The sequence below is a fragment of the Candidatus Villigracilis sp. genome (assembly GCF_057083605.1).
Genome location: NZ_JBXMTI010000062.1, coordinates 1 through 115,343, shown reverse-complemented (window position 1 = coordinate 115,343; position 115,343 = coordinate 1). Strand labels below are relative to the sequence as shown.

Below are 115,343 nucleotides of genomic sequence, written 5' to 3'. Positions count from 1 at the left end.
ATCTTGTCCATCAAACCAGCACGCACTCGTATCGCCCCCTCTCCAACAGGACACATGCATCTCGGCACAGCTCGTACAGCGCTGTATTGTTATCTGCTCGCAAAGAAAACAAGCGGGCAATTCATATTGCGAATTGAAGATACTGATGTTTCGCGAACCATTCCAGGTACTGAACAGGAGATCATGGATGGTTTGCGCTGGCTTGGCCTGGAATATGATGAAGGTCCGGATATCGGCGGCAAATTCGGGCCGTATCGTCAGACTGAACGCCGCGAGATTTACCATACTCACATCAATACACTTGTGAATTCTGGTCATGCATATCCTTGTTTTTGCACACCTGAGCGATTGGATAAAGTTCGACAGGAGCAGCAAAAGCGCAAGGAGAATCCGCATTATGATGGAACATGCCGTGTGCTTACACCTGATGAAGCCGCGCGCCGAGTTGCCAATGGTGAGAAATATGTGGTGCGATTTAAAATGCCGAAGGATGGAATAACGATTGCGCACGATCATTTACGCGGTGATATTAAAACCGAGAATAGCCAACTTAATGATTATGTGCTTGTTAGATCGGATGGCTTGCCCACCTACCATCTTGCTGCAATTGTTGACGATCAAGAGATGGGTATTACACACGTCTTACGCGGCTCTGAATGGCTGGGCACATTTCCGTTGCATGTAAACATTGTTCGCGCCTTTGGTTGGGAGGAGCCTATCTGGGTACACCTATCTGTATTTCTCAAACCCAGCGGCAAAGGCAAAATGAGCAAACGTGATGCCGCGGACGCGATCAAGGATGGTCATTCGATCTTTGTTAAAGACATGCAGGAACTTGGCTTTACTCCTGAGGGCGTTTTGAATTGGTGCGCATTGATGGGGTGGGGAGTTGCCGAAGACGATGTGATGACCGTGGGTCAAATGATCGATAGATTCAGCATTGACGGATTGACTGCTTCGCCCGCCGCGATCAACTTTCAAAAGTTGGATCATTTCAACGCGACTCATATCCGCCTCCTGACTACCGAGGACCTGGCAGCACGCCTCAAGCCTTATTTCACCCGTGAGGGACTCACCGTTAACGATGATGTTTTGTTGAAGATCGTGCCATTACTCCGCGAGAGACTCGTGACATTGGATGATTGCCTCTCATTCGGCAGTTTCTTCTTCAAGGATCAAGTTAGCCCAAGTGCAGAAGATTTGATTGCAAAGGGACTAGACGCAAAGCAATCCGCAGAAATCGCCCGCAAGGTATACGAGATTCTTTCTGGCTTGCCCAGCATAGACCACACTACAGCCGAGCCGCCCATGCGCGCGTATGTCGAGCAATCCGGGTTGAACGTGAATCAAGTCTTCGGCATCCTGCGCGTTGCCACTACGGGGCAAAAGGTCAGCCCGCCGTTATTCGAGTCAATGGAGATCATTGGCAGGGATAAATGTTTACAGCGGATTAAGACTGCGATTGAGATTTTGGAGAAGGTGTAACCCTGGAGTCCATCGTTTGCCGGGACTGAAATAAAGTTAACAAACCCAGACAGATATCAATATCAATGCATAAGGGAGTGTAATTTGAGCGCATTAAATGTTCGGAATTTGTCCCGTGTTTTTGCGACAACAACCGGGGTCTTTCGCAAGACAAAGAAGGAAATCCAAGCGCTAGATCAGATTAACCTTGAAATTCTACCCGGTGAATTGTTCGGATTGCTTGGTCCAAATGGAGCAGGGAAAACAACGCTAACCCGAATCCTGGCAACAGTTTTACTTCCATCATCCGGTGAAGCAAAAGTATTTGGCTTGGATGTGGTTCATGATGCGAAATTAATCCGCCCTAGAATCGGGATTGTCTTTGGCGGAGACCGGGGGCTTTACTGGAGGCTATCTGGCCGCGACAATCTGGAATATTTTGCTACCTTGTACAATATTCCGCCAGAGGTTTCCAAGAAGCGCATCCCTGAAATGCTGGAAATGGTTGGCTTGTCCGATCGTGCTGATGAGCGGGTGGAAGGCTATTCCCGTGGAATGAAGCAGCGCCTGCATATCGCTCGCGGGATGCTGCATGATCCCGAATTGCTCTTTTTGGACGAGCCTACTATTGGGCTTGATCCAGTTGCGGCTCGCGAACAACGTAAAGTCATCCACAATCTAAAACTTGCAGGGAAAACAATCTTTCTTACATCACACTACATGTTTGAAGTGGATGAACTCTGTGACCGGGTGGCAATTCTAAAGGAGGGGAGCATTTTGGTTTCAGACACTCCAGCCTCACTCAAAAACCTAGTAGCTGACCTGGAAGTAATCGAGTTTGAATGCTTTGGCGTTCCAGCAGACATTCTTGCCAAACTGCGCAGGCATCGCCTCGTCATATCTGTAAATGTGGAAACGCGCGATCAAGCTCAACTCTTGCAAATACAAGCTCCTGCAGGCGCGGAATTGGTGCAGAATTTACTCGGTATTCTGAATGGCGTGCAGGTTAAGAAAATTACCACCCGCCAGCCAACGCTGGAAGACGCCTATGTCAAATTGATGAACGGGGAGGCAAAGGTTTGAATGCTATGAACTATATAATCTTGCGAAGCATGTTTGATATTATGCGTCATTCGTTTTTAGTCCAGGTAAAAGAACGGATTATCCAGCAGTTTTTTGGTTTTACATTGTTACTTCAACCTGTTCTTTTTACGATTATGGCAGTAATTGCTTACCTGCATGGAGGTAAGACAAATTTTGGGTTATATGCCATTATTGGCACAGGGTTGATTGGTGTGTGGAATAACAACCTATGGTCGTCCGGCGAGATTGTCAATAATGAGCGAAGGGCGGGAACACTTTCCCTTTTGCTTGTTTCGCCAGCACCACTTGCCTGGATTTTGTTTGGGAAAAGCTTTGCCAATGCCATCACTTCTGTGCTGGCGATTGGAGTTTCCTTCTTGACCGGAAACCTCGTCTTTGGATTGGACTTGAATATCCTCAACCCGCTTGGCTTTTTTGTGAGTCTTCTGCTCGCAGTTTTTGCGTTGTCCTGCCTTGGGATGATCTTGGGGTCATTTTTTGTACTTACCCGCCATTCGCATATGGTGATTCAAGTGGCAAATTATCCTATCTACCTGCTTTCAGGGCTTACGGTACCACTTACCTTGCTTCCTTTATGGACACGCCCACTTTCCTTTATGCTCGCGCCTACTTGGGGGAATTTATCCCTAAATCAATCTGCGAGTGGACTGAGTGTGGATTTGACGGGCAATTTCATTTGGCTGATTGGGCTATCGATTATCTACCTGTTTATTGCTCGTCGGTTATACCGAATAATTGAATACCGTGCCCGTGATGCAGGTAATTTGGAGGTGTGGTGATGCTTGTGTTGCGTCAACTATCCCGAATTTCAAAGCTTTCATGGGCGTTTTACCTTGCAGACCTAAGGCTATGGATCCTTCTCCTGGTACAGATTCCGCGTGGGCTTTTTCAAGCTCTTTTTTTCATTTACCTTGCAGAATCGGCGGGCGGGTACAGCCAGGCTCGTTTTGCTTTGATCGGGAATGCCATCCATGTCTCTGCTTTATATGCATTGCTGTATATGTCAGGCATCATCGAGAGCGAGAAATGGAACGGAACCCTGATTTTCAGGGTAGCCGCACCGGGGAATTGGCTAGTGTCTATGTTGGGTCTGAGTGTTGCTCAATATACGACAGTGTTTTCCATTGGGATGACTATTTTCGTGGTGTTCATTCCCACTGTGGCGCCGGATATCACATGGTTCAATTTTCTAAGGGCAATTCCGTTAATTTTTCTGACGATCATGTCTGTGGGTACGTTTGGATGGTTGATCGGTTCTATCGCGCTCACGACTCGCTGGGTGGAAATGCTGGACAATGTGGTTGCCTACACTATGATGATCGTATGCGGAATTAACTTCCCGGTTACTGCCCTGCCTGATGTCATCCAAACTCTTGGTCGGTTCATTCCCCTGACAAGCGGATTGTTGGCTGTCCGTGCAGTGATCGATGGCGCTTCCTATATAAGTATTTTCCCTCTGATTAGTTGGGAGCTTTTTGTTGCCTTCATTTATGGGACGATTGCCTGGCTTGTTTTTAATTACCGCTTAACTGCCTTAAGAAAGTCAGGGAATTTTGAGCTCATGTGATGGGTAACTCAACAAGATCAGATATATTGATTCTAGTGGATTCGTTTTAGCAAAGAGATCATGGAAGAGAAAGAAACTTCCATGATCTCTTTGCTATATATCCCCAGACTCATCCGCCATGCGGACGATCTTAGGCGTAAACTTGCCGAGCACATCCACCAGCTGGTGCTGTGCGGCAATGACTTCTTCAATGGGTTTGTAAGCCTGCGGAGACTCGTCAATGCCGCCGCCGAGCAGGGTCACGCCGCGCTGCTTGAGGTAATCATCCCGCGCGGACTTGCTGATGGAATTGATCGCAGCCTTACGGCTCATCAAGCGGCCCGCGCCATGCGAAGCGGACTTGAGTGACTCGCTCACGCCTCTTCCACGCACAACATAGCCTGCATCTCCCATCGAGCCCGGAATGACTCCGAACACGCCCTCACCGGCGGGCGTGGCTCCCTTGCGATGTACAACCACTTTGCGTCCATCGGGAAGGTTTTCGTGCCAGGCAAAGTTGTGGTGGTTCTCGATCATAGCAGCCTCTTTCAAGCCAACTGAAGCGGCTACGCGCTTGTGGATGATGTAGTGATTGGCTGAAGCAAAGCGTCCCGCAAGCTCCATGGAAAGCCAGTATTCCTGGCCGTCTTCCGAGTCAAGTGGAAGCCAGGCAAGGTGCTTCACACTGGCGTCGAGATCAGGGTGCTTTTCTCTCGCAAGTTTGCTGAAACGGTCTGCGATCTTTGCGCCCACACCGCGAGAGCCGCTGTGCGAGAGCAACGCAAGATATTCACCGGGCTGCAATCCAAACGTGGGCTCATGCAATCTAAATGTGCCCCATTCAACAAAGTGATTACCCGTTCCGCTGGTGCCGAGTTGATTCATGGCAGTGTCTTTTAGTGTCTTTAGTTGGCGCGTGGCATACCACGCATCGTCGTCCAACACCGCGTGCTGTGCTTTCTTGTTGCCGGTCCACTTTGAGCCCATGCCAAAGGCGGTCTCTTCCCACAACGCATTTTCGAACATGCCCTTCTTTTGCCCGAGCAAATGCGGCGAGACTTCATAGATCGAAAGCCGCATACGACAGGCAATGTCCACGCCAACTGCGTAGGGGATGACGACATTATCTGTTGCCAGCACGCCGCCGATGGGAAGCCCATAGCCAACATGAGCATCGGGCATCAATGCCCCAGTGACGGTCACCGGCAGGCGCATGGCGTTTTCCATTTGCTTGATGGCTTCGGGGTCAATTTGTTCCACGCCCCAAATGGGGAAGGGGAGCGGGCTTTCGAGTAATTCGTCAACTGAAGATTCGTCCTTCTGAGTTAAGCGGATGCACTCGCGTGCCAGGTCTGCCAACAACGCGTCTGCCAGAAAGCTGCCGGGGTTTTGCCGAACAGCTTCCAGCTTGGCAAGAACCGCGTCGCGTTCCATGCCTTGATCCATTAATTGTGATGCCACATCTTTTGCAAGGCCGATGATCTTTCCATCCGGCCAGTTATTTAACTTCAGGATCTTTCCTGTAATGATGTCCATTTTAGCTTTCCTTATTCGTACTGCGACATTCATGTCGCAGGCGGCGCGAGATTTATCTCGCGCTACTCATTTTCCAACTTCCACAGCTCGCGCATTTCGGGGCTGGTCTCGAGGAGTTGATCGAGCCTGCCCTCGGATTCAATGCGCCCATCTTTGAGCACAATAATGTGGTCTGCGCGTCGCAGCAGCGGACGGCGATGAGAAACGACGAGGCAGGTCAGGTTCTCTCGCTCGAATATTCGCTCCCAAAGCTGCTGTTCCGTTTCGACATCCAGCGCGCTGGAGAGATCATCGAAGACGACGAGTTCGGGTTCGCGGATGAACATGCGTGCTGCCGCAGTGCGTTGCGCCTGCCCACCCGAAAGTTTAACACCGCGTGCGCCGACCATTGTTTCGAGGTCGTCATCCAGTTGTTCAAGGTCACGATCCATGACCGCTAATTTCGTGGCCTTATATATTTCTTCATCCGTGCGATCCAGGCCCAGCAGAATATTGTTTCGCAGTGTATTGCTGAAAAGGCGCGGCACTTGCGCGGTGTAGGCACAGCGCGGTGGGACGAGGAAATCTCCGGGCGAGGTGAGTATATTTTCGTTCCAGCGTATCTGGCCAGATTCGAGCGGCAGCAGGCCAAGCAGTGCACGCAGTAATGTTGTTTTGCCTGAACCGATGCGGCCCGTGACCACTGTCAGCGTATTGCGTTTTAGGTTGACGTTGATGTCCTCGATGCCGTTTGTTGAATCAGGGTAGTGAAAGGTCAGATGATCCGCGACGAGTTCATTTAGTCGGTCTGACGCGGTTTTTGTCGGGTAGGTCACTTCGGGCAGCGGCCCATCCAAATCTATTTTGCTGTGTTCGACCAGTGCCTTCAGCGGGGCGTTTTCCATAAGATGATACATGCGCTGGACGGAGACATTAAGTTGTTTGTAACGCGCCGCCAGCATGCCGCCAAAAGTGGTGAGATCGCCCATGCTTTGCAATAGATAAACGAAGAGCGAAAAATCACCCAGGGTGAAGTTGCCTGTGCGCATGGACTGTCCGACGAGAACAAGAATAACTCCGGTGCCCAAAGTGGACGTGTTGCGATAGATCGAGCCAAGCACTTCATCAAAAAGCTTTTCGCGGATGGTTAGAATGCGGCGCTCATCGTTTAACTTGTGGAAATAACCGATCACGCCCTTTTCAGCAGTAGCAGCTTTCACGGCCTGCACCGCGCCGAAGAATTCACCGATGAAACCGGTCACCTTGCCGCCAGCCTGACGCGATGTGCGCCGATAATGTTCGATGCGGCCCGTGGCGATGTTTGCGATGATGCCAACGATCACGAGCGGAATCAGTGCCATGACTGTTACGGAGGGACTGATCTGTGTCATTAAGACGATGGCGGCTGCAACAATGGCGAGACCGACCATCACGTCATTGATCAGAATGACGAAGAGCGGAATCTCATTCACATCTGTTTTGAAACGGCTGACCGCTTCGCCCGGTGAGTCGGGCAATTGCGAAGCTCCGGGGCGGCGCAAAATATATTTCAAAAGATTCTTGCGCAGCAGGGTGGACATATCAGCAAAGATGGGCACATCGGCATAATAAAAGCCGTAACTTGCGACAATGCGCCCGATCCACGTGGCGGCTAAGAAAGCGACGATGGCCCATATGCCAAAGGTCAGTTTCGCTTCGCCTGTGACCATGTCGAAGAAGGCTTTGATGATCAGCGCCGGCGCCACTTGCCAGCAAAAGCGGATGAGTGCTACACTGACAAGGTCAACAAGCCACAGCCATGGGCGAAAGGTGAGCATTTCCCAGATGACACGCCAGGCCGGGAGTGCGGGTATTTTCTCGGTGAAGATAGTTTCGGTCATAATAGTTTCCGTTTATTTTATACATTGGTGGTCGAGAGTTCAGAGCCGCTTTGCGAGCGAGGAACGTATCGAGATCACCACGTTTTCAAGTTATTTTCTGTTTGCATGTAATCGTGGTCTCGATATGCCCTTCGCAAAGAACGCTCAGGGCTACTCGACCACCGGGGTATTACGCAAGAACCTCTTCCATTCCAGTTTGCAGCAGTTGATAAAAACGCGAGTTCGGGTCTGCCGCCAATTGTTTACGGTCGCCGTATTCGCTGACCGAGCCTTTGTCCAGGATCATGATCTCGTCTGCACGATGGATCGTATCCAGACGATGGGCGATGATGATGGCCGTTCGGTTTTCAAGTAACTTATCTATTGCGCGCTCAAGTTTCTGTTCGGTGGCAGGGTCAAGGCGCGATGACGCTTCATCGAGAATCACCAAACCTGGGTTTCGCAGGAACACCCGCGTGAAGGCCAATAACTGCGCCTCACCTGCGGACAGGGAACGGGAACCTGTGTCGAGTTCGGTATCCAAACCTTTAGGCAGGTTCCGCAGCCAATCGCCAAGTTCCAGTTCTTCAAGGGTACCAATAATTTTTTCATCAGGTATGGTCCGGTCAAAGAAGGTCAGGTTGTCACGGATGCTGGCGCGGAATAATTGCACATCCTGTGTGACGATGGCGATGTTGCGTCTCAACGTTTCAAGATGTGTCTCTCGCAGGTCTGAGTCGTTGACTCTTATGCTGCCAGACTTCACATCATATAAACGGAATATCAATCGTCCCAGTGTGGTCTTGCCGCTGCCTGTGCGCCCGAGCAATCCGAGGATGGAGCCAGGTTTTAACTCAAAGGAAAGATCGTTGAGAACGGAGTCGTTGCCATTGTAGGAAAAGCTTACATCTTGAAAACTCAGGGCCAGTGGGCGGGATGGAATCTCCACGCCCGCGCCATTGACCACTTCTGCTTTGAAATTGCGGAACTCGGTCAGCCGCTCAACACACGCGCCTATGGTTTGAAAACTCTCTATTTCATGCGTCATGGCCCAGAAGGGTTCTTCGAGCAGGTTGATGTAGTGCACGAACAGATAGACCGTACCGACCGTGATGAGGCCCGCAGAGAACAGCCAGTATCCACTGGTGATGGCCAGCAGGTTGCCCGCAGTCAGCGCGAATCCCATTGCGTTTTCGATGATCCAGCGTTTGAAATGCGCCCTGCGGTTATGGCCGAGGATCACACTTTGATGGCGGAACAATTCACGGATGGAGAAATCCACTGCGCCGCTCGAGCGGATATCCTCGGTTCCAGAGAGTTGCTCTTCGATGAAACCGTATAAATTTGCTTCGGCTTCGCGCCTTGCCTTTTGGTGCGGCACAGCAATATTTTTTAGTCGTCCAAGAATGGTGACAGTGAGTACAGAGTAAACAGTGAAGGCCAGCCCAGCCCGCCAATCTTCGATGAACAAAGCGACTAGTATGCCGATCAAGAGCAGACCATTGGCAACCAGGTTCAAGGCAAATTGTGAGAAGAAGGTTGCGAGTTCAGTCACGTCACCGTCAATGCGCTCGATCAATTCGCCGGGCGTGTGATCGTTGTGAAATTTCATATCCAGGTTTAGCGCGTGCCAGGCGAGCTCCGCGCGCAGGTCGTTGGTGGCGGTCCATGCCACGTTTTCGCCGAGGTATTTCACGCCAATTGCAACAACTTGTTGGATGAGGGCAATACCAATGAATGCAATTGCCGTCCAGGTGAGGGTTTGCAATGCTTCGCCTGCCAGCGCAGAGTCAATGAACTCACGCATGATCTGAGGCGCGAAGATACGCAGGCCGATGCTGCCGAATAGAAGAACAGCCAACAGAATAAACCGTCCCTTTTGTGGGCGGATGTGGTCAGAGAGAAGATTCCAGTAGGATTTAAATGATAGGTTCATGATGTTTCTCGTTGGTTATGTCGTTGCGAGGGCCGTGCTTCTCCGCCCGAAGCAATCTCCTTATCAAGTTAGGGGTTGCTTCGTCGCTCACTCTCGTTCGCTTCTCGCAACGACATGATGACAATAAAATAAAAAAAGCCACGGTGCAGAAGTGCACCGTGGCTAAAAAGACACAGGGACAGACCTTTAGCGGTCTATAGGCGCACTTCGAGAAGGGGTTAGTTTTCGATCACGTTTGGCTATGATAAACAAGTGCATATGAAGCGCGCTCCTTTCTTTGGAATTAATTACATTCGCAGTTTACATCAGAGATGGGCGGATTGTCAAGACAAATCATGTAATTTGTTGCAAGTCACCAGGTTTTATTGACGTTCCTCAAGCCAATAAAGATATGAAACGGACTTACAATGGAACCTCACGGAGGCCTCATGCGATCCATAATTTTGCGCACACGTTACTGGCGTATTGTATTGTTCTTTGCAAGGGTTGTTTTGGGCATTGTTTTTTGGGATATTATCCTGCACCGTATCGGGCTGGACTTTCTTGCGCGCAACGCGCGTTCTCAGCGCTATCGGCACATTGCAGTTCGCTTTCGCGCCCTGGCTATCCGCCTTGGCGGGGTGATGATCAAGGTCGGTCAATTCCTTTCGGCGCGGCTAGATGTGCTTCCACCTGAGATCACGGATGAACTCGCGGGATTACAGGATGAAGTGCCGCCGGTGGATTTTGACTCTGTTCGCCTCCTGGCTGAAACCGAGCTTGGTTCGCCATTAAATAATTTTTTCGCATCTTTTGAAGAATCTCCGCTCGCTGCCGCGTCATTGGGACAGGTCCATCGCGCCCGCTTGCATCCGCAGGAAGCAGAGACTCTTGGTTTTGAAAAGGTGGTGATGAAGATTCTGCGTCCGCACATTGAAGAGATTGTGGAAGTGGATATGTCCGCTTTGCGTGTGGTAGGGGGATGGCTGAAACGCTACCGCCCTGTCAGTGACCGTGCGGATGTCCCTGCTATTATTGCGGAATTCTCAGCCACCATTCAAGAGGAGATGGATTATCTGTCAGAGGGGAAAAACGCCGAGATTTTTGCAGCCAACTTCAAAGACGATGTGAACGTGCATGTCCCTCGTGTAGTATGGAAGCATGCGACTCGTCGCGTGCTGGTGTTGGAGGATGTCTTTGCGATCAAGGTCACGGATTATGATGCGATTACGGCGGCGGGAATTGATTGCGCAAAAGTGGCCGAGCGTTTGTTTGCTGTTTATCTAAAGCAAATCTTTGAAGACGGATTTTTTCATGCCGACCCGCACCCTGGAAATTTATTCATCACTCCGTCGGCTGAGAAGAATGAGGATGGCTCGACTGCGTGGAAGTTGACCTTCGTGGATTTTGGCATGGTGGGGCGCATGCCTGAAAATTTGATGGAAGGATTGCGTGAGGTAGTGATCGCGATTGGCTTGCAGGACTCGCCGCGCCTTGTGAAGGCATACCAAACCCTGGGGGCGCTACTTCCCAGTGCAAATTTGAAATTATTGGAGGAGGCGGGCGCACAGCTCTTTGATCGATTTTGGGGGATGAACATGAATGAATTGCGAAGCGTGAAGCACGAAGATATGATGAAGTTTGGGCTTCAATTCCGCGAGTTGATCTTCAATATGCCGTTTCAAATCCCTGAGAACCTTTTATTGCTTGGCCGAACGATGGGAATATTATCGGGAATGTGCACGGGGTTATATGCGGAGTTTAACTTGTGGCAGCAACTCGCGCCCTATGCAAAAAAACTTGCGGAAGGTGAGGGAGGTTCCTGGTGGGATGTATTTTTTGACGAAGCGGGTGAATTCTTCAAGGTGCTGGTTGCAATTCCAGGTCGCACTGAAAGGGTGCTGGGACGCATGGAACGTGGCGAACTAAATGTACAGATGCCAATGGTCAATATCCAGATCAGCTACCTGGAGCGTTCTATAAATCGTTTGACGGGTGGTATTGTTTTTCTGGCGTTGACGATCTCCGGTGTGATCTTATACGATTCAGATAAGATACTCGCGCAGATTATGTTCGGGGGCGCATCGCTTGCGCTGCTTTATATCCTCTTCTTCGCGCGCGGTCATCGTCCGTGGAGATGAGCTATCCGCAGATTTCACCGATTTGGTTTTAATAAATCAGTGAAATCTGCGTAATCGGCGGACAGGCCCACGAGAAGTGAGCGAACCGGATGCTATTTCTTTTTCTCGTCTGTTTTTTCGATGGCTGCGTCTATTAAACTGCGGAAGGCTTTGAGCATTTCTTTTCGGGCGGCACGGCGGTGTTCCAAAAAGCCTGGAGGTAGAATGGTCTCCATGCTCTTTCGCATCTCTTCGCGTGCGGCTTTCATATGTTCCAACGCTTCGGATGGAAGTTTATCTTTCATTGATTTTCGTTTTTCTGAGTTCATGGGTCACTCCTTGTCTATCGAAATTATAGCACCGATGGATGTTACGGTCCGGGAGTCATCACTGGGAACTGGGACATGTCCATATTTGGATCAATTTCCATGCTCTCAAGTTTGACCCAACATGGGTTGTTGAAGTATGGATTCCTGATCACAATCCAGCCTTGTTCGGAGCCAATTCCAAGGATGATAACGTTCTTTCTTCCTTGTTGATTAAGTTCAATATTGCTGATTAATGTGTAGCTGTCACCGGGGCCTGTCCAACAGCCGGTTTGGGCTATCAATCTTGGCGGGTTGATCTGAGGTTTCTCAGTCGGTGCGGCGGGTGTGTCAGTGAACATCGGCGTAGGTGTATCTGTCGGCGGCAGGGGAGTGGAGGTAACTGCGCCAGCGGTTTGGGTCAACATCTGTGCCGCTAATTGAGCCGCAGCCGTCCCAATAACATCCACTGTAGGGGTGGCTGGGGCCTGCGGCGAGCAGGCGGTAATGACCATTGCAATGAGAAGGGCTGTCACTATGTTGCGAAAAATATCTAATTTCACTTTGTTCTCCATAACTTACTTGACCTTCTTTTCCAGTTTTGCCCAGGCGTCTTTCAAATTGACTGTCAAATTGAACACTGGTTTTTCAGGCTTGGAATCAATATCCACGCAGAAGTAGCCAAGACGCTCAAACTGGTAACGTGAACCAACCTCGGGTGAGGCAAGATGCGGTTCTACATATCCAGTCAGGATCTGCAATGAGTTCGGATTCAAGCATCCAAGGAATCCTTCCTCGCCTTCCTCGGGGTCTTCCTTGGTGAATAGGCGGTCGTACATTCTTATTTCCGCTTCTTTGGCATGGACCGCAGAAACCCAATGGATCGTGGATTTCACCTTGCGCCCATCTGGTGAATCTCCGCCGCGAGTGGATGGGTCATAAGTGGCGTGGACTTCGATCACCTCGCCTTTATCATCTTTCACCACATGCGTGCACTTGATGAAATACGCATAACGCAATCTCACTTCATTTCCAGGGAAGAGACGGTAATACTTTGGCGGCGGCGTCTCGCGGAAGTCATCTTGCTCGATGTAAATGACCTTCGAGAATGGAACCTTGCGCGTGCCCGCATTTGGGCCTTCAGGGTTGTTGACCGCATCCATCTCTTCGGTTTGATTCTCAGGATAATTATCAATCACCACTTTCAATGGCTTGATGACTGCCATGCGGCGCAGGGAATTTTTATTGAGGTCATCGCGCACGCAAGCTTCGAGCAATGAAACATCGCTGATGCTGTAATTCTTCGCCACACCCACGCGCCGAATAAAATCAAGAACGGCCTCGGCCGTGTATCCACGGCGACGCATACCGCGCAGAGTTGGCATGCGCGGATCGTCCCAACCATTGACATGTTTTTCTTCAACAAGGCGGCGCAGCTTGCGTTTGCTCATCACAGTGTACGTTAAGTTCAACCGCGCAAACTCAATTTGCCGCGGCTTGAATACGCCGAGCTGATCCAAAAACCATTCATACAGTGGACGATGATTTTCATATTCAATCGAACACAACGAATGGGTAATGCCTTCCATCGAATCGTTCTGCCCATGCGACCAATCATAAAGCGGATAAATTTTCCATTTATCTCCAGCGCGGTGATGCGGCTCGTGAATAATGCGGTACATGGCAGGGTCGCGCATGTTGGTGTTGGGATGCGCCATGTCAATTTTTGCGCGCAGGATACGCGAACCATTAGGGAACTCACCATTCTTCATGCGTTCAAGCAAATCCATATTTTCTTCCACATCGCGGTCGCGATATGGGGAGTTTTTTCCAGGCTCGGTCAATGTGCCGCGATTGGCGATCACTTCCTCGGGAGTTTGGTCGTCCACATAAGCTTTGCCCATCAACACAAGTTTTTTCGCCCAGTCGTATAACTCGTCAAAATAATCGGAGGCATAAGTTACTTTCACCCATTCGATCCCCAGCCAGCGCGCATCCTCCTCGATGGCTTCCACAAATTCAGTTTCTTCCTTGGTCGGGTTTGTGTCGTCAAAACGCAAAATCAACTCACCGTTATTTTCTTTGGCGATGAGATAGTCGATCATGAAGGCCTTTACGTGTCCGATATGCAAATAACCATTCGGTTCAGGAGGCAGGCGGGTGCGGACATAATTGAAGCGTCCATTCTTCAAATCTTCTGTAACCGCCTCGCGGATAAAATCTGTGGGTCTATTGTCCTGTGGATTCATTTCTTCGTCGCTCATGGATGGATTGCCTTTGTACTGAATTTCAGGAATGGACTACGCCGCTTCAACTTTAACTGTTATCTGCCACGCTAAAGAGACGCATTCCCGCCCCTGATGGTTCTTGGGTTAACTTTGGCAATTATAACAAACTTGATTCATGTATAATCTAGACCGGAGGAACAATGACCGACTCGAATGAATCAAAAACCAACTTCGCTGGAACCTATTTTGACCGTGATGCCGTTCTGCGCTTGGCACGCCTCTTGAAGATCGCTTCGTGGGTAGTGGCTGTAATATATGCCTTCCAATTGCTGGTCACCCTGGGCGTGTTCATCTTGCAGCTTGTGCGCAACTTGGTTTATATAGGCGGGCCTACGGACTTCCTCCAACAGCTTCTCTGGCAATTTCAACCCAGCCTGGCTGGCTTGATCTTTTTTGCCACCCTGCAAGCAATTTCACATGGATTATTAATTCTTTTGGATATCGAAGACAATACCCGCCGTGCCGCGCGGAAATGACCTTGCCTCATCCCCATGCGCGTGATAAAATACCGCCCGTTGGAAAAAGTTTTGGGGAATGGTGCAATGGCAGCACGTATCTCTCTGGAAGATAAAATCTTGGTTCGAGTCCAGGTTCCCCAGCTAGCAAAAAGCCACCTAGAAATAGGTGGCTTTTTGCTTTTTAAGGACATGTCGTTGCGAGGAGGGCGTCTTTCCCGACGAAGCAATCTCCTCATCGAGGTAGGGATTGCTTCGGGCAAAGAACAAGAGCACCCTCGCAATGACGTGGCACTTTCACGCTTTCTTCCAAACATCTTTATAATCACCCCATGCGAACCCTGCTGAAATCCAAGCTGACTCGTTTCTCATTACTTGCAATCTTCCTCCTCACGGCCTTTCTTATTTACATCTTCTACGATCTTCCTTCCATAATCTCTCTCCCTGAAAACCTAAATCAACCCAGTATCAAGATCACTGACCGCAACGGACGGTTGCTATATGAGATCATCTCAGCCGAGGGTGGGCGCAACGCTGTGCTTTCTGCTGCAAACATCCCGCAATGTATGAAGGATGCGACCATCGCGGCGGAGGATAAAAACTTTTACCAACACCACGGCGTGGATGTAGCGGGGATCCTCCGCGCGATGTGGATCAACCTGCGAGGTGGCGAGACTCTTTCAGGTGGGAGCACTATCACCCAGCAAGTGGCGCGAACTCTGTTATTGAGCGATGAAGTGACAGAGCGAACCCTGCGCCGAAAATTGCGTGAGACCGTTTTAGCCTGGCAGTTAACTCGTGCCTATTCCAAAGATGAAATCCTCGCGCTCTATCTGAATCAAATTTATTACGGCGGTATGGCCTATGGGATCGAAGCTGCGTCTCAGACCTATTTGGGGAAACCTGCATCGGACTTGCTTTTACCGGAGTGTGCCTTGCTGGCTGGCCTGCCGCAAACCCCTGGAGTCTATAATCCATTTACAAATCCTGAGTTGGCGCTCGAACGTCAGCGGGTGGTGCTGGGGTTGATGGAGAAAGCTGGTTTTATCACAGCCGAGCAAAGAATAGATGCCGAGAATGCGCCGTTGAGCTATAACGCTGCGCCCTACCCTATCGAAGCGCCGCATTTTGTCTGGATGATCAAGGATCAACTGGACGAACTCTTTGCCTCAGGCACATTGAATCTAAAACAAAGCCTGGTGATCCGCACCACGCTGGATTTGAACATGCAGCAACTCGCGGAGGAGATCGTCAAGCGGCGCATCGCGTCGTTCAAGCCCCTCGAAGGCGAGACCAACCAAAACGTCAATAATGCGGCGCTGGTTGTGATCCAACCGTTGACGGGCGAGATACTCACTTTAGTCGGCAGTGCAGATTACTTCGACTCATCCATCTATGGTGCGCTCAATATGGCGATCATGCCAAGGCAATCGGGCTCGGCCTTCAAGCCCATCATCTATGCCGCCGCGCTGGACCCTGACCGGGCGCACCCCATGACGGCCGCAACCACGCTGATGGATGTTGCGCATACTTTCACTACAAAAAATAACCAACCCTACAAGCCAGTCAATTACGATGGCAGGGAGCATGGCTTTGTTTCCCTGCGCGAGGCGCTGGCTTCGTCTTTGAATGTGCCTGCCGTGCTGACCCTGCAAAATGTAGGCATTGAAAATGTGATCGCGCTTGCGGATCGGCTTGGCATAAAATCCTTATATGAACCCGCGCAATATGATCTATCTCTGGCGTTGGGCGGAGGAGAAATGAGTCTGCTGGAGCTATCACGTGCATATGCGGCTTTTGCAAACAATGGCAGCTACATGGGCAGCGTATCCATTCTTGATATTTATGATGCGGACGGAAATCTTTTATACACACCAGTGAAATCTTCCGTGCTTCAAATCGTTGACCCGCGTGTGGCGTGGCTTATCTCTGACACCCTCAGCGACGACGGATCGCGCCAGACGGGCTTTGGTACCAACAGCGTATTGAAAATTGATCGCACCGCCGCCGTGAAAACTGGCACCACCACAAACTTTCACGATAACTGGACCATCGGTTATACGCCCGACCTGCTGGTGGGTGTGTGGGTGGGCAACAGCAATTATCAGGCCATGCACAACGTCACGGGGCTGACGGGCGCGGCGCCAATTTGGGCCGAGACCATGCGTTCCATTTTGCAGGGCCGCCCCGATAAAACCTTTACCCAGCCCGCTGGCATGACCCAAGTGGAAGTATGTGACCTCTCGGGCCTGCTTCCCACCGAAACCTGTCCGCATACAAAAAAGGAATGGTTCATCGCAGGCACGCAGCCCACAGCCTTCGATACTTTTTATCAACGCTCAGCCACGGGCGAAGTTGTTTTGGATATTCCCATCGAAGCACAGGATTGGGCGCGTTCACAAGGCTTGCCATTATTGAATGACGTGAACAAGACCAGCGGATTAACCCTCACATCGCCCATCGATAATACAACCTACCGCATCACCCCCGACCTTGACCTGAGTGCCCAACAATTGGAAATCTCCACGCTGACAGCCCCCGACCTCGCGCAAGTAACCTTCTTCGTGGATGGCATAGCACTGACGACCCTCTCCACGCCTCCATACCAAACCTGGTGGATCTTGTCCCTGGGCGAGCATAGTTTTTGGGCTGAGGGCATAAGGACAAATGGTGAGGTGGTTAAGAGTAATGTAGTGACGATCACGGTGGTGGAGTAGGGAAGTTCGAAATGAAAATGAAAGTGGGAAAAAGAAAGTTATAATTCATTCATGTCCTCAACTGCTTTGAATTTATCGCCCAAAGCGCTAAAGAAATACCGCCCTCTCGAAGCCATGCGCCGCCGCAGGGCAAAGACGAGCGCGAAAATATCCAGCCGTCGCAGGCGTGCCCATGCCGCTGCACGCAAAGCCGCCAAACTCCTGCGGGATGAATTTGGCGCAACAAAGGTCATCTTATTTGGTTCGCTTGCTCGACGCGGAAGTTTTACGCTTTACTCTGATATTGATATTGCCGTGCGCGGAATCCCTCCCACACGTTTCTTTGAAGCTGTTGGCCTTGTTACGGGCATGGGTGCGGAATTTAAGATAGACCTGATAGACCTCGAAACCTGTCCATCTTCCATGCGTGAAAATATCAATAAAGATGGTAAATCATTATGAGGAAAGAAGCCCTCAAAGATTTAGCTTCACGTATCCGTAAGGAACTAAATGAACTTGAGCGTGTAGTGGCGCGGACAAATGAAGGCTGGCAGCGTGCCCGTCGCTCCAATGATGATTTCTATCTCGACAGTGTGGCCTTGAACTTACATGGTTTTTATTCTGGATTGGAACGCATCTTTGCCCTAATCGCTGAGACTATAGATGGTTCGCTTCCTGAAGGAGAAAACTGGCACTTCCTTCTCTTGCAACAAATGACAGAAGATATTCCGCACATCCGCCCTGCTGTAATTTCAGCGGAAGTCGGCAGGCGTTTGAATGAATATCGCGGCTTTCGTCACGTAGTGCGGAATGTGTACACTTATAAATTTGATCCATCCAAGGTAGAAAATCTTGTTTTATCTGTCGATGACCTGTTTACCCAATTGAGAGCGGAATCACTGGCTTTCGTCGCTTTTCTGGAGCAGGGACGATAATTTATCTGACCAAACAATACAACTTAGTAGCTGTGCTCCGGTAATGATATCCTCCTAAAAATTCAACATAATAGGGCGTTATGCCAGAAATCAACCTAACAAACCGAAATACTACATATGCAACTCATGGCCTACATTCCTACGCTGCCAAATGCCCTCCAGAACTAGTCAATTATGGACTTGAAAACTATTCAGAAGTCGGTGATTTAGTTCTTGATCCGATGGTCGGAAGCGGGACAACTATGGTTGAAGGAATTATTCGCAATAGGAATGTCATCGGTTTTGATATAGATCCACTTGCGTGTTTAATTGCCAAAGTAAAGTCTCATTACATACCTGACGATAAAATTGTTGAAGCATATGAGCTTGTAACAAGTAAAGTTCTTAAAGATTTAATTTCATTAAAATCTCGTTTATCTAATTCCAGATTACTGTCAAGATTAAAACGTCCAGAGAATTTCCTAAACATTGATCATTGGTTTACTCCAAAAATTATATCAACACTTTCACTTTTAACCTATCATATCGCCAATGCCTCTGTGGAAGAGGATGTGAGAGACTTTCTGTGGGTAGCATTCTCTGGAATTATTATTGCGAAAAGTAGTGTTGCCAATGCACGTGACGTCATTCACTCACGTAGTCATTACTACAAACATCCAGATGCACCAAATGTTATGGAAAAATTTGAAGTGCGTGTAAAAAAAATGCGACGCCATATGCTAGAGTTTTATAAGCTTTCTGACGTCAGAACCATAATTCACCAAAAAATTCTTCGCGGAGATGCTCGCGCTCTTCCATTGCAAAATAGTATCGTTGATTTGGTATTTACATCTCCGCCTTATGCAACAGCTTTAGACTATCAACGTGCACATTTTCTAGCTATAGGTTGGATGAAAAAAGCCCTTAACGTTACTCTAGAAGATTATAGAACAGATGGGGCTAGCTACATTGGTAGCGAAAAGGGGAGGGTTGTGCCGTATGATGAAAGTGAAGTACTCAAATATGATCTTGTTCAGAGCGTAGTTTCTCAGCTCGAAAAGGTCGATAAGCGAAAAGCCTTTCTCTTTCACAGATACTTTAAAGATATGCAGGACGTAATGGCTGAAATAGCTCGCGTTCTAAAACCAAGTAAATATGCAATTATTGTTGTTTGTCCTTCACATATCCGTAAGATTCAGGTTCCAACCCATGATGCACTAATTGAGTTTGGAAAACCTTTTGGTCTGGAGCTAGAAGCACAACATATTCGTACAATTGAGGCTAATAAGAGAGTCCTTCCATATGTTCGACAAGCATTTGGTGAAAGAATGAGCACAGAATATGTTCTGGTATTTAGAAAGGGGTAAAAATGACAAGTTCGCCTAGGGAGATGGATGGCTTAGGAAAAGAACTTCACCTAAGGATGATTGGAAGAGACCCAACTGCTTTCGCAGAAATTGCGGAGAGCCATATACCGTGGGTTTCGGAAAAGTTGGCTAAACGCTACCTTGCTTTATATGACCCAGATTTGATTAATACTGTCGTAGTCGACGCGTTTTATAGTTACAAAGAAAATCCTGAAAGATATAATCCCGAAAAAGGTAGTCTGGCGAACTATTTACTGATGAGTGCGGAGGGGGATTTACGAAATCTATTAGCCCGTGACAAGAAGAATTACATTCCACTGGATGAAGATGTCGAACTTTCCGAAGGGAATGGGGAATACATAGTAGAAACAGCGATTCTTACCAGTGATGATAATGTGGAAGAACTGGTAATTGCAAATACTTCGCTAGTTTGGGCTATTATCAAGGAGCATTTGCCTGATCCTATAGATCAGGAGATTTGCAAGTTATTAATGGAAAATATTAGAGCAACAGATGAGTTCTCAAAGCTATTAGGGTTGCAAGATTTATCAATTGAGGAGCAGCGCACCATCGTGAAAAGGCATAAAGATAGAATTAAGAAAACCTTACTTCGTAACATAACTCCAGACCAGCTAAGCGGATTGTATGAATAACTCACCTTCTAGAACATTGGAACAATTAGCGGCCTTGGCTCAACGCCTCGAAAAAGATCGCAGGTATATGGCGTGGATATTGGCATCCTATCAGCGTCAGGAAAAGCTTTCTGAAAACAAATTATTAGAAAGATTGCAAATTTCTAGGGAAATGCTAGTTCGGCTTGCTTTATGCGCCTGTCCTAACACTGAATCGCCAGAATTTCATAATCAAATTAAGCAAATATCTTCCTACACCAGCATAAACGATTCTTTAATTGCAAATATTATTCGTCAAGTGGAGAGCTTGGATATATTCTCGTCCCAATCAAGAGTAGATATGACGGACAATCACTTAACTGAAAGGCCGGGAGTTTTCGCGGCTGCTCGAGACAGCGATAACATGACTGATGCTGACGCCGACCCGCAAAATGATCAGAGTGATGATGAGGATGGCAATGCGGCTGGATAATGAATCTAGCGACGTTATTGATTACTTTTGGAAATCTGCTGGAGAGCTCGAGTCGTTTCCTCGCTCATTAGAAAGAGTCGCTATCTTGGCTCTCCCAATTGCAATAATTAAGTTGCCTCGGCTCGCATTGGGAAACATCGAATCTTGGCTTAGATTCAGAAACATTAATTATTTATTTAATTGTCAAAGCCGCCCGATTCGAGGATGCCTAATCGCTTTTCAAGGAAAAGGTCTTTTGTTTTGTGATGGTAGCGACCCACTTGATGAGATTAGATTCACAATTGCGCATGAGGTGGCTCACTTTTTGCTCGATTATTTAATACCGCGCGAGAAGGCCAAACAACGATATGGGCAATCAATCGTGGAAATATTAGATGGGATAAGGAAGCCAACCATTACTGAAAGAGTTGGTTCATTGCTAGAAGGCGTAAAAATAGGCGTAAATACAAACTTAATGGAGCGCGAAATTCCAAACGATCTTAGCAACGTTTGGAAGGTTGAAAATAAGGCAGACAGAATTGCTTTAGAACTACTAGCTCCTTCAAATGATGTTTTTAGTAAGGTAGATATCTCTGAAGAGGACTTCGCTGGCAGACTTGATTTAATTACACAAACTCTAATTCTCAACTTTGGTTTGCCACTCCCAATAGCTAAGTGGTATGGAGATAACATGTTAAGAAGCGTCAACAAAGGCCCGTCGTGGACCGAATCCATACGTCGCTCCAAGTAAAGCTGTTTTGGACAAACATAAATGTCGAACTTTCGACCTCTGAAGCGGAACACCTACTAGATAAAAAAGAGGACTACGGTTATGGCCTATCAATCTCAAACTTCAAAAAATGTTGTCAAGAGCACTCATAATATTTCAGAATATGAGGGAATTTTTGACGAGTCCATTCACGATACACTAGATTTAGATACTTGGAGGACTGGCGAGAATCTGTATGAGGCTTATGAACGTCTTGAGAGAGAGGTTGCTGATGCAGTCTCGCGCGAAGATGGTTACCGACAAGCTATTCGTGAAACTGTTTTTTCAAGATTGAAATACGTACCAAATGCTCCTAAAAATGCAGGGGTTTTTCAGGCGAGACGACAAGATATTGAGCGAATACATGCGGGTCTCCTGTTTAATGGTGGCGTCGAGGCTTGTGATGGAATTAGTATCGTTCATGATACGCTCCCACTTACAATCACGCAAATCGGAGTTTGCTTGGTTTCTTACAATGGCGAGCAAGGTTCTTGGGGTCACCGTTTATTTAGGCGTGATTTGCGATCTAGTTTAGGTAATCCAGTAGAAGAAATTTTAGAGCTCTTGGAGAAAAGAGAAAAACGCGAAGCGCCAGGTACAGGCGTGGGCGAGCTCAGTGAATTAGCTCGGCGCGGAATCATGGCGTATGCAGAGAGAGCGTTCCTAAAGGACAAATCTACTGCGTTGTGGAGATTGGGGCATGGCAATATTGTTCCTTATGAGTTATTAACCGGTTTCTGGGCGAATAAAGTAGAAATGTTGAAAAAAAGTATAGACTTAATTGATTGGTATGCGCAACATAAACGTTTCGTTTTTGTACCTACCGCTGTAAGCAAGCGTCACCTGCTAACGATTGGAAACGCACTCAATCCGCTTGAATTTGCAATTGTTGAGTCTTTGCAACCTGACATTGATTTGATGGTTAGTCAAGGCCATTATCGCGTAACAAGAAAACTGATGGAACATTTGCGAGATGATATTGCCCCTAAAATTGTTATTGGCTTATATAGAGTTTGGGATGCATCACCCGTACATGTTTTTTATGCACATGAGGATTGTGCTGAAATGGCTGCACATATAGCAATGGCAGATAGCATACTACAAGAGCATCGCGGTTTTCCGATGCTCATCGACCTCGCTGATGCTGTATGCAAAACCACCTTTGGCATGAATAGTTTTGTTCCATCGGTTCACAATGCATATATTGAGGCTGGTCAGCCTTACCGATATCTGGGCGAACGAGAAACACGTACTCGATAACAAGGAGAGGATTATGAATACAACATCAATAGAAAATGTGGATAGAGAAAATGGAAACAATGAAAATATTATTCATCAAATGGATGATGAATTTGCCCATCAAATTGAAAATGAAATCGATAAAACTGACGGAGAATTTGTAGAGGGATCTGAGTTTGAGGGCTCGGTTGGAAGGACTATGTATGACACTCCGACTAGCAAAGATAATACTGTCACCGTGTTATTACCACCACAAAATATTGGGAAATTGCCATCTCAATCCCTTACTCGAATAAAAAGTAGAGCCAAAGATAAGGGGGGTGATGATCGGCAATATCTAGGTGTTGTTGTAGAAGGCCCCTTTGCGGAACCAGATGGTTTAAGAGCAGATGCTCCAATTGTTGTTACAACCACGGTACGAGGGGCAACGTTTATGCCTCGATATCATGGCCGAGTTCAAGTTCAAATACTTGGTCAGGAACTAGATGGAATTCTTGAGCCACCACGTTTTCGTCCATTACCTAATAGCCCTGTGTTTGCTCTTGATGAAAATGAAACACGGAATATCCTTGGCTTGTTAAACGACATGGATCTCGGCTATGCTGTTGGCTTTGAAGATATGAAAGTGCAAATTCCTTCAAAACGAAAGTCTGTCCTACCTAGGCATGTGGGAATTTTGGGTACTACTGGCGGTGGAAAATCTACTACCGTCTCTGGATTAATCAGCCAATTCTCTTCTGCCAAACTCTGCACTGTTGTAATTGATACTGAGGGTGAATACACGGCCATTAACCAACCTACTCAAGATCAAACCATGATTAAGCTTCTTCATCGAGCAGATTTAGAGCCCAAAGGTATAACAGAGTTGTATGTATTGCATTTAGTGGGTCGATCTACTACTGCATTAAAGGAGAATGGTGCAAGTATTCGTTCTTTTAGCTTGGAATTTTCTAGCTTATCTCCTTATGCAGTAGCAGAAATACTTGAGCTTACTGATGCGCAGATTGACAGGTTTTTCAAAACCTATGATATTGCCAAATTAATACTGCGCGATTTAGGTATCTTTCCGAAGAAGAGCAATCAAAGCGATGAAAATGCCATACTAGAATTAAACGAATTTGAGACTGGGTATCCGCAGATGACATTATTACACCTGATCGACATTGCGAGTTTCGTCCTTAATCACCTTTCTCATACAGAATATGTGCCTCACAATCCTCTCTTTAAAGATGAAAAAGCAAAAAAGCAAATAGAACAACGAGTTGCTACACTCCAAACAAATAATGAAATTAGCTGGAAGGCGTTATTGGGAAAAATCTGGCGCTTGCACCGCATGGAAATTTTTGATAATCCTAAGGCGCCGCCAATTCGATTTGATACTTTGATCAGCGCAGGGCGTACACTAATAATTGACCTAAGCGATACCGACTCTACTACCGTGAATAATTTAGTTATTTCAAATATTCTTCGAGGAATTCAACAAACGCAAGATAAGGCTTACTCCGACGCTACCAAAAATCAGAGCGTGATTACACCTGTTATGATCGTCATTGAAGAAGCTCATGAGTTTTTATCAAGAGAACGTATTTCAAAAATGCAGAATCTATTTGAGCAAGTAGCTCGAATAGCTCGACGCGGCCGCAAACGATGGACTGGTTTGGTGTTTGTAACCCAGTTGCCGCAACATTTGCCCGATGAAGTGTTAGGCTTAATTAACAATTACATCTTGCATAAAATTACTGATGCTAACGTAATTGCTCGCCTAAAACATTCTATTGGTGGAATTGATGAGAATCTATGGAATCGGCTACCTAACCTTGCACCTGGGCAAGCTATTGTGTCAATGACCAGTATGACACGCCCCTTACTGGTGGCCATCAACCCAACACCTTGTAAATTGAGAATGATTGATTAGATTCAATCTTCACTGAGTATCAGTAAAACTGTGTGGTACTCCGAAGACGGGAACTTGCGTAAAAGGATAAACAAGCATAGTGAGATATTCGAAATAAAAAAGTGCTATCTAAAAGAAGGACAGCACTTTTTCTATCTTCACTAAGCTGAAGGATTCGACGGGTCAACAGGCAACTGCAAATAAAACGTGCTACCAGGCAAATTGACTTCATCATGGCATGAACTTTCCACCCAGGTTTTGCCGCCATGTGCCCGCGCCACACCACGCACGATTGCCAGCCCCAAACCAGGCCCGCCGCCTTTGAAGGATGTCTTCCCTGATGAATGAATGTCCACGCTGCCTACTTGATAAAACTTTTCGAATACCAACTCATGGTGCTCGGCATCCAGCCCGATGCCCGTGTCCTTGATGCTGATCTCCACCCCTGGTGTATTCTTCTCCAACATGATCGGGCGCGAACGCAATGATACTTTGCCGCCATCGGGAGTGTATTTGATGGCGTTGACGATCAGGTGATACAAAGCCTTTTGGATCAAAGTGGGGTCGCCGTTGATATTGGGCGTGCCTTCCTCCTGCTCGATGGTCAATTCAATATTGCGTTCTGCGGCGGCCTTTGTAAAATCCTTTGCTATATCACTGAGAATCCTTTTCAATGGCACAGGTATGATGGCGATCTTTAATGTCTCGCTGTCGATGCGAGTTACGTCCAGCATCATGTTGACCACTTCGTGCATACGGTCCGCGCCTTTGAGAATGCCGTCCATGACTTCGTTCAGCGCGGCATTTGCTTTTAGTTCGGGGAAAGAACGCAGCACATTGACATAGCCCTTAAGCACAGTCAACGGGGTGCGGAGTTCGTGCGCGGCGACCTGAATGAATTCCAATTTGTTGCGGTCCAAATGATGCAATACCTTGTTGGTACTTTGCAAATCCCTGATCGCAATCTGGTCGTTCTCGCGGATACGATCCAGCGTGGTGCGGATGATGTTGATGGCCATGCTGGGGCTTCGGCTGAGCATGGTCTCAAAATCCTTTTTGTCCATCTCCAGCACGGTGCACTCGGTGAGTGTACCCACGGTGGCCGAGCGCGGCACATTTTGGATCAGCGCCATTTCTCCCACCAGGTCACCCTTGCCTGCGATTCGTAGAATCCGTTCACCGTCATCTTCGCTGATGTTCTTGCTGATGGCAGCGCTGCCGTCCGCGACAATATAAAAAATTTCCTCATATGCACCTTCATGGCACAAAATATATTCTGGCGGATAGATGCAGATGCGAGTCAGAGATGCCATCTCCTGCAACTCATCGTCCGTCAGGCCGTTGAATGCCAGGCGTAAGAGGGAAATCTTATCGAAAAGTTGGGTCTCATTCATTGCGATAAATTATAACTGCGGCCAGTGTGGGTGATAATTGCTTTTGAATGATAAAAACTATGACGAATTGTATTTGAAGAAAAATTGTTGTATAGTGTGATCGACGGCTCTTTCGTAAGTCTTTTTGTGGCTTCCATAAACTGATTCGCCAACTGGCGTGCGTATCGTTGCCCAGATTTCTGGGTTTTGTTTTCAGTTGTGTTTATTCTTGATCAGATCGTACAAAAGAGGATACCATGGCTATAAAGAGAATCTTTCAATTGATCGTAGTCGTTGCAATTTTGTCCGCATCTTTTGCGTCAACTGGCAGTGTGCTGGCATGGTCTGGCTGTGCCAGTTCTATCACCGTCCAATGGGGCGATACCCTGAGCAGTCTCGCCAGGCTCTGTGGCACCACGGTAGATGCCATACGAGCTGCCAACCCAGGGCTGGGCTGGTGGGTTTATGCGGGGCAGGTGTTGTACATTCCCACAGGCTACACCCCTGCTCCTGTTTACTATCCGCCCTCCGGTGGATCAACCTACACAGTGCAATGGGGTGATACGCTCGCGAAAATTGCAGCAAAAAAAGGGACTACCGTGAGCGCTATCCTGGCGGTCAACCCGCAGATATACAATGCAAGTTTGATCTACACTGGGCAGGTCATCAATCTGCCCGCAGTCGCGGTCTACTACACTGTGCAAAAGGGAGACACGCTGCGCATCATCGCCAGTCTCTATGGCACATCTGTGTACAGCCTACAGCTTCTCAACCCGACCATCTGGGACCCAAATTTAATCTACCCCGGACAAGTGCTCCGCGTTTGGTAGGGATGTAACTTAATCGCCGAAGTCAATTTGACTTCGGCGATTTTGATTCTTCGATGATAATCTTTCGTCCTGAGCGGAGCCGCACGCATTTGCTTTTGTGCGGCGTAGTCGAAGGACAGGGATTCAAGCTAGCAATCACTTTATATCCAAGTGCCCTTCGACTTCGTTCATCGAAGAGCACTCGTCACTCCGCTCAGGGCGAAGCATGATAACTACTTCACCACAAACACACTACCCGCGCCTCTTCCGCCGACATCGGGGAAGTAAAACTCAGAGGCGGTGGGTGGGATGACCTTGAATGTTCCAGCTGTGCTGGTGCGTGCGATGTAAGTGTACACATAGGTTCCGGCGGGTAAATAATCTGTGGAGAGCACCACTTTTTCATCGTGCAATTCAACGTGGCTGAAATACCACCAGCCCCAGCCACGATCTTTGTAATCCTGCACAGTATAGGACGTGGGAACTGCTGTATCTGTAGCCAGAGACGAATCAATCGCTTCCATCCCCGCTGGGAGCGGATCATTGATCACGATGTAATGCACCGCTGCGGGTACTACTATGGTCAAGCGGACTTTAACCAACTCGCCGCGCTCTATCTCAGTGATGGGCTTTTTGGAATTATCCAAGGTGAAGTATTCACGCGAGAGACTCATGCCCTGATCCAAGGGTGGGATGGATTCCACGGGCAGGCTGGTACTGAGATAGGCTGTGTAATATAAATTGCCCGTGCCGCGTCCGCGGGTGAGGACGAGAGAATTGGCTTGCTCTTTCAACAGATCTTCTAACTGTATTTGCAGGTTGACTGTGTCTGTTAAGTTATCTTTATTTGATTGACCTTCCTGCAACAAATCACCATTGAGTCCAATTGCATATTTGTAATCGGTTTCATATTCTTTCGATTCAACCAGCCAATTGGTCAACGCGATGAGTGACCATGTTGTTTCCTGCGTTGAATACCAATGTCCGCTATCGCGGTGAGCCATCAGCCAGCGGACCGCATTGGCGGTGATGGGATTCTTCGGGTCAATTTGCACGAAGGTGTTTAGGACGATGGCGGTCGTGCGCGTGTCTGAGTTCCAGTTCCAATAGTCTTTGGCGGCTTCCTCCCAATGGGCGCCAGAGGCCGATTGGATTGTGGCAGTTGCCAGGTCAGATAGAAGCGTGGAGATGCGCGAGTCCTCAGGGTCCAGTAGATACATCGCCTGCGCAAGATAAGCTTCTCCATAATGATCCAACGAAGCGCGATGTTCAAAGATGAAGTTGGTCTGTCCTGCGCCAAGCTCGTCTGCGCGCGCCAAAACGTAGAGCATGAAGGCGTAGCGGTTATATTGCCACGAGGAATCGTTGCGCCTGAGATCGGGGAGATTATCCTTCAAATAAGCGATGCCGTTGTTCAGCACGCTTTCTGAAATTTCATATCCAGATTCTTTTGCTTCGAGTAGACCATATACAACGTATGCAGAGGTCTGCGGATCACTGAACTCGCCATCCCACCAATTCCAGCCGCCATCATAGAGCTGTTTCGCGTAAATCCTTTGCAGTGCGGCATTGACTTGTGCATCCAGGCCAGCTTGTTTTGGCGATGGAATGCCAGCCGCCTCCAGGGCGCGCGTTGTGATGACGTTCGGCAAAAAGCGCGAGATGGTTTGCTCCATGCATAGGTATGGATAATCTTCGAGATAGTTGAGACCCGATTCCATGGATGCGGCGAGTGAGGGTGAAACTTCTATGGATAGATCCGCGTTGTCAAAATTCAGCGTTGTTGGCAGTAGAATGCTTTCGGTGACGGAATCCGCCGAGGTGATCATGCCTGAGGTACCGACCGTTTCTATGGCAGTGAAATTGAGAACGGGGATGCCTTGATCTGATAATGTTCCAAGCACGGGTTTACTGGCATCTGTGTAGTGTCCACTATTTGCGGCGGCCGTCAAATCCACACGTGTGACATCTTCGATGGTCAAATACCAGGTGACGTAATTCTGACTTTTCGCTTCCACAAAGACGGATTGGCTCGCTCCGTCAAACAAGGTTGCTCCCTCCACATCGAGATGTACGCTTACCCTCAGCTTTTCATCCGTGTTATTGAGAATCGTCGCCCCAACGGTAACTTCATCACCAACCACAAAGAAGCGCGGCGTTTGCAGTTGAACAAAAAGCGGCTTGGTGCTGACCAGTTCACTGGTGGCCTGCCCGACGCGACTGTCTTGGGTGACGGCGCGCACATCTGCCGACCAGGTGGTGAGGTTTTCGGGCAATTTTACCTTGACCTGTGCCATGCCCTTTTCATCGGTGGTGACTTGCGCTTCGAATACTGCCGTATCCTTGAAATTCTCGCGCACGGTGATAATGCCAGCCTCACCTCCGCCGCCACCTCCGCCGCCTTGCCCATCTGGAATGCTCTTGCGATAGTTGGCATTGAATTCGTCTGCACTGGAGACCAGGCCAAGCGCAGTGACCACACTCAATGACTGTTTGGAATAAAAGCTCTCCAGCATGGGTGGAGAATTGGATGGGGCCAACGCCAGCGCAGCCTTATCCACCACCGCGAGTGAGACATCCGCCGAAACAGGTTTGCCCTTAATATCTTTTGTCTCAATCGTGTATGTGATCTCATCCCCAGGCCCCGCGGATTCTTTATCCGCAGTCACCGAGACATTGATCGTCTTTTGCTGCGTGTCTATATTGATCTGCGTCATGCCGATCTTAAAATCGGGCGTGCCAGTGTTTTCTGCGCCGCTGATAACAGTGACAGACACGTACGCGATTGGGGCAAACTCATCAGTAATTGGTAATTTGTAAATCGTGCTGTTGCCTTCGAGCAAAACCACTTCCTGTTTGTAGATGTGGCCGCGTTCGTATGTGACCAGCGCATAAACCTTCCCCCCAAATGGCTGTGCGATCAAAATTTCAGCGGTCTCGCCAGGCGCGTACATTTCCTTATCCGCGATCAGGCTGAATGCGCGGTCATTGGTCTGTCTCCAGAAAATATCTTCCTCGCTGGCAATCCAGATATAGGTCGAAGATTGATGCGAGTTTCCTTTTGAGTCACGCACGGTCACGAGCGCTTTATAGACTCCGCCTTTGGGCGGGATGAAGTTCACTTGCACGCTTCCATCTGCGCCGGTAACTGCATCCTGTTTACTGATAGGTATTTCCTTCACCGACGTTTCCCAGCGTAACTGCCCTTGCTCATCTTTTTTCTGCACGCTGAACCACTGCCGCTCCACAAAATTGACTGTAACTTTCTGCCCCGCAATCGGTTGCGAATCCCAACCGAGCACAACAATGCTGAAAGGCTGTTCCTCGCCTTTCGTGCCGATATATCTCTCCGAACGGATGCCCGTATAAAACTCACTTTGATGCACGACCACGTTCGCGCCACCGCTGACGCTATTACCAGCTACATCGGTCACATTGGTGTAAAAAGACATTTGCTGGCTGATCTTCTCTTCGCCAGATTCAAAGGCTTGCGAAATCTCAAGATGTCCGTTTTTATCTGTCACACCCTGGCCTTCGTTCACAACGTCCGTGCTGACGCCCCTATCAGGTGACCAATACACATCACGGTCCCAATCCATAAAACTGTACTGGCTGTATTTAGATGCTGGTGTGAAATAATAAGTTGCAGATTCGATGAACCAATTTGTCTGCGCGTCTTTTAGAAGGCCACCAGAGTAATATTCTGCCTCCAGCCCAAAGTTGACAGTATCTCCAGCGAGGATGTTTGTTTTATCTGGCGCAACACTCACTTCGAATTCTGGCTTTTTATATTCTGCGATATTGAAACTCACCGAACTGATCGGCGCTTCAGATTGTGAAGATGATTTATAGAAGTAAATATTATATTCACCCAGCGATACATCCTGTGCGAGCTTGATCGCCCCGCTGAAACTGCCTTGCTCATTGACGGGCACGTATTCTGCGAATATTTTTTCTCCCCATTGCTCCGCCACCACATAGACCTGCTTTTGTTTGGGAAGGCTGTAATGCAGGTCGTCATTGGCTCGCAGGATGCCTTTGAAGAATACTTCCTGATCAGGGCGGTACACGGGCCTGTCTGTGTATAGGTAACCAAACAGGCTTGATGTGCCCCCATAATAATTTTCATAAAGGCCAAAATCACCTGCGCTCACACCGCTGCCCCAATACAATGCGGTAAAACCAAAGTGGTTTTTATTTTCCACACTCGCGTAATTTACGCCCTTTATATTATTAAGATAAGCCAATCCATCCTTGTTTGTAGTTGTCTCGCCGATCTTAATAAATTTGTCGTTGTAAAACTTCACGGGAACATCTTTTTGTGGTGCGCCACTTTCCAAATCTGTTACCCAGGCCAGTCCCTCCGTGGGCGTGGCCTTGAAGGTGACGTTGTCAGTCGCGACGATGAACAGATAGCCTTGATAAAAATTACCCTTGTAATCCAGCGGTTTCCCGTTCACACCGATAAAGTAATACCCCGGTTCCAACGGTTTTCCATTTTCATCGGCAAACTTGAATAGTTCATGTTCTAAAAGGTTTCTCTCTTCGCCTGCTTCGATTTTCCATTCGCGCACCGCATTCACTTGCGGCTTGAAGTTTCCCATTTCAACATTACCATTTGTCAACTTGGCGAACTCATCCAGGGTAATCGGGTAAAGGGAGACGGTTGCCTCATCCACATTCAGATGTTCAAAATAAACTTCCTGTGCTCCCTCCGCACGATATATAAGCGGAGTCCACGGCAGGACGAGCCGCACATACGGGGAGTAATCTCCCGTTTTGAATGTGTATGAAAACTCATCTTTAATGGTGTTGCCATACAAATCTTTCATGCCAGGCAGTATGCGGATAATGTAATCTGTGGCGGGGGAAAGCCCTAGAATATTGAAAGTATTATCGTATGAGTTGTAATATGTATTCGGTTCGCCCTCAAGGGTAGGCGTAATCTTGACCTTGCCTTTCATGCTATCGAAATCCATTGGCGATGCAAAGGTGATCGTGGAATAAAACCCGGTCTCTTCCGAATCTGCCTCTGGAAATACGCTTACGATGGAAGGCAGCGGTACAGTTGCAAATTGCACGGTCAACCCCTCTTGCAAGTTGCCGCCATCATTTGCCTGTGCGTTGTCTGAAATGGTCAACTCGTAATAACTCGCGATCTTGAATTTTTCTTTTGGCTCGATCTTGAGTGTGGTGAAAGTTTCATCCCATGTAAAAATCACGGGGAACGCCTCAGACGTTTCGCGGTTGATAATACTGACCGCGGCTTCCGTGCTTTCCTGATCCATCGGCTGTTGAAAGGTCACAATGAATGGCTGACCAAGTGGAACATCTTTCACTTCTTCGGATGGATTCTGCTCCCCGTTTTCCAGTGAAAAATAAGCGATGGATGGCGCGCGCGTGCTGAACCCCCAGCTATAAGTGTCATCCAGCGCGTTGCCGAGCGTGTCCTTCAACCCCGCCTCCACGCTGACCCGATAACTGCTTCCGCTTAATAAGATTTCCTCTGGCTGAAACACATACACCGACGAATTCACCCATTCACCCCTGCCTTTGAGTTCCGGTATGAATTTCAATGGCTGAGGTAGTTTGCTCTGCTCTTCTATAATAATCACAGGCACAACAGGATGATTAAAGATAACTGTGATGCTTGAGGTCAGGTCCACATCTAATGTATCAGGTGCGGGGAATACTTGAGCCACCGCCAAGGCTTCGACTGTTTTAAATTCAATTTCAATATTTTCCTGGGGAGATGTGCCATCAGTTGCAGTGGCTTGCGTGGAAAAAGTGGCGAGATGTTCTGTGCCAGGATTCAGGGGTGAATCGGGGGTGAATGAAAGCGTTCGGGCGTCGAGCCAGGTCAATTGGCCGGGAACAGCTTTCCCGTCGGAGAGAAGCGAGAATGCATCGCCTGTTTTAACCTGATCCATGTCACGGTCAAATGTGATTTCAATCGACGAAGAAAGATCTAGTCGCTGCCCCTCTATTGGATTTTGCGCGATCACACGCGGCCCCGTTGACTCGGCTTCTATGGAAAGAGGTGCGTTATCAAAAAAAATGCTTTGTGTAAGTGAAAGCGTCAATGCGACGATGATGAGAACGCCCAACACACGCAGTAGTTGTTTGTTGTTCATTGTACCTGCCTCCCAAATTGAGTATGCACCTTGTAAAGTGAGATGTCAAGTGGCCTTAATTTGAATCGCGGATATAAGACGGGATTAAGCTTTGAGATGTTCCCTAATGTAGGTCGGATTGGCAACATCGCACTGGCGTTCATGCAAGTGTCCGACTTAAGCCGTCAACTTCCAGAGAGATGTTTATCATAGAATGTATCCGCATTATCAAGGATAGTATAATGATGAGGACATCATTTTTCTGTTTGAAATTGTAGAGGAAAATTTATGATCGAGCCTGCAGAAGAGGAGCACTTTAAGACTTTGTTTGAATACGCACCTATTTCACTTTGGGAACAGGATTTCAGTAAGATCAAACGCTTGTTTGATGAATTGCGCAAACAGGGAATCTCTTCGCTTGAATCCTACTTGGACGCACACCCTGCTTTTATTGACGATTGTATGCGGCAAATGATTATCCTGGACATCAACCAGCAGACATTGACAATGCTCAAAGCGGAGTCGAAGGCTGAATTGCTCTCCAACCTTGGCCGTGTATTTCGAGATGGAATGCGTCATCACTTTCGCGAAGAATTACTGGCGCTCTGGCACGGAGAAGTGACATGGTCAGGTGAGGGGATCAATTACACACTGCAAGGGGAGCCGCTTGATATCATCCTGCACTGGCGCATTCTGCCCGGCCACGAAGGGACTTGGGATCAGGTATTGGTCTCGATAGAAGATATTACGGCGCGGAAAGAAGCAGAGCGTCGCTTCCAGAGTCTATTTGACGCCTCACCCATCTCTTTATGGGAAGAGGATTACAGCGCTGTAAAAGCATACTTTGATTCTCTGCGTGCCCAGGGCGTGACCGATCTTGATGACTATTTGCACGAACATCCCGAGGCTGTACTGCATTGTGCAGGGTTGATCAAGGTCATCAATGTCAACCAGAAAACGCTTGAGTTGTTTGGCGCATCTTCCAGGGAACATCTGTCTGAAAACCTAAATCTTGTTTTCCGTGACGAGATGGGAAATCATTTTGCAAATGAATTGGTCGATTTGTGGAATGGAAAACTGACTTACGAGCGTGAAGGCATCAATTATTCGCTGGGTGGCGAGCCGATTAATATTCAATTGGATTTTCGCATCATGCCAGGCCATGAACAGGATTTTTCCTGGGCGCTGGTATCCATTCAGGATATTTCCTCGCGCAAAAAAGCCGAAGACTATCTTCGCTATCTTGGCACGCATGACGCCATGACGGGTTTATATAACCGCGCGTATTTTGAAGAAACGACCTTGAAGTGTGAGAACGAGCGAAAGGATCCCATTAGCATTATCATCGTTGACCTGAATTATTTAAAACATGCTAACGACTCTCTGGGGCATCAAGCTGGTGATAAATTAATCCGCCGTACCGCAGAGGTGTTGAATGCCGCATTTGAATCTGAACAGGTGGTTGCGCGCATTGGCGGCGATGAATTTGCCGTCATCTTACCGGGTCAGGATGAAGAATCTGCTGCGGAATATTTGAAACAAATTCAAGTTCTGGTGGCCCTCAATAACAAGTATTATCGTGAGCCGGAGTTGAGTCTTTCAACGGGCGCTTCTACAAGTGCGCCGGGCATACCTCTCGAAAAAGTGATCGGTCAGGCTGATGATGCCATGTATCGCAACAAGGCTGAACATCATCACCGCCGCAGGGACGATCAATAATATTGTTTGACGCATACCCACTCCTCGTTGACTCATTGAGTGCACATTCGCAGGCTAAGCTTGTAGCGGATGTTCTTGCAGCCTCATTTGAGGCAGTTGAGCCCGGCGAGGCGGTCAAAGGATATCTTCTTGATAATCGATTGCCCATTCGACAGAAAACTTTTGCATTCGGATTGGGAAAAGCCGCTTGTGCAATGACTCAAGCCCTGGCGGATGAAGTTCTTTTAGCGGATTCGCTCGTCATCACCAAACACGCCTCACCCCTTAATCTGGAAGCTGTTACCGTTATCGAGGGGAATCATCCCATCCCCGGCAGTGCCAGTCTTCAAGCTGGAATTGCTGCAATAAAATTTCTTTCGCAATTAACAAAAGACGATTTGTTGGTCTGCCTGATTTCAGGCGGAGGTTCGGCATTAATGACCGCTCCTCGCGTTCCCCTTGAAGATCTGCAAAAGCTTACATCTGCTCTATTGGCATGTGGCGCGCGGATCGATGAGATCAACACCCTGCGCCGTCACCTTGACGAGTTGAAGGGCGGGGGAGTGGTCAGCCTCGTAAATGGTGCGCGCGTCATTACGCTGTTGCTTTCGGATGTGGTTGGTAATCCCCTTGAGGCCATTGCTTCTGGCCCTACGGCTCCAGACCCAACCACCATCGCTGATTCAATTTCCATTATCGAGAAATATAACTTAATAGAAAAAATTCCTACATCGATCATTTCAGCTTTTAAAGAAACACTGAAATCTGACAATCCTATATTTGAAAGAGTTCAAAACACAGTCATTGCCAGTAACCTTATTGCTCTGAACGCTGCGCAGTTACAAGCGGAGTTACAAGGTTTTGATGTAAAAATAATTAATCCAAATTTACAGGGTGAAGCACGCTTGGTATGGAAGGAAATTGCACTGCAATTAAAAGATTCATTGAAGACCATGCCGCGCCCGTTTTGCTTGCTTGCAGGCGGTGAAACAACGGTGACGATGAATGGCAATGGCAAAGGAGGCAGAAATCAGGAGCTGGCGCTCGCCGCAGTGGATGTGCTGGCTGGCATGAAGGATGTGATGTTCGTCTCTATTGCGACGGATGGCGAAGATGGTCCTACGGACGCGGCAGGCGCATTCGTGACGGGCGAGTCCGCTCAAAGGGCTGAGTCGCTTGGGATGTTCGCAGCAGATTATTTGTCCAGAAACGATGCGTATTCTTTTTTCGATCAAGTTGATCAACTGATCAAGACCGGCCCAAGCGGAACAAATGTCAACGATCTCGTGCTTTGTTTTGCGTTCTAGTGCAAGCTATCCGCATTGGAAATAAAAAGCATCCAACTCCCAGTTCTTTTGCATCGCACTAAAATGTAGTTCATTTGCCTGGGGGCAAAATTCTTCAGGAGCAAGTTCGTATTCGATCACAAAGACAGGTTTTCCAGCTTGTACAAAAGGGGAGAGTAGTTCACATTCTTCGTAGGAAAAACATTCCTCGTTGATAACCCACTCAAAGTAGGGAAGCAGGTCGGGGATTTGTTCAAGGTCGTTTTTTAAACCGATTGCCAGGCCTCGTTCATGTGCGGCGTTTGAAAGGAAAATGTTAAATGCAAGCTGGTCCTCATAGGTGAGTGGAAAGCCTGTCTCGTTCTGATATCCATTCACATTATCAGGGTCGACACCGTCGCAATCTTTTTGTGCGGCCATTTCCAACCTTGATTCAATGGTTGGTCTTAGCAGCTTGATCTGACGGATATCCAGCCATATTTCACCGGGCCAGCCTTTCATGTCGTTGCCGAGAATTTCCTGCGGGAATTGTGTGGCATCTTCTCTCCAATCTTCGTAGGAGCCTGCGCTGAAATAACACATCACGAAAATCCCCCTTTCATGTAATTCTTTTATCACGGCAGGCTGAGTATCAAAGAGATCGAGATTGTAAACATCCACAGGCTGGGTTAGGTCAATTTCCCCTCTGTATTGAATATGCATTCTGACGTTGACTGGAAGTGATGGGATTCCCTGTTCGTCAGCTTGTGGTTCAGGTGTATATAAATATCCCGGAACAGCAACGTATTCGGGCGCGGGTTCGAAGAGGATGCAGGCTGTGCAAAACACAAGCATGGAAATGATGAGCGCCTTTTTCATGAGAGGATTTTATCAAAGATAATCAAATGGTAGATAACAAAAAGGACACAGAGTTGTCTGTGTCCTTTTTGTGTTAATCAAATTTATTAAGCGTTTGCGTTGCGCCCGAACCAGGTGCGCCATTCGCGTTTTTCCCATAGTACGAGAATGGGAGCTGCAACAAAAATGGATGAATACGTTCCGCTCAACAGGCCAACGAGCAAAATGATCGCAAATTCCTGGAGGGTGACACCGCCGAATAATGCCAGCGCGAGCAGAAGAAATTCCACGGTCATCAACTGGGTATTGATCGAGCGTTGCAGCGTCTGCACGATGGAATGGTTGACGAGTTTCTCGTATTCCAGCCTGCGGAGCAGGTTTGAATTTTCGCGGATGCGGTCAAACACCACAATCGTATCCTGCATGGAGAAGCCGATCACGGTCAGCAGGGCTGTCAGGAAGAGCGAGTCGATCTGCCAGCCGAAGAAGAAGGCCCCGATGCCGGTGATACTAAAAATGATGGCGATATCATGCAGCATAGCAAGGATGGCGCAGACACCATAACGAAAGGCGTTTTCCACCTTGCGGAATGACCAGACGATGAACAACACAACCAGAATGGATGCAACCGCAATCGCTATGGCTGCGCGTTGTGTCACTTGTTTGCCGATGCTGGGGCCAACGCTATCGAAACGGATGACAGTAACCTGCGACCCCGATTCTTCCTCCAGACCTGTCAAAATCGCATCACGGGCCTCGTTTGTAAGGAAGGAAGAGCGAATGATGAGCGTGCCTGTTTCGGTGCTTGTGACCTGCGCATCGGAGATCTCCGCCTCTTCGTAAATGGGCAGAATGGTTGTTGCATCAAGAGTTTTTCCATCTTCAAACTGAACTTCCAACAGGCTGCCGCCGGTGAAGTCGATTGAAAGTGGCACCCCATTGATCGCAAGCAGGACCAGGCCTGATACGATCAAGAGCGTGGATAATGCAAAGAAGTAATACCGTTTACCGAGAATGTTCATAAAAATATCCTTGATACGCTCGTTTAAAGACCAAACCAGCGTTCAAAATTTTGCGGTTTGAAGTTCTTGATAAAAATTGCGAGCAGGGTGCGGGTGACGTAGATCGCCGTAAACAGCGAGATGATCACACCCAGGGCCAGGGTCAATGAAAAGCCTTTTACAATGGTCGCACCGAAGGAAGAACCAAACCAGAACAGGATCACCGATGTGATGATCGCCGCCAGGTTGGAGTCGCGGATCGATGACCACGCACGTGCCCAGCCCAGGTCTGTGGCTTGAACGAGGCTTCTGCCGCTGCGTAATTCTTCCTTCATACGCTCGAAGATCAGGATGTTAGAGTCAAGCGCGGTACCGGTGCTAAGCAGGAAACCTGCAATGCCAGGTAGGGTGAGCGTGAAGTGGAGCCATTTGAAGATGGCAAATGCGACCACCGCATAGATCAAAATGGAGAGCACTGCCACGATGCCTGGCATGCGATAATAAATGATCATGAACAACACCACAATGGACATACCGATCATGCCGGCGATGAGACTCTTGTTGAGCGAATCTGCGCCGAGGGTGGGGCCGATGATGCGTGTCTCTACGATCTTCAATGGGATCGGCAATGAACCATAGCGCAATTGGATCGCGAAGGCGTTCGCAGATTCATAGGTGAACCTACCGGTAATCATGCCCTGGCCGCCTGTGATTGGATCATTGATGACTGGGGCAGAGATGACTTGTTTATCCAAAAGAATGGTCAGGAACTTTCCTGAATTGGCCGAGGTGTGTTCGGCAAAGATTTTCGCCCCGCCAGATTTAAGTACAAAATTAATCACGTAATTGGCCCCCAAAGTATCCTGCGATACGTTGACCGAGTCCAGTTCTGCGCCCGTCATGATGGTGTGAAAGACATTGACGCCATCTGCAGGGGTTTCCGTTGGTTCGCCGGTTGGGCTGTAATCAGTTACAAGGAAACTGCCTTCTTCAGGGTTGAAATCACCCGTATCGACGAATTCCAGCAAACCTGTCTGCTGGATCGTTGCCAGTACAGACTCTGTATCTTCAAGCCCGGGGAATTCTCCCACAATGCGGCGGTCACCGGCAACTGTAATGTTGTTTTCGTTCACGCCGAGCGCGTCAGTACGCTGCTGGACGATGTCACGGGCAATTTCCATTTGGGCTGAGTCGATTTGTGCGTCTTCGGGCAGGTCAGCTTCAAGCAAAACTTGCAAGCCGCCTCGCAGGTCCAGGCCGAGCCGAGGCGTGAGGTCCTGGGTGAAAAGGGTTTCATCTGTCACTGGGTTGAGGATTGTAATATTGTTGTTGAAATCAACCAACAACGCGAGCGCCAGAATTACCACGATCAGAATGATGCGATTGGTTAAGTTACGGATCATGCGTTAAATATCTCCATCCACGAAAATGCCAGCCTTTGGCTGGCGCGGACGCCATTATACCCGGATTGATTGATTTTATGGGGTTATCCACGCCTCAAACAACTCAGACAGATCGCAGCCGCATTCCGCCTCGGCTTCAGCTTTTATGATCTCTGTGGTGCCAATTTCCCACGCATTATTTTGCACATAACTTTTTATAAATGCGTCAAAAGCTTCAACACCGATTTCTTCCCGCAGGGCTTCAAAAAACAAAGCGCCGCGCCCATAGATGATCCCGCTGTATTCCGCATCTGAATAATTTCGCACAGGCAGGCCAATGGGAATTGTTTCATTCCCAACGCCGTTCCACCTGCCTTCAAGCTCCGCCCGAAAACCTTCATTCCCTGCCTGTCCGTATTCGTCTATGAAGTATTGCAGGGTGGCAAACTGAGTCAGCGACTCGTCCAGCCAGGGCTCGTCTAACTGGTCATTGCCGACCATGTTATAAAACCACTGGTGACCTGTTTCGTGGACAACTGTGGCTTCCAAATAAGGATTATCAGGCTCCACGATCCATTCGGTAATGGCGATCATGCCAGGGTATTCAATTCCCAATGCGTACGTAGGAGTTGAAACAAAATCCAATTCGGTGTATGGATAGGGTGCATAGCGTTCACTAAATATTTCAATGGAACGCGCGGCCACATCCAACCCATATTCTGCGCCAGCTTGCAAATGGCCGCGTGTATAAAACCTCAATGTGACTCCGTTCACTTTCTTCGTGAAGACTTCATACTTTGTGCTTGCCGCCAGATAAAAATCACGCACCGGTCCCGCTTCATACCTGACCGTTTGCCTGCTCCCGTTATCCTGACGGCTGACCTCCCGCCCCGAGCCAGCTAATACTACTTTACTCGGCGCATCCACTGTCACAACAAAAAAGGACATATCAGCATACGTCACATCGCCCGATTGCGGTGGGATCTCTGCGTTCCAGCCCTCATCGTCGTAGACCGCGATCATGGGATAGGCATGTGCGAGCGCCAACACATTATCATAGTAGGCTTGGACGCCATAGTTCAACTCTATGCTTTGTGGGACAGTGACGCGGAAGTCCATGCTCAGAGTGACGTTGTCCCCGGGTTTAAGCGACTCTTCCAATGGGATGATGAGCAGGCTATTGTTTAGCGAATATCTTGGAGTTACATTATTTCCATTTATGTTGATATTTTCCACAGACATTTCACCGCCCAAAATATTCGGAAACAGGCGTAGTTGTATTTCGCTCAAAGCTACATCTTCCGTATTGGTGTAGAGTATCGTTTCAGCGCCTGTGATGTGATACAGATCGTCGTCGATCACGAATTCAATTGAGTACAGACTTGCCTCAGATAGTTTTTGCAATGCAGCGTGATATTCAGGGACGAGGTCACCTTTGAAATCAAGCTGATCCGCAGGTGTGGGGGGAATCGGCTCAGGTGTGGATTCTGCCTTTTGTGACAGAAGCAGGCATGAGGTCAGAAAAAGAAGCGCAACGACCGGGAGTGTAAAAATCTTTTTCAGGGGATTCTTTCCTTTATGTAGTCCAATGCGTGGGCGAGGACTTCATCCGCAGCGAGTTTATTGGTATCAATCACCAGGTCGGCATGTTCACGCGCGTGCGAGAGCCTTCGCAGTTGTTCTTCGTGGTCAGCACTGACCCAATTTAGTTTTCGGCGTGTTGTGGAATTTTCAAACGAACACTCCAGAAAAATCAGGATATCTGGATTGGTGATGACCTGCCACATATGTTTGACGTAGGAATGTTCCTGCGCAATGTGACGGCAGCGATAGCCGTGTTTTTCAAGGCCCGTGATAAGCGTGGATTTTCCAGACCCGCACGGGCCGACGATTCCGATAAGCGGCTTACTATCATCTTCCTTCATTATCGTAGAGCAATTTTTGAAGTTGATCTGGCCCGCCTAATACAGCAATTACATCCCCTGCATGCAGCGGACTTTTATCTGTTGGGTGCATTTCCGATTGATGGTCGTGGCGCAGCAGCACAATATTGAGATGATAGTTATCTTCCACATAGCCCACATTTTTATTCGCGAACGGTGCATCTTCAGAGATCGCAAGCCGCGCCAGGCTGAGCAATTGCCCTTCTACTGAAATGGGGTTGGTGACGTCTACTCCTGCCGCCGCTGCTGCAAAAATAGGAGCGGCCATTTCCGTGGCGCTCAATGCCACAAAACCAAATTGTTCCTGTAACGCATGTGCGAAATCATCATCGAAAATACGGACGACGACTTTGATATTTGGGTTAATACTGCGCGCCTTAAGCGCGATTTGCAGGTTCATTGCATCGTTCTGGCTGGCGAGGATGATGGTACGCGCATCTTTGACGTTTGCAGCTTCAAGCGCGGCTGGACGTGTGGCGTCATCGTGAATGACGGGGAATCCAAGATTGCGCGCCGCATTCAATGTATCTGCATTCGCATTGAATTCGATCACCGCGATTTGTTCACCCATTTCGTGCAATTTGACTGCAACACGATAGCCGAGATGCCCCAGCCCAACAAGGATGACGTGTTTTCTGAGTGTGGATGCAACAGCCATTTCCCATTCCTTACTACGAGATTTTCGATTGAAGAGCAGGCTTCCAAAGTCTGCCAGCCCCTGCGCGAGCACAACCACGCCAAAGAGCGGCATAAAGAAGTGAAATAATTGCAAAGCAATATGGTGCGGGAAATTTCGATTGGCCGGCTGTAAAAATGTGGCAATGAGCACCGTGTAAATGGACTCAGCCAGGCTATCCATTGGTTCATTAACCAGTTGTGAAATGAAATCGTAAAGGAATCCGCCCCCGACCACCGCCAGTGAAAACCAAAGCACGGGTGCGCGAAACTCGCGCAGCAAAATTATCTTGTCCCGTATGGAGGCCTGGATATGCCTCAAACGGTGTTTCAACTTTCTATTCCTTAGCCTAAACATTTATTGGAAGCCTGACATTCATACGGCGTACACCGTCACCATTGCGTGCGGAAACTTTAAGCACCAACACACTGATGTCATCTGCAGGGCGGTTGTCATCCAGGCTTACTGCGTGTGCAAGGAGTGTATCGGCCAGTTGCTGTGGGGGAGGGTCCTGGTCTTCCAGCACCGAGCGGATCGTTTCGCTGATATTCATTGGTTGACCCCGCCTCTCACCGGCGTGGCTGATCCCATCACTGAAGATCACAATAGTCAGTCCGGATTCAAGGCTAAGTTCGGTTACCACGGGGCGCACATTGCGCGACGCCCCTAGCGAAACACTTTCTTCCTGGTGCACATCGATCTCTTCGCCGCGACAGATAAACATTGGTGCAGGGTTGTTTCTGGTAAGCACAATAGTCTGGCTATGTAAATCCACCGATGCGATGTTTAATGTGCAGGTAACTTTCCCCGCCTTGTCCGCAAATAGCGCATCCGATGCGGCCCGTGCCGCTGCACCATCTCGAACGCCTTCCGCGATCAATGCGATCACCTTACGAACCACCAACATGGAAACTGCTTTTGCGCCACGTCCGCTGGTTTGGCCGTCCGCTAGCACAACCGAGAGACCTCCAGTCGGGCGCTCTACAACTTCAAGCGTATCACCGCTTTCGGAGACCGCATATTTGTTGATCTTGGCAACCGCAATTTGAATTTCCATAAAATGGATTTTACATCGAATTCGCCTTGACGTCACTGCTTCATGCCGATATAATCAGCGGGCTTCATAGAAAAACCAATCCAGACGGGCGCAAGCGGCCCGTCTGATGTATGTATAAAGGAGAAAGTATTCATGACCCCACATCCAAAGCGCAAACATTCCAAGGGACGCCGTGATCGCCGCCGTTCACAGGATGCCCTCACCGCGGTAAACACGGTTGCCTGCTCCAATTGCGGAGCCAAGCGCCTGCCTCACACTGTCTGCCCCAACTGCGGTTACTACAAAGGCCGCGAAGTTATTCAGATCAAAAAAGAAAAGAAAACGGCTGAGTAATACTCAACGGGTCGTGACTATCACGACCCGTTTGTGTTTTAATCGCAAAGACCCTAAAGGTTTTTAAAACCTTTAGGGTCTAATAAAATGGAGATGACATGAAACTTAATTTGCAAAATACAGCCTTCGTCTTCCCCGGTCAGGGCTCTCAAACTGTTGGAATGGGTAAAGACCTTGCAGAACAACATCCTATTGCAAGGCAAACTTTTGATGAGGCAGATTCAATCCTTGGCTTTGCCCTTTCAAAGATCATGTGGGATGGCCCCGATGCCGACTTAAACGACACGGTCAACACCCAGCCAGCGCTTTATATCCATTCACTTGCCGCCTTTCGGACTTTTTCGCTTCTTTACCCGGACCTGAAACCTGCTTCACTGGCCGGGCATTCGCTTGGCGAGTTATCTGCTCTGGCTGTCTCTGGAGCATTATCCTTCGAGGACGGGCTTCGCCTCGTCCACAAGCGTGGTGAGTTGATGAAGCGTGCCGGAGAATTAGCACCCGGGGGCATGGCCGCTATCCTTGGCCTGGATATCCCCACTGTTGATAAGGTCTGTGCAGAAGCCAGCACGCCTGATGAACTGGTGCAGGTCGCTAATGATAATTGTCCCGGGCAGGTGGTTCTCTCAGGTGCGAAACCTGCTGTAGAACGTGCCATGGCAGGTGCAAAAGCTGCTGGCGCAAAACGTGCCATGCCTCTGGCAGTTTCCATTGCCGCACATTCAACTTTGATGGCATCCATTCAGGAAGAATGGAACGATGCAGTTAATGGCGCTAAATTTTCGGCATTGCAGATACCTGTGATTGGAAACGTCCATGCTGTGCCATTGAGCGACGACGCCTCTGCTCGCGCCGATATCATGGCCCAAATGCAATCTCGTGTCCGCTGGACAGAATCCATGAAGTATATGTCTGTCCAGGGAATCAACACCTTTATTGAGGTTGGTACAGGTACGGTGTTGGGTGGCCTGATCAAACGTATTGTGGATGGCCCAACCATATATCCCCTTGGCAACCCGCAGGATTTCACTGCTTTGGAATAAATCAATGAAGAAACTCTTAATTTCAATTCTACTACTATCTATTTTTATAACCGCCTGTGAGCCGCTGGATGTCCCGGCGGCACTCACTCAAATTCCTTTTTTTGAGTCAGAGACCCCTCCGCCGTTTATTGTCCCTGTTACGGATACGCCCAATATCCTTCCACCAGTTACGGATGCGCAGGTTGTTATTGACCCATTGGTAACAATTACCGAAACGCCGACCCTTGCCCCGGTTGATAAATGGTGGGACGTGTACTTCACTGATCCATTGACTATTAACAACGAGAATATCCTCGCTGGTTCAATCGAGGGAGAATTAATTCAATTGATTGACCAGGCGCAGGTCAGCATTCACATTGCGTCCTTTGAATTCAACCTCACGCCGGTTGCGGATGCGCTGATTGCAGCCAAGAACCGCGGCGTGGATGTGAAATGGGTCACCGATGATGAACACGGCATAGAGTCCGACACTGAGCCCGGGCGAGGACAATTTTCATTGCTAATAGCGGCAGGCATCGAGGTTAAGGATGATGCGCGTTCTGCTTTGATGCACAACAAGTTTTGGATATTCGATCAGAAAATCGCATGGACCGGCTCCACGAACATCACAGTCAACGGGATCTTCAAACAAAATAATAATGTGATCGTGATCCACTCTCCTGAAATTGCGTATGCATATGAACGCGAATTTCAGGAGCTGTGGAATGGGCAGTTCGGCCCACGTGCGCCGTCTACGGCAAACAATCAATGGGCAATTTTAGATACTACGCCCGTTCAGGTATTGTTCTCACCCGAAGATAAGATTGTGAGCAACCTGATTGCGTTGGTGAAGGATGCGCAGGTGAGCATCCGTTTTCTTGCATTTAGTTTTACTGATTATCCACTGGCGCAGGTGATGATAGACCGCGCGAAAGCAGGTGTGGATGTGAAAGGTGTGTTCGAGACCTTTGGCAGCACCAGCCCAAGCTCGGAACTGCGGACGTTTTGGTGCGCAGGTGTGCCCGCGCGGCAGGATGGTAATAGCGGTTTCTTACACAACAAGTTGATCATCGTGGATAACAGCACCGTGGTAACAGGCTCGCTGAATTTTTCATCCAATGCAGATGAGTCAAATGAAGAGAATGTGGTCATTTTGGATAATGCCGAAATTGCAGCCTTGTACTTGCAGGAGTTTGAAAAGCTATGGAATCAAGCCGTGGATGTAGAGCCAAACTTATTTACGTGCCAATAAAAAATTGCCTTACATTGGTTACATTTATGCAACGAAATGATTATTTTGTTCAGGACGCCTGCTCGTACCTGTAGAGTATAATGACCGCATGAACGCCTTGCCTGGCAATTCAATTGTCAGCGCCGCTTTCTCTGCGGTTGTGCGAGTGCATCTGGTCGGCATGACTGCCTGACCAGATTTTTGTTTATATATCAGACTTCGGAAGTCTTTTGTAGGAATGCTAGGGCAGACTTCCGAAGTTTTTGTATCAAGGAGATTTCATGAAATTAAGCAAACTTGCAAGTGAAATCGCCGAATCTCCAACTTTTGCGTTGAATGAAGAAGCGCGATTGTTGCGTGAGCGCGGCGAAGCAGTCATCAATCTGGGGATCGGCGAACCGAAAAATAAAACTCCCATTGCCGCGGTTCTTTCTTCAGGTGCGAAGTTAACCAGTGGGGAGGTGAAATATACTCCGCCCGATGGTTTGCCTTCCATGAAGAAGGCGGTCATCCGCTATACGGAAGAAAATTACAACCGCCTCGCTGCACCCGAAAATGTGATTGTTACCAATGGGGCGAAGCAATCACTCTATAATATTTTTTATTCCATTTTGAATCCGCAGGATGAAGTGATCGTCATTGCACCCTATTGGGTTTCGTATCCTGAGATGATCAAAATGTGCCTGGGGATTCCTGTGATCGTCACGCCAGAAGATGGGACATTCACCCCGCGCTTTGAAGATATAGAACGCGCGGTGACATCCTCTACGCGCGCGATCATTGTCAACAGCCCAAATAATCCATCGGGTGCTGTTTATCCGCCTGAGTTGATCGAAAAGATCGTGGAGTTTTGCGAGCGCAAAGGCATTTACATGATCTGCGACGACATCTATCACAAACTGACTTTTGATAGGAACGTCGCTCCGCCCGCATATTCATTTACATCCAGAGATATTGAAGATTCACACATCATCGTCGTAAATGGTGTTGCCAAACTGTACGGCATGACGGGTTTTCGAATCGGTTGGGTGGTCGCCCCGCGCCAATTGGTAAAAGTGATGACAAACGTTCTTGCGCAAACGACTTCTTGTGTTTCGCCGATTGCTCAGGCTGCGGCAGAAGGTGCGTTGAACGGCTTGCAATCGGTTGTGGAAGCCTTGCGTTTGCAGATCCAAAATAATCGAGATGTAGTTTTGCAGGAGATGAAAACATTTAATGGCGCGCGCCTGATCGAGCCGAAAGGAACATTCTACGCCCTGCCTGATTTGCGGGCATTTAATGGCAATTCAGTCGAGTTGTCAAAATTTCTCTTGAAGAAAGCACTGGTGGTCACTGTACCAGGCAAGGAATTTGGCATGGAAGGTCACATCCGTATTTCGTTTGCAGGTTCGGTAAAAGATATTACCGAAGGCATTGAACGAATCAAATGGGCGCTCGATACTACCTCGCCCAATGAAATTTATATCGGCGACAAGAAAATGATCCGCGATTGGATGTAGGAAGAGAGATATGAACAATTTATTGAACATCAAAACCCCTGCCGAATCCATAGCGCAGACTCGCAAAGCGGATTACAACCTTTCCAACCAGGGCGTGGGCAATTTGCGTTTGGCATATTGGAATCTCACAACCGAATCATTGGTGGAAGAAGCCATTTTTCGGAATGAAGGCGCGTTGGTTTCAGGTGGGCCCTTTGTAGCGAATACAGGTAAGCATACTGCCCGCAGCGCAAACGATAAGTTCGTTGTCCGCGAAGCTGACTCGGAGGGGAATATCTGGTGGGGCGTGTACAACCGTCCGTTTGCAGCAGACAAGTTCGAGGTCCTGTATGATCGTATGCTTGGCTTCTTGCAGGGTCGCGATGTATTTGTCCAGGATGTGTATGGTGGCGCCGATGAAGCCTATCGTCTGCCAGTCCGCATTGTGACCGAGCTTGCGTGGCATAGCCATTTCGTGCGCAACATGTTCGTCCTGCCGCAATCGCTGGAAGAATATAAACGCTTCGTACCCGAGTTTACGATCCTTGCCATGCCTTCGTTCAAAGGCGCGCCCGCAGTGGATGGCACGAATAGCGATACATTCATCTGTCTATCGTTTGAAAAGAAACTTGCCATCATTGGCAATACGGCTTATGCAGGTGAAATCAAGAAATCGGTATTCACTATCCTGAATTATCTTTTGCCACTAGAAGGTGTTTTATCGATGCATTGCTCGGCAAATGTGAATCCCGAAAATGCAGACGATGTGGCTTTGTTCTTTGGATTAAGCGGAACAGGCAAGACCACGCTTTCGGCTGACCCTACGCGCCGCCTCATCGGTGACGATGAGCATGGTTGGAGCGACAATGGCGTTTTCAACTTTGAAGGCGGATGCTACGCAAAGGTCATCGGTCTTTCAGAATCTGCCGAGCCTGAAATTTTCGCAACTACCAAGCGCTTCGGCACGATTCTGGAAAACGTTCCTTTCGACCCGATCACTCGCTTGATCGACCTGGATGATGACACGCTCACAGAAAATACGCGCGCTTCATACCCATTGGAGTTCATTGCAAATGCTGTGCCTGAGAAGAAGTCGGGTCATCCCAAGAATGTGATTCTGTTGACCTGCGATGCGAGCGGAGTCATGCCTCCCATAGCAAGGCTGACGCCAAACCAGGCTCTATATCAATTCATCTCTGGTTACACCTCCAAGATCGCAGGCACCGAAGTAGGGCTGGGCAAGGAACCGGAGATCACCTTCAGCGCATGTTTTGGCGGACCGTTTATGGTGCATCATCCATATAAATATGCTGAATTGCTCAAGCGTAAAATAGAACGATACGGTGTAACTTGTTGGCTGGTCAACACAGGCTGGGTGGGCGGGCCTTACGGAGTAGGTAAGCGTATTTCAATTAAACACACACGTGCATTACTTAACGCAGCGCTGAATGGAAACCTTACCGATGTGAAGTATACGAAGGATCCAATTTTCGGGTTTGAAGTCCCCAACACCTGCCCGAATGTGCCTGATGAAGTTTTAGCTCCATCCTCCTCATGGGGCGATAAGAAGGAGTATGACAGGCGTTACAAAGACCTTGCCATGCGTTTCAAACAGAATTTTGGTAAATTTACAGACGGCACCCCGCAGGAAGTGATAGACGCAGGGCCGAAAGTGTAGGCAGGTAGACTTCTGAGTTTTTCAAAAACTCGGAAGTCTGTGCTTTCACGACACCCAGGGTAATAAATGACACGCGACATAGGATAGAAAATAGTAAGCTAAAAAGATATAATAATGATGATTACGAGAGACATTTTCAGCATGAAAAGATAATGAATGATAAAACCAATTCAGACGCGGTAATTGACCGCCCGCCAAAAAAGAAAGCTGTTTTTGTAAATTATGTACTGGCTATTACCGTTAGCTTGTGCGTAGTTTGCGGGATTTTATTGGCGGCAGCGTCAAGTGGTGGAGGAATAGCCACGCCTACCACTGAAGCTGATCTTATGCTCATTATCAAAAGCACGGCAAACGCTGCGCAGACACAGACGATGGCTTCTACTCAATTGTCGCTGATAACACCAGCGTCAACAGTAACCCAGCTTATCTACGTTGGTACTCCGACCATGCTACCACCTGTTGACCTTGTCGCTACATTTACATTAGAGCCGACATGGACACCTTTCGTCCTGCCTACTCAAAACAACAATAATAATAGTGGAGGGGGAGTATGCTCTTGTCGTGGTGATATTTACAACTGCGACACATTTTCTTTCCAGAGTTCAGCGCAGGCATGTTTCAATTATTGTGTATCACGAGGCGTTGGTGACATTCATAAACTTGACCAAGACAATGACCGTGTGGCTTGTGAAAATTTGCCATAATTTTATAGCTCTTCCAGTTTTATAGGCTAGCTTTTGGCTATTTTTAGATATTTATGATTTATGAAAGTCCGAGTTCATGAACTCGGACTTTTCTTATTTGGGCACAGTAGTTGTGATGGGTAAGCACAAAAGGAAAATCGGACTTGTTTTCCCAGAACACTTTTCTGAATTTGGTGTTTGTTAAATCAGGAGACGATTAAACGATGACCTCAAAGCGTTGGACAAACGAGTTTTTGGATGAAATGCGTGGGGTGGCCGATCCGCTGGCTGATGAAGTGGTTAAGTCAGTCATCGAGTCTGGTGGGCTGGATGAGTTTAATAAAATGATCAGGCATCTGGTCAACAATCGAGATACATTGCCGGAGGCTATGCCGAAGATTGTCCACGACTATTTTGAGAAGACACAGGTTCTTCCGGAATGGGCGAATAGGGAGAAGATTGTCCGCGGTGAACGGGTTTTCGATCTGTATGGCCCCGAAATGATCATGATGCTTTTCTTCGTGTCTTTGCCATACGCCTATGCCACCAAAAAAGGCTCACACGTTCTTTCCATTACTGCGGAGCTAACACGCCATGTTCATCGTCGCATCTTTCGCACGGCACAATTCATTATGGACGTGATGCAGGCCGGAGGGTTGGGAGCAGGCGGCAGGGGAGTCCGAAGCGCGCAGAAGATACGTCTGCTCCACGCTTCCATCCGATATTACATCGCTCACAAAGATCAGTGGGCGAAGGAGTGGGATCCAGCCTGGGGCTTGCCGATCAATCAGGAGGATATGGCCGGCACGTTGATGGATTTCTCTGCGGGTGTCATGCGCGGGTTGCGCCGCTCGAAGATTGTTCTTTCTCCAGAGGATGCGGACGCTTATCTGCATTGCTGGATGGTCGTTGGTCATATCATCGGCGTTCGTGACGACCTGATGCCTGATTCAGTTTCTGATTCTTTTATCCTGGCTGAAACCATCATTGACCGCCAAAGAGGAAAGAGCGACTCTGGGAAACTCCTGGCAAAGGATTTGATTAAATTTATTCAAGGGTTCATGCCGCGCATCATGCATGGGTTTTCTGGCACAGCCATCCGCTATCTTTCGGGTGACAAGGTTGCAGACATTATTGAAAGCGGTCCATATAACTGGACGCTGATTGTTCTTAAAACGCAGATAGCTTTTTTCGACTTTATTGAAAAAATTAAACATAGATTCCCCAAGGCCCAGCGATTTGTCCGTTATTTGACCTGGATCTTAATTGACCGTGTCGTTCTTTATGAGGAGGGCGGTGAGTCGTATTTTCAGATCCCCGATTATCTGAGGCAGAACTGGCGTTTGTCAAAACGCAGGTAAATTTATCAAGGAGAAATTCAACATGGAAAATCGCGATTTTTGGTTATATGTTACCTATGGATTTTTGGCTGTCTTTTGGATACCGGCTTACATTCTGATCATCCGCCGTGGGATGTTAGACCATTCCTATGGAATGCCGATTGTCGCCATGTTGGGGAATTGGCCCTGGGAATGGATCTTCGGCTTGGATCTGGCAAGCCCCTGCCCGGTTGTTTGGGATACCTGCCCCGAGCGACCTTTGCAAATTGCAAATTTTCTGACTATGTTCTTTGACGCAGGTATTGTGTACACCATCATCCGCTTTGGGCGGGGTAAATTCTCAAATCCCTTTATCAAAAAGTACTTCTATCAGATACTCGTTTTCGGTTTGATCTCCTCCTTCTTGATCCAGTACACGTTTATTACCGAGGTCGGTTTTCCTAACGTTCATAAATTAGCCGTGAATGGCCAGGTTCCCCTCTTCCTGCCCGGGGATTCGGGCGGCTCTTATTCCGCATACATCCTCACCTTTGCCATGGGTATTTTATTCATCCATATGCTAACGGAACGGAATAGCCTTGAAGGCCAATCCTTTATCATCGCGATGGCTATGATGCTGGGAAATATCGCGGCCTATGTTTTTATTGCCATCTTGAACGAAGTCACGCCTTTTTTGAATGTCCTGTTTGGGCTGACAGTGTTCGTGAATATCATTTATGCAGTGATGGTCTATAAGAAGTCACTTGAGTTGGGAATTAATCCCTTCACGCGCTGGTAAGAAAGGCACTACCACAGAGACCACAAAGAGCACGGAGAAAAACGCTTAAAAAACTCTCCCGAAAGTACATCGGGACGATGTGTGGACTCCGTGTCCTCTGCGGTAAAGGCTTTCAGAAACAGACTCTGATGCTTACGTCTTGCCACGTTTCGTAAGAGCGATATTCACCTGCTCCAGCTCGTACGGAGTCTTTAATTCATCGAATATATTTTGCGCCCGCAGCAAATATTCCCTGCTTTCCTGCATTTCCGATATCAAACTCAACTCATAATAACCCCGCCCCAAGTCGTAAGGCTGGTGATGGCGCTCGGCCAGCCCGATACATTTTGTAAACTCCGTTTCGGCTTTTGACTTTCTCCCGATCAGTCGATTGTAAATGCCATTGTAGAGATGGCATTTTGCCTTATTAATGGTCAACTGTCTCAGCGCTTTCGTGAAGACAGGGATCCTGTGAAATAATTGCTGAATTCCTTCTCGCTCCTCGTTGTCAGGTTGAAATTGACCGGTTTGAATGCTTTGCCACACGCCGATTATGGCGTCCAATACCGGGCCATATTCCTGCATACTGCTGGAAAGGCCGGGCTTACCTGGCGCATGATGTTGATGCACAAATATGTTTTGTAGCGCAAGTTCGTCATTGCCAGCGCGCTGATATGCCAGACTTAATGCGCCGAAACGGGATGTGTTGAGAATCTTATCGTCCGCCTTTTTCATCGGGACATTGATACTATCTTCCAGAAATTGAATGGCTTCGTTGATGCTTCCCAGCATCAACAAGTTATATCCCATTCCATATAGTCCCCATGCCTGGTTTTGCGGGCTGTCAGACCGCGACGCCCTTTGATATTGCCCCTGCCACCGCTCCAAACTCTTTTCAAATTGACCTTGTAATTGCAGGCTCGTTGCGAGGGAAGCGGTCAACTCAGACCAACTGCGCATATCTCCGAGCCGGTCTGCCAATTGGATGCCGCCCTCTAAATTCTCATATGCATTGTCCCAATCACATTGCATAAATCGCACAACCCCTTCACGCAGCATAATGTAGATTTGCCCCGGGACGTTATTGGTTTTTGCAAGCATGTTTTGCCCAAGCTTTTTATAGGTTTGATACACCTTATCCAGCTTTGCCAGCCCGGAGATCATTTGCAGGTTTCCATATCCCTCGGTTATCAGGTCAGGCATACCAACACGCTCTGCCAAATTCAACCTGCGGAGCATACTCCAGGCCAGCAGCGTAGTGTTTTGGGCATAATAAAAAATATTTTCGATTTCGTTACGTGCCAATTCCTCTTCAATTTTGCGCTGGCTGTCGGGTAACTTCCCTGCCAATCTGCCGGGGATTTGGCGATTTAGGATTTGCACGCCTAATTCTTTCAATAAGAAAAGAATGGTGGTGAATCCATTTTTTGGAAGAGGGTTGCCAAGTAGTTTCAACGCCTGGGATAGGTGCTCTTCCGCTTCATTCAATTTGCCAAGCTTGAAAAATGCGCTGCCCAGTATTCGCTCCCAACGCGCATGTTGCAGAGTTTTTGCTGGTAGATCATTTCCTGGCTCCGTCTTATCCAGTTCCAAAGCCATATCAATGAAGTGGATGACATCTTCGTTTGAATAATGTTTCAACGATTGTTCAGCAGCTTTTTCGAGATAATAAATGGCTTTATCGTTTACTTCACCTTTCAGCCAGTGATGCGCAAGGCGCGCATAATGCGGCTGAAGATCATCCACATAATTTGTTTCATACCATTCGGCGATGGCGCAATGAAGCTGCTTACGCTGGCTGAAGGTCAAGAGGTTGTACACCACCTCCTGAAAAATAACATGTTTGAACAGGTAGGAGAGTTCGGGATCCAATGATTCCAGGTCGGTGATTCCAAGCTGGGTAAGATTTTGCAGATACTCCGTCAGTGTGGGCTTGTCGACTTTTGCGGGGTGTATATTGCTGAGCATGTTCAGGATGAAGATTCGGCCAATGACGCTGGCCACCTTCAAGGTCAATTGATGAGGCGCGGGCAGGCGGTCAATGCGCCTCGTGATCACGCCTTGAACTGTTTCCGGGAAATCGATCCTTGCCAACTCCTCGGCAGTATGCTCGATCATGGCTCTGTCGTTTTGAATGTTGATGATCTTTGAATCGCGCAAGGCATACGCGATTTCCTCCGAAAAGAATGGATTCCCCTGCGCCCTCGCCTGTATGAATTCAAGCACTGAGTCAGGAATGTGCTTGACGCCAAGCTTGCGCGAGACGAGTTCTGTTGTATCTTTAGGAGAGAGGTTGGTAAGTTGGAAGTGCTGCGTGTTTGGGTTGGAGATGATGCGGCTGAATTCATCCACAATCTGTGCAGAGGTTTCATTCTCTGTGATGGGGCGCGTGGCAATGACCAGCAATACAGATGTCAACTCGCGGTTGATATATCCGATCAGTGTCCATGTAGCCGCATCCAGCCACTGTGCGTCATCGAACAAAATAACGGAGGGGATTGCATTGCGGCTTTGAGCTAGTGAGTTTTGCAGAATACGCAAAAGTACCTCACGGGTGCTGGTTGCTCTGGCCTCTCCCTTCATCTGGCTGGTCAGTTCATTATCATCCCAATGCACGGGGAGTATGTCATTTAACAGCGGAGCACGACTCATTAGAAATTGATCATCCTGAAGCGCGGATAGAACCTTCCTTTGAATGGATTGCTGATCGTCAAGCTCGGAAATTTCCAACAACGCTTCCAATATGGACTTGATCGCAAAATACTGCGTAGTCATCTCAACCGGGTCTGCCTGCCCGGATAACACTCGAATTTCATTCGCCAGGGCTTGTTCAGAGAAAAAGGATAATAATCGGGATTTTCCGATCCCAGCTTCACCTTCGATAATTATCGTTCCAGGTGCTTCGATTAAATTAAGTACATCCAACAACTTCTGGCTGAGTATCTTTCGCTCCTGCTCTCGTCCCAGGATGATATTCTTTGGAGCGGACTCGATCTGCGTCTTTAACTTGCCCGTCAGCAGCGAAGGGGACATTGGCTTTTCAATGCCTTTGAATTCTATGGGAGCCAGCGGCAGGAAGGAATAATTTGAAGCAAGCTCTGCCACATGCGGCGAAACCAGAATTTGCCCCGCCTTTGCATGGTTCATTAATCTGGCCGCCAGGTTGACTTCGCCTCCAATGGCGCTGTACGTCCGCGCCGTTTGGCCGCCATGCGCCCCAGCCCAAACTGGGCCATGCGTCAACCCAATTTGAATTTCTTCGATGAATCCGAGCTCAAGAACTTCGGACTTAATTCGCAAAGCCGCCGCAAGCGCCCGGTCGATACTATCTTCATGGGCAATGGGTGCACCAAAGACAATATACAAATTACTGCCCTTATCGCCGATGGTTAAATCGCAAAGATACCCTTCATACCTCGCCAAAATACCCTGGACACATTGAACGAATTGATCCAGTTTTTTCCCGGCCATTTCATCCTGGTCGTAATCAATGCCGCTGAACTTTAAGAACATGGGCACGGCCAGCCTCAGTTCCGTCAGGAATTCAATTTCTCCCTCTGAAATTCGTTCGTAAATAGGTCTAAAGACCCATTTCTTTGCTATCTCGATATCCAAATTTGAAACAAGTGGCCACGGATGAGGCTCTGCCAGTTCAGTCAGATTTTCAAAAACGGCAATTCGTTCTCCGCCCTCAACCTGCCTCCATGAGAAACTTTCAACTTTATCTTTAATTTCCTCAAAGACTTCCTCGTATATTGCAATTTCTCCGCGTTGGATCAATTCCTGTGCTTTCACCACACGCAGAAGTTCCTGCCCTGCCAGGGCTTCCAGAAGCTGAATATTTGGGTCACCGACCAGGAATCTTTGCACGGGCCCAACTGAAATGGCGATCTTGATCCCAAGCGAGAATGAAGACAAAGAGGAGATCTTGATCATCTCATATTGTTTCATAATTCTTTGCATCACCACAGCGCAGGATGCAGCACACTCTCCGCGATCTTGATCAAACCAGCAGGTCAGCCCATCGCCGGTGATATCCACCACACTTCCGCCATAATTGTGGACTGCCCCAATTAATTCTGTGTAGATGGGATCAAGCTGACGCGTCAATTCCTCCGCCCCGCGTTGAGGACCAAGTTGAGTGGAAAGCTCCCCGGTAAGTTTTGTGAACCCGGATAAATCTGCAAATAATACCGCCCCGCGCGAACGTGTTGGCAGCGTCTCCCCCTTTAACAGTGCCTGCCTTCTATCTTCTGGAATAAAAAAGTCAAGGGTTGCTTTTGGCATTTGGGAATGCAGAATTAATGATTACATTATATATCAACATATCGACTGGGATATCATCGTTTCATTGCTAACATCAAAACTCCATACCCTTCCGATGGCATGGCGCAATGTGAAAAAGAACGGCCCTGCAAGAAATTGCAGGGCCGTTTTGGTTTTATTCGTAGGCGGGGGTGATGGGCGCGGTGAACTTGGGTGCTTTTTGTATCCCGCGCTCAAACGCGCGTTTCTCTGCGCGCAGCACATCGATCTTACGTTGAACGTGCGGCGAGAAAAAGCCTGCATATCGTTTTTGAAGCTCTGGCCGTTGCCAATCATTGCCGCTTACATACTTACGGCAATTGGAGCTTCCACAGCCACACTCAAATTCATCGTAGGGCATGGTATCGCACATGGCATAATCAAAACAAACTTCCTCGCCAATTTTAATGTCGCGCATTGCAACGAGTCCGATCTGACCCGAAAGACCTGCATTCGGATTGCAGGAATGATTGACATAATCTCCTTCGCCAATGGGGCGCGGCACCAGGAAATGACGGTCTTCTACCTGGATGCACAAACTGCGCTCACGGTCTGGAAGGTGAATAAAGGCGTCCCATTCATACACGACGCCCCCGAAAACGGCAACGAGATCACCCTTTTGAATGGGCTGTAATGCGTAGATGCCGTTTCCACTGCCATTGGCTTTCGGGCGGCCTTCCAACTTAGAAGACAGATAGGAACTTGGTTGCTTGGACATTCATATAACTTCCTTTCAATATGTGGATTAAAGATGAACAGCGCCCTCCCCGGTGGTCGAGCCGGGAAAAACGCCATTGATTTTTCAATAATACATTAAATATTCGGCCTGTAAAGGTTTTGAGCCGTGTAAATTATTTTATTTTTGTTAAGGATTAGTTAATGAAACCCCCTTTGCAATTCATAAAAACATTTGCAAAGCCAATCAGACTGCAAAAACGTTAGCGCAAATTTGACGAGATAAAAAACGCCTCACACTCCACCGAAAATTGATTCTGCTCAATCGGCATGGTCATTGACTTGAAGTTATTCGATCCACTGTGGCCCCCAGTCTGGTTCAGGGTCGTTGGTTAGTTGCACTTGATTCGTGCCATCCGCGCGCATGATGTATAGGTCAGCCTGGTCGTCATTGCGCAGGGAATTAAATACGATATAAAGACCATCAGGTGAATAGGATGCACCTGCATTATTGCCGCCGTCGGTGAGTTGAACATAATCTCCCGTACTGGCATCAATTTTGAATATATCCTTATCCCCAAATGAGCCCGCGTAAATCAGCAGATTCTTACTATCAGGCGACCAATCGATACTGCCTCCAATCCCTTGTAGTCCCTCGGATATGCGGATGTGATTTCTGCCATCCGTATCCATGATGAAGATTTCATATTCTTGTGGAATTCCAATAGACATGGCATAAGCAATCTTTTCCCCGTCAGGCGACCAGGCGGTTGCCACGATGGTGTCTGATCCTGCATAAACCAGGTGTGGATTTAGCCCATCTGCATTCACCATCCAGATCGATGTTGGTCCGTCTGATGCGCGGTTTGCAAAAACGATCCTGCGGCCATCCGGGGAATAATCAGGTGAAACAACATTGCCCACATTTTCAGTAATTTGAAATAATTCTTTTTGGCTAAATAATAAAAGATAAAGATCAAAGGAGCCATTGCGGTTGGATGAAAACAACAGCGATCTGCCATCCGGTGTGAAGACGGGGTAATAATTACTGGCTTCCATGTCAGTCAGTTGGGAGAGTCCACTGCCGTCGCGGTTAATCATGCAGAGTTGGTTGAAATCGCCGCGAGTGCAGGTGAAAGCAATCCGCCCGCCATGTGGGTCTGTTGGTTTGGGGATGGGAGTGAAGGTGGGTGGGGGAGTGTAGTCTGATGCGAAGGCTGTGAATTGCACCGGCGTAGCGATGATGACTTCAGCCGGTCGCACAAACCAAAATAGGGAAAAAAAACCAGCAATGACAAATAGTAAAATGAACGGAACGATGCCGATGCGCGAGCTTTTCTTTTTTGGCGCAGTCAATGAGGCAAGCCTGTCCTCCAAGGGCGGGGTATCCTGGCTGAGGATGTTTACTTTGGGGGGTGGTAGGAACTGCCATTCGCCAAGAATAGCCGAGGTAACAGGAGCATTTGTCGGCTTGATTTGAAGCGGAATTTCATCCACAGCAACACGAGCCGCAAGCGCCAGCGATGAAAGCAATTCGGTGGTGGTCTTGAGTCTGTCGCTGGGATTTTTTCGAAGCGCCCAAAGGATCATCCGTGAAAAATGATCGGGGATTCCTTTATTTAGCGAAATGGGTGCGGGGGGTGAGCCTTCAAGATGGGTTTTGCGAATGGTTTCATTTGTTTTAGGCGCGTGCTTTCCATTGATCCATGCACCTGTGATAAGCTCGTAAAGAATGACCGCAAGCGCATAAGCGTCATTTGCAGTATCGAGCCGCAGGCCGTTGAGTTGTTCCGGGGATGTGTATGTCTGTGGATATTTGCTGAGGCTGCGAACATCCTTTGTGCCGTTGGGGTAGGCGTTCGCAATTCCGCCCACGATGATCTCGCCTCGCTGGTTGATATGAATTAATTCAGGTACAAGGTTTAGGTGTAAATAATTGCGTGTGTGAAGCGCATCAAGCGCATGGCAAATGGCTTTTGTATATGTAAGAGCTTCGTTTACGCTGACGGGTGTTTTATCAAGGATGTTGCGCAGGGATGGGCCGTCTACCCATTCTTCGAGTAGAAATGCGAGCGTGGGAGTTTGGTGTAAATCCAGGTATTTAGCCAGGTTTGGATGCGATATATTTTGAAGCTTGGCGGCTTTGGCCTCAAGCTCCTTGATTGCATCGGGATTTTCAGAAATTGTTTGTGCGAGAAGCGTGAGCGCAAGTGGCTTGTTGCTTCGTTCATCTGTAGCGCGATAGAGTTCACCAAGCGGCGTAAGCGTAATAAATTCTTCAACATGATACTGGTTGAGAAGAGATTTACCCGTGATTGGTGAAGACATCTGTGAGTTAAATTAAAGTTGACCCTGGAGTGACTATCATAAGGCCCATGACAGCATCAGGCCGAATATGGCAATGATCAAACCAATGTGCAGGAGCAGGTTAGTGGTGGAGAGTATGCTGCCGGGAAAGACAAATTGAACGATTAGATTGCAAATGATCAGAAAGAGACCCAGGATGGGGAGCAGACCTTTGCGGTGTGCAAGAAATTCCGATAAACGGTCTAATAATTTTGAGATCATACTTCCTCCATGTCGCTTTCTTCGAGATCTTCGAGCGTATTTTCAGCTTGCTTTGGTTTCACCAGCCAGGGGGAATATTGTGCCAAAAGCCTGCCGGGGATTCGTCCATGCATGACTACGCCACCGCGTTCATGTTCCACGCGATCCACCAGCCCGAGTTCATGGAAGAGAGAAATCAACGCACCTTCCTTATATGGGAGCCTGACATGAATGAATGTATATGCCTCAAATAATTCTTCATGGATAAGATAAAGCAGCCCCGTTATGCCGGTGCCATCCAGGGCAGATATAGCAACTGCTTTTGGAAAGTTTTCCAATATTTCGCGCGCATTTTCTGGATGATTTAAGAGATCCGCTTTGTTTAGTGCAGTGACCATGGGAATGTGGTTTGCGTCTATTTCTTCCAATGTCTCCTGCACAGCCTGGAATTGACCAAGCGCATTTGGGTGGGAAATATCCACAACATGCAGGAGCAGATCAGCTTCTGCAATTTCTTCCAGGGTGGCGTGGAATGCGGCAATCAGCGAAGTGGGCAATTTTTGAATGAAGCCGACTGTATCTGTGAACAATGCCAGATCGTCACCGGGTAATTGCACGCGGCGGGTAGTTGGGTCTAGTGTGGCAAATAATTGATCCGCTACATAGACTTCAGATTTTGCGAGCCGATTGAGCAAAGTGGATTTACCAGCATTGGTATAACCGACAAACGCAACTGTAGGGATGCGCGAGCGTTTACGTTGTGCGCGGTATCTCATACGGTGAGCTTCTACCTTTTCGAGTTCTTTTTTGATGTGTGAAATCCGCGTGCGGATCGCGCGGCGGTCAACCTCAAGCTGTGTTTCGCCGGGGCCGCGCAAGCCAACGCCTCCAGTGGAGCCGGCGCGTCCACCGCCGCCGCCAGCTTGTCTTTCAAGATGGGTCCAGGCGCGGGTGAGGCGCGGAAGGTTGTATTCGTACTGGGCGAGTTCCACTTGCAACATACCCTCGCTGGTATGAGCATGTTGTGCGAAGATATCGAGGATGAGCGCGGTGCGGTCAATCACGCGGATGGTTAAGCCGAGGGCCTTTTCCAATTCACGTTGATGGCGTGGGGAGAGTTCATCGTCGAAGATAACCACATCGGCCAGGGTTTCCTCGGCGAATGCTTTTAGTTCCGCCACTTTACCGGGGCCGATATATGTTTCAACATGCGGACGTTGCAATTTTTGCGTTAACTCACCGACCACATCTACGCCGGCAGTATCTGCCAACAGAGCCAGTTCTGCGAGTGAATCTTCAAGAGAAAGGATTTGTTTTTTGCCGTAAATTTCAACGCCGACGAGAAATGCGCGTTCACGCGGCGCTGTTGTTGGTTGAGGGGTTTTCTTTGCCAATGGTGTTTACTTCCGATTCTGTTTTTTGTTGAAATGGCCCGAAGAACTTGGTCATCTTTGGGTCCGTAGGTTCTGTGCGCGTAGGCAGTAAGACATGAAAGGTCGAACCTTTTAATTTTACTTCGTCATAACCTTCGGATTCAACCCATATCGTACCACCGTGTGCTTCGATAATGCCGCGAGTAATGGGGAGACCGAGCCCGGGTCCGCCGCCTTTAAATTTTGTCTTGCCGCTTGAGTGCAGGCCTGTTTTTCCGAGTTGCTCGAACTTCTCAAAGATCGTGGCCTGATGTTCCGGTGAAATGCCGATGCCTGTGTCAGAGATGATGATCTCTACGAAACCGGGCAGCAGGCGTCCGTTAATTGTGATCGTGCCTCTATCTGGTGTGTATTTGATGGCATTGGATGCAACATTATGCAGCGCTTGATACAAACGTTCCGAGTCGCCATAGATCATTAAGTCACTGCCTTCAAAATCGTGGATGACCAGATTCTGCCCGCGCTCGGCGGTGGGTTTCTGAAGTTCATTCTTGAGAAGGGTTAATAAATGGCTGATCCACAACGGTTGAAAGTTAAGGGTCAGCAGGTGATTATCGATCAATGAAACGTCGATCATGTCATCGATGATATGCCGCAGGCGGGTGATGCCTGTGTTGACGCCTTTAAGTAAATCGTCCATTTGGCGCTGCTTGGCTTGCTGGGCAATATCCACCATCATGGAGGTGTAGCCTTCGATCAGGGTGAGCGGTGTTTTTAATTCGTGCGCCGCTACAGAAATGAAGTTGGATTTGTTGCGGTCCAGTTGTTGCAATTTTTCCTGAGTCTTGCCAAGCTCATTGGAGATGTGCGCGACACGCGTTTCCATTTCATAGCGGACGACGACACTCAAGCTGTGGGTGAGGATCGGGATGACGGCGGCGAGCAGTTCGAGTGCATCCTTCTTGTTCAGGTTCTCTCGCGCGACTTCTATAGTGAGCGCCATCATTCGGCTGACAACGAATGAAACGAAATAATCACCCTCATCCAAATTTGTTTCCGTGGGAGAGCGCCCCCAGTCATACAGGATCGGGTCAAGCCAGGCTGTATCGCCGGTCATGACGGTTTGCACTAACAATTCAAAAAACCGTTCAAGTTGTTCCGTAAAACCAACGCGAACACCTTCGCCGCTCGCCAATTCGCGAGAGATGCGTTCCACCCAGGGGGTGCGAATTTTTTGCAGTGACTCCTGTAATGTCATTGATATAAGTTTACGCCGAGTTCAGTCTTTTGACCATATTGTTTTATCCACAGATTTAGCGATGTTACAGATTTTCAAATGAAATCTGCGTAATCTGCGGATACTCTTTCATTGTGCAGATTGCTCCACGATCCAGTTCCATAATGTTTCACCAACCGCTTGCAAACTTTCCGCAGAGACTTTATCAACGGTGTCTTGAGTAGTGTGCCAATATTCATAGTCGAAATCGATAATGTCTACGGCTGGAATGCCTGCTTGAAGGAATGGTGTATGGTCATCCAACATGCTGTGTTTTTCTTCGTTGATGAAAACCTCGCCATGTCCTAATCTTTCAGCCGTCGCCCAAATTTCTGTGCGGATGGCAACATTGGAATTTTTTTCCAAATAAATATTCAGATCGGCATCGCCGATCATATCTACAATGACGACGGCACGAGGCTGGATGGAGATTTCCTCCACAAAGGCGCGGGAGCCGAGTATCCAATCCCAGCCTTCGATGCGGCCGTTATCTTCGGTATCAAAGAAGACCAGCCAAATGGGAACGGTATCTTTGGGCAAAGTTCGAGCTAATTCAAGTAGAACAGCCACACCAGAGGCACCGTCATTTGCCCCGGGCACAGGCTCGGTTTGTTTGTTGATGTCGGGATCGTGGTCGGCATAGAAGCGGGTGTCATAGTGTGCGCCAAGAATGATCTCTGGCATATCCTCATTTCGTTTTGCAATGATGTTGTAGATGGGATGCCCTATGCGTTCCGTTTCATGGACTTCGACCATCCAGCCAGCGGATTCCAATTCCGCGCGCATCCATTCGCGGACCTGGGCATGTCCCTGCGACCCGGGCGTTCGCGGCCCGAAAGCGACCTGGGTTTGCACGTCGGCATAAGCGTGGGAACCCTCAAAGGAAACAGGATCAGATTCAATGGTCAGGAATGAGGCGATGTACCAGGCCGCAACCACGGCCAGAAGAGCGAAGATCAAAGTCAGGTAGATAACTGCAGCACGTCTGGTCATTGATTCTCTTCAAGATATTTTTCAAGTGAGCTTGCGGCGCGATCCGCGTAGGCCTGTCCACGTTCGCGTTTTCCGATTTTGGAAATGAGTTCGAGCGGCGGCAGAATACCGAAGTTTGCTTTCATGGGTTGAAAATCTTTCAGGCTGGCATGTGTGACGTAATGACAAAGTGTGCCGAGCATACTCTCCTGTGGAAGTGTAAGCAGCGATTTTTGTTTTAACAAACGTGCGGCATTGATGCCCGCCAGCAGGCCTGTGGCAATGTTGCCCATGTAACCTTCCACACCTGTGATCTGGCCCGCGAAAAAAAGATCATCGCGAGTAATGTGTTGAAGTGTGGGGCGCAGAAGTTTGGGCGATGCAATAAAAGTGTTGCGGTGCATCTGACCATAACGCTCGAACTCTGCATTTTCCAAGCCGGGGATCATGCGCAGCACCCGCCTTTGTTCTGGAAATTTTAGGTTGGTTTGAAAGCCAACCAGGTTATATAGACTTCCTGCAAGGTTATCCTGCCGAAGTTGTACAACCGCATATGGTCGTCTACCTGTGCGCGGGTCTCTTAGCCCAACAGGCCGCATAGGGCCGAAGGCAAGCGAGTCCTCTCCGCGTTCGGCGATGATTTCGATAGGTAAACAACCCTCGAAGAATTGTCCTGCTTTCACACCAGTGCGAATGGCTGCTTCAAAAGAATGCAACTCAATTCGTTCGGCGGCTTGCAGCGCGTTGACGAAAGCATAATATTCTTCTTTTGCAAAAGGACAGTTGATGTAATCGCCTTCATCTTGATCGCCTTTGTCATAACGGGAGGCGCGAAAGGCGATTTCCATGTTAATAGATTCTGCGCGGACGATGGGCGCGATGGCATCAAAGAAAAAGAGATGTTCTTCTCCGCTTAGCTTTGCAATAGACTTTGAAAGGCTTTCAGATGTCAACGGCCCGCTTGCTACAACAACAGGCGTGGAAGGAATTTCCTTCATCTCTTCACGCACGACTTCAATGTTTGGGTGTTTCTGGATTCTCTCGGTGACTTTACAGGCAAAGGCTTCGCGGTCTACCGCCAATGCCGCGCCCGCAGGAAGCGCCGATGCTTCGGCACATTCCAGCAGCATCGAATTAAAGAGCCTGAGTTCGTTTTTCAAGACTCCCGAAGCGCGGTCAGGCAGGTTCGAGCCAAGCGAATTGGAACAAACCAATTCAGCCAGGTCGCCGCTGAGATGTGCGCCGGTTGGGTTTGTGGGGCGCATTTCATAAAGTTTTACTTTCAGTCCGCTTTGCGCGATCTGCCAGGCGGCTTCACTACCGGACAGCCCGCCGCCGATTACGATAATGTCAGTCATAGGGATGTTATTTTACCAGCGGTAGGGAAGCAGAGACTGGAGATTAGAGATTAGGAAGGATCTAATTTTCTGAATCCCTTATTTTGCATCCCTTATCTTTTGCATCCTGTTTTGAAGCCTGGGAGATGAAATACTACTATTGTCCAGAACAATCTGTCACACAAATTGTGTGTGTGATAGCCTGTTACCTCTGACAAAAGCATCACTTTTGACAAGGGTTTTAAGCTACTTGTAATTTCATCAGGAATTTGCTATGCTCTTTCTGCAGGGAGTGAAGCTTGGTGGAAAATGGAAACAAAAGAAACTTCACCTTCAAAATCCAGTAATATCCCCAAACAGCGCGGATTCCTCTTCGGGTTAATCCGCACTGCCTTCATCTTGGAATCGCCATTGCTCTTCTATTATGGCTACGGCTGAGGTTTGTGGGGACGAAACAGTTTCCTGTTGCAGTATCTTTTCAGTGCAGTTGCCATAATGTAACGTAAGAAAAGGAGTAAACCATGAAGCAGTCACGAAAAGCAAGGAATTTGTTTGAAACTATGTTAATCATCGGGTTGATCCTGATCATTCCATTGTTCTTTGCGATGAAAACAGGAGCAGATAAGCTGGCCGTAGAAACTACAGCTCCAGCAACGGATGTCCCAACATTGTTGCCAGAAACGACGCCATCTGTCTCTTCGCCTGCAACAACGGCAAAACAGCCACCCGCATGTACTTTCCCTTTGGCGCAGACAACAACTGTGATGTCAACGCCGGAGGCGTACACTTTTTCGGAACCAAAGATAGTTTTAACCGAACCCGACAACATTTATGATATTGTCGAATGGCTGCCTGACAACCAGCAAGTATTAATAACACAAGACCTAAACAACACCAGGGAAAAAGATAAACTTCTCCAACAAACTATAGAGTTGTACAACCCCGAGACGGGCGAGTCAAAAGTATATGCCATCCGCTATCACATTGAAGAGCTTCCATCGTGGCAGCAAGAATTGAATGCAGTGGTGTATCCAGCTATGAATTTTCTGGGTTTTGAAGAAAATGTAAATAAGCTTAAGTTTACCCGCCAACTGTGGGTGAGTTATGGCGACCCTAATACTGCGCAAAGGCTCGCCGACGACCTACCTCAATTTCCCATAGCCGTCAAACCGGGTGGCGACGAGATGCTTTACCTGTCAGATAAGAAAATATTCAAAAAGAATGGTGCATTAAAGGACATTCCGTCTATCGCTTTTGATTCGACTCAGTGGGATTATGCCAAAGGACGAAGAAGCAATGTACCGGTATCTTATAAGATGGCTTGGCAACCTAACACGTCGCTAATTTTCTTATATGGCGATGGCATTTTCCGCCTGGATGGTTACACATATATTTTGGATACTGATACCGGGCAGGTTTGCGAGTTAAACTTGAGTGGATGGGCGACAAAAGCACGTTGGAGTTCGGACGGGCGCTATCTTGCCATTATTCGAACGCATGACCACTTTCCAATTAGCTCAAGTGATTTAGCCGTGTTGGACACAAAAACAGGGAATGTATATAGAGTGGATGTTACAGCACGGGAAGTAGCAGGTAAGCACTTGGTAGATGATATCGTTTGGGCACCAGATAACCGTCATCTATTAGCGATTGGAAGATTCTTACCATATCAAAATACAAATCAGACTGAAGACGATCATAGTAGGTTATATCTTGTTGACTTCTTATCCGGACAGAGTGACGATATTCTGCCGATGTACACTTTTTACGCAGCTTCTTCAAAAGGTAATCTTGCTTGGTCACCGGATGGCTTGAAAGTGTTAGTAAGGTGTCCAACGGCGGCAGATGAGCGAATTTGTTTTATCGCCGTTCAGAGAAGTGAACAGTAATAGAGGGCATGATGAAACGCAAAAATATGCTGTTAGTCATTTTCTTTCTCACCTTGTTTGTCTTCCAACAGGTGCAGGCAGATGCAACACTGCCATTGATGGAGAACCCATCAGCAGATTCAGCCCCGGCATATGCGTATCTTGACCATATATGGCTTCATGTGTTGAAGTTGCACGACGACGGCACAAAGGTATCCCCTGATAGCCTATGTATTGTCGGTAATACAGATCCTGGATGTGCAGAGCTTGGTTATAGCTTTCCACCTATGAATAACCCTATTTATATTGACGTTGAGAACGCATACCTTTCTAATGTTCTCCCGCGCGAAATGGATGTACAAAATAACGATCCCACACTTCCGGCATTACAGGCTCAAGCAGTTGCCGCACGTACTTATGCAACCTGGACGGCATTAAATAAAACTTATGATGATCCATTTGGGTACGATTACGATAATCAAATAAATAATTCTACAGACTATCAAGTGTATTCTCCGGATGCATACGACCACTTCACAAATCCCAACGATCCGGAAGGGGTTAAACAGATGATTTCTACGGCAATCTCGTCGACTCTCGGAAAACATCTTGCAATTAACGAGGGAGAAGCCATTGACGCGGAGTTTGGTAGCGATATCGCGATTCAAAGTGTGGACGAACCATCGAAAGATTACTTGAGCATCATTCAAGACCCCATCAGCACAACCTGTGGCGCGGTAACAAATTATAGTGGTTGGGGTATGAGCCAGAAAGGCACTCTCCGTTGGTCGAAGGGCAATCAATGTGCTGGTGATGGCAACCAACCCTGGCCTGTCACGTGGACAGATTATCGCCAAATTCTTGTTCATTATTACACCGGAATAGATATTCTCAATGCAAGTAGTGGCAAGGTCGCGCCGGATGACCGCTGGAATTTGCTATGGCACGACAACTTTAACAATCTCATTGGAGTCACGCCTATATTGGATGGCGGACAGCAATCTGACATCAAAATTTATCTACAGAATACATCCGCCACTGCATGGAACGCCAACAATATGGAAATCGGCTATCACTGGGGGGATAACAATTGGCAAATTGCCGGTGTCGACCAACCCTTTCCCAGCCTTTCGGCAGGCCAAGAATTCCCAAGTCTACAACCGCAACAAAGCCCGCTTACCATTTCTGTAATTTCGCCATCTACTGGTGGAACATATACCCTGCATTTGGATTTGCGACGTAGCAGCGGCGCTTGGTTTTCCGATGCGGGTTGGCCCGATGTAAGAATCCCTGTCCAAGTTAATGGGCCAATAGAACCACCCACTGTGACACCCGTCCCGCCGACGATCACACCCACACCTGAACCAGTATGCAACCCAACCCAAGGTGATGATCCCTATGCGGATTGTGTCATTGATTTTCAGGCAAATGGAAATTCTAATCAGTGGAAGAATCCTGCAATGGTTGTGGGTGTGCCAAGTTGCAGCAATTGGAATTTTATGTCACTCGGAGGAGGAGGGGGATATGTGGTCGTCGATATGGGATTGGGTGAAGAAATCCTTGATCAAACGGGGGTAGATTTGAAGGTTTATGAAGTAAGCTCAGGGTGCAACGGGGTAAATGAGGCATATACTGTCTATGTGAGCAATAACCCTGATGGATCCTGGGTTTCCCTTGGGACTGGCAGCGGCATCACTACTTTTGATCTTGGAGGAAATCTGCCACAAGCCCGTTATGTAAAAATAACAGACAATGGTGGTAGTAACAATTCTTCGGGAACACCGGGGGCGGATATTGATGCAGTCGAGGCTTTGAAGCCAGGCTACACCTGTGATGATAGTTGGGAACGTTGGTTTAACTCTTGTGCTCAGGCGTCGGTTCAGCCAGGCTCGCAAGATGTAGAAATATCCTTCAACCCAAATGGTGTGAACAGCTCCTTGCAGGAAACAGTGGTGGATGCTCAACTTTTCTACCGTGTTCGGGATGAGTTGTTAAACCTCACTCCTAAAGGAAGTCAACTGACTGATCTCTATTATCAACATGGTCCAGAAATAGGAAACTTGTTACTGTTAAACCCGGAATTGGACCAGGAGGGGCTGGCTTTGCTCCATTATTGGGAACCAAAACTGCAAGCCCTGGTAGATGGCCAAGGGGATAGTGTATCAATCTCACAGGCAGAGGTGGATGCGGTAGAACACTTCCTTTCGGGTATAGAGGCGATTGCCAGCAATGATTTGAAAACCACCATCCAAAGTGGGAGAGCAGAAATAAATATGCAGGGGTTGGTTGGTCAAACGATGAGCCAGGCATGGGAAACGATAAATACGCCTCCCGACCTAATCTTCTCCGACAGTTTCGAGAGCGGGGACTTCTCCGCCTGGTTCCGGGCGGAGACGGATGGCGGCGACCTGTCCATCACCACCCAAGCCGCTGCAGTCGGGAATCTAGGTGTTCAAGCCGTGGTCGATGACAGTGCCGAGATCGTTCTGTACGATCACACTCCCAATGACGAAAAGCATTTCAGCAGCAGATTCTATTTCAATCCCAACTCAGTTCAAATTTCCTACAATCCAACTCCCAACCAACAAGGCTTCTATTTGTTATCAGGCAGCGATAACACCTCCTGGGTCTTCTGTCTTTACGTCGAGCAGCAGGGCGAATACTATACGCTCGCGCTTTGCGGTAACGATGATGCCGACTCGTGGATGCAAAGCGCCCCAGTATTGATCGCAAATGAATGGCAGGCTGTAGAAGTGGAGTGGAAGGCAGCCAGCGCGCCAGGCACAAATGATGGCTATCTTAAGCTATGGGTCAATGACATGCTGGTGAAGAGCATCGAGAATATTGATAACGACTCTCGCTCCATATCTAAAACATCATTGGGAGTAATTGATATTGGAAATGGCGCGAGCGGCACGATCTATCTCGACGCATTTGAAACCCATCAAGGCAGTCATATCGGTCTCGATCCAGATGGTCCCGCCGTAAACCCACCTCCACAACCCGGCGATCCGATCTTTGCGGACGATTTTGAAGGCGGGGATTTATCTGCTTGGAGCAGCGCTCTCGTCGATGGCAGCGATTTAAGCGTATCGGCTTTATCTGCATATCAGGGCAATTACGGGCTTCAAGCCCTGATCGACGATCAAAACAATTTGAGAGTCATAGATAGTTCACCCCTTGATGAAACCCATTATCGTGCCCGCTTCTATTTCAACTCCAATGCCTTGGTGATGTCATCCGGGGCTACTCACTACATTTTCGATGGTATCAATTTGGCAACTAGCGATGCCATTTTGCGGGTCGAGCTAATCTATGAGAATGGGCAGTACAAGCTGCGTACGCGGGTTATGAAGGATAATTATGCCTATATCACCAGCAGCAAATACATCATCAGTAATGGCTGGCATGGGATCGAGTTGGAGTGGCAGGCATCCAGCGCACCTGGTGCGAACGATGGTTTCCTTGCATTATGGATTGACGGCGCTTTGATGGAAACCATTGGCAGCGTCGATAATGATACACACACGATTGGAGAAATAAGGCTGGGTGCAACTACCGGTATAGATGCTGGCACCGCAGGCTCTATGCTTTTCGATAATTTCGAGTCGCGCCGCAATAGCTATATTGGTCCATAACATATCCTTATTGAGTAAAAAGAGGCTCTCCTTCTGGAAAGCCTCTTTTTACTTTTACATTCAGTACTGCCAATTACCAATCGCCAATTACTGATCACTTTTCACTTTCTACTTCCCACTGGCAAGCAGGGGGCGGGTTATAATTCACCAAAGCCATGCAAAACGAAACAGGCATTGAAACTCAACTCAAGGATGCGGTGCAGCTTACCGAGGCAGATTGGGCCGTGCTTGCCGAGCGCGTCGGAGGTTCGTGGCTGCTTCGTTCGGTCTATCATTTGAACAAGCCCGCGCAGAATGAGTTGATGGGAATCATGTCCGCCCTGTCTGTGGATACATGGTTATGCGGCGCACTTAGTGGGGGCTATGCTCGTTCCACTGCCACGCCAGCGAGCAGTAACCTGACCACTAAAAGGTTTTTCGCCTTTCCGATCAGCGGCACTTCGCAAATTATTTTAGTAGGTGCGGATGAGCAATCCGCTGCCGCTCAAAAGGTTTGGAAGTTGACCGCTTCGCTGCTGGCTGGGCGTTCGACTTCCCTCAACCAGCCGTTCCTGCCGGACCTGCAATCTGGCCTGGCTTTCAATTTGCCTCTTGCTCTCGAAAAGGTCTTAGACGCATTCGTGCAGGCTGTTCCCTGCCAGGGTGCGTGGCTCGCGATTCGGCGCGGTGAATCGCTGGATATTCAAGCCGAGTGGAACGCATCCAAAGCCAAGGGGATGTCACTGCTTATTGATGAGAATCCTATTTTCCGTCGTGTGAATCGTTCTTTGTCTGATGTGGTCATTGCTCGCGGACAGCCCAATTGGGATAACCTTCCGCATGGCTTGTTAAAATCCAATACGAATGTTTGGATCTGCATGCCTTTGGTGATCGGCCAGCGTTTGATCGGGGTCGTGGTGCTTTGGCGTCAGAAGGAATTTTCGCCAACCGAACGCGGACAGTTGCGCGAGGTGGCGGCCCGTGTTCCGCCTTCGGTGGAAGTGGTGGTCACATTCTCTGAAATGACCTCGCATTTGCGTAGGCTGGCCCTGCTCAACGATTTTGTACTCACCGTATCATCCGCTCAAAATTTGGACCAGATCGCCCGCCGCATGTTTGGCCTGTTGGCGCGCGCTTTTAGTACTGAATTGATTGCGCTCTTCCTGCGTTCCAGTGATGGAAGAGTATTGCGCGACTATCGCATGTTTGAAGGCAGGCTGAATGTGATCAGTGTTTCGGTTGCAGGGCACTCGATGCAGTCTGTGCTTAAGGAAGGTCGCGTCCGCCGCATCACAGATGCAACCAAAGACGGATTTATCGAGGTGCATAAAGGCTCACGCTCTGGCTTGATCGTTCCATTGAAATATCGCGGACAGGTCACCGGTGTGCTTATTGTTGAAAGCTCACAAGCGGAAGCGTTCAACCAATATGATGAACATCTCATGGTAGTTATTGCCAGTCATCTTGCAGGGCTGATCGAATACACACGCCTGCGTGAAGAGGCGGAAGGCAGGGCACGCAGCCTGGGCTTGATCCATGAGGTGGTGCAACAAGTGATTGGTTTGAACGATAAAAAAGAGGTGGCATCCATTACCGCCGAACTTGTGGCGCAGTATTTCAAATATGAACTTGCCGCCATATTGCTGGTTGATGATAAAAATCAATTTTCAATTCAAGGAATCGGCGGCACTCATGCAGACACGGTAAAGAAGGCGCTCACTAGCGACGAATTCATTACCGCAGATGGGGTTACAAGCCGAGTCTCTCAAACAGGCGAAAGTGTTCTGATCAATAACACTTTGCAAGATAAGCTTTACAAACCTCTTAAAGGCTGGGATGCGCGCTCCGAGATTTGCGTGGCTGTAAAAGATGGCGAAGATATTTTAGGGATCATCGATGTCGAAAGCAGGGAACAGAATGCTTTTTCACATAATGACCTGATCGCCATGGAATCACTGGCTGGTATTCTTGCCTCTGTCGTATCCAGTGCCAATCAATACCAAAAATTGCAGGAAACTGTGCGCCAGTTGCGCATGACGGAAATTGAGTTGAACGCACGTATGGAAGCGCAGCAATCTGCTGAGAATAGGTTGTTGCAAGCCGCCAAACTTGCAGCCGTCGGTGAGATGGCCGCAGGCATCGCTCATGAATTGAATAACCCTCTAACCACAGTTACTGGTTTCTCCGAACTGGTATTGGATGAATTGCCCACAGACTCATCCTACCGTGACGAATTGCAGATGGTTTTGCAGGAGGCGCGCCGAGCCAGCGGTGTGGTGCGCAGGTTGTTGGATTTCTCGCGTCAGGGAGAACACGTCCGCACCAGCGCCGACTTGAATGAAGTGGTCAACGATGTAATTGCACTAACCAGGCATTTGATCCAAACTAATAATGTAAACCTGATCCTAGACCTTGATGAAAAACTACCCTGGATCTCGATTGACACGAATCAAATGAAGCAAGTGCTCTTAAACCTGATCCACAATGCCTTGCAGGCCATGAAGTCAGGCGGTGAGTTGCGAGTAAGCACTTTTGAAGCAGTGCGCGAAGAACGAAACTGGGTTGTGATGTCTGTAAAGGATAATGGCGTTGGCATTTCCGAAGCAGATCAGGAAAAAATCTTTCAGCCATTTTTCACCACGAAAGGAAATAGTGGCGGTACAGGGCTGGGCCTCTCGGTCACATATGGCATTGTCACCGACCATGGTGGTACGATAGAAATTGCCAGCGAGCCAGGCAATGGCGCAACCTTTGCTGTCTGGCTGCCGATCTAATTTCATTATGGAAAACGCCTCTGTATTTATTGTTGACGATGAACCTGGGATTGCGTTACTCTGCACCCGTCTCCTGGCGCGTGCAGGTTACAAAGCTGCATCGGAAACCGATCCGCGTAAAGCCATTGAATATCTTAAGGAAAACAAAATAGATATGCTGCTGGTTGATATTCGCATGCCCGAAGTAGATGGCTTTGAAGTGATCCAACATGCCCAGCGATTACAACCTGATGCCGCCATCCTGATCATGACCGGGCATGGCACAGTTGAAACTGCGATCCATGCGCTCAGGCAGGGCGTGGATGGCCTGATCCTCAAACCATTCAGCAAGAGCGATGAGTTAATTGATGCAGTCCAACTTGCCTTTGCAGATAGCCAGAAAAAACGGGATGCCGCCCGCACGCAAGCACTGCGCCCGCTTTTTTCTGTCACCGAATCCCTGCTCTCCGAAACCCGCCGCGAACCTCTGCTTGACTTGATCATTAACGCCATTTGCGGTCATCTGCATTGTATGCAGGCGGCATGTTTTCAACAAAATATTGACACCAAAGATTTTTCTTTGATCGCATCCAATGGCGTCGCATCTTCACAAGACCTTTTGGATTTGATCTCGCATGTGGATTCATCCACAACGCCGATAATTGTCAATGCCAATGGGCCGGGTGATATCGAACTAAAAGCGCTTCTTTCCGACCTCAAACTTGGCGCGGTTATTCTGATACCGATCCTGCGCTCGAACTTGCGTATGGTGCTATGCGCCGCCCGCTCGATGAATGAGCCTCCATTCCACGATTCCGATCTTGAAATGTTCCAGATCCTTGCCCGACAGGCAGTGGCAGCTCTGGAGAATGCTCGTTTGTATGCGGAACAATTGGATTACGTCCGTAAAGTGGAGGAATCTCAAAAGGCATTGCTTCAAGCCGAGAAGATGGCGGCGGCCGGCCGCATGAGCGCCTCTATTGCACATGAGGTAAATAACCCATTACAGGCTGTTCAAAACTGCCTGCACCTTGCGGGTCGTGAAGATTTGCCTGCCGAAAAGCGCAAGGAATACTTTGATCTGGCGCGTACCGAACTTGAACGTTTGATGCTCACCGTCCGCCGTATGTTGGATTTTTACCGTCCCGGTGCAACTTCCCTCGAAAAGGTAAATCTAACGGAGATGCTGCAATATATTCTGACCTTAATGTCAAAGCAGCTTACAGAAAACAGAGTAAATGTATCTGTCGATTTTCTTGGGGAGATTCCTTCCCTCATGGCAGTTGGGAGTCAGATGCAGCAGGTGTTCATTAACTTGATCCTGAACGCCTCTGATGCCATGCCAGAGGGCGGTGACCTGAAGATTACGGCTCGGCCATACGGCGATGGTATCGAAATCCTGTTCCAGGATAGCGGGAAGGGCGTGTCGGAGGAAAAGCAGGCCAATATATTTGAGCCTTTTTTCAGCACAAAAGAGGGCGGCACGGGGTTGGGATTAACAGTGAGTTACAATATAATTACAGCACACGGCGGCGCATTGGAATTGCTGCCTGAACGCGGTCCCGGAGCCTGTTTTCGCATATTTTTACCTGCAGGAGGAAAGCAATGAAATCGAACATTCTGGTTGTGGATGATGAACCGGTAGCACGACAATCGCTTACTGATATTCTAAAGTTGGAAGGGTACGTAGTAACCTCTGCGGCCAATGGACAGGCTGCTGTGGAATACGTCCGCACCCATTCGGTGGATTTGATGATCGTAGACTTAAAGATGCCAGGCATGGATGGGTTGGAAGTGGTTCAGGTGGTCAATCAAGTCTCCCCTGAAACGGAAGTAATCCTGTTGACTGCGTATGGCTCCACCGAAACTGCCATACAGGCCCTGCGATTGCGCATCCATGATTATTTATTGAAGCCAGCTTCTCCTCCGCAGATACTCGCCAGTGTTAAGAAGGGCTTGTCACGCCGTACTGCCAGGTCGCGCACCAATAATATGACTCCAATGGATGTGGATGATGCGCAGGAAGTGTACAGCCTGAAAGACGGCACCACAGTAGACCTCTCCCGCCGCCAGATAAAATTTAAGAACAAGATCGAACACCTCACCCCGGCGGAAGGCAGGTTGCTGCGTATTTTGATGGAAAATGAAGGCAAGGTATTTTCACATCGTGAATTGGTTTTGCTTGTGCAAGGCTATGATACTTCTCAGCGCGAGGCGCCTGAGATACTGCGTCCGCTCGTCAGCCGTTTGCGGCATAAACTGGAACAGTTCCCCTCGCTTTCTGAGCAGGTAGTGAGCGTACGCGGAACTGGTTACTTGTACGAGGCAAATAAGTAACCCACCTTAGGCAGTGTCATGTTGAGCGGAGCGAAACATCTCGCACTTTAGAATAAGTAAATTCAACAAAAAAGACCGCATGTCAGAAGCGGTCTTTTTTCATTCGTAGGGGCCGAAGATATCTTTTGGCAAGCCTGGCGCGCGGATCCATGAAAGCCAGCCGGTCTTTCCGCTATGTGTTGGCAGGGTAGGATGCTCATACATAACCAGGATCAGGCTAAAGCTGAGTCCGAGCGCGCCCATCCATTGGAGAAGGGAAAGACTCTCGCCGAGTAAAATATTGCTAAAGAAGATTGCGATCAATAGTTCAGCGAGTCCTAATAGGGCTGTTTGCATCCCGCCAATCTTCTTCACGCCCAAAAAAAGTGCGACGCGTGAAAACACAGTTACAAAGGTTAGCGCTGTAACGGGAATCCAGGGAATGTTTGATTCCGGCCATGCACGGTCAAATATTAAATAGGCGGGGATTACAATTGCGCTCATGGCTAACAGGGTGTAAAGCGCAACGGTGGGGGCTGGGACTTCATAAAGTACGCGCTGATTGATGGGTAGATGCATGGCGTATAAGATGGCGGCGCCGATCATCATCAGCACACCTGTGAGGTCCACTGAACTGTTGGGGACGCTGGTCAGCAGTAAGACCGCGACTGTGGCTAGCGCAATTCGAAAGAATGTAAGGCGGCTTGGGGGTTGATGGTCGAGGATGAGCCAGAGGGCAACAAAAAAAGGATAGAGCGAATACAGAAGCTGCCCAACGCTTGCATTCAGCCTTCCAAGTGCAAGATAGTAAAGCAGGGAACCCAGCCCATTAATTGCACCCGCGAGGGCGCACCCGATTAAACCAACTGGGAAAATATATAAATATTGACGATAAAAGAGCCATATCACCAGTAACATGATGCCAGCCGCAAAACCGGTGCGTAAAGCGACAACAGCAAATGGGGTAAAACCCTGGGTAATTGCAAGCTTCCCAAAAACAGGCGCCATCCCAAGGAATACCGCTGAGCTGAAGGCTGCTAAAATCCCGGTTTTATGTTTTTTTGGCAATATGCCAGCCTTTGTGGTGATACTACATGACAGACATTATTAAAGTGAGCTTACGCACCCGCCGGTGCAAGTGTCGGGAGGATATAAGCACTAGCGCATCGCTTCGCTGCGAGGTAGGTTATTTAATTAATGATTTGACTTCTTCCAGAAATTCGTCGTTTAAAAAATCGCCTTTTTGCATGAGGGATTGGATCTGTCCGCCAAGCCTGTTTTTTTCATCTGCGGTAAGTTCTTTAGCAGTTGCCACGATCACCGGGATTGTTGCTGTTTCTTGTTTTGCGCGCAGGGCCTCAATGACGGTAAAGCCATCCATTTCGGGCATCATCAAATCCAGGATAATGAGATCGGGTAATTCGCGCTGGATCAATTCGAGTCCCTCGCGTCCGTTGGTGGCTTCTAAAATTGTAAAGTTTCCCTGAGATTGCAAAATACGGCGGATGAGTCGCCTGGCTTCGGTGGTATCTTCTACGATTGCAATTTTAGGGAACCGTTCAGGTGCAACTTGTGAGAGGGCCGAAAGCAAACCTTCCTGCGGAGTTTCTTCAAACGTTGGGAACTTTACATCTCGTGACCAGTTATCGCCAAGGATGCTCGGTTCGGCTGGCATGGTGTGCCCGGTACAGTTGACAACAACTGTATCGCTGGGTTTGATAATCCCTGCGCGAATCAACTTGAACAGGCCTGCAAAGGCAACGGCGGCAGCGGGCTCGGCAGAGATGCCTTCCATTTTCGCTAGAACGTGCATTGCCCGAAAAGCTTCTTCATCGCTGACGCTTTCAAAAACCCCATTTGTGTTGTTGACGTACTCACGCAGAAATTCATAGGAACGTCCCGGGTCACCGGTAGCGAGGGTTTCTATGCGTGTTTTGGGTGATATTACGGGCTCCGCTTTTTCGAGTCCTTTTTTCCAGCTATTCACCATTGGGGCACAGCCTTCCGCTTGAATCGGTGCAAAGGCCGGGATGCGGTTGGTCCATCCCATTTGTTTCATTTCCCTGAAACCTTTATAGACGCCGAGAGGCCCCATGCCTCCGCTGATTGCCTGAACATACCAGTCCGGTGTGCGCCAGGTTGCGTCCGCTTCAGATCCCTGAATGGCGGTTAATTGTTCGGCAATCTCAAAGGCGATGGTTTTCATTGCTTCAATGGAAGTGATGGTGCGCGCACCCATATCCTGGTACAAGCGGCGCTGACGGGCAAATTCTGAGGCAACTTGCTTGCATTGGTCATACGAGCCGGTGATCTTGATCACCTGGCTGCCATATAAGGCGATCTCTCGCATCTTCACAGCGGGGACGAGGCTTGTAACAAATGCCCAAAGCTTCATTCCTGCGCGGGATGCGTATGCAGAATAGGAAATCGCAACATTCCCCGTGGAGGCAGCTACCATTTCTGTGATGCCGGCCTCTTTCAAGGCAGCGATTGTGACCGCGGCTTGCCTGTCCTTAAACGATGATGTCGGCCCCTGGCGTTCATCCTTTATGTAGATGTTGGGGCAGCCCAGCATCATGCCAAGATTCACTGCACGGATCAACGGCGTGCTGCCTTCGCCAAGCGAAAGGCTGATATTCGGATTCCGTACCGGCAGAAGTTCGCGATATCGCCAAAGGTCATGGGCTCTAGTTGCCAGTTTGGCTTGCAGGGTTTTTCCGATCAGTTCATAGTCATATTCAGCTTCACGCCATTGGCTGTTGCACTTTGGGCATGTAGTAGATGTAGGATAGTACGGCGCATTGTGCCCGCAATCCAGGCACTTGATGATAAAAGTCACTGTGATGCACTCCGTTAATTTAATTGTTTGCTTGAATACGTTCAAGTGCTCGCTGAATGGATGTAAGTAATTCCTTCTCGCTGAAGGAACCTTTGGTTAAGATGCGCTGCCCGAATTCATTAAGCTGTTTCTTTTGTTCCGTAGTGAGTTCAACACCGCTAATGACAATAGTCGGAATATCGCGCAGCTTTTTATCTGCCTGTAAATTTTCCAATATTTGGAAGCCGTTCATATCTGGCATGAACAGGTCGAGAATGATGGCGTGAGGCGGGTTGCCGGATGAAATAATCTTCCAACCGCTGTTCCCACCCTCAGCCAGGATCGCCTTGTACCTGCCATCGTCATTCAGGATTTTCCCTATCAAGCGTAGATCATCTGGGTTGTCGTCGATGACAAGCACCTCGCGGATGGAACCATCAGCATTCAAGCGGTCAAGCGCGTTGACGAGGTCATCCTCTAGAATCGGTTTTACCAAATAGTCTGATGCGCCAAGGTTGAAGCCTTTTTCAAGGTCTTCAATGATGCTGCATACGATCACGGGAATATTGCGTGTATCGGGGTCGCCTTTCAATGCATCCAAAACAGACCAGCCATCAATGCCGGGCATCATAATATCCAATGTCACAGCGAACGGCTTTAGCTGCTTCACGCGTTCAACCGCACGGGATGGGTCTGTGAGAGGAACAACCTGGTATCCCTGCGGCTGTAGATAGCGTTCATAAAGCCCAATCACTTGTGAGTCATCATCGATGGCAAGGATCATTTTGTTGCCGTTTGGAAGGGGATCCCCTTCTCTGTCTTTTCTGTAAAGCGGGAGAGTAAAGTGGAATGTGCTTCCATGACCAACTGCGCTATCAACCCAAATCCGTCCGCCGTGCATATTGATCAACTGTTGGCAAATGGACAGGCCCAGCCCTGTGCCGCCTGTCTTGCGGGTGGGTGAGTCGTCCACCTGTGAGAAGGGCTGGAAGAGCTTCTCTTGATCCTGTTCCGAAATGCCAGGGCCTGTATCAGTAACACTGACCATGACTTCATTGCGTCCAGTCGGCCCGGGTTTAAGACCGACTTCAACTGTAATATCACCTTCGTCTGTAAACTTAGCTGCATTTGAAAGCAGGTTGATCATTACCTGGCGGACACGAATCGCATCAGCGCGGACTGCCGGCAGGTTCGGTTCGATAATCCGCTTCATCTGAATCGGCCTGTCCTTGATCAAACCGCTCATGGTGGAGAGTACGCTGTTGGCTACATCTGAAATATTCACTTCGTCAAACGCCAGTTCCATCTTACCAGCTTCAATCTTGGCAAGATCGAGAATATCGTTGATCAGCCCCAGCAAATGCTGACCTGAATTGTAAATAGCAGTGAGGTCTTGTTGCTGTAATTCGGAAACGGGCCCGTCTATGCCCTTCAAGATCACGCGTGAAAAGCCGATGATCGAGTTGAGAGGCGTGCGCAATTCGTGACTCATATTGGCAAGGAATTGGCTTTTGAGGCGGTCGATCTCACGCATTTCCATCACAGCTTGCTGCGAGAGCTCAAAGGAACGCGCATTGTCAATGGCTACGGCGACCTGGTCTGCTAGTGTCTGCAAGACCGCAATTTCATCGTCGGTGAACGCGCCCTCGGCCTCGGCCTGCATGTCAATGACACCAATGATGCGGTTTCCAATCCTCAGTGGTATAGCAGCTTCCGCTTTCGTATTCGGCAGTAACGGATTACTGACATGAAGCGGATTGTTCTTCACGTCATTTACAACAAAAGCATTTCCTTCCGATGCAACCTTGCCCACAGTTGATTTTGCATTGACCGGATAGGCATGGTTTTGTTTCTTCATTTCAATGCCGGCATCGCCTGTGGCTTCCCGTAGAATGGCATTGAAGCCGGTTTCCTCCACGATATAAATCGCAGCGTAGTACAAATTAAATCGTTCATTGATCAGGTTCGCCGTTCTGGCAAAGATCGAGTTCAAATCCAGCGTGGATGTGACCAGCTTGCCGATCTCAGCAGATACCGCCAGGTATTCATTTCGGCGGCGAATGGCTTCCTCTGCTTTTTTACGCTCGGTGATATCTCTTGCCACCCAGAAGACCTTATCATCTTCAAGCTTTGTGAGGCTTGCCAGGAACCAGTAGGATTCATTTTCAACTGGCAACTCGTATTCTATTTGAACGGTTTCAGAACCATCTAAAGTCTTATGGATTGCGGCAACGAAGCGGTCAGCCGTCTCTTTTGGCAGTACTTCATGCATAAGCCTGCCTAACAATTCATCAGGCGGCCGCACCAGGCGCGAAGGGTTGGTGGGAGCGATGCGTTCATAGCGCCCATCTTTATCCACCACCAACACCACATCTTCCATCGATGAAAAGAGCGCGCGCAAGTCTGCTTCTGATTTTGCAAGCGCCTCTTCTGATTTTTTTCGTTCGCTAATATCCTGATGCACCGAAAGAAAACCGAGGATCCTTCCGTTTTCATCAAGAATTGGGCTGTTCGTTCCAGATATGGGGATGAGGCGGCCATCCCTCGTCTTATTGATGAGTTCGCCTGATACGGTTCCGCCGCTCAAAAGAGTATCCCAAAAGCCTTTATACTGCTCTGATGGTATGAGGCCCGACTTCAATATCCTGGGCGTGTTCCCTAATGATTCTTCGGCTTTGAAACCGTAAACTTTTTCAAAGCCCGGGTTCACATATTGAATAACGCCCTGCGGGTCGGTAATGAACACCGCATTGTCGGTTCTATCAATTCCCAGTTTGAATTTTTGGGCTTCCTGGAACAGGCGTGCATTTTCAAGCGCCAGGGATAACTGATCTGTAACCTGTTTGATCAGCAGTTGTTCATCCGCTGTCCAGTGGCGTTTCTGGGTTTCATCCAAAAGCCGAAGGGTCGACCAACCCTGATCTCCCGATTGAAAATTAACAGCATAAACAGATTGATCCGTTTCACCCTGCTTGTCTGTGACTATTTCGGGTGAAACAAGCGTGGATGTATAGCGCTTGATCGTTGGGCGCGGGGTGGCAGCTGACTCAGATTTTTGCTCAACAGGCTTCAGGTCCAATGGAGGAGGCGGCGCTTCTTCCTGGACTTTTGGCTTGCGCTTTGACTTCGTGACATTCGCTTCGGGTTGAATGTCCTTGAAGAGCTTGTCAAGCCGCTTGTCTATTTTCGGTTTCTTTGGCATATTCTATTAACTCCTGAGCAAGGACACGATACTGCGTTGAACCGCGTGCGCCGGACTTGTAATTTGTGATTGGCAATCCCGCAATGGGGCTTTCACGTAATTTTGTGTCAATTTCAATGACAGTATTAAATACGCCTTCGCCAAATGTGGCGCGAAGCTGTTCGTGAATGTTGCGGTGTGTGCGGTTCCTTCTGTCCATCATGGTAACTAAAATTCGGTATGCGAGATTGGGGTTATCCTGCTCGCGGATTGTGCGGATGAGCGACATCATGTTGCGCAGCGCATACGCAGAAAAATATTCTGCCTGAGTCGGAATCAGCAGCAGGTCTGATGCGGCCAGTGCATTTTTTGTGATTGCGCCAAGCGCCGGGGGACAATCCAGGATAATGTAATCATATGGAATGTTGTTTGCGGCTTTGATGGCGCGCTGCAGGATGGTGGTGTAATGTGTGCGCACCGGCAGGAACTGTTCAGAGGTCTCGATGCGTGAACCAGATGGAATGAGGTCAAGGTTTTCAACATCTGTTTTTCTGCGTGCACTAAGCAGGGGCGCATTATCAAGCATGATATCGCTGGATGTATGCTCCGCTTCGCCCGGTTCAAGACCCAGCGAAAGCGTAAGGTTGGCCTGCGCATCAAGGTCGATCAACAGAACGCGATTCTTTAATTCCGCCAGCGAGGCGCCGAGGGATAAGGTAGTGGTAGTTTTGGCAACCCCGCCTTTTTCATTTGAAACAGCTATGGTTCTTAGCATGGTTTTTCTGGCTCCTGCTTATCTATCCGGCGGAGTTAATTTTTGGGGGATGATCTCGACCCGCGATACATTCAAAGCGCGCTGCAATTCATCCAGGGCGGTCTGGATCATTTCCTGTGGGTCGTTGGTTCCGCGTATTTTTGTGGTGATCTCGGAAACAAGTTGTTCTCGCTGGGCGCGGCGGGAGGTTTCATCGAATAAGCGCGCATTTTCGGCGGAGAGGGCAACACGTTCTGCTACCGCCTTGATCAAGTCCAGGTGATCTGCACTCACGCGCTCGTTTTTCTGAACCTGAACTGAAAGTGTGCCGATGGTCTCATCGCGCAAGATGATTGGTACACTGATCCTTCGCTTTTCCTTTGAGCTCTCACTTGCGCCGATTTTTGTCTCATCATCCAAAGGAACAGCGCCTGCTGCGGAATATCTGAATCCTCGCAGATCCTCCTCCTTTGGCAGGCGGCTCCAGGTCTCGCGGATATATTGGCGTTGGATCGATTCAGAATCTGAGAGCGTCTTTCTTATTTGGTCAAACAAGCGCGCATTTTGAATAACAAGACTGACCTGTTCTGCCAAGGCGGAGAGAGCTTCAACATCATCGTCTCTAAAGGCGCCCACCTCTGTGCTTTGAATATCCAGCGCACCGATGATCTGGTCGCCTGCTTTGAGAGGCAGGGCCATTTCGGAATGTGTTGAGGGCAATTCCGGGTTGTTGAAGTATTTTACGTCTTCTCCCACATCCAGCGCGATGCGTGTGTCCCCGGTCTGGGTGACGTAACCCACGATACCTTGTTCACCGATCCTAAGTTGATGACTGCGGCGGAGCATTTTCTTGCCGCCTTCGCTATTCGCCGCGACGAGCATCGCAATTCGATTGGTGGGATCATTCAGGAAGATGCCCACGTGGTAAAAGCCGAATTGCTCACTGATCACATTGGATATTTGAGGCAGCAATTCCTGCAAATTTTGGGTAGCACTGATGGCACGCGCTACTCTGGTGATGGCTTCGAATTGCTGCGCACGCTTGGTACTTTCGGCGGTGGCAGCGGCCAGCTTTAGGGTGCGTTCATTTACTTTATTTTCAAGGTCTGCAAATATTTCCCTAAGCCGCCCGGACATTTCATCGAAGGACCTGGATACAAGGGCAATCTCATCCCTGCCTATCATGGAAATGTAGGAACGGCGATCAAGAAGATCGTCCTGCAATGCCAATGCGTTGCTGCCGAGAATATTTAGACGGGAACTAATGGAGCGCGTAACCAGGTTCGCGAATATTAAACCGAGCCCAATCGCCAGGGTTAATGCGAAGATCATTCGGACGTTAAGATCCAGGTAGGTGGATCGGGAGATTTCATCCGCCAGAAGTTGTCTTTGTCCATGGATTGAAATCAATTGCCTAAGGGGAGTCTGCGTTGAGAGCAGGAGGTTGGCAATATCATCTTCTGTCTGAGCATCATTCTGGCCGTTCTTTATATTTTGATAATACGCAGCAGAGTCTGCAGTGTAGGTCTGGTAATTTTGCTGGATTTGTCCAAAAAGTAAAATTTCATTATCGTACAGCGCATCCAGGGTATTTTGGATCTCTTCCCTTCTTTTTTGAGGAATACCCACACTGACAGTTAATTCCACGGGCGGGAACCAGTCAGCTTCATATTTTTGCAATGTCGATGCCACTATGGTTTCGGCATCTGTGATCTTCTTCAGGTGGGCATCTATTTCTTCCGCGGTTAAGGTAGGATTTTCCAGTTGAATTAATTCTGTTTGTAACTCGCCAAGCGCAATATCAACGTTATTCAAGGCTGTGATCGGCGCGCTCATGGACGTGGAATTAAGCTGTTGGTGATCCTGGGCAGCGTCAATGCCTTGAAGCGCGGTAATGAAAACCCCCACGATCCCGATGATCATAATCAGAATTAGTAAATTCAGTTTCCAGGGAACGCTAATATTGGCAAGAATTTTTTCTTGCAGGGTGGCTCGCGATGGCGATAAATTTTGAAGGTCAACATCAAATGCCATGATAAATTTCCTTTATTTTTAAATCATGAGTTTTTTCAAAATTCACGGCGTTGAAATATAGGGTGGCCATAAGCGTTATTCCGCGTGCCCGTTCTTTTGCTCGAATTCAATGATCACTTCAGAGCCTGGCATGGCGTGTGCCAATTCTTCCACTGCGGTTTGAAGGACGTTCTTTAGATTAATGGATGCACCGATCTTTCCGGTGACTTCACTGATCGTTTGCTCCTTGATCGCCTGGCGTTGTGATTCCTGAATCAGGCGCGCATTTTCAAGAGCCAGAGACAGGCGCTCTGAGATTATTTCTGTGAGGTTGATCTCGTCCCTGGTCCATGTGCGATCCAGTTCTGGAGCCCTAACTTTCAGCGCGCCAATCACCTGTCCGCGCAGTTTGATCGGGACAACAATAGAGGCTTCTGGCGACATTTCGTTAGGGCTGAACACCATCGAGTCACCGCGATTCATCACCTGACGAATCTCATCTGTATCCAGCGGGGTTTCCAATTTTTTGCCGCCGGTCAACGATTGATGGTAGCCGATGGAAGGCTCGTCGCGGCTGAATGTGACCCAGCTTTCTTGGATATTTTGGCGGTATAAAGATTCTGCCTCCGTTAAGGCCCGTTGAGTTTGCTGGAAGAGACGTGCATTTTCAATGGCAATGGCGATCTGGTCGGCAAGGATGCTAAAGGTGTTTAATTCTGATTCGGTAAAGGCACCGGCTTTTGTGCTTTGCAGATCCAACACGCCGCCAATTTTGTTTCGGACTGTCAAGGATAAAGCCATTTCGGAGCGGGTCTCTGGGAGGTCGGGATTGTTGAAGAAAACCGCATCAAGCCCCACGTCCAGGGCGATGCGAGGAGTGCCAAACTTCGCAACGTAGCCCACGATCCCGCTTCCGCCAACTTCCAGTTTGTGTCCACGGGCCAGCATGATCTTTCCGCCTTCACTGCTTGCGGCTTGCAACACTGCATACCTATGGGTCTCATCCAGAAGAAATATACCTGTGTGATAAAAACCAAAGCGTTCGCTTACCAGGCGGGTGATGAGTGGGAGCAGTATGTTTAGATTCTGTTCACCGGTAATGACTTTTGATATTTCGCTGATGGCCTGGAGTTCGCTTGCGCGGCGTTCACTTTGTGTGCGTGAGATTTCCAGCTCATAAGTTCGTTCCGCAACGCCCTGCTCAAGAGAACCAAAGGATTTACTTAATTCGATTGCCATGGTGTTCACGGCCTGGCCAAGTTTGCCAATTTCATCCTGGTTTTGTATTTCCGCGCGCGCATCCAGGTTGCCACTTGCGATCTTTCCTGCGGTTTCTGTTAATGAGATCAATGGAGCAGTGAGCGCATTGCCCATGCCGAGCGATGCCACGGATGCGATGAGCAGGATCGCGAAGATCAATATTAAACTTACCAGAATGGTATTTTGTGTTTGTTGTTCGATCTGCTGGCTTGCGGTGATCGCCTCTGCTTGTAGTTCCTGGGTTGGGACAAGAATGGCGAGGCCGTATCCAACCGCGGGGAGGGGTCGGTAAATAATATATCTTTCCACGTCGTTGAGTGTGATCGTGGTAAACCCACTCTCACCCGCAGAGATTTTGGAGAGGACATCAAAGAATGACTGGGGTGTGCCAGGAAGCTTTGCAGAGTCGATCATATCGCCGATTGGAAGACTCTCTGGTGTCAGGCCAAAATCATCATAACCTGCCTGGGGAAAGGCGATTAATCTATTTTCATCATCAATCAAAAATGCGTAGCCGCTATCACCGATGTGGATATTTGAAACAATGTCGGTGATGCTGTTGAGTTGAAAATCCATCGCTGTAACGCCGCGAAATTTAAACCTTGAGTCGTATACGGGGACGCTGCTTGTTACTACCAGCCCGTTCAAGGCTGCGTCCAGGTATGGGTCTGACCACACAACGCTCTTGTCCGGGTTATTGGCAGGGTTGGCAGCTACATACCAGGGGCGGGTGGTCACATCAAAATCTGGCGGCACAATATTTGCCAGGTCGATGTTTGGATAATAAATCGTATCCTTGTAAGTTCCGCCAAAGTAAATGGCAACGATCTCCGGGTTGGCTTCGAGAATCGAAGGAATTGTCGTTTCAGTTAACTTTATGGTATTTAGTTGTGAGCCCAATGATGGGCTTAATTCCACGACATTAGCGGGGATAAAAATGGAGGAAGCCTCTGAATTGGAGTTATCCCAACTTCCGTTGGGGAGGAGGGTTAATGATTGGGCGGCGTCCCAGTAGATACCATTGTTCACCAGGGATTCACGGGCAAATAGTCCATTGAGATTTTCGCCTATCAATGTAATATCATGGCTTTTGGCTGCAAAAAAGTTGTCAAGCTGTATTGACTGCTCATTGGCGGTTGCCGTTAATTTCTCGATTGCATTGCGGCTCACGCTTTCCTCCAGTTGCGTGGTCAGGTAGTTACTGGATTGTTGGGCGCGGAAGTATACATAGTATCCCATCCCCAGGATGGCGAGCAAGGTGATCAACATGTTGCCCACGATCAATTTTCCGCGCAGGCTTAACGGCAGCGCTAACAGCCAACGGCGAATTGTTGATGGTTTAGGTTGGGATTGATTCATAAGTAAAGTCTCTGATTTCCAGTTGTAACATGAGAATGGAAGGGCTAGATGTCCATTTTCATTGCAATCGGTTCGATCTGAACGATTACCTCACCGCCTAATGCCCGGCTCAGTTCCTGGGCGGCGGTTTGCAGGATCGTGTCAAAGCGGGTGGATGAACTTATTTTTGCTGAGATATCCGTTGTAACTTTTTCAATGTCTGCGCGGCGTTGTGTGGTTCGAAGCAGGGTAGCAGTTTCAATGGCGAGCGAGAGACGTTCAGCCACAGCCTGGGCAATATCCACCTCATCTTGCGTAATGAGTGTGCCGCCAGCCGACTTAAAATTCATGACGCCGATTATGTCATTGCGCAGACGAATCGGGATCGTCAGGTTCGATGTCTTGTTGTTGTGAGTGGTGATAACGGTTTCGCCTCGGCTGATGGCCTCTTGAATATCGGGATCGTCAATGGGTTTTTCCAATGGTTTGGATGTCTGGCCCGTTAATTGAAAGCCTAATCCCACAGATGTTGGTCTCATGACCCTCCACGCTTCCTGTGTCAGTTGACCGAATGTACTTTGGGCCTCGGCGAGTGATTGACGGGCTTCTTCGAGAGTGCGGGCGTTTTGGATCGCTATCGATACCTGGTCTGCAAGTGTGGATAACACATCAACATCATTTTCGGTGAATGCATTGGCGCTTTCGCTCTGTACATCCAGTGCCCCGATCACCTGCCCGGCGATTCGGAGAGGCAAGGCGATTTCAGAGCGTGTGTTTGGCAGGTAGGGATTGTCAAAGTAAACTGCATCAGTTCCCACGTTCAGGGCGATGCGAGGCTGGCCGGTGGCTGTGGCATAACCTACAATACCGGTCTGACCTACGGGGAGTTTATGCTCATTCTTCAACATGCTGCGTCCGCCTTCACTATTGGCGGCGCGTAACACTGCAAATTCACGCTTGTCATCGAGCAGGAAAATACCGGTGTGATAGTGGCCGAATTGCTCGCTGATCACTTGTGTGATGCGGGGCAGGATGCTATCGAGGTCTTGAATGGATGAAATGGCTCTCGCAACCTGGGCAATCGCTGCAAACTGTTTCGCGCGTCTTTCGTTGCCGCGGTTAGCAGCATCCAGTTCGGAGGTGCGTTCATTTACGCGCTCTGCAAGAGAGGCACGCAAGTCGTTAAGTTCGATATTCTCCAGCTTTTGAAGTTCCTCGCTTTTTCGGGCTCTTTGAATACTTTCATTCAATCGACCAATCAATAACTGGATGATCCCTGCGCATCCGAATAAAAGAACGGGAATAATGATCGCATCATCCAGTCCGGCGGGAACGTATTGGATTTCACCCTTCAAATCGAAATAGGCTATGATCATGACTGCAACGACAGTCAGTGGGGCGATCAATTGAACTGAGCGCCTTCCTAAAAGGATCGCGGAGACCACCAAAATTATCGGAAGCCCTATGATCGATGTATTTTTCAACCCATTTGTATTTAGTGAAATGATGATTACCGCTGCGATCAATGCGATTGGCACGACCACCTTTGCCATTAGTACTCTGCCGCGCAGCACATAAAAAAGCGAAATTACTTCCAATAAAAGAGTAATGGAAAGGGTGGCGAATGCGCGCGGGTTGCGTGAGCCTTCCCCGGCTAATCCGGTAGTTAGTGGCAGAAGAGCGATATTGATGACGATCACGAAGATGACGATATTTCGCGTTAAATTAATAAACGAAATATCGCTATCGTCTTCATCATAAAAATAATCGAATATCCTTGATAACATATCGTTCTCCTGAACGGCTTCCTACTTTTGCTCTGATCTTCCAGCAGTAAATTGAATGGCAATATCAGTGCCGGGCAGGGTGTTCCCAAGTTCCTGCATGGTAGTTTTAATAATATTTTCGAGGCTTACCACACTGCCGATCTTGGCTGAGATCTGCCCGATGGTCTGTTCCTTTGTGGCACGTTTTTGAGCTTCCAGAAGCAGGCGCGCGTTTTCAATTGCAAGGGCGGTGCGGTCGGCTGTGGCTTGTGCCATGGCGATTTCATCTTCAGTCCATTGATGGCCCAGCCCCGATGCGCTTAGCTTCAGGGTGCCGATCTGTGTACCGCGAATTTTGAGAGGAATGGCAAGATCATGATTCCGTTTCTTGTCAGATGGATTCAGCAGTTTTGCCTGCACACCGTCGAAGTGAACACCTTGAACGGGCTGGCGGTTAATGAACTGCCTCCATTGCTGTTCACTCATCAGCCCTACAATCGTATCGGCTTGAGAAAGTGCTTCAAGGCTTTTCTGGTATGAGCGTGCGTTTTGAATGGCTACACCTACCTGGTCGGCAAGTGTCGAAAGGATGTTTACATCCTCCAGTGCGAAGGCGTTTGTTTCCATGCTCTGAACATCCAGTGCGCCGATAACCTCAGTTCCAATGCGGAGGGGGAGGGCAATCTCGGAGTGAGTGTCTGGAAGGTCGGGATTGTTGAAGAAAACCGCATCCAGCCCCACGTCCAGTGCGACGCGGGGTTGCCCGGCCTTGGTCACAAAGCCCACAATCCCTTTTTCACCAACTTTCAGGCGATGCTCACGCGCAAGCATTCTTTTTCCGCCCTGGCTGTTGGCGGCCACGAGCACAGCATATTCCCTTCGAGAATCCAAAAGGAAAATACCCACATGATAAAAACCAAACTGCTCTGATATGGCATCTGCGATTTGAGGCAGAAGGTCATCCAGTGCCTGGGTGGAACTAATCGTGTTGGCAATGCGGGCGATGGATTCGAATTGGGCAGAGCGGCGCTCATTGCGCTGATTGGCAATTACCAATTCTGCGGTACGCTCCTCCACTTGCTGCTCAAGGTTCGATTTGTACAATTCCAATTCGACTTCACGAATACGTTGTTCTTCATTAATTTTAGAAAGCATATCCTGTTTGCGGCCGGCATAAGCTGCGAACAGGCCAAGCACGATGGGCGCAGTATCGACGATCCACAATAGTGAATCGGTGCGTTGAATGTAAAGCATGTTGGAGAGAGTTAATGGAAGCTGGGATGTGAGAATCCTGAAAATGGTTCCGACCAGCGGGAAAAGGAATCCAAAGATTGCGCCAAATATTGCATAACGCTGTGTCTCGTTGAGGAGTGGGCGGTTTGGTTTTGCGATTTGAGACGTATTCATCATATGCTGTAGGTGACTATTCGCCACCGCCTCCAATCTCGACCGTGATCTGGGCTCCGCTTATTTGAGCGCCCAACTCTCTGACGGCAGTTTTTAAGATCGTCTCGATCTCAGTCCCTTCGCCGATTTTTGCGGAAATATCGCCAATGATACGTTCCTTCTCTGCGATCTTGCGGCTTTCATCAAGCAGGCGCGCGTTTTCAATGGAAAGAGCGGCTCGTTCGATGATGGCCGTAATAATATCCATTTCATCGGAACTCCACTCGCGGTTATTATCTGTTTTGAGGTTTAGCATTCCCACCACTTCACCACGCAGTTTCATGGGCATGGTGAGTTGTGTCGATCCATCTTTGCCATCGGCCTTTTTGTGATAGATACTGCCAAATTGAGTGACTTCACTTGCACCCGGTATTTCCAAAGGCTCCACAAGGAAACTTGATTTCATGCTGCGCCTGCGGATACCGGCCAGGCTTTGCGAGTGGGTAAACTTTTTCCATCCAGTTTTCAAATCCTGACGATAGACCATTTCGGCCTCGATCAGGGCTTTTTGAGTGTCTTCATAAAGGCGGGCATTGGTAATTGCCACAGAAACCTGGTCAGCAAGTGTGGTGAGGACTTCAACATCCTCCTGCTGGAAGGCATTCGGGCTTGTGCTTTGAATATCCAGTACGCCGATGATTTGTCCGCTTGACAGGAAGAGGGGCAGAGCCATCTCAGAGCGAGTCTCTGGAAGATCGGGGTTATTAAAATAGATTGCGTCTGCTCCAGCATCCAGGGCAACCCTTACTTTTCCGGTCTTTGCCACATTGCCGACGATGCCGGTTTGCCCAATCCGAAGTTTGTGTGAACGCGCCAGCATCCTCGCTCCGCCTTCACTATTTGAGGCGCCGAGAACAGCATATTCCCGATTTAGATCGACCAGAAATATTCCAACGTGATAAAAACCGAATTGCTGGCTGATCACTTCTGCGATTTGCGGCAACAAGTCCTGCAGATTCTGTGTCTGGTTAATTGCGCGGGATACCTGGCTGATCGCCTCGAATTGCTTGGCGCGGCGTTCATTGCGTTGATTGGCAAGGTCAAGCTCGGTTGTGCGCGCCTGAACCAGTTTTTCGAGCCCTGAACTAAATGCCTGTAGTTCTTCGTTACGCTCGACCACTTCTTTTTCACTGGCGCGGGCGCGTTGCACGCTATCGTTTAATAAGTTGATGAGCGCTCTTTGTATAAAGGCTATCGCCAGAACAACAATGGATATCGCAACAGGCGAAACGGGCAGTGTAAGCGCGCTGGTCGGCGACACGATCAGGCCGCGTATTTCTGCGATCCCAATCCCAAAAATAGCCAGGATGATCAGGAAGGTAAACACGAATGCGCCCCTTTGCCCAAGCGTCAGGCCGGCCAGGCTGATCACCACTGCATAAGCCAGCATATTAATATCGTGAAGACCATAACCCGGAGGAACAACGATGATGTAAGTGATTACAACGAATAACGAGGTTGGGAGAAGGATTTGGGCAGGGAGGGCGTTTCCGCGTAATAGAAAGATCAAGCTAAACGCTGCAAGGATCAAAAGAGATCCAATGGGTACGATGTATTGCCACCCGAAGCCAGCAGCCGCGGCCGCAGCCAGCGCAGCCACATCTGCAATAATCGAGATAATGAGAAGACTTCGCAACAAATTAGTTGCCGAATTTTTCTCACTCTGACTGGGAAATCGTGTCGGGATCATAGGTTCACCATTAACTCTCAGACTTTGCTTGGTTGTCTGATTGGAATTGGAGCACGACTTCCGAATCACCTGTTATGCGTTCCAACTCCTCTGCGGCGATCTGTAAAATATTTTCCATACTTAAAGCCGTGCCAATTCGATTGGTGGCATCTGAAATAGCGCGCTCTTTTGCCGCGCGTCGCAAACTTTCTTCAAGCAAACGGGCGTTTTCCAATGTCAGAGCCGCTCGGTTGGCTGCTGCTTGTGCTACTGTGATTTCTTCCATTGTCCATCCACGAGTGGGATCTTCCTGCTCGAGACCGATCACACCTATGATTTGGTTGAGTACCATCAAAGGGATCATAAGTGTATTTTTGATTTGTTTTGTTCCTTCATTTGATGATTCGTCATCGGCTTGCAGGATGATGGGGCTGCCGCTTTTCAATTTCATGAGCAGATTCGGCGGAATATTTTCCGGTATGGCCCTAACTTGCAGCCCGTCATATTCGTAGGCTGATACACTCTTCTGGGTGATGACACCATGCCAGACCTGCTCCACTTGCGCGCGGTTTGCCCGGGTAAGTTCGGAAAGTGCCCCTTCCACCTGGTGTACCAGTTGAGCGTTCTCTATCGCGGCAGATAGCTGATCCGCAAGAGTCTGCAGGGTTTGAATATCGTGCTCGTCAAACGCATTAGGGATGTTGGCCTGAATATCCAGCGCGCCGATTGTGATGTTGTTGCTGCGTAAGGGCAATGCGATCTCAGAACGCGTATCCGGCAGGTATGGATTCTCAAAATGGATGGCATCCGCACCAACATCGAGTGCGATGTAAGCCTGCCCGGTGCTTGTAACATTCCCAACCAGGCCGGTTTGTCCAACTCTTAATTTGTAGTTTTTCTCCAGCATTTGTGCTGCGGCAACGCTGCTTGCAGCGCGTAAAATTGCATACTCGCCGCGCGCATCCACCAGAAAAATACCAACATGGTAATACTTTAGTCTTTCACGAATGAGGCTTGCGGATACGTTTAACAGTGTGTCCAAGTCTCGGATGATGGCGATTTCGCGAGCCACGTTTGCGATGGTTTCCAGTTCCGATGTGTTCTTCTGCAAATCAGCGGTGCGTTCGAAAATACGCTGTTCCAAACTTGCCAGTATGGATTGGAGCTGATCGGTCATCGAATTGAACGCGGTTGCGAGTGCCCCGATCTCATCCGAAGTATGGATTGTTGCCCTTGCATCCAGGTTGCCTTGCGAAATTGAATTTGCAACCTCAGTCAGGGCAATGATGGGGCTGGTAAGCGCCCTGGCCACCAAGGTGGCAACGATCACAACGATGATCAAAATACCAATCACCAGGATCGTGTTTGTTTGGGTTTGGCTCTGCACATCGGCAAGAAAGACTGATGTAGGACGGCTGTATGCAACAAGCCAGGGTTGGTTTTGCAGGAACGACACAGCAATTGTGTCATCCCCGGGGGTTTCTGGAGTGATATCGGAGCGGAAGAAGGGTTGCTCTCCTGCCGTAGAAAGCTTGGTATCGAAATCATCAAGATTTGTTGCTTGTTCTTCGCGGGGAAGATCTAAGAATCGATGGGTATCCACCGCGCTCAAATAGTCAACCAGATTAAGAGGGGCGATGGACTTAAGCACCAGATCAGGATTTTTTGTATCTGCCATGCGGATGTTAAATTGGTCCAAGAGCAAAACTGTACCTTCGGTGGATGTCCCTACGCTCTCCGTAATAACCTGTTGTATGATGTCCGAATTGTATTTTACGCGCAGTACTCCAAGTGTTGTTCCTTCAGGGCTGGGAACAATGCTTGCAAAACTGATCACGGTAGTTGGTCCCGAATATGTTACAGCTGTTGTCCCGGGTAATTTGGTGAAAATAGCGTTTTTAAAGTATTCCTCAGTCGATTCGTTGTTGCCAATATTTGCGCGAACCGTATCCAGAACGATGTTTCCTTCTAGGTCAAGCACTGAATAGGAAATAATATTGACCGGGTCTTTTTCTCTTAATGTTTCCAGAAGTTCGCGGACGTGATCCTCTTCAACACTGCCTCTCCGAGCCGCGGCAGGCAACTGCAGATAGACTACGAAATCGGTTAATTGCGCTTCTGTGCGGACCGAATTCTTTGTCGCTTCGATGAATGCATCCAGGCTGTTGGCGGTTTGTTCAGCGCTGGATCGAAGGGAAATTTCAGCGCCATTGATCAGGGCTTGCTGAGTCTGTAGAATGTCGCGGATGGATATACCGACCAGCGGGATCAGCGATATGGACAGCATGAACAACACCAACCGTCTTTGAAGCGAGGTGCGCCCGATCCTATGGCCTGGAATAATTTCCGAATTTGTCAATCTGTTCTGACTCATATCAACCTTTGGTATCAATAATTTCCTGTGCTATGGCTGCGTTCCGTCGTTTTCATTATGGTTGGTTGATGTGCTCAATTGAATGAATGAACGCGAAACGCCCAGTGCCTGCCCAAGCTCCTGGATGGTGGTTTGCAGAATTTGGTTAAAGTCTGTGGATGAGCCTATTCGTGTTGTAACCTGGGCAATGGTCTCCTCCTGTTCGGCGCGGCGGGTGGCATTCTCGAACAGACGGGCGTTTTCCAAAGCAAAGGCGGCGCGGTCTGAAATGGCTTGAACCATGGCTACTTCGTCTTCAGTCCATCTTCTGTTTTGTTCTGCCGATTCAATTTGAATCACACCGATTACCTGATCGCGGAACTTGACCGGGACTGCCAGGGTGGGGGAACCGCCATTCGGATGCTGTGCCAGGATCACGGTCTCGCCGGAAGCGAGTGCTTTATCGAGCATGGGATTCTTGTCAGGCAGCGCGCTGGATATGGTCCCATCGGGTTTGAAGGCATATCCACTGAGTTTTTCTTTACGGCTTAGTTGAGCGGTGCCGCGTTTGCCAGCCGTTCTTGATGAAGCCGTGAATTCAGTTTCATCCAAAATTTGCAGATTTCTGACTATCATCGCAATCTGGTTAGCCAGTGTATTGAGAGTATTTGCATCGTCATTGTTGAATGCCGCTGGTACAGTACTTTGCACATCCAATACACCGATAATGGATTTACCATAGCGCAGTGGAAGTGACATTTCAGAACGGGTTTCAGGCAGATCAGGGTTGTTAAAGAATATTGCGTCAGAACCTGTGTCGAGTGCGATGCGCGGATATCCGCTTTGGGAAACGTACCCCACAATACCCGTGCCGCCAACTTTCAGTTGATGATGGCGGGCGAGCATTTGCTGCCCGCCTTTGCTGTTCGCGGCGCGCAATACTGCATATTCCAAATTTTCGTCCATCAGGAAAATGCCCACGTGATAATAGCCAAGTTTTTCGCTGATGATGTGGGTGATGCGTGTGAACAATTCTCTGGGCTTCAAATTAATACTTGAGGAGATCTCCTGCGATATTTCGGCGGTAACCCGCAGGCGTGCCACACGCCTCTGCATTTGTTGGCTGGCTTCTTCTAATTCCAGAGAACTCTCTCGAATGCGTTCTTCGAGACTTATTTTTACATCTTCAAGTTCGCTGTTTATGCTGCTCAATTCTTTTCGTTGATCTTTATCCAGATTTTCACGGAAAACATTTATCCCATAAAGAATTGCACCAATAACGAGCACAATTCCTCCGGTGCGCCCAATGTTGTCGGCTGCCAGGGGCGGGATGTTCGAATATAGCGGTGCTGTAAAAGTTGCCAGTGTTGTTAAGGCTACGAGACTCAAAAAACCTCTTCGTGAAAGCAGCACGCTTGAAAATATGAGGGCTATATGCACGGTGGAAACAATTGCAGACTCTATGGATTCGGCTGTGCCCTGATAGATCCTTATGTATCCTATTGCAGCAAATGCGTAGGTGAATAGATAATTTCCGAGGTCATAATACTTTGTTCTGCTGATGGCGTAAGACGTTAGGGTGATGCCAACCAGTGCAAAGAAAACGCCATAGCTTCTTGGCCCATAAAGGAGCACGCCAATAAAGAATACACTCATGATCAAGGTGAGTATTGAAAGCAATTGTGCGCGGCGTTGTTCGGCAACTGTACTTAATGATGGGTGAGGTGCGATCAACCTTTGCCAGGTCTGGCTAATGCGTTCGATCATGGATTGGTCTTGATCCTGGGCAGGCATTTGAGACGTGGACATGATTATTCGCCTGCCTTTCTGCCTTGAGTAGACCTTCCGCTTCCATTATCTGAATCCTTGGATGCGCTCAGGGCTCCGCCTTCAAGCTGCTTCCGTCCATCGGGCTGATCCAACAACTGGAAACTAACCGATGCATTGCCGAGAGCCTGGCCGAGTTCCTGTACAGTTTCACGAACGATTGCATCAATATGTGATACGGCGCTGATGCGCGCGGAAATATCAGATACCAACGATTCGCGAGCCGCGCGTTGCTGTGATTCTCTGTAAAGACGGGCGCTTTCCAGAGCGCCGCTTAATTGATCTGATAATGCAATTGCGAGATTGGTCTCGTCTTGAGTCCACGCTTCTGCAATTTCAGATTTTTTCAAACGAATTGCGCCAATGGCTTGTCCACGTATTTTGATCGGCACACTGATCGTCAGCCCATCATCGCCAATAATGAGATCTCCAGATTCAAAGGCTTTTACCAGAGTGGGTTCAGGCGTCTCGCCATGGGTTTGGATTGTTGTAGGAGGAGTGGCAATAAAACCTACCCGAGGTTGGTTACGCAGGATCTTACTCCATGCGTCGCGGCTTACTTCACCGGAAACAACACGAGCGGCTTCCAATGCTTTTTCGTTTTCACTAAATAGATTCGCATTTTGAATGGCAACGGCTATTTGATCGGCCAGGATCTGCAAAGTGGAAATATCCTCTTCCGAGAATGCCTGAGACTCTCTGGATTGAACGTCCAGCGCTCCCAGGGTCTGACCACCGACCACCAGCGGAAGCGCCATTTCGGAACGCGTCTCTGGGAGTTCGGGATTGCCAAAGTAAACAGCATCCTTTCCAACGTCCAGTGCGATGCGAGCTTTTGTATTTTCAATCGCATGGCCTACGATGCTTGTTTCCCCAATCTTAAGTTGATGTTTTTTCTCAAGCATGCGCTGCCCGCCCTGGCTGTTGGTGGCAGCCAGGATGGCATAGTCTTTGTAGTCATCCAGCAAAAAGATGCCCACATGATAATATCCAAAATTTTCATGGATCAATAGAGTGGTCTGTTGCAGCAGTTCAGATAGATTGCGGAAGGATGTGATCGCCTTCCCAACTCCAGCCACCGCTTTTAACAGATTACTTTGCCGCTCGATTTCACGAGTGCGTTCACTCATTCGATCTTGTACCGCAGTGAACGAATCTTGCAGACTCCCCGCCAGGTCCTTTAGCCTGGATGAAAGCTCGGATAGCTCGCCATGCATTCCCTGCTGGTCTGGTACTGTATTCAGATTCCCGTTCTTGATCTCGTTGACGAAATTAATGAGCCTAGTAATTGGAGTAAGAAAGGTGCTGAATACCACCAGCGCGCCCAGCAATACAAGGATTGTGGCAAGCGCTAATTGAATCCTTAAATTGCGGGTGTACTGGTTCAATTCAGATATTTTTTGATCAAGCCTGCCAACTGATACAGCCAACGAGTTTGTAAGTGTTGGACGATAAGAGCCAATCAATTGTCCGCTGGCCTCGGAATAGATAGCTGTGGATTGCTCTTCCAGCAACTGTTGAATAATGACTTCACCAAAATCATCACTTGCAAGATGCCCAACCTTTTCCGGTTTGGAATGCGCAAGGTAAATGCCGTCATTTCCAATAAGGAAAAAATCATCACCACCCATTTGAGTTGCCAGCTCAAGGGCAAGCGCCTGTTCCTGTCCCTGGGCCGATTCGACGCGAGTGAAATAAACCTGCGATTGGCTGCGCATGACTTCCAACTGGGCGGCAATAAAGCTTTCACGCATTTGTTGCTGCGTAAAAACATATACAGCTCCCATTGGTATTAGTAATAAAACCAATAACCAAAGAGCAAACCGCCAAAGAATGGAACTGCTTAGTTGTTTCACAACACGTCTCTTTTCATCTGCTGCTTCATGACTATAACCGTAATGTGCCAGTCTGCTTTTTTAAGGCGGGCACCAGGTTGGTTTCTGGTGAGCCAATACTGACCTCGGCTTCTTTTAGGTCGAATACCCTGCGTAGTTCAGTTGCGGCTGTGCGTAGAACGGATTCAACATCCAAAGTTTCGCGGATGCGGGTTGATATATTTGCGATCATTTGATCGCGCAAGGCGCTTTTCTGTGCTTCATCAACAAGGCGGCTGTTCTCAAGCGCGAGAGCGATCTGGTCGGCGATCTTTTCAACGAGGATGCGTTCGCGTTCAGACCATTCAGCAATACTGCCTTTTCTCTTCAACTTTAAGGCGCCAATCTTCTGCCCATGGAGAACGAGCGGTATGCGCAATCCACTTTCGCTGTCTGGTCTATCTTTGGAAAAGACAGGGCGAACACCGGCAGGCGTAAACTGATAAGCTGGTTTATGGCGGCTGGTCAATTTCGTCCACGTTCTTTGGGTTTGAATGGCTGTGTTGATCTCCAACTGGGCGACCAGATTTTTCGTTTCATTAATAAGGCGGACGTTGTCAAAGGATATTGCCACAAGGTCTGCAAGGGTCTGCAGGATTTCCGCATCCTGCGCAGTGAAGGCCTGAGGTTGATCCGAATGCATATCCAGCATCCCAAGCACACTGCCGCGAACTGCCAAAGGCAGGATCATGCGCGAGCGGGTGAGTGGGAAGTTTGTATCACGCAGGAAATATTCAACCTCACTGTCTGAAGAGATTACAGCCTGGTTCTGTTCTACAACTGTATTGACCGCAGATCGTATGGATGGCTCCACCCGAAAGACTTCGCCAATTAGTTGTTTTCCAGTTGCAGATGAAGCCGATTGAAGGAATGCAGTCTTTTTCGATTCGTCTAAAATGAACAAGCCCACATGGTAGTAGCCAAATTTTTCAGATATCAGCCTGGTGACTGTATCCAATAATTCTGTAATGTCCTGGATTTCCGCAACGATTCTCGCAACACCTGCGGATGTGCGAAGCTGGCTGGTGCGCTCTTCCAATTCATCTGTGCGCTCAAGGACTTTTTTCTCAAGTTGGGTGCGTTCGATAGCCAGTGCATTGAAAGCAGTTTGCATTTGCTGGGTAACCCGATAAAAGGCCCCTTTAAACTGGGTCATTGCCAGTACGATCACTGCCCCGGCAATGGTGAAATCGACGCAGTATACAATCCAACTGGCTGGATCAGTCACTGGTACGTTGACCCCTGTAAATTGGTATAGCCCGATCTGCTGCAGAATCGCTATCGCCGCTGTAAAAATTACACTGATACTTAAGATGATAACGTCTGTTCGGCGGTCGAACAATAGCGAGGCCACGATGACACAGACTAAAAGAAAAAGACTTCCATCTGCCCAGGGCCCCCATGCAAGAATCGCATTCATGCCAACTGCAAAATTCATCAAAAGAAGTGAGTACGCGCGAAGTGCATATGGGGCGGGAAAGACTGTGATGGCAACCAGGAAAAGATAGAGCCCAATAAATAGAATACGATCACTCAGCGTAGCGGTTGGAAAGGAAAATACGATCAATGCCACGCCAAGCACGCTCGCAATGCGGAGGATGGTCAGAATGAATTGCTCACGCCACTCTGAATAGTCAAACACCATTGTTTGGGAATTTTCCTGAGCGGAGGATGATTTTAAAGAAGGGAAATTTCTATTCATTTTTATCATCCATCGAAACTTCGATCTCAACTTCCGATGCTTCCAGGGTGCGTCCCAATTCGCGTACCGCAGTTTGCAGGATGCTATCCATATTTGCAGATGCCCAAATTTTGGCGATGATGTCGTTTGCCAATCTTTCACGCGCAGCAATGGATTGGCTTTCTTCCACCAGGCGTGCATTTTCCAAAGCCAATGTAGCTTGTGTGGCGATAGCCTCGATCAGAGTTTTTTGCTCAACCGTCCAATCCGTTGTGCTTGCCAGATTGATCTGCCCAATGGTCTGCTCTCTTAGGGCAAGTGGAATTTCGATTTCCTTGTTAGTGGTTGAATCCTTATCACCGACTGCATATTCCAATTCCTGGTTTGATGTAAGCGAATACCAGGCATCCCGCAGATATTGTCTCTGGGTGGCGCGCATTTCCAGGAGGCTTTGCTGGGCTTCCTGGAACAACCGTGAATTTTCTATGGCGATTGCTATTTCATTTGCCATATTTTGATAGGTATCCACATCTTGCTGGGTAAATGCATCATCTTTTAATGAGTGCATTTCCAATGCGCCAAAAACAGAATTTCCGACAATCAACGGAAGCACAATTTGTGACCGGGTGTAGGGGAGCAGGGGGTTGTCAAAGATGATCTGCTCAGAACTGCTTTTCGATGCGATCTGCCCCTGCTTTGTTTGAATCGTTTTTGCAACGATGTTTTTCGCACCAATACTCAACCGATGCTTATTTTCGCGAAGCACTCTGCCTGCATCTCCGGTGGCTTCCTTCAACTCGGCCCATTGACCTGTTGAATCCAGCAAAAAGAATGCTATGTAATAACAATCAAATTCTGCCTGGATCAATTGAGCGGCACGGGGAAGAAGGTCGCTGGGGTCAAGAATACTGGTAACTGAGCGTCCGATTTCATTTACTTTACGGAGTTGATAAGTGCGTTCAAGGACTTTGTTCTCAAGGTTTGTTCGCTCCTCTTTTAAGGCGATTAAGGTTGTGTCAATCTGCCTTTGAGCAGCAAGGAATTCCTTCTCCAGCCTTTGAAACCCGATAATAATCACAGAGCCAAACATGACGATCACTGCGCTGGCGCTGATCCAGTCTTCAATTTTTGCAGGTGAGGCATTGGGGTTAAGTGGGGTCACCAGTCCGTTAAGAAATAGCCAGCCAAATAATACGAAAGTAAGGATATCAACGACAATTGTGATGATGCCTGTTTTCGGCGAAAGAAGGATGGTGGAGAAAATAATAACGGCCAAAAAGAAAAACAGGCTATCGCCCAGGATGCCATGTGTGATCAATTCACTTAGACCAAGAACATAAACACTTAACAGGAATACGCTCATGCGTATCATGTAGGAAAAGCGCACCACAGTAACCAGGCCCGTCATTACATAAGTTGTAATGAAAATGGCATCAATCAGCAGGCTGTCTGAAGCGTTTACAGCGGGGATAAGCGCAATCGCGCCAAATACCAGGACACCGATTAAGAGAGGAAGCGCAAAACCTTCCCGCCAATTTTTGTATAATAGGCGGGTTGCCTCTTCCGGGTTCATGGATTTATCGCTGATAGAAGTATTTTCCATTAGGGTAATCCATCCTCGTTCGGATTGATAATAGGCTTCACCTGGATTTTTGCGAAGCGTGCACCAGTGATCCTCGAAATTTCACTGGCCGTTGTCATCAGAATGGATTGTATATCAGTAGACCTGCGAATTTTGCTGGTCACATCATATATCAATCTTTCGCGATCTGCCTGAATACGGATCTGTTCCAACAGACGGGCATTAGCAATGACGGCGGCCAGGCTTCCACCCAGCGTGCCGAGCATTTCCTCATCATTTTCAGTGTACGCATCAACCTGCTCGCTCTCTACATTCAAGACACCCAATAATTCATTGCGATAAATTAATGGGATGGCCAACTCTGAGCGAGTGTTTGCGCTGGCGGGGATATAGCGCGGGTCCTCAGACACGTCTCTCAATCGTAATGGACGCCTGTGTGCTGCGACCCAGCCTGTTACGCCGCTGCCAATTTCGACTTGAACCTTTGATATTGCATCAGCATATCCAATGGATGCCTTAACTTCAAGTATCTTTTTATCCGAATCCGCGAGCAGGATAATCACGCGATCTCCGCCGAGGGTTACTTGCAAACCATTGACGGCACTTTCGAGGGCCTCTTCCAGCGTGGTTCCAGATGCCGCAGTAGTGGTGATGTGATGTAAGAGTCGATGTTGGGAAAGATGTTCCTGGGTCTCGGCGAAGAGTTCCGTATTAACAACCGCCACAGCTAATTGGTCAGCCAGGATCTGTAGGCTGCGTAAGTTATCTTCAGAGAATGCATATGGTTTTGTGCTTTGAACATCCAGTACACCCAGTATGCGCTCACCAACTTTTAGTGGAATAGCTGCTTCTGCACGTGTATCCGGCAGAAGGGGATTTGCATAATATGTCGCGTCCTTGGCCGTATCGTTTACAACTAGTTGTTCGCCTTGTCCGCTTACAAAGCCGACAATGGATTTTGAGCCAACCCCGATCTTATACCCTGACCGTTTCATCTGTGCGCCCGCTTCTCCCGTTGCTTCCCGGATCATGGCGAACTCACCGGGCAGATCATGCAGAAAGATTGCGGCATGGTAGAAATCGAATCGCTCGCGAATAAAATTGACCGCTTTGATCAATAATTCATCGAGATTGAGGGAGCCGCTGATATCGCGCGCAATTTCGGCGGCAGTTTCAAGTTGTAATGCCTTGTGCTGGCTCTCATCCAATAGATGAACATTGTTTATTACGCCCGCTACCTGCCCTGAGAGTGTAGTGAAAAATTTCAGATCATCTTCATCGAAGGCATGTTCATTTTCTGTGTCCTGAATGATCAACGCGCCAATCGGTTTGTTTTGTACAAGCATGGGAGCGCCCATCCAGGAGCGGGCAGGCCTGCCAACAATTTTTGCGCCGAGTTCGGCAGCTTTCCGCTCCGTATCCTCCACCAGCATCAGTGGCTGGCGCGTACGGAGCAATATGGAAGTTAATCCTTCACCTAATGGAAAGGAGTCAATGGAAATGATTTCCCCGTTCTCATAACTAAATGGAATGCTGATTGAATTGCTCTTTTCATCATATAGGGCCACGACCAAATTGTAGTCGCCGATGATCTGCTTGATCTTCCCAAGTAGACCGTGAAAAAAGCTTTGAATGTCCGATGTGGACGAGATCAATTCATTGACAGAGGCCAGCGATTCCACTTCACGCAGATGCTTTTCTGTTTGCTGGACGGCAACAGATTTTTCCAGCGTTACTGAGATCAACTCTGTAAGGTTTACATAAGGCTGCACGATTGTGTTTGAAAAATTTCTATTCCGTGAACCCAGCATAACAACTGCCATAAGAGAGTCGCGATTTCTTATAGGCAGATAGGCAATACTAATTAGCCCCAATTTATTTGCAATATCTCTGAGTGCACTTGGGGTAGAAACATCATCTGGTGTTGTGATGACTGGCCCACGGAGCAGGAAATCATTAAGTTCATCAGCCCTTGCATCGATTTGGGCCGGTAATTGGTCAATCGAAGATGAGCCTCGGGTTTTATCGGCTGATGCGGCAATGTTCAATGTGCCGTTATTCACGGCGAATAAAATAACGGGGTAGGGGACTTCCTTTAATATTTGTATTCCGACATCAATGATATCTATTTCGCTGCTTGCTTCTGCGATCAGCCTGCTCGAACGATATAACCGCTCAAGTTCCTCAAAATTGATCTGGCTCGCCTCAACCAAGCCGGTTGTTTGGATTGCGGTAGCGATCTGGCTTGCCAGGGTTTGAAGCATAATGATCGCATCTTTGCTAAATGCCCCAGCTTGTGTGCTTTGAACATCCAAAACGCCTAACACCAGGTTTCCTAATGAGATTGGGACGCTCGCCTCTGAACGTGTTTCAGGCAGCAATTCATTCTTCAAGTGGAGAGGGTCATCTGAAACGTCAGATGCAACCCGCGCCTGATTGTTTGCGCTGACCCAGCCGATGATTGACGCAGACCCGATCTCCAGCCTGTATTTCTTTTCGGTCAGTCCTTTTGTGGCTGAACCAAACCCTGTCTTAAAATCAATGAATTTACCGCCTCGATCTACGATAAAAACGCTCGCCTGGTAGAAGCCGAACCGTTCAACCAGTAGCTCGACAATTTTATTCAACATTTCATCAAGACTGGTGGATGTGTTTGTAATGTTTTGTGCAACTTCTGATGCAGTTTGAATTTGACGGGTACGTTCTTCCACCTTTTGTTCAAGAGAACGATATATTTCTCCAAGCTGGTCTGCCATGTGATTGAATGAACTCGCAAGGAGACCAATCTCATCATTACTAAATACTTCCGCCCTCTGGCTCCAATCGCCTTCTGCAAACTTGCGGGTAATAGTAGAGAGTGATTGCAGGGGTCTGATAACCCGTCTCGTCCCTAACATTAATACCAATGCTGTAGCTATCAGCGCCCCAATGGCGAGTACGATGGTAAAAGGTGCAAGGCTGGCCAATTGCCCATATAAATCAATGGTGTTCAGTTCCAGCACAATGCCGCTTTTCATTCTTGGGAACCATTGTAATTGTGCTAGTACAGCTTCTCCATTTGGAGCTGTAACATCCAGGGCTTCCGGTCCCCTGCTTTCGTTCTGCATCAAGATTGCAAGGCTTGATGTGAGGTCGTTCTGAAATTCGGAATCTGAATCAACCAGGTTGAATTCGCCTGTTTCAGGGTCGCTTGAAATAAATTGATTGTCAGAAAGAATGAAGTAAGTATTGGCAAATGGGGCCAGCCCATTTAACGGTTGAATCAGTTCCTGCAAACTTTTCTTTTCTGTAATACCCACCAGAGTCCCAAGCTTGGAACCGCGTAAAGTTTTATACTCTACCGCGGTTACAAGAATTAATTCATCTTCATAGAGAGGTGACAGGCCATAAAGCGCAAATGACCTGAACTCATCTTTTTGCTCGAACATGTCCGGGTTTAGTTCTTTATTTTGCCACTCTGCATTGCTGGCGACTCGGATGATTCCATCTGAATCCAGCAAAAGAAATTGATCGAATATAGGCTTGTCGTTTTGAACATTGCTGTTTTGGAATTGGTCTATGAAATTACCGCGAATTTCATGGAATTCATTACTCTGAGGGTTGGCGTGGAGCGCCAGTTCAATAATGACCGAAAATCCAGCGGATGTGGCTTGGCTTTCAAGCCGGGTTTCCCTGTCTTCTATTTCCTGGTCAATGATCTTTAACTGGTTGGTGAGCAGGCTTTCAGATTGGGCGACTGCCTGTTCACGGAGTAACGCACGTGCCCGAAAATAAGCCACCCCCGCCATTAAGGCGAGGGGAATAAAGGTAAAGATAAGGAGCGTTCTTACTAGTGTCCCTGTCAGACTACCCTTAAATCTTTTTTCTCTTTCATCAACTTTGGGCGGTGCTGGATTCGTTATCATCTAATGCGATTAGCTAAATTCCCAGACAGGCTCTCCACTTAAAATGCGGCGGATTTGGTCAGGGAAGCGATCAGGATCAAGGGGTTTTCCCAAAAAGCCGTCGAAGCCCGACTCCTGGGCTTTTTTCATCTGCTCCGTGCTTGCTTCTGCGGTTACAGCAATGATCGGTACCGATTTGAAGCGCTCGGAGGCGCGTATTTTCTTCAATGCACCATAGCCGTCTTCATAAGGAAGCCGAATATCCATCAGGATGAGATCGAGGCGGGGGAGTGTGTCTGCATATTCCAAAACCTCATAACCGGAAGTTTTCCATTCGCAATGGACACCCAGGTAACCGAGCATACGGGCGATCAGCACAAAATTGGAAACATTATCCTCAACCACCAGTACAGCAGCGTCCTTCGGAATAGTCGGCTTGCGGATGGGCTGTGTATCAGAAACAGCAGGTGTTTGGTCTTGGTCAGACATTTGCGCTCCTTATGATAAATCGCTCAATCTGCTGGGGAAGCGTGTCTATGTCAATCGGTTTTTGGATATATCCATCACAACCTGCTTCCAATGATTTTTCGCGATCACCTCGCATTACATTTGCAGTAACAGCAATAATGGGAATCTTCGAGAATTTTTGTGAAGCTTTTATTCTTGCAGTCAAAGTATAACCATCCATATCCGGCATATTAATGTCCATCAAAATCAAATCAATATTGCCGCTTTCAAGTTTCTCCATTGCCTGCCCCGCATTGATAGCCTCAACAACAGAATATCCTTCGGCCCCCAAAACTCGATGGATTAAATTTCTGTTATCTGGATTATCCTCAACGTACAGTATAGTGCCTTTTTCGGTTTCTGACATTTTACGAGTGTACTCCGAGATGAATTTTACTTTGAAGATAGTGCCCTTCGCATAACAGCTACCTTACAAATGGGATAACAAAAGCCGAGGCAGCCAAATCCTCGACTTGAATGTGAGCGGGTGATGGGACTCGAACCCACGATATCTTGCTTGGGAAGCAAGCGTTCTACCACTGAACTACACCCGCATGGTTAACTTGATGGATTATACGCTACGCCGAAAATGCATGTCAAGTCTGATGAAGTGCAGCGCATCTTTCCTGACCTGTTTACTGCTTCCGTTTAAGCAGCTTGTTAGCCAGCCCAAGCAATAAGTCACCTGCCTCGCCGCTTGGGTTGGCTTGCTCCAAATACTCCAAAGCTTTTTGAGTCTCAGCTTCAGATATTTTTTCGGCATATTCTCTGGCTCCCTCATCTTCAAGCAGAGCAGATACTTCCATTACATCGCTCATAATAATTGGGCCACGTTTCCATCTTTCAGCGAACTTCCCATTTTTCTCAAGAGCAAAAAGCACAGGTAATGAATTCTTTCCCTCAACAAGATCGCTTGCAGCAGATTTTCCGGTAATAGTCTCATCTCCCCAAATACCAAGGATGTCATCCTGTACCTGAAAAGCCAGCCCAAGATGATATCCAAATAAGCGGTAGACATTCTGTGTCGCGTCATTCGCATAACCAAGAAGGGCGCCAATATGTGTACACGTTGACAGTAGGGCAGAGGTCTTGCCTTCTATCATAGGCCAGTAATCTTCCATACTTAAATCTTTTCGTTCCTCATAGGACATATCCAGGTATTGACCGCGTGTCAGGTCGAGACAATTTTCATTGAGAATACTCGCAGCTCTCACGACAATTTCTCCGGGGTAATGTTTCCCTAAATCCAATATGGCTTGATTGGCAATCACAAACATTGCATCACCAACGTTGATCGCGATTGGCGCGCCCCATTTGACCCAAACTGTACGCCGCCCGCGCCGTGTTTCAGAATTGTCCTGAATGTCATCATGCACAAGCGAAAAATTATGGACGAGTTCAATTGCTGCCGCAGATGAAACTGCGTGTAGCCAACTTATACCATCACTTATAAATTCACCTTCACTACCACCAACACAAGAAGCAACTGTAAGCAAAGTTAACAACGGACGAATACGCTTACCCATTGCCAACGAACCTGCGCCCTCACCTGTCCAGCCCATATGGTAGGTGAGCATCTCATGAAATGGCTTGGTGCGCGGCTGATCGAGCCTGGCAACCTGGCGCTGGAGTTCTGTCTCAATAGCTTCAAGCATGGATTGTTGGAGATTTGAATTCATAGAGATTATTTTCCATTTATAGATAAACTCTCCAGATCCGTTCTAAGTTGTTCTGGAGTTTGACAGTGAATGGCATTGAAGCCCAACTTGCGTGCGGCTTCAATGTTAGGGAGGGAGTCATCGATGAAAAGGCATTCGTGCGCCTTGCGATTGATCCTTGCCAGTGTGATTTGAAAAATTATGGGATTCGGTTTGACCACCTTATATTCACCTGAAATAATTATGTCGTCGAAATTTTGTAAGAAGTTAAATCGGCTTTGGATGAGCTTGAATTTTTCTACAGAAAAATTAGTCAACAGATAGAGATTCCAGCCTGCGTTTTTGAGCGACTGCAATGTGGTTATGTTTTCATCTATCGTTTCTGTGATGCTTTCCTCCCAATATGTGTCATATGCCTGGATCAGGTCTTTGTATTGCGGAAATCGTTTGGATAGTTCAACGACACCTTCCTTGAATGAACGGCCTGCATCTTGATGGGCATTCCACTCCAGGAAACGAATCTCCTCGAGAAAAGAGTCAACAGCCTCCAGGTCAAGAAAGAAGCGTTTGTATAGGTTGCGGGCATCCCAGTTAACGAGCACATTTCCAAAATCGAAAATGATGGCGGTGATTGGATTGGTCATGTTCTGTGGATGATATTTTATCCCAAGACAGGCCGATGTTGAAGTATGTCAAACTGGCGGTATAATCGCGCTTCTGTAAGCTAAATTGACTTTGGAGAATTTCATTGAGCCGCGTGATCAACCCCGATTCTGTAGGAAAAGAACGAACCCGTTTGACAAAGTCCATTGTGTTGTGTATTCGCGAATTGGCAAAACAATCCAACGTGACATCAGAGACAAAGGACCAGGCCGCTTTTATCGCATTGGCTTTACAGGCGATTTCAGATGGAATTGAAGTATCCGTGGCAGCCTGGGAGAAAAGAGATTACTGGGTGAAAGCCGACAAATTCCGCATGGAGTGGATGTGGGCGGGGCAATATGCCACTAAGATGAAGGAAGCCGTTCTCTCCGATGACTGGGGGACGATTGCGACCCTCATGCCGATGATCGCACAGAAATTCAGTAAGATCGTGGTTTCAGATAATCATCGATTAGGCAAACCATGGGCAAGTGCCTACGGTTTGCTAGCACTACATCAAAAGTTGTAGATAAGAAAAACCTCCGAGTGATCCATGGATCACTCGGAGGTTTTTCTTTTAGCTTTCCTGCAATTTCTTCAAATGCAGTTTTGTGTTCTTGAGCAATTCGATCATCAGATCGCGGATGTGCGGATTGAGGTAATGATTCTCCAACGTAGAGAGCGGCAGGAAGCGAGCGCCAGCTACCACGTGGATGCAGTTGGCTGCGCCGCATAAGCAAATGAAGGGAGCCTGCATTTCCCACTCAGTTGATGGATAGAAGAAGTAAAGCTCCTCGCCTTTTTCAATATCGCGGCGTGCGATCATCACCATTTTCTCTGTATCAAGGATCACGTTGGGATCGCAGGAATGATTCAACGCGGCAAGTTTGCCAACATGTGTATGCCTGTCGCGCGCGATCTGTACTGTGTAGCGATTCGGCTTATCCATGATGTTCTCACTTGGCATGGCGCAAATCACTTCACCCTTCTTGTAGGATTGTTTTGTTATTAACGTTCTAAATTTATTTTCTGTTTTTATACTTAATGTTTCCATTGTTGTTGTCATTATATTCTTCTCCTTTGTTGAAAATCTAAATTATCGTTTTATTGTTTGCTTCATAAATTATGATTTAGTAATTGGTGTAACACTATGTAGTATAGTCATATTGAATTTAATTACAAGGGTAAATAAGAACTCTTCAAATATTTTAAGGTTAAGATGTTGATTAATAAAAATACATCATCAATAAATTTTTATTGATGATGTACGATAAATTTTATGTTTAAGTTTAACAAAAATTAAAACAAAGTCATTTGTGATGCGGCTTTGTGCCCATCCAGTAGAACATAAGGAGCTGCGCGTTCTGCGATAATGCCGAGTTTCTTTAATGCAGATAGATCACGTATCTTTTTATTTCTTCTTGCATTTAGGATGGCATCAGCACCCTTGACGCCAATGCCCGGTATCTTTATTAAATCGCGCTTTTCCGCTTTATTGAGTTCAATGGGTTGATGGATCAGATTCATTTCTGCCCAGGCTTGCTTGGGGTCAGTATGAAGGGGGAGGTTGCTGTCACTTGTAAATGGCAAATCTTCAAGGTCAAAGCCATAGTCGCGCAGTAAAAAAGAGGCTTGATATAAGCGATGCTCACGCATGGGGTCAACAGCAGGTTTGTTTTCAAGCGGCGTATCGTGAATAGGATGGAAGGCGGAAAAATACGCCCGTCTGAGTCTTACGTTTTTATTCAGCCAGTCGGTCATACTGAGCAATTCCAGATCGCTTTCGTCGGAGCCGCCGGCCACAAATTGCGTCACTGTGGATGGATAGCGCCCATTCCAAAATTTATAGGCGGGCACGCTTCTGCGAATTTCCTCCACCCATTTGAGAGAACGAAGTAACTCTTCAAAAAATATTTTATGCGGCGCAAGCTTTGCCAACCGCTCTGTATTGGGTGCCTCCAGATTCACCGACACCCGGTCTGCAAGCTGCATAGCACGATAGACTTGATCTTTCTCTGCGCCTGGCATGATCTTTAGATGAAGATAGCCGCGAAATTGATATTTCTTTCGCAGAAGTTCTGCTGTATCAAGAAGTTTATCCTGCGTGCGGACTCCGCCTCCTGCCAGCCCGGAGCTGAGGAAGACACCTTCAGCCATTCCACTCTGATTCATTTTACTGAACAGGCCTGCAAATTCATCGGGCTTGAAGGTGGCACGGCGAAAATCTCTGCCTGCGCGAAATGGACAATAGTAACAATCCCGTTCGCAAGCTGAGGAAAGCAGGGTCTTAAGTAGGATAACCTTCTGCCCATTGGGGAGTTGGGCAGGATGGGTAAAGGCGTGGTTATTTTCCTTCGGACTGAAGCAGGTTGGAGGCGGGGAAGAAAGGCGCGGCTCTCCATCAGCTTCGAAGGACATTTGAGAAGATAATTCTTTGAGGGTCTCGAGCGAGTCCATATATCAATTATAGAATACATGTTCTAATTATTCAAGTAGGAAATTTAGGGGAAGTTTGACACTTGGGCAGATATCGATGCGTGGCTATACTGGCAGAAAAAGTCAGGAGGCTGGTTATGTGTGAATTCTGTACGCAACATGGGGAGGGGGAGAAGTGGTATTTGAATATGGAGAACTATTCAAGGGAATTATTGAACCAAAATCAGCGGCGCAAATATGCAGCCGACTTCCTGAATGGCTTTGATAAGCGAGTTCCGAAAAGCATCAAACAATTGGACAGGATTCGCAAAACTCCGTTAATGAAATTGGCGAGGCCTGTGTTAACTCACATGCAAAAGCAGAATCATTATGGACAGGTTGTGCCCATGGAAGATGTGGAGAAGATCTTCGAGATGGTGCAGGGCGCGGTTAGGCTGCCCTGCGTGTGTCGGCGTGTGACAACGGGCAATATGAATGCGCGCTATTGTTACGGCTTAAGCATGGATAAAGAGTTAATGGATACACTTGATGATTCTTTTGGCCTTGAGACTCTTTCAAAGGAGGAAGCTCTTGAGTCCATTCGTAAACTAGATAAGGAAGGGCTAGTGCATTCAGTGTGGACTTTCAAAACACCGTTCATCGGTGGCTTGTGTAATTGTGATCAGGATTGCATGGCGTACCGTATAACCCATGCTCGGAAGGATTACCCGGTGATGTTCCGTGCGGAATGGATTGCAAGTGTCTCTGCGGATTTGTGCAACGGCTGCCGTCTGTGCATGAGACAATGTCAATACGGTGCAATACGGTATTCATCGAATAATAAGAAAGTGGTAATTGACCCAACGGCTTGTTATGGTTGTGGTGTTTGCAGGGCGAGTTGCAATAAGAATGCGATTGAGCTACGTCCACGGAAGCTAAGGGAATTCAATTACGCCTGAGGTAGGGGATCAGAAGGAACAGAAACAGGAGGGATGACCGTGACATAACGATTCTTCTTTTTATCGCGGATGGCTTGTTCGTAGACATCCAGAAGTTTTTCTGTCAACTTCTCGATGTTGAAAGACTGCGCCTTTTTATAAGCTGCTTCTGCAAATTTCTGCATTCTATCTGGATTTGAGAGAAGTTTTTTGATGGCGGCTGCCAATGCCGCAGCATTATTCTCGGCAAGATACCCTTGCTGGCCATGTTTGAGGATATCGCGTGTGCCACTTGCATCGACTGCAACCACAGGGAGGCCGGCTGCCATGGCCTCGAGCGTTGCAAGACCCTGGGTTTCGGTGATGGAGGCAAAGCCGAAGACATTGGCAGCCTTCATATAAGAAGGAGTCTCCGAGAAGGGGAGTGAACCGATGAAGTTTATGCGCTTGCGGATTCCGAGTTCTCTTGCAAGAACTTCGAGGCTTTTTCTGTCCGGGCCATCACCGATTAAAACGAGACGAAACTGGGGAAAATCCTTTAGAACCAGGGCAGAAGCTTGCAATAGAGTGGGCCAGTTTTTTTCCGAGGCAAGCCTGCCAATAGAAATCATAACGATATCTTTTTCCCAACGTCGGTTTTTGCGAATCTTTTCACCACTGACCGTATCGTATGCTTCAAGATCGATCCCTGTGGGTATCACAGTGAAGTTATTCTTTAGGCCATAGGTGTTGACCAGTGTTTCGCGCATGCTCTCTGAAGGAATAATGATATGCTGACAGCGGCGCATGAAATCCTGCAGCCAGTGATCCACTGCGTTCTTCAAAAAATTCTGGATCGCATCGATTGAAAAGGGCACATAGTGGGTATATTCACGGTATTGCGTATGGAAGGTAAATACCAAAGGCAGGTTTAGTTCCTGTGCTTTTGCGGCGGCAGTCTGCCCAAGTAGAAATGGATGATGGGTGTGAATTACATCCAGTTTGACGGCTGGGAGTACACGGTCTACAAAAGGTGAGATCGGAATCGCGGCTGGGATATCAATCCCGGTTGGCAGGTTCAGGCTTGGATAGCGGAAGATGAACGGGTCTTTATCTACATAGTCTGCCTGTTCCTGGGCAAAGATGAATACGTTGTGTCCCTTGCGGGTAAGCTCATCTCGGAACGCGCGTACCGATCGGACGACGCCACTGATGACTGGAAGATAGGTGTTGGTGAAATTAGCGATGTGCATTGCTAATCCTCACTAATCCTCTTGGTCCTTGCTGACAGAAGCGACGATATCGGTTTTTGGCTTCATAAAGTGCTCAAGCACATAATAGGCATATACAACCATGCCGGCGTTCCATGAGAGCGGCGATTCGGATTTGTACCAAAAACTGGATAACGGTTCTCCATCCGGGCCATAGACTTCATGCACCTGCTGATCGCGCACAATGACTTCTGCAATGCGAGACAGGATTCCGTGTGATTCTTCCACGCGTCCCGTACGCGCAAGGGCGACCACATGCCATGCGCCAATCCAAAGCCAGGCCGCATCGGTGTGATAATTCGCCACCCCAGCCAGACGGTTTTCAAGCGCAATCAGGTGACGTGGGTAGGGTGGGTAAGCGACCTTGGTTGGAACCGGGCTGGCCATACCGGTGATGATAAGCGCGTCCATAATGGAGTTTGCCTGATCTGTGGACGCCAGTCCCCAGGCAATCGCTAGCAGATTTCCACTGCTGGTTAATTGATCGAGCGCATCACTGGCAGCGTAATATCCCAGGGTCGGACGCCAAAGATGATCTTGAATTGCCTGCGCGACCCGCTCTGCCTTTTTTGTATAAAAGGATATTTGATCTTTCAACTCAAAATGCCTGGCCGCTTCAGCCATCTCCTGTAGGGCTTTCCAGTAAATTACATTCGTATAAAGCACGCGTCCATTGCGGGCGATGCTATCCGCCCAATCTGCAAATGCTCCCTGGGTTAGTAAACCGTCTGTAATATCTTTGACCGATCTCTCCGCCCAAGAAATGGCTTTGACGAGTGCACCCCAATGCGTTTTAAGAAATTCTTGATCTTCCGCCTGAAAACTGTAGTGAATGGCTGCAATCACCAGTAAGCATTGACCATCCAATGAGGGTGCGCCATGTCCGCTCAGGTATTTTGGGCGCATGGAGATTTCGGTGGGCTGTTCTCTTCCAAGTAAGGAGTGCATGAAGCGTGTGACCATGCCCATGGAATGTAATTTGACTGGGAATTGTCCTTCGGAGGTCTGGTGATCAAGAAATGCTTCCAGGGTATCCTTCACTACCTTGAATTCTTTCAAAGCCAGCAGGCCGAAGGATGCGAAACTAAAGTCGCGTGCCCAACTCTCGCGGAAGTTACGATAGCCGGCGTGCAGGATTTCTCTTGTTTTACGATTCCCCAGGCGGCGTATTTCAATAGCTGAGCGAAGGTTATCTGCTGCGATAAACAAAGCATGAGCTTCGATGGTGTCGAAATCTTCGGCTTTGGATAATACGGCGCGCGATATTAATCTCGGCTGTTTGAGAATGGCGTGCAGATATTGGTACGCAATGAGAGATGCCATCCCTGCAGTTGCGCCTGCGATCATGCCTTTGATAAAGCTAGGCAGGTCAATATTATTTTGGGAACGCATAAATACATTATAGCTGTGGAGATGAGCAAATTATTAAGAGCAAAGCCAGAATGATGATCTGTGTTTGTAGGAATGAAGATTTGCAGGTGATATAATTTGCGTTGACGATAAAGTTTGTCGGTGTCTTTGCCTTGTGTAAAGACTTAAACATTTTGTTCAAGGACTCAACCGTGTTGAATCTTTGGAAAGGAGCAGATCATGGCAAACAAGGAACAGAAAGGCAAGAACAAGGAAAAGAAGAAGAAAAAGAAAGAGAAGCCAAAGAAGTAGCCGGCTGATGATGTAGAGATAATTTTTCCCGTTCCCTAGGTCATGTTTGATCTGGGGAACGGACTCTTTATGGCGGAGAGGTGGTTCGCAATTCGTAATGCGAAATTCGTAGGGTGAAAAGATATTCGCTAACTATTACTTCTTCCAGTTTGCGCTTCCATAAAAGACCTGACAGGTTTCCGCAGAGCTGTGATCGTCAGACTCCCTTCCCATTCAAAGGAGTCCGATTGTCACGCGCCACGATAAAACCTGTCAGGTCTGACTCTTGATTAATTCAGCCCACTCCTTCGGCAGGGACGAGAGATCAACGTTCTTATCGCCGATCATGATCCGTTGCAACACCCTCCCCAATTCGCGCATCTCCGCAGGGACACTCGAATCCGCCGCCATCTTCTGCGCGGACTTGAAATACTCCTCCGCCTCGGGACGGTTCTCCCTTGCGGATTGAATCGCGCTCGATATGAACTGCCCAACTATGTCTTGCTTTTTTTTCTCGATTGTTTTCGCAAGCCAATCAGGGATTGGTTGCCCTATCTCCTCTTGCCATAAAGCATCAAATTTCTCTGCGCCAATATCATTACGCATATTTACAATGATCCTTGCGGCTGTTTCTGCATCTGGTTGCGCACCTATTCTGATTAATGTTTCATAACAACTTAATAATGCTCGTAATCCTTCGGCGCGATGATTGAGTTTCCACAGTGTCTGCCCCATCATGCCAAGCGTTGCGGATTTGCCCTCGAGTTCGCCTAGATATTCGGAAATCTCAAGAGATTGCTGATAAAATTTCATAGCCTCATCCAGATCCCCGCGCGCCATGTAAATACCTGCAATACAGATGAAAGGGGAAGTCAAGAGTGCCGATAAATTAAGAATTAGGTGACTGCATTGTTGCGCAAGGAGCGAAAAAACAGCAGCATCCCACTACCACTTTTAAAAAGCTGTTTAAAAGCGTTGACAAGGGTTGTATAATATTAATGAGCGTCGAGCCCGTAAAACCCCTTTCGTGGGTCTCCTACATACGCGTGGAGTTACTCATTTGGGACGGCGCTCTCCTTTTTTAATTTCGAGGGCGGCAATGGGATCGGCTTCTTCGAGCCCCAGGGAATACTCGTCAACTCACTTCCCAACCCCAAAGTATCCATTCGTTCGCGCGCAAACTGCGCCGCGGTTTGTCGCCCCGGACGATTTTCTTTCCCAACTTCGTACGCAAAGCGCAACATCTTTTCCGATATCTTTTCGGGTTCTGCGAAACGGTCTGCCACTTTGCGTGCCAGCACATACCAGACGGTAACCAACAACTTCCGCGCGATTGCCACGATCGCTCTGTTGTAACCGATACGCGGTTGCAGTCGCGCCAGTTCCGCCTTCCAATGCGGATGGCTGTTCACCACCACATGCGCTGCTTCCACCATGGCCACACGCAAATCGCGCCTGCCTGCTTTGGTGATCTTGCCCGTACGCGTTGTCATCCCGCTGTCATGCACACGCGTTCCCATCCCCGCATACCCGACCAGATGTTTCGCATCTTCAAAGCGAGAGATATCGCCAATCGCTGCATAAACCGTCACCGCGGTGATCACTCCAAATCCAGAGATGTGCAATAAGCGACCGATCTCTTCGTTCTCCGCCGCTATCCCCGTCATCTCCTTCTGTATGCGCGCTTCCTGCTGCTCCGCAAATTGCAGCGTCTCCAAATCGCTTTGCAGATTCATCTTTTCCAGCTTCCCCAGTGGCAAAGCCGTCCACCAGCCATTATTCGTTTTCGCGAACGGATTCCCCGCAGGTGGCTTCAGGTGATGGCGTTGGATCACTGCGTGCAGTCGATTCTTGGCCTGCGTGGCCAGGCGCGTCATCTTTTGGCGTTGTGCCACCAACCCACGCACTTCACGAATTTCCTCTGGTGGTACCCAGATCCCCACCAGCAATCCTTTCGCCAACAACCGCGCCAGGATCGAGGCCGCAATCTTGTCCGTCATCACTTGTGATCTTGTGATCAGGGCTACATGTGGCGCAGGCACCACCGTCACAGATCCTGCATACTCTACAAGTTCATCGTACAGCTGCCAGGTGTTCGTTGTCATTTCCAGCACCACTTCATCCTGCTTAGTCAGATTCTTTTTCATCCAACTTTCCAGGTTCGACAGCTCCACCCGCCGGGCGGGCATGACTACTTCCAATTTCTCATCCATCCCCAACCCGATCAGGTAATGCTTATGCACATCCAGTCCTATATACCGTTTTCCATTTTCATTCATAGGGGTATACTCCTCCTGAAAAGAAAGGTCGGGCACGTTTCTTTTTTAGGGCCGCTGTATCACACACAGATGCGGGCTTGCTCTCATCTTTGTCGAGCTTCCCAGTTAAGCGGATCCGAACGGGGTAGTCAAACACCTGAGCGGGCTTGTTCTGGTTCTTCTCTGAACTTCCCATGCACGTTTCGACTGAGCCCTTACGCAGCGTTCCCGGATACGCGTTCCCGTTCACTGAACAAACATAGCGTACCCAAAAACGTGCCCGATTGCAATCCGTCGATCGCTCTTTCATGCTAACACCTGA

Annotated in this window: 83 protein-coding genes and 2 tRNA genes; 36 read left to right on the top strand and 49 right to left on the bottom strand. The window is 48.3% G+C overall.

Annotation, left to right across the window (positions count from 1 at the left end):
• The first annotated feature begins 3 nt into the window (after positions 1-3).
• The 4 genes from gltX to AC14M5_RS09590 all read left to right on the top strand — a co-directional run bounded on the left by gltX (position 4) and on the right by AC14M5_RS09590 (position 4,135).
• Positions 4-1,485 (top strand): glutamate--tRNA ligase, encoded by a 1,482-nt coding sequence (gene gltX, locus AC14M5_RS09605; RefSeq protein WP_484029439.1) that lies wholly within the window; start codon positions 4-6, stop codon positions 1,483-1,485.
• 84 nt (positions 1,486-1,569) lie between these two features.
• Positions 1,570-2,547, top strand: coding sequence for an ABC transporter ATP-binding protein (locus AC14M5_RS09600; RefSeq protein WP_484029438.1), 978 nt, complete (start codon positions 1,570-1,572; stop codon positions 2,545-2,547).
• 5 nt (positions 2,548-2,552) lie between these two features.
• Positions 2,553-3,347 (top strand): ABC transporter permease, encoded by a 795-nt coding sequence (locus AC14M5_RS09595; protein ID WP_484029437.1) that lies wholly within the window; start codon positions 2,553-2,555, stop codon positions 3,345-3,347.
• Positions 3,347-4,135, top strand: a complete 789-nt coding sequence (locus tag AC14M5_RS09590) for an ABC transporter permease (protein WP_484029436.1) — start codon at positions 3,347-3,349, stop codon at positions 4,133-4,135. The genes AC14M5_RS09595 and AC14M5_RS09590 overlap by 1 nt, the downstream gene beginning before the upstream one ends.
• Before the next feature lie 93 nt (positions 4,136-4,228).
• Here the strand turns inward: AC14M5_RS09590 and AC14M5_RS09585 are convergent, their stop codons facing one another.
• From AC14M5_RS09585 to AC14M5_RS09575, 3 genes are all read right to left on the bottom strand, one after another.
• Positions 4,229-5,650: an RtcB family protein gene (locus AC14M5_RS09585; RefSeq protein WP_484029435.1), complete on the bottom strand. Its 1,422-nt coding sequence runs from the start codon at positions 5,648-5,650 to the stop codon at positions 4,229-4,231.
• Positions 5,651-5,712: 62 nt separating this feature from the next.
• On the bottom strand, positions 5,713-7,509 hold the full coding sequence (locus AC14M5_RS09580) for an ABC transporter ATP-binding protein (RefSeq protein ID WP_484029434.1): 1,797 nt from the start codon (positions 7,507-7,509) through the stop codon (positions 5,713-5,715).
• 169 nt (positions 7,510-7,678) lie between these two features.
• Entirely contained in the window at positions 7,679-9,424 is a 1,746-nt protein-coding gene (locus tag AC14M5_RS09575; protein ID WP_484029433.1) for an ABC transporter ATP-binding protein, read from the bottom strand.
• A gap of 428 nt (positions 9,425-9,852) precedes the next feature.
• Between AC14M5_RS09575 and AC14M5_RS09570 the strand changes: the two genes are divergently transcribed.
• Positions 9,853-11,544, top strand: coding sequence for an ABC1 kinase family protein (locus AC14M5_RS09570; protein WP_484029432.1), 1,692 nt, complete (start codon positions 9,853-9,855; stop codon positions 11,542-11,544).
• Positions 11,545-11,636: 92 nt separating this feature from the next.
• Here AC14M5_RS09570 and AC14M5_RS09565 read toward each other — a convergent pair whose 3' ends face one another.
• The 3 genes from AC14M5_RS09565 to AC14M5_RS09555 are packed head-to-tail and all read right to left on the bottom strand — an operon-like array spanning position 11,637 to position 14,092.
• Positions 11,637-11,852, bottom strand: coding sequence for a hypothetical protein (locus AC14M5_RS09565; RefSeq protein WP_484029431.1), 216 nt, complete (start codon positions 11,850-11,852; stop codon positions 11,637-11,639).
• A gap of 41 nt (positions 11,853-11,893) precedes the next feature.
• Positions 11,894-12,391, bottom strand: a complete 498-nt coding sequence (locus tag AC14M5_RS09560; protein ID WP_484029430.1) for a hypothetical protein — start codon at positions 12,389-12,391, stop codon at positions 11,894-11,896.
• A gap of 15 nt (positions 12,392-12,406) precedes the next feature.
• Positions 12,407-14,092 (bottom strand): glutamine--tRNA ligase/YqeY domain fusion protein, encoded by a 1,686-nt coding sequence (locus AC14M5_RS09555; RefSeq protein WP_484029429.1) that lies wholly within the window; start codon positions 14,090-14,092, stop codon positions 12,407-12,409.
• Between the two features lie 164 nt (positions 14,093-14,256).
• Between AC14M5_RS09555 and AC14M5_RS09550 the strand changes: the two genes are divergently transcribed.
• The 11 genes from AC14M5_RS09550 to AC14M5_RS09500 all read left to right on the top strand — a co-directional run bounded on the left by AC14M5_RS09550 (position 14,257) and on the right by AC14M5_RS09500 (position 24,554).
• Positions 14,257-14,592, top strand: a complete 336-nt coding sequence (locus AC14M5_RS09550; RefSeq protein WP_484029428.1) for a hypothetical protein — start codon at positions 14,257-14,259, stop codon at positions 14,590-14,592.
• 52 nt (positions 14,593-14,644) lie between these two features.
• Positions 14,645-14,715: transfer RNA gene (locus AC14M5_RS09545), tRNA-Gln, on the top strand.
• Between the two features lie 188 nt (positions 14,716-14,903).
• Positions 14,904-17,288, top strand: a complete 2,385-nt coding sequence (gene pbpC / locus AC14M5_RS09540) for a penicillin-binding protein 1C (protein WP_484029427.1) — start codon at positions 14,904-14,906, stop codon at positions 17,286-17,288.
• Positions 17,289-17,339: 51 nt separating this feature from the next.
• Complete coding sequence (locus tag AC14M5_RS09535) at positions 17,340-17,729, top strand: nucleotidyltransferase family protein (protein WP_484029426.1); 390 nt, start codon at positions 17,340-17,342, stop codon at positions 17,727-17,729.
• Positions 17,726-18,202: a ribonuclease toxin HepT-like protein gene (locus tag AC14M5_RS09530; RefSeq protein ID WP_484029425.1), complete on the top strand. Its 477-nt coding sequence runs from the start codon at positions 17,726-17,728 to the stop codon at positions 18,200-18,202. The genes AC14M5_RS09535 and AC14M5_RS09530 overlap by 4 nt, the downstream gene beginning before the upstream one ends.
• Before the next feature lie 80 nt (positions 18,203-18,282).
• Complete coding sequence (locus AC14M5_RS09525) at positions 18,283-19,548, top strand: DNA methyltransferase (RefSeq protein WP_484029424.1); 1,266 nt, start codon at positions 18,283-18,285, stop codon at positions 19,546-19,548.
• A gap of 2 nt (positions 19,549-19,550) precedes the next feature.
• Positions 19,551-20,201, top strand: coding sequence for a hypothetical protein (locus AC14M5_RS09520; protein WP_484029423.1), 651 nt, complete (start codon positions 19,551-19,553; stop codon positions 20,199-20,201).
• Positions 20,194-20,652, top strand: a complete 459-nt coding sequence (locus tag AC14M5_RS09515; RefSeq protein ID WP_484029422.1) for a hypothetical protein — start codon at positions 20,194-20,196, stop codon at positions 20,650-20,652. The genes AC14M5_RS09520 and AC14M5_RS09515 overlap by 8 nt, the downstream gene beginning before the upstream one ends.
• Positions 20,639-21,382 (top strand): hypothetical protein, encoded by a 744-nt coding sequence (locus AC14M5_RS09510; protein WP_484029421.1) that lies wholly within the window; start codon positions 20,639-20,641, stop codon positions 21,380-21,382. Before AC14M5_RS09515 ends, AC14M5_RS09510 begins: the two co-directional genes overlap by 14 nt.
• Before the next feature lie 81 nt (positions 21,383-21,463).
• The gene (locus AC14M5_RS09505) at positions 21,464-22,660 is read left to right on the top strand and encodes a hypothetical protein (RefSeq protein WP_484029420.1); all 1,197 of its coding nucleotides are present in this window, start codon (positions 21,464-21,466) and stop codon (positions 22,658-22,660) included.
• Positions 22,661-22,673: 13 nt separating this feature from the next.
• Positions 22,674-24,554, top strand: a complete 1,881-nt coding sequence (locus tag AC14M5_RS09500) for an ATP-binding protein (RefSeq protein WP_484029419.1) — start codon at positions 22,674-22,676, stop codon at positions 24,552-24,554.
• 140 nt (positions 24,555-24,694) lie between these two features.
• Here AC14M5_RS09500 and AC14M5_RS09495 read toward each other — a convergent pair whose 3' ends face one another.
• A complete protein-coding gene (locus tag AC14M5_RS09495; RefSeq protein ID WP_484029418.1) occupies positions 24,695-25,927 on the bottom strand; it encodes an ATP-binding protein in 1,233 nt (410 codons plus the stop codon).
• Positions 25,928-26,163: 236 nt separating this feature from the next.
• Here AC14M5_RS09495 and AC14M5_RS09490 point away from each other — a divergent pair, with 236 nt between their 5' ends.
• Positions 26,164-26,736, top strand: a complete 573-nt coding sequence (locus AC14M5_RS09490) for a LysM peptidoglycan-binding domain-containing protein (RefSeq protein WP_484029417.1) — start codon at positions 26,164-26,166, stop codon at positions 26,734-26,736.
• A gap of 212 nt (positions 26,737-26,948) precedes the next feature.
• On the opposite strand, the gene AC14M5_RS09485 is transcribed toward AC14M5_RS09490, so the two are convergent.
• The gene (locus tag AC14M5_RS09485) at positions 26,949-32,849 is read right to left on the bottom strand and encodes an Ig-like domain-containing protein (protein ID WP_484029416.1); all 5,901 of its coding nucleotides are present in this window, start codon (positions 32,847-32,849) and stop codon (positions 26,949-26,951) included.
• 267 nt (positions 32,850-33,116) lie between these two features.
• On the opposite strand from AC14M5_RS09485, the gene AC14M5_RS09480 reads away from it, so the two are divergent.
• Together AC14M5_RS09480 and AC14M5_RS09475 are read left to right on the top strand one after the other, a co-directional pair.
• Complete coding sequence (locus tag AC14M5_RS09480) at positions 33,117-34,547, top strand: sensor domain-containing diguanylate cyclase (protein WP_484029415.1); 1,431 nt, start codon at positions 33,117-33,119, stop codon at positions 34,545-34,547.
• A gap of 2 nt (positions 34,548-34,549) precedes the next feature.
• Positions 34,550-35,833 (top strand): glycerate kinase type-2 family protein, encoded by a 1,284-nt coding sequence (locus AC14M5_RS09475; protein WP_484029414.1) that lies wholly within the window; start codon positions 34,550-34,552, stop codon positions 35,831-35,833.
• A gap of 6 nt (positions 35,834-35,839) precedes the next feature.
• Here the strand turns inward: AC14M5_RS09475 and AC14M5_RS09470 are convergent, their stop codons facing one another.
• The 7 genes from AC14M5_RS09470 to AC14M5_RS09440 all read right to left on the bottom strand — a co-directional run bounded on the left by AC14M5_RS09470 (position 35,840) and on the right by AC14M5_RS09440 (position 42,708).
• Positions 35,840-36,670: an endo alpha-1,4 polygalactosaminidase gene (locus AC14M5_RS09470; protein ID WP_484029413.1), complete on the bottom strand. Its 831-nt coding sequence runs from the start codon at positions 36,668-36,670 to the stop codon at positions 35,840-35,842.
• Between the two features lie 86 nt (positions 36,671-36,756).
• The gene (secF, locus tag AC14M5_RS09465; RefSeq protein ID WP_484029412.1) at positions 36,757-37,671 is read right to left on the bottom strand and encodes a protein translocase subunit SecF; all 915 of its coding nucleotides are present in this window, start codon (positions 37,669-37,671) and stop codon (positions 36,757-36,759) included.
• Between the two features lie 23 nt (positions 37,672-37,694).
• Entirely contained in the window at positions 37,695-39,053 is a 1,359-nt protein-coding gene (gene secD / locus AC14M5_RS09460; RefSeq protein WP_484029411.1) for a protein translocase subunit SecD, read from the bottom strand.
• 75 nt (positions 39,054-39,128) lie between these two features.
• Positions 39,129-40,436 (bottom strand): M1 family metallopeptidase, encoded by a 1,308-nt coding sequence (locus AC14M5_RS09455; protein WP_484029410.1) that lies wholly within the window; start codon positions 40,434-40,436, stop codon positions 39,129-39,131.
• Between the two features lie 155 nt (positions 40,437-40,591).
• The gene (locus AC14M5_RS09450; protein ID WP_484029409.1) at positions 40,592-40,957 is read right to left on the bottom strand and encodes a hypothetical protein; all 366 of its coding nucleotides are present in this window, start codon (positions 40,955-40,957) and stop codon (positions 40,592-40,594) included.
• Positions 40,944-41,984 (bottom strand): potassium channel family protein, encoded by a 1,041-nt coding sequence (locus AC14M5_RS09445; protein WP_484029408.1) that lies wholly within the window; start codon positions 41,982-41,984, stop codon positions 40,944-40,946. The genes AC14M5_RS09450 and AC14M5_RS09445 overlap by 14 nt, the downstream gene beginning before the upstream one ends.
• Before the next feature lie 16 nt (positions 41,985-42,000).
• A complete protein-coding gene (locus AC14M5_RS09440) occupies positions 42,001-42,708 on the bottom strand; it encodes a SpoIIE family protein phosphatase (protein WP_484029407.1) in 708 nt (235 codons plus the stop codon).
• 132 nt (positions 42,709-42,840) lie between these two features.
• Here AC14M5_RS09440 and rpmF point away from each other — a divergent pair, with 132 nt between their 5' ends.
• The 8 genes from rpmF to AC14M5_RS09400 all read left to right on the top strand — a co-directional run bounded on the left by rpmF (position 42,841) and on the right by AC14M5_RS09400 (position 51,248).
• Positions 42,841-43,041, top strand: coding sequence for a 50S ribosomal protein L32 (gene rpmF, locus AC14M5_RS09435; RefSeq protein ID WP_484029406.1), 201 nt, complete (start codon positions 42,841-42,843; stop codon positions 43,039-43,041).
• A gap of 98 nt (positions 43,042-43,139) precedes the next feature.
• Complete coding sequence (fabD, locus tag AC14M5_RS09430; RefSeq protein WP_484029405.1) at positions 43,140-44,081, top strand: ACP S-malonyltransferase; 942 nt, start codon at positions 43,140-43,142, stop codon at positions 44,079-44,081.
• Positions 44,082-44,085: 4 nt separating this feature from the next.
• Complete coding sequence (locus tag AC14M5_RS09425; RefSeq protein ID WP_484029404.1) at positions 44,086-45,312, top strand: phospholipase D-like domain-containing protein; 1,227 nt, start codon at positions 44,086-44,088, stop codon at positions 45,310-45,312.
• A 260-nt stretch (positions 45,313-45,572) separates the two neighbouring features.
• Complete coding sequence (locus AC14M5_RS09420; RefSeq protein WP_484029403.1) at positions 45,573-46,790, top strand: pyridoxal phosphate-dependent aminotransferase; 1,218 nt, start codon at positions 45,573-45,575, stop codon at positions 46,788-46,790.
• A 10-nt stretch (positions 46,791-46,800) separates the two neighbouring features.
• Complete coding sequence (gene pckA, locus AC14M5_RS09415; protein WP_484029402.1) at positions 46,801-48,447, top strand: phosphoenolpyruvate carboxykinase (ATP); 1,647 nt, start codon at positions 46,801-46,803, stop codon at positions 48,445-48,447.
• A 152-nt stretch (positions 48,448-48,599) separates the two neighbouring features.
• Positions 48,600-49,151, top strand: a complete 552-nt coding sequence (locus tag AC14M5_RS09410; protein ID WP_484029401.1) for a hypothetical protein — start codon at positions 48,600-48,602, stop codon at positions 49,149-49,151.
• A gap of 203 nt (positions 49,152-49,354) precedes the next feature.
• On the top strand, positions 49,355-50,491 hold the full coding sequence (locus AC14M5_RS09405; RefSeq protein WP_484029400.1) for an oxygenase MpaB family protein: 1,137 nt from the start codon (positions 49,355-49,357) through the stop codon (positions 50,489-50,491).
• Positions 50,492-50,513: 22 nt separating this feature from the next.
• On the top strand, positions 50,514-51,248 hold the full coding sequence (locus AC14M5_RS09400; protein ID WP_484029399.1) for a transmembrane-type terpene cyclase: 735 nt from the start codon (positions 50,514-50,516) through the stop codon (positions 51,246-51,248).
• A gap of 132 nt (positions 51,249-51,380) precedes the next feature.
• Here the strand turns inward: AC14M5_RS09400 and AC14M5_RS09395 are convergent, their stop codons facing one another.
• The 8 genes from AC14M5_RS09395 to trmFO all read right to left on the bottom strand — a co-directional run bounded on the left by AC14M5_RS09395 (position 51,381) and on the right by trmFO (position 63,733).
• Complete coding sequence (locus AC14M5_RS09395; RefSeq protein WP_484029398.1) at positions 51,381-55,514, bottom strand: AAA family ATPase; 4,134 nt, start codon at positions 55,512-55,514, stop codon at positions 51,381-51,383.
• A 154-nt stretch (positions 55,515-55,668) separates the two neighbouring features.
• Positions 55,669-56,250: an SET domain-containing protein gene (locus AC14M5_RS09390; protein WP_484029397.1), complete on the bottom strand. Its 582-nt coding sequence runs from the start codon at positions 56,248-56,250 to the stop codon at positions 55,669-55,671.
• A 305-nt stretch (positions 56,251-56,555) separates the two neighbouring features.
• Positions 56,556-58,535, bottom strand: a complete 1,980-nt coding sequence (locus tag AC14M5_RS09385) for a protein kinase domain-containing protein (RefSeq protein ID WP_484029396.1) — start codon at positions 58,533-58,535, stop codon at positions 56,556-56,558.
• Between the two features lie 36 nt (positions 58,536-58,571).
• Complete coding sequence (locus tag AC14M5_RS09380) at positions 58,572-58,775, bottom strand: hypothetical protein (RefSeq protein ID WP_484029395.1); 204 nt, start codon at positions 58,773-58,775, stop codon at positions 58,572-58,574.
• Positions 58,772-60,148 carry a GTPase HflX gene (gene hflX / locus AC14M5_RS09375; protein ID WP_484029394.1) on the bottom strand — a complete coding sequence of 459 codons (1,377 nt, stop codon included), beginning with the start codon at positions 60,146-60,148 and terminating at the stop codon, positions 58,772-58,774. Before hflX ends, AC14M5_RS09380 begins: the two co-directional genes overlap by 4 nt.
• The gene (locus AC14M5_RS09370) at positions 60,108-61,385 is read right to left on the bottom strand and encodes a sensor histidine kinase (RefSeq protein ID WP_484029393.1); all 1,278 of its coding nucleotides are present in this window, start codon (positions 61,383-61,385) and stop codon (positions 60,108-60,110) included. The genes hflX and AC14M5_RS09370 overlap by 41 nt, the downstream gene beginning before the upstream one ends.
• 108 nt (positions 61,386-61,493) lie before the next feature.
• Positions 61,494-62,396: a M28 family peptidase gene (locus tag AC14M5_RS09365; RefSeq protein WP_484029392.1), complete on the bottom strand. Its 903-nt coding sequence runs from the start codon at positions 62,394-62,396 to the stop codon at positions 61,494-61,496.
• On the bottom strand, positions 62,393-63,733 hold the full coding sequence (trmFO, locus tag AC14M5_RS09360; protein WP_484029391.1) for a methylenetetrahydrofolate--tRNA-(uracil(54)-C(5))-methyltransferase (FADH(2)-oxidizing) TrmFO: 1,341 nt from the start codon (positions 63,731-63,733) through the stop codon (positions 62,393-62,395). Before trmFO ends, AC14M5_RS09365 begins: the two co-directional genes overlap by 4 nt.
• A gap of 288 nt (positions 63,734-64,021) precedes the next feature.
• Between trmFO and AC14M5_RS09355 the strand changes: the two genes are divergently transcribed.
• The 6 genes from AC14M5_RS09355 to AC14M5_RS09330 all read left to right on the top strand — a co-directional run bounded on the left by AC14M5_RS09355 (position 64,022) and on the right by AC14M5_RS09330 (position 74,287).
• Positions 64,022-64,150 carry a hypothetical protein gene (locus AC14M5_RS09355; protein WP_484029390.1) on the top strand — a complete coding sequence of 43 codons (129 nt, stop codon included), beginning with the start codon at positions 64,022-64,024 and terminating at the stop codon, positions 64,148-64,150.
• 83 nt (positions 64,151-64,233) lie between these two features.
• Complete coding sequence (locus AC14M5_RS09350) at positions 64,234-65,601, top strand: TolB family protein (RefSeq protein WP_484029389.1); 1,368 nt, start codon at positions 64,234-64,236, stop codon at positions 65,599-65,601.
• 11 nt (positions 65,602-65,612) lie between these two features.
• The gene (locus AC14M5_RS09345) at positions 65,613-69,218 is read left to right on the top strand and encodes a SpoIID/LytB domain-containing protein (protein ID WP_484029388.1); all 3,606 of its coding nucleotides are present in this window, start codon (positions 65,613-65,615) and stop codon (positions 69,216-69,218) included.
• Positions 69,219-69,373: 155 nt separating this feature from the next.
• Positions 69,374-71,971: a GAF domain-containing protein gene (locus AC14M5_RS09340; RefSeq protein WP_484029387.1), complete on the top strand. Its 2,598-nt coding sequence runs from the start codon at positions 69,374-69,376 to the stop codon at positions 71,969-71,971.
• Complete coding sequence (locus AC14M5_RS09335; RefSeq protein WP_484029386.1) at positions 71,937-73,559, top strand: sensor histidine kinase; 1,623 nt, start codon at positions 71,937-71,939, stop codon at positions 73,557-73,559. Before AC14M5_RS09340 ends, AC14M5_RS09335 begins: the two co-directional genes overlap by 35 nt.
• Positions 73,556-74,287: a response regulator transcription factor gene (locus AC14M5_RS09330; RefSeq protein ID WP_484029385.1), complete on the top strand. Its 732-nt coding sequence runs from the start codon at positions 73,556-73,558 to the stop codon at positions 74,285-74,287. The genes AC14M5_RS09335 and AC14M5_RS09330 overlap by 4 nt, the downstream gene beginning before the upstream one ends.
• Before the next feature lie 99 nt (positions 74,288-74,386).
• Here AC14M5_RS09330 and AC14M5_RS09325 read toward each other — a convergent pair whose 3' ends face one another.
• The 20 genes from AC14M5_RS09325 to AC14M5_RS09230 form a co-directional block, all read right to left on the bottom strand.
• Complete coding sequence (locus AC14M5_RS09325) at positions 74,387-75,334, bottom strand: DMT family transporter (protein ID WP_484029384.1); 948 nt, start codon at positions 75,332-75,334, stop codon at positions 74,387-74,389.
• A 118-nt stretch (positions 75,335-75,452) separates the two neighbouring features.
• On the bottom strand, positions 75,453-77,105 hold the full coding sequence (locus AC14M5_RS09320) for a pyridoxal-phosphate dependent enzyme (protein ID WP_484029383.1): 1,653 nt from the start codon (positions 77,103-77,105) through the stop codon (positions 75,453-75,455).
• A 19-nt stretch (positions 77,106-77,124) separates the two neighbouring features.
• Positions 77,125-80,286 (bottom strand): response regulator, encoded by a 3,162-nt coding sequence (locus AC14M5_RS09315; RefSeq protein ID WP_484029382.1) that lies wholly within the window; start codon positions 80,284-80,286, stop codon positions 77,125-77,127.
• The gene (locus AC14M5_RS09310; RefSeq protein WP_484029381.1) at positions 80,252-81,040 is read right to left on the bottom strand and encodes a ParA family protein; all 789 of its coding nucleotides are present in this window, start codon (positions 81,038-81,040) and stop codon (positions 80,252-80,254) included. The genes AC14M5_RS09315 and AC14M5_RS09310 overlap by 35 nt, the downstream gene beginning before the upstream one ends.
• Before the next feature lie 18 nt (positions 81,041-81,058).
• A complete protein-coding gene (locus tag AC14M5_RS09305) occupies positions 81,059-83,053 on the bottom strand; it encodes a GAF domain-containing protein (protein WP_484029380.1) in 1,995 nt (664 codons plus the stop codon).
• A gap of 75 nt (positions 83,054-83,128) precedes the next feature.
• The gene (locus AC14M5_RS09300; protein ID WP_484029379.1) at positions 83,129-85,651 is read right to left on the bottom strand and encodes a cache domain-containing protein; all 2,523 of its coding nucleotides are present in this window, start codon (positions 85,649-85,651) and stop codon (positions 83,129-83,131) included.
• A gap of 44 nt (positions 85,652-85,695) precedes the next feature.
• Positions 85,696-87,417, bottom strand: coding sequence for a GAF domain-containing protein (locus AC14M5_RS09295; RefSeq protein ID WP_484029378.1), 1,722 nt, complete (start codon positions 87,415-87,417; stop codon positions 85,696-85,698).
• Positions 87,418-87,438: 21 nt separating this feature from the next.
• The gene (locus AC14M5_RS09290; RefSeq protein ID WP_484029377.1) at positions 87,439-88,803 is read right to left on the bottom strand and encodes a GAF domain-containing protein; all 1,365 of its coding nucleotides are present in this window, start codon (positions 88,801-88,803) and stop codon (positions 87,439-87,441) included.
• Positions 88,804-88,819: 16 nt separating this feature from the next.
• On the bottom strand, positions 88,820-90,532 hold the full coding sequence (locus AC14M5_RS09285; RefSeq protein ID WP_484029376.1) for a GAF domain-containing protein: 1,713 nt from the start codon (positions 90,530-90,532) through the stop codon (positions 88,820-88,822).
• A gap of 10 nt (positions 90,533-90,542) precedes the next feature.
• Positions 90,543-92,870: a GAF domain-containing protein gene (locus AC14M5_RS09280; RefSeq protein ID WP_484029375.1), complete on the bottom strand. Its 2,328-nt coding sequence runs from the start codon at positions 92,868-92,870 to the stop codon at positions 90,543-90,545.
• A 45-nt stretch (positions 92,871-92,915) separates the two neighbouring features.
• Positions 92,916-94,673 carry a GAF domain-containing protein gene (locus AC14M5_RS09275; RefSeq protein WP_484029374.1) on the bottom strand — a complete coding sequence of 586 codons (1,758 nt, stop codon included), beginning with the start codon at positions 94,671-94,673 and terminating at the stop codon, positions 92,916-92,918.
• A 2-nt stretch (positions 94,674-94,675) separates the two neighbouring features.
• A complete protein-coding gene (locus AC14M5_RS09270; RefSeq protein WP_484029373.1) occupies positions 94,676-96,547 on the bottom strand; it encodes a GAF domain-containing protein in 1,872 nt (623 codons plus the stop codon).
• Positions 96,548-96,578: 31 nt separating this feature from the next.
• Complete coding sequence (locus AC14M5_RS09265) at positions 96,579-98,267, bottom strand: GAF domain-containing protein (protein ID WP_484029372.1); 1,689 nt, start codon at positions 98,265-98,267, stop codon at positions 96,579-96,581.
• A complete protein-coding gene (locus tag AC14M5_RS09260) occupies positions 98,260-99,849 on the bottom strand; it encodes a GAF domain-containing protein (RefSeq protein ID WP_484029371.1) in 1,590 nt (529 codons plus the stop codon). Before AC14M5_RS09260 ends, AC14M5_RS09265 begins: the two co-directional genes overlap by 8 nt.
• On the bottom strand, positions 99,849-103,733 hold the full coding sequence (locus AC14M5_RS09255; protein ID WP_484029370.1) for a GAF domain-containing protein: 3,885 nt from the start codon (positions 103,731-103,733) through the stop codon (positions 99,849-99,851). The genes AC14M5_RS09260 and AC14M5_RS09255 overlap by 1 nt, the downstream gene beginning before the upstream one ends.
• A gap of 9 nt (positions 103,734-103,742) precedes the next feature.
• A complete protein-coding gene (locus tag AC14M5_RS09250; RefSeq protein ID WP_484029369.1) occupies positions 103,743-104,201 on the bottom strand; it encodes a response regulator in 459 nt (152 codons plus the stop codon).
• Positions 104,194-104,586 carry a response regulator gene (locus AC14M5_RS09245; RefSeq protein WP_484029368.1) on the bottom strand — a complete coding sequence of 131 codons (393 nt, stop codon included), beginning with the start codon at positions 104,584-104,586 and terminating at the stop codon, positions 104,194-104,196. The genes AC14M5_RS09250 and AC14M5_RS09245 overlap by 8 nt, the downstream gene beginning before the upstream one ends.
• Positions 104,587-104,701: 115 nt before the next feature.
• Positions 104,702-104,773 (bottom strand) — tRNA-Gly (locus AC14M5_RS09240).
• 81 nt (positions 104,774-104,854) lie between these two features.
• Positions 104,855-105,898: a polyprenyl synthetase family protein gene (locus AC14M5_RS09235; protein WP_484029367.1), complete on the bottom strand. Its 1,044-nt coding sequence runs from the start codon at positions 105,896-105,898 to the stop codon at positions 104,855-104,857.
• A gap of 5 nt (positions 105,899-105,903) precedes the next feature.
• Positions 105,904-106,521, bottom strand: coding sequence for an HAD family hydrolase (locus tag AC14M5_RS09230; RefSeq protein ID WP_484029366.1), 618 nt, complete (start codon positions 106,519-106,521; stop codon positions 105,904-105,906).
• 104 nt (positions 106,522-106,625) lie between these two features.
• Between AC14M5_RS09230 and AC14M5_RS09225 the strand changes: the two genes are divergently transcribed.
• Positions 106,626-107,048, top strand: coding sequence for a hypothetical protein (locus AC14M5_RS09225; RefSeq protein WP_484029365.1), 423 nt, complete (start codon positions 106,626-106,628; stop codon positions 107,046-107,048).
• 48 nt (positions 107,049-107,096) lie between these two features.
• Here the strand turns inward: AC14M5_RS09225 and AC14M5_RS09220 are convergent, their stop codons facing one another.
• Entirely contained in the window at positions 107,097-107,585 is a 489-nt protein-coding gene (locus AC14M5_RS09220; protein ID WP_484029364.1) for an SET domain-containing protein-lysine N-methyltransferase, read from the bottom strand.
• Positions 107,586-107,818: 233 nt separating this feature from the next.
• Positions 107,819-108,937 carry a radical SAM protein gene (locus AC14M5_RS09215; RefSeq protein ID WP_484029363.1) on the bottom strand — a complete coding sequence of 373 codons (1,119 nt, stop codon included), beginning with the start codon at positions 108,935-108,937 and terminating at the stop codon, positions 107,819-107,821.
• A 206-nt stretch (positions 108,938-109,143) separates the two neighbouring features.
• Here AC14M5_RS09215 and AC14M5_RS09210 point away from each other — a divergent pair, with 206 nt between their 5' ends.
• Positions 109,144-109,893, top strand: coding sequence for an ATP-binding protein (locus AC14M5_RS09210; RefSeq protein ID WP_484029362.1), 750 nt, complete (start codon positions 109,144-109,146; stop codon positions 109,891-109,893).
• On the opposite strand, the gene AC14M5_RS09205 is transcribed toward AC14M5_RS09210, so the two are convergent.
• Both AC14M5_RS09205 and AC14M5_RS09200 read right to left on the bottom strand, forming a co-directional pair.
• Entirely contained in the window at positions 109,884-111,104 is a 1,221-nt protein-coding gene (locus AC14M5_RS09205; protein WP_484029361.1) for a glycosyltransferase, read from the bottom strand. The genes AC14M5_RS09210 and AC14M5_RS09205 overlap by 10 nt on opposite strands.
• Before the next feature lie 12 nt (positions 111,105-111,116).
• Entirely contained in the window at positions 111,117-112,514 is a 1,398-nt protein-coding gene (locus tag AC14M5_RS09200) for an alpha-L-rhamnosidase-related protein (protein ID WP_484029360.1), read from the bottom strand.
• 101 nt (positions 112,515-112,615) lie between these two features.
• On the opposite strand from AC14M5_RS09200, the gene AC14M5_RS09195 reads away from it, so the two are divergent.
• On the top strand, positions 112,616-112,792 hold the full coding sequence (locus tag AC14M5_RS09195) for a hypothetical protein (protein WP_484029359.1): 177 nt from the start codon (positions 112,616-112,618) through the stop codon (positions 112,790-112,792).
• 244 nt (positions 112,793-113,036) lie between these two features.
• Here AC14M5_RS09195 and AC14M5_RS09190 read toward each other — a convergent pair whose 3' ends face one another.
• Complete coding sequence (locus AC14M5_RS09190) at positions 113,037-113,639, bottom strand: tetratricopeptide repeat protein (RefSeq protein ID WP_484029358.1); 603 nt, start codon at positions 113,637-113,639, stop codon at positions 113,037-113,039.
• Positions 113,640-113,815: 176 nt separating this feature from the next.
• Positions 113,816-115,042, bottom strand: a complete 1,227-nt coding sequence (locus tag AC14M5_RS09185; protein ID WP_484029357.1) for an IS110 family RNA-guided transposase — start codon at positions 115,040-115,042, stop codon at positions 113,816-113,818.
• Positions 115,043-115,343: the final 301 nt, after the last annotated feature.

Coding starts and splice junctions, on each gene's coding strand:
- AC14M5_RS09595 (WP_484029437.1), top strand. CDS start 2,553: ATGAACTATATAATCTTGCGAAGCATGTTTGATATTATGCGTCATTCG.
- AC14M5_RS09590 (WP_484029436.1), top strand. CDS start 3,347: ATGCTTGTGTTGCGTCAACTATCCCGAATTTCAAAGCTTTCATGGGCG.
- AC14M5_RS09585 (WP_484029435.1), bottom strand. CDS start 5,650: ATGGACATCATTACAGGAAAGATCCTGAAGTTAAATAACTGGCCGGAT.
- AC14M5_RS09580 (WP_484029434.1), bottom strand. CDS start 7,509: ATGACCGAAACTATCTTCACCGAGAAAATACCCGCACTCCCGGCCTGG.
- AC14M5_RS09575 (WP_484029433.1), bottom strand. CDS start 9,424: ATGAACCTATCATTTAAATCCTACTGGAATCTTCTCTCTGACCACATC.
- AC14M5_RS09570 (WP_484029432.1), top strand. CDS start 9,853: ATGCGATCCATAATTTTGCGCACACGTTACTGGCGTATTGTATTGTTC.
- AC14M5_RS09565 (WP_484029431.1), bottom strand. CDS start 11,852: ATGAACTCAGAAAAACGAAAATCAATGAAAGATAAACTTCCATCCGAA.
- AC14M5_RS09555 (WP_484029429.1), bottom strand. CDS start 14,092: ATGAGCGACGAAGAAATGAATCCACAGGACAATAGACCCACAGATTTT.
- AC14M5_RS09550 (WP_484029428.1), top strand. CDS start 14,257: ATGACCGACTCGAATGAATCAAAAACCAACTTCGCTGGAACCTATTTT.
- pbpC (WP_484029427.1), top strand. CDS start 14,904: ATGCGAACCCTGCTGAAATCCAAGCTGACTCGTTTCTCATTACTTGCA.
- AC14M5_RS09535 (WP_484029426.1), top strand. CDS start 17,340: ATGTCCTCAACTGCTTTGAATTTATCGCCCAAAGCGCTAAAGAAATAC.
- AC14M5_RS09530 (WP_484029425.1), top strand. CDS start 17,726: ATGAGGAAAGAAGCCCTCAAAGATTTAGCTTCACGTATCCGTAAGGAA.
- AC14M5_RS09525 (WP_484029424.1), top strand. CDS start 18,283: ATGCCAGAAATCAACCTAACAAACCGAAATACTACATATGCAACTCAT.
- AC14M5_RS09520 (WP_484029423.1), top strand. CDS start 19,551: ATGACAAGTTCGCCTAGGGAGATGGATGGCTTAGGAAAAGAACTTCAC.
- AC14M5_RS09515 (WP_484029422.1), top strand. CDS start 20,194: ATGAATAACTCACCTTCTAGAACATTGGAACAATTAGCGGCCTTGGCT.
- AC14M5_RS09510 (WP_484029421.1), top strand. CDS start 20,639: ATGCGGCTGGATAATGAATCTAGCGACGTTATTGATTACTTTTGGAAA.
- AC14M5_RS09505 (WP_484029420.1), top strand. CDS start 21,464: ATGGCCTATCAATCTCAAACTTCAAAAAATGTTGTCAAGAGCACTCAT.
- AC14M5_RS09500 (WP_484029419.1), top strand. CDS start 22,674: ATGAATACAACATCAATAGAAAATGTGGATAGAGAAAATGGAAACAAT.
- AC14M5_RS09495 (WP_484029418.1), bottom strand. CDS start 25,927: ATGAATGAGACCCAACTTTTCGATAAGATTTCCCTCTTACGCCTGGCA.
- AC14M5_RS09490 (WP_484029417.1), top strand. CDS start 26,164: ATGGCTATAAAGAGAATCTTTCAATTGATCGTAGTCGTTGCAATTTTG.
- AC14M5_RS09485 (WP_484029416.1), bottom strand. CDS start 32,849: ATGAACAACAAACAACTACTGCGTGTGTTGGGCGTTCTCATCATCGTC.
- AC14M5_RS09480 (WP_484029415.1), top strand. CDS start 33,117: ATGATCGAGCCTGCAGAAGAGGAGCACTTTAAGACTTTGTTTGAATAC.
- AC14M5_RS09470 (WP_484029413.1), bottom strand. CDS start 36,670: ATGAAAAAGGCGCTCATCATTTCCATGCTTGTGTTTTGCACAGCCTGC.
- secF (WP_484029412.1), bottom strand. CDS start 37,671: ATGAACATTCTCGGTAAACGGTATTACTTCTTTGCATTATCCACGCTC.
- secD (WP_484029411.1), bottom strand. CDS start 39,053: ATGATCCGTAACTTAACCAATCGCATCATTCTGATCGTGGTAATTCTG.
- AC14M5_RS09450 (WP_484029409.1), bottom strand. CDS start 40,957: ATGAAGGAAGATGATAGTAAGCCGCTTATCGGAATCGTCGGCCCGTGC.
- AC14M5_RS09440 (WP_484029407.1), bottom strand. CDS start 42,708: ATGGAAATTCAAATTGCGGTTGCCAAGATCAACAAATATGCGGTCTCC.
- rpmF (WP_484029406.1), top strand. CDS start 42,841: ATGACCCCACATCCAAAGCGCAAACATTCCAAGGGACGCCGTGATCGC.
- fabD (WP_484029405.1), top strand. CDS start 43,140: ATGAAACTTAATTTGCAAAATACAGCCTTCGTCTTCCCCGGTCAGGGC.
- AC14M5_RS09425 (WP_484029404.1), top strand. CDS start 44,086: ATGAAGAAACTCTTAATTTCAATTCTACTACTATCTATTTTTATAACC.
- AC14M5_RS09420 (WP_484029403.1), top strand. CDS start 45,573: ATGAAATTAAGCAAACTTGCAAGTGAAATCGCCGAATCTCCAACTTTT.
- pckA (WP_484029402.1), top strand. CDS start 46,801: ATGAACAATTTATTGAACATCAAAACCCCTGCCGAATCCATAGCGCAG.
- AC14M5_RS09410 (WP_484029401.1), top strand. CDS start 48,600: ATGAATGATAAAACCAATTCAGACGCGGTAATTGACCGCCCGCCAAAA.
- AC14M5_RS09405 (WP_484029400.1), top strand. CDS start 49,355: ATGACCTCAAAGCGTTGGACAAACGAGTTTTTGGATGAAATGCGTGGG.
- AC14M5_RS09400 (WP_484029399.1), top strand. CDS start 50,514: ATGGAAAATCGCGATTTTTGGTTATATGTTACCTATGGATTTTTGGCT.
- AC14M5_RS09395 (WP_484029398.1), bottom strand. CDS start 55,514: ATGCCAAAAGCAACCCTTGACTTTTTTATTCCAGAAGATAGAAGGCAG.
- AC14M5_RS09390 (WP_484029397.1), bottom strand. CDS start 56,250: ATGTCCAAGCAACCAAGTTCCTATCTGTCTTCTAAGTTGGAAGGCCGC.
- AC14M5_RS09385 (WP_484029396.1), bottom strand. CDS start 58,535: ATGTCTTCACCAATCACGGGTAAATCTCTTCTCAACCAGTATCATGTT.
- AC14M5_RS09380 (WP_484029395.1), bottom strand. CDS start 58,775: ATGATCTCAAAATTATTAGACCGTTTATCGGAATTTCTTGCACACCGC.
- AC14M5_RS09370 (WP_484029393.1), bottom strand. CDS start 61,385: ATGACATTACAGGAGTCACTGCAAAAAATTCGCACCCCCTGGGTGGAA.
- AC14M5_RS09365 (WP_484029392.1), bottom strand. CDS start 62,396: ATGACCAGACGTGCTGCAGTTATCTACCTGACTTTGATCTTCGCTCTT.
- trmFO (WP_484029391.1), bottom strand. CDS start 63,733: ATGACTGACATTATCGTAATCGGCGGCGGGCTGTCCGGTAGTGAAGCC.
- AC14M5_RS09355 (WP_484029390.1), top strand. CDS start 64,022: ATGGAAACAAAAGAAACTTCACCTTCAAAATCCAGTAATATCCCCAAA.
- AC14M5_RS09350 (WP_484029389.1), top strand. CDS start 64,234: ATGAAGCAGTCACGAAAAGCAAGGAATTTGTTTGAAACTATGTTAATC.
- AC14M5_RS09345 (WP_484029388.1), top strand. CDS start 65,613: ATGAAACGCAAAAATATGCTGTTAGTCATTTTCTTTCTCACCTTGTTT.
- AC14M5_RS09340 (WP_484029387.1), top strand. CDS start 69,374: ATGCAAAACGAAACAGGCATTGAAACTCAACTCAAGGATGCGGTGCAG.
- AC14M5_RS09335 (WP_484029386.1), top strand. CDS start 71,937: ATGGCGCAACCTTTGCTGTCTGGCTGCCGATCTAATTTCATTATGGAA.
- AC14M5_RS09330 (WP_484029385.1), top strand. CDS start 73,556: ATGAAATCGAACATTCTGGTTGTGGATGATGAACCGGTAGCACGACAA.
- AC14M5_RS09315 (WP_484029382.1), bottom strand. CDS start 80,286: ATGCCAAAGAAACCGAAAATAGACAAGCGGCTTGACAAGCTCTTCAAG.
- AC14M5_RS09310 (WP_484029381.1), bottom strand. CDS start 81,040: ATGCTAAGAACCATAGCTGTTTCAAATGAAAAAGGCGGGGTTGCCAAA.
- AC14M5_RS09305 (WP_484029380.1), bottom strand. CDS start 83,053: ATGGCATTTGATGTTGACCTTCAAAATTTATCGCCATCGCGAGCCACC.
- AC14M5_RS09300 (WP_484029379.1), bottom strand. CDS start 85,651: ATGAATCAATCCCAACCTAAACCATCAACAATTCGCCGTTGGCTGTTA.
- AC14M5_RS09295 (WP_484029378.1), bottom strand. CDS start 87,417: ATGTTATCAAGGATATTCGATTATTTTTATGATGAAGACGATAGCGAT.
- AC14M5_RS09290 (WP_484029377.1), bottom strand. CDS start 88,803: ATGAATACGTCTCAAATCGCAAAACCAAACCGCCCACTCCTCAACGAG.
- AC14M5_RS09285 (WP_484029376.1), bottom strand. CDS start 90,532: ATGATCCCGACACGATTTCCCAGTCAGAGTGAGAAAAATTCGGCAACT.
- AC14M5_RS09275 (WP_484029374.1), bottom strand. CDS start 94,673: ATGTCCACGTCTCAAATGCCTGCCCAGGATCAAGACCAATCCATGATC.
- AC14M5_RS09265 (WP_484029372.1), bottom strand. CDS start 98,267: ATGAATAGAAATTTCCCTTCTTTAAAATCATCCTCCGCTCAGGAAAAT.
- AC14M5_RS09260 (WP_484029371.1), bottom strand. CDS start 99,849: ATGGAAAATACTTCTATCAGCGATAAATCCATGAACCCGGAAGAGGCA.
- AC14M5_RS09255 (WP_484029370.1), bottom strand. CDS start 103,733: ATGATAACGAATCCAGCACCGCCCAAAGTTGATGAAAGAGAAAAAAGA.
- AC14M5_RS09250 (WP_484029369.1), bottom strand. CDS start 104,201: ATGTCTGACCAAGACCAAACACCTGCTGTTTCTGATACACAGCCCATC.
- AC14M5_RS09245 (WP_484029368.1), bottom strand. CDS start 104,586: ATGTCAGAAACCGAAAAAGGCACTATACTGTACGTTGAGGATAATCCA.
- AC14M5_RS09235 (WP_484029367.1), bottom strand. CDS start 105,898: ATGAATTCAAATCTCCAACAATCCATGCTTGAAGCTATTGAGACAGAA.
- AC14M5_RS09230 (WP_484029366.1), bottom strand. CDS start 106,521: ATGACCAATCCAATCACCGCCATCATTTTCGATTTTGGAAATGTGCTC.
- AC14M5_RS09220 (WP_484029364.1), bottom strand. CDS start 107,585: ATGACAACAACAATGGAAACATTAAGTATAAAAACAGAAAATAAATTT.
- AC14M5_RS09215 (WP_484029363.1), bottom strand. CDS start 108,937: ATGTCCTTCGAAGCTGATGGAGAGCCGCGCCTTTCTTCCCCGCCTCCA.
- AC14M5_RS09210 (WP_484029362.1), top strand. CDS start 109,144: ATGGAGAACTATTCAAGGGAATTATTGAACCAAAATCAGCGGCGCAAA.
- AC14M5_RS09205 (WP_484029361.1), bottom strand. CDS start 111,104: ATGCACATCGCTAATTTCACCAACACCTATCTTCCAGTCATCAGTGGC.
- AC14M5_RS09200 (WP_484029360.1), bottom strand. CDS start 112,514: ATGCGTTCCCAAAATAATATTGACCTGCCTAGCTTTATCAAAGGCATG.
- AC14M5_RS09185 (WP_484029357.1), bottom strand. CDS start 115,042: ATGAATGAAAATGGAAAACGGTATATAGGACTGGATGTGCATAAGCAT.